Consider the following 114193-nt stretch of genomic DNA (forward strand, 5'->3'; position numbering starts at 1 on the left):
TGCGCCGCGGCGCCCACCACGAGTCCGGCGACGCAGACCGCCCCGGCGACGACGATCCAGAGCAGCGTCGGGGCCTCGGTCATCCCGAGCCACCGCGGGATCGACGCTCGCAGCGACTGGTTGGCTCCGGACGAGATGTCGCCGATCCGGGACGAGTCGGAGATGGCGCCGAACCAATACGTGACCGCGTCCGAGAAGAGCACGACGAAGCCCAGCAGCACCGTCGCGGCAGCGGTGACGACGCCGACGATCAGTGCCCGCCACTGCCGCGTCAGGGCGAGGTGGACCAGGAACAGTCCGGGGGTCATCTTGATGCCGGTGGCGATGCCGACGCCGATGCCCCGGAGTCGGCTGCCCTCGGGACGTGAGAGGTCCCACAACACCAGCGCCAGCAGCACGAGGTTGATCTGGCCGAGCCAGATGGTCATGCGCACCGGTTCGAGCCAGGTGAAGACGATGGTCAGCGCGGCACTGACGACGCGGAGGCTGCGATCGTCGTGGAAGCCGAGATACATCCAGCAGGATCGGATGATCAGGTAGAGCAACGCGATGTTGCCGAGCCAGAAGACGATGTTGGTCGTCGCGGCGGACATCAGCCCGAGCGGCGCGAACACCAGCGCGGCGAACGGGGGATACGTGAAGGGCAGTTCACCGACCAGATCGTGGGCGTACAACGGGGACGAGTCGAGCACCGTCGCCCCGCCCGCGCGGTAGACGAGTGCGTCGATGCCGAAGCGGAACAAGCCGAACTTGGGGGCATCGAACGGGATGAGCCGATCGTGCGCGACGAGCGCCACGGCGGCACCGATCACGGTGAGCGCGACGAAGATCTTGTGTGATCCGAAGGTGCGGTCTTCGGATTTCTTCAGTAACACGCACAGGATGTTAGACCGATTCGGGGACTCTCACCCCTCGGGCCACGCCGAGAAGGAACCGTTCGTTCTGTTGAGTGCGGATCCCGCGGTCAGTACCGAGTGGCCACGAACGGCGCGTCCGAGTCGACGATGTCCTTGCCCAACGGCATGAGCGAGACCGGAATCAGCTTGAGGTTCGCCAGCGCCAGCGGTATTCCGATGATGGTGATCGCCATGGCGACGGCGGTGACGATGTGTCCGATGGTGAGCCAGATGCCTGCGACGACGATCCAGATCACGTTGCCGATCACCGACGCGACGCCCGCGGTCGGTTTGTCCACCACGGTCCGGCCGAAGGGCCACAGGGCGTACACCCCGATGCGGAAGGCCGCGATGCCGAACGGGATGGTGACGACGAGGATGCAGCACAGGATGCCGGCCACGAAATAGCCGAGGGCCAGCCACAGACCGCCGAAGATCAACCAGATGACGTTGAGCAGCAGGCGCATGCGATCAGTATGCCCGGTTCCGCCGTGTCAGCGCCGTGCTCGGCGCCCCGAACGCAGAGCGTGGACGAGGCCGAGCAGGAACCCGAGCGGGCACAGCATCGCGGAGAGGTAGATCCACAGCCCGGGCGGATCGTCCCAGACGAGCAACGTCACGAACATGACGACGATCGCCAGCAGTCCCAGCCCGAAGCAGACGAGGGCGGCGACCAGGAGCGCCGGGGTTCCGGTACGGGATGAGTCGGTCACGAGAGAGCACCCTAGCCCGGTGTCGGGGCGGGCATCTGTCCGGCGCGGTCGATATCGAGGTGCTCGTGACTCCCGCAGCGGAGTACCATCGACTCATCGCGTCCCGAGCGACCAGGCCCGTCATGGGCGGTGGCCACGGGCGCGATTATTCATGTGACGCGATCAACGAACGAATGGGTGAGATCGGTGCCGACCGGCAAGGTGAAGTGGTACGACGTCGACAAGGGTTTCGGCTTCCTCTCGCAGGACGAGGGTGAGGACGTGTACGTCCGGTCGTCCGCGCTCCCGCAGGGAGTCGAGGGTCTGAAGGCCGGCCAGCGCGTCGAGTTCGGCATGGCCGCCGGACGCCGCGGACCCCAGGCCCTGTCGCTGACAGTTCTCGACCCTGCTCCCTCGCTGCGTCAGTCGGGTGCCGCCGCGCGCCGCGACCAGCCGACCACGCGCAAGCACACGCCCGACGAGCTGCACGGCATGGTCGAGGACATGATCACGCTTCTCGAGGCGACCGTGCAGCCCGAGCTGCGCAAGGGCAAGTACCCCGACCGCAAGACCGCCCAGAAGATCTCCGAGGTGGTTCGGGCCGTCGCCCGCGAACTGGACAGCTGACCCGACCCGGCTATTCGGCGTCGTCCGCGTCCGTGGTGGCGATCGACCAGATGGCGTGGCTGACGATCTCCTCCTGGTCGGTGTCGACGTCGATCACACCGGACGGCAGGCGCACCTCGACGCCGATGAGCACGAGTCCGTCCTCGTTCACCGGCGGCACGGTGAGCGTGTTCCGCGTCCCGGGGGCGAAGTACTCGTCTGCTTCCACCACGTCGCCGGAGTCCGGGTCTCCGTAGACGCTGGCGAAGCCCCACGGGTTCTCCGAGATGGCGCCCGGCAGGGACAACTGCAGCGGATGGCCCTCGCGAACCGGCATCGTCGCGGTCGTGCCCTCGTAGTCGCAGAGTGGTTCCTGCACCGGGCAGTACCGGAACGGTTCGACCTCCTCGTACCGGCCGTCGGCGTACGCGGACACCCGCGGGGTCTCCTCGGGGGCGTCCAGGATCGCCTTGCCGACCACCAGCACGAAGACGACGCCGACGACGGCGACCAGTGCGGACAGTCCGTACAGGATCGTGCGTGTCGTCATCGGGGAGCGTCCTCGCCCGCGGGTGCGCGGCCCGCGTCCTGATCCACTCGGGGGATTCGGCCGGTGGCGTGACGCAGTTCGCTGCCCGCCACCTCCTGGTCCGCTCGTACCGGTCTCTTGCCGCCGAAGCCGGGAAGCAGCGAGCCGCCCCGGTGGGTCACGAATGTCTGCACCAGGCCGATCGTAAGGATCACCGACACCACGGTGAAACCCAGCCAGTACTCGGTGGGGAGCAGCACGCCGAATGTGCCGCCGATGACCCAGCTCAGCTGCAGCACCGTCTCGCTGCGCCCGAAGCCGGACGCGATCGACTCGGGCGGCAGGTCGTTCTGCAACGACGCGTCGAGCGACACCTTCGCCAGCGCGCTCGCGCCCGACGCGACGAGAGCTGCGAGTGCGGCGGTGAGCAGGCTGTTCGTCAGGGCCGCGATGATCGCGACCGCGGTGACGGCCGCGGTGCAGCGCACCACCAGCACCGACGGGCGACCGAGTTTGACCCGGGCACCGGCAGCGTTGCCGCCGAAGTTGCCGAGTCCGGCCGCCGCACCCACCAGCGCCAACATGAGTGCCTGCTGGAGTGGCTCGTGCTCGGTGCGGGATTTCGCCACGAACGCGACGTACAGCGTGAGGAAGCCGGTGAGCACGCGAATGGTGCCGTTGCCCCACAGCCCGGTGAGGACGTCGCGACCGAGAGGCTGCCGCCGTTTGCTGGGCGCCGGGACGATGCCGATCGCGCCGGTGGTCGCCTCGGCGTGGTACCCGAGCGTCGCGGGCACCTCACCCTCGGTGACCTCGACCCAGGACGGGATGCGCATGGAGAGGTACGCGCCGAACACCGTCACGGCGAACGTGAACCACAGTGCCCCGGCGGAACCCAGCGCGAACGCGATGGCACCCGCGACCGCTCCCGCCGAGATGGTGCCGCCCAGCAACCCGAACACGGTGAGCCGGGAGTTCACCCGGACGAGGTCGATGTCCGGTGGCAGCACCCGAGGGGTGACGGCCGACTTGAGCACCGAGAACGACTTGCTCAGCACCATCATCCCGAGCGCGGCGGGATAGAGGAGCCAGGTGTCGAAGTTGAAGACCAGCACGACGGCGAGGACGGCGCGCAGGACGAACGAGGTGGCCAGCGCGATGCGGCGACCCTGCTGCAGGCGGTCGAGCATGGGCCCGATAAGGGGAGCGATGATCGCGAACGGGGCGATGGTGATGAGCAGGTAGAGGGCGACCTTGGTCTTGTCCTCACCCGTCGCGGCAGAGAAGAACAGCGTGTTGGCCAGCGCCACCGCCATCGCCGCGTCCGAGGCGAAGTTGGCCATCGTCGCGTAGGTCAGCGCCGTGAGACCGGACTTGTCGGCCCCGTCGGCGGTGGCAGCGCGGCGGAACGTCGCGATGCCCTTGCCCGTGATCTCGCGACCACGCATCGCCGCGACACGGGTGACCGTCAGCTTGCGCGGTACCCGGGGACGGCGGGGACCGGTGTCCTGATTCGGCATGCGGGTCGTCGGGTCGGGCGCGGTGGTCGAGTCGGGCGAGGTCGTCTGGTCGGACGGGATCGTCTCGCCTGATCCGGCCGTCGGAGGATGCAGCGGAGGCAGCGGCGATCGACGGGGTGGGAGTCGCTCGGACGGCGAGTAGTTGTCCCATCCCGGATGTCGCGAACCGGGGCGCGGATCGTCGGGACCTGTCACCCCGTCATTGTCCCCCACCTCGGGTCGGGGAGTGTGGGCGACTCGCTCGGCAGAGGGCGCCGTCCCTCGGTCACCGTGGTCTGAACTCGACCTCGAACAGAGTGGGCCACAGCTTGCCGGTCACGAGGAACCGAGACGTGCCGGGGACGGCCGCGATGCCGTTGAGGACGTCGATACCGGAGGAGTCGTCCAGTGCGGCGCGCAGTGGCGAGGCGTCGACGATCGCCGTCACGGCGCCGGACGACGGATCTATCCGCACGATGTCGTCGGTCTTCCAGATGTTGGCGTAGACCCCGTCCGCGGTGCATTCCAGCTCGTTGATCGACGTCACCGGCTGCTCGTCCTGCGTCACACGCACGGTGCCGGTGGGCTCGAAGCTCACCGGATCCCGGAAAGTGAGGGTGTCGGTGCCGTCGCTCATGACGAGGCGGCCGCTCGAACCCGCACTCGACTCGTCGAGGCACAGACCCCAGCCCTCGCCGTCGTACTCGACGCGTCGTCGCTCCAGCAGAGTCTCGCGATCTCGGGCCACCGCGATCCCGTCCTGCCAGGTCAGCTGCCACACCGTGTCGCCGGCGACGGTGAGGCCCTCGCCGAACAGCGGTGCGGGAAGGTCCACCTCCGTGAGCACGTCGCCGGTCTCCCGATCGGACGCCGTGACGCGGGAGCGGCCCTCGCGGCCCGTCCCCTCGAGCAACCGGTCACCGTCGATCTCGAGTCCCTGGGTGAAGGCGTCGGTGTCGTGCGGCGACGTGCCGACGATCTCGACATCGAAGCGGGGCACGTCTGCGGCGGGCGGTGCGGGGTCCGGCGCGCATCCACCGAGCACCACCGCGGCGGCGACGGTTCCGGACGCGATCGCGCGGCCGACTCCCGAACCTGAACGCAAGAGACCCGAACGCATGTGGCCATCCTGTCAGGCCCGGTGGGCGCACGACGCGAGCCGATGCTGCAAAATAGGGGTGTGAGTGCCCCTGTCGTGACCGAGATCCCCCCGCTTCTTGCCGACGCCGTGTCCGTGGCGCAGGCCGCCGTCGTGGAGTCGGGCGAGGGCCCGGTCGGAGCCCACCTCGGAGTCGAGGCGGTCGACGAGTCCTCCGCGATCCATCGCTTCGCGGCCGACCTGCCGGGGTACGGCGGCTGGCAGTGGGCGGTCGTCGTCGCAGCGCCCCCCGGTTCCGAGACCGTCACCGTCAGCGAACTCGCCCTGCTTCCCGGTCCGGACGCCCTGGTGGCGCCGACGTGGGTTCCCTGGGACGAGCGCATCCGTCCCGGCGATCTGGCACCGGGTGACCTGCTGCCGCCGCGCCACGAGGACGTCCGACTGGTGCCGGGGTACCTGGCCACCGGCGATCCCGCCGTCGACGACGTCGCCCTCGAACTCGGTCTCGGTCGCACGCAGGTCATGAGCCGCGAGGGTCGGCTCGAGGCCGCCGAGCGGTGGGCCGAGAGCGACTTCGGTCCCGATTCCCCGATGGCCAAGGCGGCGCCGGGCACGTGCGTCACGTGTGGTTTCTATCTCGCTCTGCAGGGTTCGCTGAGCGCTGCATTCGGCGTGTGCGGAAACGAGTTGGCCGCGGACGGGCACGTGGTGCACGCGGCGTACGGCTGCGGTGCGCACTCGGACACCGAGGGACCGACGGGCGCCGGATCGCCCGCGTACCCGGCCTACGACGACGGTGCCCTGGAGACCACGCCGACCGAGAACATCGAGCCCCGGGACACCGAGGCGGTCACCGACATCACGGAGTCGTCGTCGACCCTCTGACCGACCCCTTCGGGACGGAGGCGCTGCGCGAGTCCGTTCTCGCGGCCTGGTCGTCGTCGCCCACCCGACTGCGGGAGGATGCGGCCACGGAGGCCGATCTGGTGGTGGGGGGCTACCGCGATCGGGTGATCACCGAGCTGGCGCAGAACGCGGCCGACGCCGCGTCACGTGCCGACGTTCCCGGCCGTATGGCGGTGTGGTCCGTCGGCGATGCGCTGCACGTCGCGAATGTCGGTGTGCCGCTCTCGATCACCGGGGTTCAGGCGCTGGCCGCGCTGCGAGCGTCCGACAAGACTGACGAGCACGCCACGTCCGTCGGGCGATACGGCGTCGGGTTCACGGCCGTCCGTGCGGTGTCCGATCGCATCGAGATCCGATCCACGTCGGGCTCGATCGTGTTCGACGGATCGAGGACGCGCCGCGAGATCGCCGCGCGTGGGCTCGGCGAGCCGGAGCAGGGCGTTCCCGTCCTCCGGTTGCCGTGGGCGTCGGACGATGTGCCGACCCCGGGTTGGGACACCGAGGTCGTGCTGCACGGCGTCGTGGACGTCGCCGAAGTGCTGACCGCCGCCGCCCGTGAGTCGATCGACCTGATGCTCGAACTCGATGCGCTGCAGTCGATCTCGGTCGTCGGGACCCAACTCGTACGCGAGGTGTCGTCGGGGCCGGGAGCGTGGACGGACGTGCGCGTGGGTGGCCGACGATGGTGGCGCGGCGACGCGCCGGCCGCACGCTGGTTTCTCCCGCTCGCGGACGACGGCCTCACGCCGGACTCACCCGCGCCACTGACGCGGGACGTGCTGCGTGCGCCCACCAGATCCGATGAGGTGCTGACGATTCCGCTGCTCCTGATCGCGGACGTCCCCCTCCAGCCCGACCGTCGACGGGTCCTTCCGGGCGCCGACCTCTCGGTCGTGGCGACCGGATACGCGGCACTGGTCGCCGACCTGCCGGCGTCTCATCGGGCCGCCGCGGTACCGCGTCCGGGACTGCCGGCGTCCGAGGTCGACGAGGCGGTCCGCGCGGCGCTGGTTCGCGAGTTGGAGTCGACCGACTGGGTGCCGACGGCGGCGGGCCGGGCGGTACGTCCCTCGAATGCCACAGTGGTGGACTCGATCTCGGCGGAACTGGCCGAGCTCCTCGTGGACGTCGTGCCGGGACTCGTGGCACCGGCGGCATCGGATCGCGCGTCGGCGTCGGCCCTGGCGGTTGTCGGTGTGCGCCGGCTCGGGCTCGCGGGCATCGTCGAGAACCTGTCGGGGGTGTCGCGGCCGCCGATCTGGTGGCACCGCCTGTACGACGCACTGACCGACATCGTGCACGACTCGGCGGACGTCGACGAGTGTGCGGCGCTGCCGGTTCCGCTGACGGACGGCCGCACGGTCACGGGTCCCCGCACGGTGGTGCTGGTGGACGGCGACCGTCTCGGCTCGGTCGGGTGGGCTCGTGTGGTGCACCCGGACGCCGCCCATCCGTTGCTCCGCCGCGCGGGAGCGCAGACCGCTCGCCCGGCCGACCTGCTCGCCGACCCCACGTTGGCAGCGATGCTCGAGGATCCGGACGACGTGCCGGAGGAACTGGTGCACGATGTGCTGACCCTCGCGGCAGCCGTCGGCGGCGAGACGAGGATCGGCTCCGTCGGGTCGTTGCCGTTGCTCTCGTCGGACGGCGAGATACGGGCGGCGGACGAACTGCTGTTGCCGGACTCGCCGTTACGGCGAGTGTTGCAGCGAGACAGTCCGTTCGGTGTGGTGGACCACTCTGTCGTCGATCGGTACGGTGCGGACACCCTGGAGGTCGTGGGCGTGGGTCACGGCTTCGGCGTCGTGGTGGACGAGACCCCCGCGGGTCCCGATCACGATCTCGACGACGAGGAGGCGTGGTGGGACAGTCTCTCCGGTGAGCCCGGCCCCCTGGTCGCCGTGCGTGATCTCGATCTGGTGGACGAGGCGCGCTGGGCGGACGCGCTCACCCAGATCGTCGACGATCCGGTGACGGCCGCGGCGGTGCGGGACCGGACCGGCTACACCGCCTGGTGGCTGCGTCGTCACGCGCGGGTGAACGGAACACCGCTGGGGTTGCTCCGGCTGCCGAGCGACGAGTCTCTGCGCGGACTGCTGGATGCCGTCGACCATCCCCGCGCCGCCGAGTTCGCCGCGGCGCTGGCGGGTCCCACGATCGACGACGCCGACACGGCGGCCGGTCTGCTCGCCGCGGCGGACGATCCCGATCGCGTGGTGTCGCCCGCGGTGGCGATCCGGGCCCACACGCTCCTCGCCGAGGCGGTGGACTCCGGGCGGGTGGATCTGCGCGACATCGATCCCCCCGAGGCGGTCCGCACTCTCGCCGGCAGCGTGGCCGATCCCGCCGCGGTGGTCGTCCTCGATCACCCGCGGTGGATCGCCCTACTACCCGCCGACCGAGTCGTGCTCGGGTCTACGGCGTCCGCCGACACCCTCGCGGATCTCCTCGACGTGGAGACGACGGCCACGGCGCTGAGCGTCGAGATCGTGTCGGTGGGGGAGCGGGCGACGGTGGACACCCACCCCGCCCTCGCGGCCGTGCGAGCGATCTCGTCGTGGGAGGTCCCGGACGTCGTTCTCCTGCACGACGACCTGGTGGTGCGGTGTCGCGGCACCGTGCGAGTGGAGCGAGCGGTGCCTTTCTGGGTCACCGACGACGGCGAGACGCACGTGTCGCGGACGGTGCTGCCGTGAGCCTCGACCGTGATGTCCTCGACTGGATGGTGGATCACCGGAGCGCGGCGGCGACGGACGTCATGACCGTGATCACTACGGTGGGCAACACTGCGGGCGTCGCACTCGTGACGGTGGTGGTCGCGCTGATCCTGGTGCGCCGGGGGCACCGCCATCTCGGGCCGGGCCTCGTGGCCACGGTGTTCACCGGATGGCTCGTGATGAACGCTCTGAAGCTCGCTGTCCGGCGAACCCGTCCGCCGGTGCCCGAGCGGCTGGTCGAGATCTCGACCCACTCGTTCCCGTCCGGTCACGCGATGGTCTCGGCGACCTTCGCGGCGGCGGTGATCACGGTCCTCGTCGTCCTCGGCGCGTTCCGAGGGGCCCGGAAACGAACGAGAGCAGCGGCCGCCGTGGTCACGGCGGCAACGCTGCTCATCGGGTTCTCGCGCGTCTACCTCGGGGCGCACTGGCTCAGCGACGTTCTCGTCGGCTGGCTCCTGGGGGCCCTGATCGGTGTCGCGGGTATCGCGGTGGTGGCGCGACTCAGCGGTCGCGCTGGGCGATGACGAGGAGCTCGTCACGCATCGCGGGGCTGCCCACGTTGTTCGCGCGTGCGTAGAGATCACGCAGTGCCCGAACGTGGCGGCGGCGGTTGAGGAAACTTTCGACGTACTTCACTTCTATCTCTCCGGACGTTGCTCGAGTAGCTGAACTGACATAACCGATTCTCCACGTTACGTCCGTGTTACTCAACCTCGACGAGGGTGAGTTCCAGCACGTCAGAGGGGGTTTTGATGCCCGAAACCTGTCGCCCGGGTCACACCTCGGGCGGGTGCACGAGCCCCTTCTGAGCCGTGCGTCGGCCGCGGCGAGCGGCGCGGCGTTGCAGTGCGAACAGTCCGAACCCCAACGCGCCCAGCGCGGTTCCCGTCCAGCAGACCGCGGTCGCGCCCGAGAAGGAGTCGACGACCGAGCACAGGACGGCGGCGGCGAGGAACAGCAGCGTCCCGGCAGCGAGCACCGGAGCGGGATCGGTCACGCGCGGAGGCAGTCCGGGCGGGGTGGCGGGGGTGGGGCGCACGGCGCCGACGCTACTCGCGCCCCTCGCCGGGTCATGGCCTAGTCTCCACTTCATGTCTCGCGCGACGTCTCTCCTCGACTCGTTCTTCAAGATCACCGATCGCGGATCGACCATGTCCGCGGAGGTGCGGGGAGGCGTCGTCACGTTCGTCGCCATGGCCTACATCGTGGTGCTGAATCCGCTGATCCTCGGCAGCTTCTCGCCGGACGACGCGGCCGCCAAGACCGACGTGCTGGGAGACATCCTCCCGGTGCCCCAGGTCGCCGCCGTCACGGCGCTCGTGGCTGGCGTCATGAGCATCCTCTTCGGTGTCATCGCCAATTACCCGTTCGCCATCGCGGCGGGACTCGGCATCAACACGCTGCTCGCCGTGACCATTGCACCGCAGGTCACCTGGGCCGAGGCCATGGGGCTGGTCGTCATCGACGGCATCATCATCGTGGTGTTGGCGCTCACCGGGTTCCGCACCGCCGTGTTCGAGGCCATCCCCCGCGAACTCAAGGCCGCCATCGCGGCGGGCATCGGCGCCTTCATCGCGCTCATCGGTCTCGTCGACGCCGGCTTCGTGCGCCGCGTGCCGGACATCGCGGGCACCACCGTCCCGGTCGGCCTGGGCATCGACGGGTCGATCGCGTCGTGGCCGACGGTGACCTTCGTCTTCGGTCTGCTTCTCATGGGCATCCTCGTGGCGCGAAAGGTGCGGGGCGGGTTGCTGATCGGCATCGTCGTCACCACCGTGGTGGCCGCGATCATCGAGGCGATCACCGACACCGGTGCCTCCGCGGGAGTGAACCCGAAGGGCTGGAACCTCAGCGTGCCGGCGCTGCCCGACGTCGTCGTCGATCTCCCCGACCTGTCTCTCGTGGGCAACGTCGATCTGTTCGGCGCCTTCACCCGTATCGGCGTCCTGGCGGCCAGCCTGCTGGTGTTCACGCTGGTGCTGGCCAACTTCTTCGACGCCATGGGCACCATGACCGGGCTCGGCAAGGAGGCCGGGCTCGCGAGCAAGGACGGCACGCTGCCGGGCGTCGGCAAGGCGCTCGTCGTCGAGGGTGTCGGCGCGGTCGCGGGCGGCGCGGGTTCGGCGTCGTCGAACACGGTCTTCGTCGAGTCGGCGTCGGGAATCGCCGAGGGTGCGCGCACCGGCCTCGCCAACGTGGTGACGGGCGTGCTGTTCCTCGCCGCGATGTTCCTGACACCGCTGTACTCGGTGGTACCGATCGAGGCGGCCGCACCGGCCCTCGTCGTGGTGGGCGCGTTGATGATCGGGCAGGTCGCCGACATCGACTTCACCCAGTTCCACGTGGCACTGCCCGCGTTCCTCACCATCGTCGTCATGCCGTTCACGTACTCCATCGCGAACGGCATCGGCGTCGGGTTCGTCACCTGGGTCGTCCTCGCCGTCGGTCGCGGCAAGATCCGCAGCGTCCACCCACTTCTCGGCATCGTGGCCCTGCTCTTCGTCGCGTACTTCGCCCTCGGTCCCATCACGGACGCGCTCACCTAGTCGGCGGGAATCGGCTGCTCGCGCGGGTCGTTCAGCACCCGCACGTGCCGTATCCTGTGGCGATGCCTCAGGAATTGCGTGCGTTGGCCGGCGACCTCTCCCTCGCTGTCGTTCGTATGACGCGGCACCTGCGAGGCCGCCGCACCAGTCAGGTGACACTCACGCAGCTCTCCGCTCTCGCGACACTCGCCCGTGAAGGCGCGATGACGCCGGGCACGCTCGCAGCGCGCGAGCGCGTACAGCCGCCCTCCATGACGCGCGTCGTGGCGTCCCTGGGCGATCTCGGGTACGTGGACCGGATGCCCCATCCCACCGACGGTCGTCAGATCATCGTGTCGCTGTCCGACGCGGGCCGTCAGGTCATCGAGGACGAGGTCAACGCCCGCGAGGCGTGGTTGACCGAGCAGCTGCGCGGGCTCGACGCGGACCAGCTCGTGGCGATGCGCACCGCGGTCGACATCATGTCGGCCATCGTCAACGAGTCGGAGTGACGCTGCCCGTCTGACCCGGGGCCGAGGGCTCCGGCATCGGAGTAGATTGATACTTCGTGCAACTACGTCATCGCCGGACGGACGGGTCCGCTTCCCGGCCCTCGCTGTTCGATGCGTTGCACTCGCGCAACTACCGGCTGTGGGCGTCGGGGCAGATCGTCTCGCTCATCGGCACGTGGATGCAGCGCATCGCCCAGGACTGGCTGGTTCTCGAACTGTCCGGGGGCAACGGGCTCGCCGTCGGCATCGTCATGGCACTGCAGTTCGGTCCCACGCTGGTGCTGTCCGTGTGGGGCGGGGTGCTCGCGGATCGGTACGACAAGAGACGCCTCCTCATGGGCACCCAGGCCGCTGCCGCCGTGTTCGGGCTCGTGCTCGGGCTGCTCGACGTCGGCGGTGTCGTGGCGCTGTGGCACGTGTACGTCCTGGCGCTGCTCCTCGGCTGTTCGTCGGCGATCGACGCGCCCGTCCGGCAGTCGTTCACCATCGAAATGGTCGGTCCCGCAAGGCTTCCCAATGCCATCGGCCTCAACTCGATGACATTCAATCTCGCGCGCATCGTCGGCCCCGCCATCGCCGGCGTGGGCATCACCCTGGTCGGAACCGGCTGGGTGTTCCTCGTCAACGCGGCCTCGTTCGCCGCGGTGTTCGGTGCGCTGGCCGCCATGCGGCCCGCCGAGCTGTTCACGGTCGAGCGTGCGCCGCGTCGGAAAGGGCAGGTGCGGGAGGGATTCGGCTACGTCGCGGGGCGGCCGGATCTCTGCGTGCTGCTGGCCACCGTGTTCGTCGTGTCGACGTTCGGCATCAACTTCCCGCTGAGCCTGTCGGTGATCGCGCGCAACACCTTCGACAAGGGTGCGGACGCATACGGATTCCTGTCCACGGTGCTCGCGGTGGGCACCCTGATCGGCGCGACGATCGCAGCCCGGCGACGCGGCACCCCCGGGATCCGTCTGTTCGTGCTGTCCGCGGTGGTGTTCGGCATCTTCGAGACTCTGGCAGGACTGATGCCGGCGTTCTGGGCCGTCGCCGTCATGCTGATCCCGGCCGGCGCAGTCCAGCTCACGTTCAGCACCATCGCGATGAACATCCTGCAGGCGTCGGTCCCGTCGGACATGCGCGGCCGGGTCATGGGCATCTACATGCTGTGCTTCCTCGGCGGAACCCCGCTGGGTAGCCCGTTGCTGGGCTGGGTCGCCGACGTCGTCGATCCTCGGGCACCGCTCGTGCTCGGCGGGATCGTCTCCCTGATCGCGGGCCTGGGTGCGGCGCTGGTGGTGCGCCGCACCCACGTCGACGATGTCGCTGCGCCCGACGTCGGGGTCGAGGAGACCCGACCCGTCTAGAAGAACCAGCCGATCTGGGGCTGGCTCGGGGTGCCGAAAGCCAGATCGAACTCGTGCAACGCCTTCTCCGACGTCGACGCCACTCGGCCGGCGGCCGCGAACTGACGAGCGCGGTGCGCGCCGAGGTAGAGGCTGCCGAGGACGGACGAGGACACCGTCACGTCGGGGTCGTCGTCACTGCGGGTGACCTCGGCATGCCCGTCGCGGATGACGAAGCGATAGGCGCCGCCGGCGTGCAGGAACGGATCCTCCACGCCGATCACCAGGTCGGTGTCGACGGCGTACGTCCGCGCCGACAGGGCCGCCGGAACGTCCATCAACCGCACCCACAGGCCGTCCTTGACGCCGGTGACCTGCGGGACACGGCGATCGGTCAGCAGTGTCAGCAGCGGATCCCCGACGGGAAGTGTCACCTCGATCGTCTCCACGAGATCGATGCCGCACATCACCTGCCAGAGGTCGGAGCGTGCCTCGTCCGTGGCGGCGATGATGTCGACGATGCGCGCCTCCTGTGCCCCCGCTGTCCCGACGCGATAGCCGCGGCGGAACGCGATGTACCCGTCGGGGTGGACGATGAAGAACAACTTGGAGAAGCCACCGCGGGAGTTCTTGCGATCGGCGAAGAAGCGATGCCACCGGGTCTGGGGCATCGGCTGGGCACCGGCGGTCTGTCGCTGCCACCGGCCGTAGATCTCCGGCAGCAGTTCACGAGCTTCCGCCGACGTCACCAGACGGGCACCTCGGGGCGGCGGCAGGTCCTTGCGGAACGCGGTGAATCGGCGGTCGATGGTGTAGTTGACACCCTGCGTGGCGGCGCCGTACCCGAACCGCTCGTAGATGGTCGCCTCGCTCGCCGTGAGCACCGACAGGGGCTTTCCCGCGTCCTCGAAGCGCTCGTGCTGCGCGGTGAACATCCGGCGCAGGATGCCGCGTCGGCGATGCGTGGGAGCGACCGACACCCACGACACCCCCGTCGCGGGCAGCGTGCGGCCACCGGGGACGGTGACGTCCATCGGGAAGTGCATCGTGACACCGACCGGCAGATCACCGTCGCACGCCAGGAAGATCTCGGACGAGGCCGTGAGGATCTTGGTCTCCTCCATGTCCTCGCTGTTCTGGTGCTCACCGAAGGCGTGGGCGTCGAGGAGCGCGATGGCGTCCCAGTCGTCCTCGGTGGCGGTACGGATGGTGATCGTGTCGTCGGTAGTCATCGCAGACGACCTTATCGGCCGCGCCGATGCACCGCCGGAACACGTCCTGAGAAGATGGGTCCGTGGTACACGTCGTCGACATCACCGACCCAGCCGATCCTCGCCTCGACGACTTCCGGGACCTCAACTCCTCGGACCGTCGCCCCGACCTGCCCCAGGGCAAGGGGCTGGTGATCGCGGAGGGTGTTCTGGTGGTCCAGCGCCTCGTCGCGTCACGCTTCGAGCCCCTCTCGCTGCTGGGCGTCGAGCGGCGGCTCGGTGAGCTCGCGGACGATCTGGTGGATGTCGACGTGCCGTTCTACCGCACCACGGCGGACGTCATGGCGGAGGCCGTCGGGTTCCACCTCAACCGCGGGGTGCTCGCGGCCGCCCGGCGTCCCGCACCGCTGGACCTCGCGGACGTCGTCGCCGACGCGCGGACGGTGGCGATTCTCGAAGGCGTCAACGACCACGAGAACCTCGGCTCCATGTTCCGCAATGCCGCCGGCCTCGGTGCCGACGCCGTCCTGTTCGGCGGCGCCTGCGCCGATCCGCTGTACCGACGGTCGGTGCGCGTCTCGATGGGTCACGTGCTGCGCGTGCCGTTCGCCACGGTTCCCGACTGGCCACGCGGGCTGTCCGTGCTGCGCGACAACGGGTTCCAGCTCGTCTCGCTGACCCCGAACCCCACCGCCGTGCCGCTGGCCGAGGCGATGACGGGGGAGAAGGTCGCGCTCCTCCTCGGCGCCGAGGGGCCCGGACTCACCGAACACGCGATGCGCGCCACCGATGTCCGGGCGCGGATCCCGATGGCCCCGGGCACCGATTCGCTCAACGTCGCGACCGCAGCCGCCATGGCGTTCTACGAGCGGGTGCGCACGGGATGAGGGATCCGGCCGAACCGACACCGTGGGGCCCGGGAATCGCGTGTGCCGTCGCGGCGGCACTCGTCACCGCCGCCGCGGTGATCTCGCTCGGCCTCACCCTGCTGCGGGTCAGCAGCCTCTTCGCGGTCCTGGTGATGGCCGTGATGGTGGGCGGCGCTGCGCCGTCGGTGGCCCGTCGACGCGCAGATCCGGTGTGGCGCTTCGTCGTTCCGGGCGTCGCCGCCGGGGCGACCGTGGGTGTGCTGGCGTTCGCCGTCGACGCGCTGGGTTAGCGGCGCCGGAAGAGACCGCGCTTGCGCTGCGGCTCCGGAGTCTCCTGAGCCTGCGGTCGCGGCGGTTCCGGCGGAGGGGTCGCTGCCGGATCGCGCATCGCGAAGTCGCACAGCAACACCGACCCGGGGTCGGTGTCCCCGTCGCGGGCACCGCCGATCATGCGGACGCCGAGCCAGTGGGCGCTCGCCGCGTCGGCGAACTCCTGGGGATGGAACGGCAGCGCCTGGGGATCGGGAAACTTCTCGCCGTCGAACTGCAGCGGATGGTCGCCCGACCAGAAAGGCCGTTCCCACGGGAAGGGCAGGCCCTCGTCCTCATGGATGTAGGTGGGTCCGGCGCTGAACGAGCGCTTCAGGGTGCCGGAGTCCCATTGCGCGAAGGCGCCCCACGCGTGCTCACGTTCGGAGGCGACGAGAAAGGTGTGTGCGGACGGCAGCAACGACGTCCACGACTCCTCGAGACTCGACGGGCGCACCGCGGCGGGCTCCGACGCGCAGACGACGGTGATGCCCGGGTAGCAGCCGACCAGCACGCGATTCCGCTCCGACGCCACGGCGAACGCCGTCAGCGGAGCCATGCCGACGAGGGTGGGCTCGAGGCCGGGATGGAGCTTCCGTGCCACGGCCGCGGCCGCATCGGTGTCGGACTGCACTCCGGATCGCAGTACCGCGATCGGATCAGGTGCGTCGACGAACCACAACGCTGCTGTTCCCAGCCCCACCGGGCGCCCCCTTGTCGTCGTCCGGTCTCAGACGGTCACTTACTCGGTCGTGAAACCCTGCTCTGCCGAGAACACCGCTCGGCTCACCGACCGTTGCTGCGCACTCCCAGCAAGACATCCTCCCACGACGGCATGGCGGGCTTTCCCCGTTTGTCCTTCGCGTTCGCATGGCCCGGCGCAGGCTTGGGTTGCGTCGGTTCGGGCTCGGGCTCGGCTGCGGGTGTCTCCGCGGGTTCGGGCTGCTCTGCCGTGGTCTCCGTGTCCGAGTCCGCGTCGACCCCGTAGTAGTCGTCGAGGGTCTGCTGCGACGGCGAGTCCTCCTCGCCCGCGGCCGCGACGGGGGCCAGCCCTCGGAGCTGGCGGCCGAAGTCGGGGTCGATCAGCTCGGAGGCCGCGTCGTCCAGCGGAGTGACGCTGCCGCCGTGTGCATCCGGCTGGAATCGCCAGTGCGCGGTGTTGGTCGTCCGGCCTGCGGGCCAGGTCAGCTGGGCGATCCAGTGATTGTCCTCGTCGCGCCAGGCATCCCACTCGGCCTGGTCCATCGAGTGGCCGCGGCCGCGGAACGCGAGACCGACGATCTCCACCAGCGTGAGCACGGCGGGCCCGTCGGCGCGCAAGGGGTGACCCAGCTGGGCCAGTTCGGCGGCGCGGGAACGTTCGAGCAGAACGGGGTGCGCGTAGCGCTCCACCTTGCTCGCCGGCATGCCCGATTCCTTGGCCACCTGCTCGATGGAGGCGCCGGATCGGATGCGCGCCTGGATCTCGCGCGGTCGCATCAGAGAATCCATCTCGATCTCGATCTGTCCGAGTCGCGCGGCGTCACCACGGGCGGCGGCACGCAACTTCTCGTCGGCCGGCAGACGGAACTTCTCACCGGAGGAATCGGCACAGACGATGTGCTTGCCGTCCGACGCCAGGCCGATCACGTGGATCTCTCGCACGATCACTCCTTCGCGTCGCGACGGCCCCTGCCCCTCGGCTGCTCGTTGTCCGAGCACGGGGCCGGGTTCGGTGCCTCCCCCGACTGTAATGCACCACAGTGCAGCAGTCTGGGGGACACGCATGCTCTCACGCCAGGTGTTCGACCACGTGATCGATGCAGGCGGTCAACGCGGTGACGTCGTCGGGCTCGACGGCCGGGAACATTCCGACACGCAGCTGGTTGCGGCCGAGCTTGCGATACGGCTCCGTGTCGACGATGCCGTTGGCGCGCAACGTCTTCGCCACTGCTGCAGCATCGACCTTCTCGTCGAAGTCGATGGTGCCGACCACCTGCGACCGATGCTTCGGGTCGACGACGAACGGCGTCGCGTACTCGGAGCGCTCGGCCCAGTCGTACAGCCGCGACGAGGAGTCCGCGGTCCGTGACGTCGCCCAGTCCAGGCCGCCCTTGCCGTTCAGCCACTCGATCTGGTCGGCGAACAGGAGCAGAGTCGCCACCGCGGGGGTGTTGTACGTCTGGTTCTTGGTGCTGTTGTCGATGGCGATGGGCAGCGACAGGAAATCGGGCACCCAGCGCTTGCTCGCCGCGATCTCGTCGACGCGGGCCAGTGCGGCGGGGCTCATCAGCGCGACCCAGAGGCCGCCGTCCGCAGCGAAGTTCTTCTGCGGAGCGAAGTAGTAGATATCCGAATCGGCCACGTTCACGGGCAGCCCGCCGGCGCCCGAGGTCGCGTCGATCGCGATGAGCGCCTTCTCCGAACCCGCGGGCCGGGACACCGGAATGGCCACACCGGTCGAGGTCTCGTTGTGCGCCCACCCGATCAGGTCGACCGACGGGTCCGACGTGGGCTCCGGAGCACTGCCCGGCTCCGCGGAGACGACGATCGGGTCACCGATGAACGGGTTGGCCTTGGCCACCGAGGCGAACTTCGAGCTGAACTCACCGTTGGTGAGGTGCAGCGACTTCTCCTTGATCAGGCCGAACGCCGCAGCGTCCCAGAATGCCGTGGTGCCGCCGTTGCCCAGCACGACCTCGTAGCCGTCGGGAATGGTGAACAGCTCGCGCAACCCGTCGCGCACCCGTCCCACCACGTCCTTCACCGGCTTCTGGCGATGGCTGGTGCCGAACACCGACGCGCCCACGTCCACCAGGGACTGGAGCTGCTCGGGCCGAACCTTCGACGGACCGCACCCGAAGCGTCCGTCGCCGGGCTTGAGGTCGGAAGGAATGGTCAGGTTCTCGGCCATACGGGGTTCGCGTCCTTAGTTTCGGTGTGGGCGGTACCGGCGAGATCAGGGTAGTGCAGCCGTGACAGGGGTCGTGCACCCGCTGGGCCGGCGTTGGTTTGCCGGCGGGCGCACCGCGCGGTGCCCTGCGCAGGTTGCGGCGTGCGCTCGTCGCCGGGCGCTGCGCGTGGAGGGCGCGGTCACCCCACCCGAATGGTGCGCGGCCGTGCGCCTCCGCACCCTGCGGCCAGCACCCGACGCAGTTCGCGGCCGAGTTGCGGCGACGTCAGATCGGCCCACGTCCAGCGCACCACCGTCCATCCGTGCGCGCGGAGCAGGTCCTCGCGACGCTTCTCCCGCACCAGGACGTCGGCGGGTGACTCGCCGGGGCGTGCGAGGGCCGAGTATTTCGAGACGCCGTCGAACTCGCCGATAACACCCTCGTCCTCCCACAGGAAATCGGGGCGGAAGGTGGTGCGGCCGTCCGCGAGCATCAGCGTGACCTGGAGTTCCGGGCACGGAACGCCGAGATGGTGCAGATACACGCGGCTCCGCGATTCCCCGACGCTCTCGCTTCGTCCGTCCAGGAAGTCGAGTACACACTCGGCGGCGGTGCGTCTGCGATGGGACGGCGTACGGCTCAGCGACTCGCGCACCGACTCCGGCGTCACGAGATGTCGGTTCAGCGCGGAGTCGCCGGCGCAGACCGCATCCTCGAACGGGAGGGTCCGCGCGAGGTCGGCGACGGTGCGCGCGGCGGACGTGCAGCGCAGGCCGTCGATGACGTCGACGTCCCGCTCGGTCAGACCGTCGGCATGCACGTGGCGATGACGACCGACGTGGCCACCCGACGATCGCGGGATGCCGAGATGCACCTGTTCCGGGACTCGCCACAACGACATCCCGTGCACCAAGGCTGCGGAACCGTGTGCGGCGGCCGCCGTGGGTGCGCTCCCCAGCAGCGTCGCGCGCACCTCGAGCAGGTGCCGGCCGGTGGCGTCGAGCGAGTCGAGGACCGCCGCCGGAACGTAGATGCCGCGCCGGACGACGGCGATCTCGCGACGCGCCAGTGCAGTCTTGATCTCGGCATCGGTGGCGCCGCGTGCGAGTGCGTCACGACGGCTGAGCAGCAGTTCCCCGTAGAAGTTCACGGCCGCAGTGTGCGCACGACTCGGTGACCCGCGCTGCGGCCGTCCACAGTCGGCCGTCATCCCCGGGTTCGAGCGCCCGCCCCTTGCCTCGCGCGCACCGCTCGGCTACGCGCGCAGGACGAGAGGTGCGCGGAACACCGCGCGGTGCGCGGAACACCGTGCGGTGCGCGGAACACCGTGCGGTGCGCGCGGCGGAGAACTGACACCCCACCGACCTACGCGATGGTGCCCCACCCCTCGACGCTCTCGGGGGAGCGCGGTGCGGGGCCGGTGTAGATGGCGGCGGGGCGAACGAGCTTGCCGAGGCGCTTCTGTTCGAGGATGTGGGCGCACCAGCCGGCGGTGCGGCCGCAGGTGAACATGGCGGGCATCATGTGCGCGGGGACCTCGGCGAAGTCGAGGATGACGGCGGCCCAGAACTCGACGTTGGTCTCGATGGCGCGGTCGGGCCGGCGTTCGCGCAGTTCGGCCAGTGCAGCCTGCTCGAGGGCTGCGGCGACCTCGAAGCGGGGTGCATTCAGGCGCTGTGCGGTGGCGCGCAGGACGCGGGCGCGGGGATCCTCGGCGCGGTAGACGCGGTGCCCGAAGCCCATGAGCTTCTCTTTCCGGTCGAGGATGCCCTTGACCAGTGCCCGTGCGTCGCCGGACTTCTCGACTTCCTCGATCATGGGGAGGACGCGGGCGGGGGCGCCGCCGTGCAGGGGTCCGGACATGGCGCCGATGGCTCCGGAGAGCGCGGCGGCGACGTCGGCTCCGGTGGAGGCGATGACGCGAGCGGTGAAGGTGGAGGCGTTCATGCCGTGTTCGGCGGCGGAGACCCAGTAGGCGTCGATGGCCTCGGTGTGGGCGGGGTCGGGGTCGCCCTTCCACCGGGTCATGAATCGTTCTGTGACGGTGGAACACTCGTCGATACGTGACTGCGGCACGGCCGGCTGGTAGATCCCTCGCGCGGACTGGGCGACGTAGGACAGTGCCATGACGGAGGCGCGGGCGAGGTGTTCGCGGGCGGTGTCGTCGTCGATGTCGAGCAGCGGTTCGTAGCCCCAGATCGGGGCGAGCATCGCGAGACCGGCCTGCACGTCGACGCGGACGTCGCCGGTGTGGATGGGAAGGGGGAACGGCTCGGCCGGCGGCAGTCCGGGGCCGAAGCGTCCGTCGACGAGCAGTGCCCACACGTTGCCGAAGGTGACGCCCTTGCCGACGAGGTCCTCGATGTCGACGCCGCGGTAGCGCAGTGCGCCGCCGTCCTTGTCGGGTTCGGCGATGTCGGTGGTGAAGGCGACGACGCCCTCGAGTCCGGCGACGAAGCCCTCCGGTACCACTGTTTCCTGGGCCATGAAGATCCCTCGTTCTCCTGTGTCCGCGGACCCCGCTTTCGTGCGTGGACCTGCACCTCACCGCACCCTAGTGGGTAGCGCGGGCGGGACCGTACTCCGGGAGTAGCGTCTGCGCGGTGACCGAGAACATCGACCTCGCCGAGATGCGGGTGGCCTACGGCGGCGACGCGGATCTGGAGGACAGCGACCTCGACGGTGGGTGGCTCGCGCTCGCCCGCGTGTGGTTGCAGCAGGCGATCGACGCGCGTCTGCCGGAACCGAATGCTCTCACGCTCGGCACCGTCGACGCGGACGGCCGACCGGCCACTCGCACGGTGCTGTGCAAGGAGATCTCCACCGACGGCGTCGTGTTCTTCACCAACTACGGATCCGCGAAGGCCCGCCATCTCGAGTCGACGCCCTTCGCATCCGCGACGTTCCCGTGGATCGGCATCCAGCGCCAGCTCACGGTGCGCGGACCGGTCACGCGGGTGAGCGCCGACGAGACGGCTGCCTACTGGGCCACCCGACCGCGGGGGTCGCAGCTCGGTGCGTGGGCGTCGCAGCAATCGAGCCCCATCGGATCGCGTCAGGATCTGGAACGGCAACTCGCCGACGTGACCGACAGGTTCGAGAACCAGGACGTGCCGGTGCCGCCGAACTGGGGCGGCCTCCGCATCGCGCCCGAGTCCGTGGAGTTCTGGCAGGGCCGGAACAACCGTCTGCACAACAGGCTGGTGGTCACGGCGTCCGGCGTCGAGCGCCTGCAACCGTGAAGCTTCTCGCCGACACCACCCCGCTCCAGAACCCCGATTATCGACGCCTGTGGGCGTCGGGCGTCGTCACGGTCATCGGTGCCCAGCTCTCGGTCGTCGCTGTGCCGCAACAAATCTTCCAGATCACGTCGAGTTCGGCGTACGTGGGCCTCGCGGGTGCGTTCGCCCTGGTGCCGCTCGTCGTGTTCGGCCTGTGGGGCGGGGCGTTGGCCGACGTGATGGATCGGCGCACCTTGCTGATGATCACCACGGTGGGCATCGGCGCGACGTCGTTCATGCTGTGGCTGCAGGCGCACCTGGGCCTGGACAACGTGTGGATCGTGCTGGTGTTGCTCGGCGTACAGCAGGGCTTCTTCGCGGTCAATCAACCCACACGCAGCGCCATCATCCCGCGCCTGATTCCGCTGCGGCAGTTGCCCGCTGCCAATTCGCTCAACATGACGGTGTTCAATTTCGGTGCCATCGCGGGCCCGATGCTCGCCGGTGCGTTGATCCCGGCGTTCGGGCTTCCGACGCTCTACCTGCTCGACACCATCGCGCTGTCGGTGACCCTGTGGGCAGTGGTGCGACTGCCGAAGATACCTCCGACAGGGGAGTCGCGACGGGCCGGGCTGCGCGAGGTGTTTCAGGGGTTCGCCTACCTGGCGACGCAGAAGGTGCTGCTCGCCTCGTTCGTCGTCGACATCATCGCGATGGTGTTCGGGATGCCGCGCGCCCTGTTCCCGGAGGTGGCCACCGAGACGTTCGGTGACCCGGCCGAGGGTGGACTCGTCCTCGGGCTGCTGTTCGCGTCGTTGTCGGCGGGCGCGGTGCTGGGCGGGATCTTCTCGGGCTGGTTGCCGCGTGTGCAGCGTCAGGGTGTCGCGGTGATCGCGTGCATCGTGGTGTGGGGCGGCGCGATGGTGGGCTTCGGCGTCTCGGTGGCGCTCGCGACGGTCGGGGAGCGCGGGTGGGCGCTGTACCTGGCGCTGGGCTTCCTGGCGATCGGCGGCGGCGCCGACATGATCTCCGCCGCGTTCCGGAGTTCGATGCTGCAGTCCGTCGCCACCGACGACATGCGGGGCCGACTGCAGGGCGTCTTCATCGTCGTGGTCGCGGGCGGCCCTCGGGTCGGCGACGTCCTGCACGGCGCGGCCGCCTTCATGGTGGGTACCGCGGCCGCGGCGGCGGGCGGCGGGGTGCTGGTCATCGTGGGCGTGATGATCGCGGCCCTCGCCATCCCGGCCTTCGTCAAGTACCGCGTCACGGCTCACACCTGAGCGGTGCGGCGGCACACCTCCGCCCAGGGTGTGGGCTCGATACCCAGCATCTGCTGTGACCGCGTCGAGTCGAGGACGTAGGCCGCGGTGCGCTGGTAGGACAGCTGGTTCAGCTCCCGCAGCATCGGTACGGCGAGACCCGCCGCCCGCGTGATCAGCCGGGGTACGACGCGCACCGGTACCGGGGGTCTGCCCACGGCCGCGAGTGTGTCGGTGATCGCTTGTCGCAGCGTCACAGCAGGATTGGTCGGTGCATGCCACACCTGACCCCATGATTCGGGGGTGTCGACGGCGGCGATCAGCGCGCGCGCCTCGTCGAGGACGTCGGTGAACGAGTGCGGCACGTCGGCTGCATCGATCGCCCAGACTGTCTTGCCGTCGAGCGCCGCGGGAAGGAGGCGCGTGACGTGGCCGTTCGCGCCCACTCCCGTTCCCACGTAGTCGGATCCGCGTACCTCGACGGCGCGCAGAGAACCGGCGCGGTGCGCGTCGGCGAGCTCCGCCCACATCTGGGCCCGCAGCACGCCCTTGTGGTCGGTGGCGGCGTCGGGCATTCCCTCGCGCATGACACCGTCGGCGACGGGCCCGTACGGGTACAGCGTGCCCGTGACGGCGAGGACGGCGCCGGTTCGTTCGGCGGCGGTGCGCAGCGACCGGGCCAGCGGCGGCCACACCTGATGCCACTGCGTGTAGTCGCTCGGGTTGGCGCAGTTGTACAGCGCGACGGCACCGTCCGTGAGGGCGCCGAGTGCGTCGGCGTCGGAGGCGTCCAGGGTGGCGGAGGTGACGCCGGGCGCGGTGGTGCCGCGACGGGAGACGAGAACGACCTCGGAGCCGCGGTCGGCGAGCAGGCGGGCGACATGGGTACCGACGGGGCCGGCCCCGACGACGACGTGACGATCGGACATGGGAAACACCTTCCGTAGTGGAGAGCACCGCTCTCGCCACAACTATGAGAGCACCGCTCTCTAAAGTCAAGAGCGGTGCTCTCGGTTACTGTGAAGGCATGCCCACGCCCCGCGAAACCGCACGCACGGAGACGATGGCCGCGATCCTCAGCGCCGCACGGACACAGCTCGCCGAGGTCGGTCCCGCGTCGCTGTCGCTGCGGGCGGTGGCGCGGGAGATCGGCATGGTGTCCTCGGCCGTCTACCGCTACGTGGCGAGCCGGGACGACCTGCTCACCGCGTTGATCGTGCAGTGCTACGACGAGGTCGGCGCGGCTCTCGAAGACGCGGATCCGCGGGGCGGGAAGCCTCTCGACCGCTGGGTGGCGGTATGTGACGCGCTGCGGTCCTGGGCCGCGGCGCACCCCCACGAATACGCGCTGCTGTACGGCTCACCCGTGCCCGGCTACCGCGCTCCGCGGACCACGGTGGTTCCCGCCACCCGGCCCACCCTCGTGCTGGTGAGCATCGTCGTCGATGCCTACCGATCGGAGCCGCCGACGACCATCGAGCCCGGCCTCTACTCGCCGGCGCGCGACTTCGTCGTGCAGCACTTCCGCGAGACCCGCGGGGAGGACGTGAGTGGCGTGATGACGGACGACCTGGTGGCCCGCACGTTGTCGGCGTGGATCACGGTCTTCGGCGCGGTGTCGTTCGAGCGTTTCGGTCATCTGGTCGGCGTCACCGAGGACACCGGCGCGTTCTACAGAGACATCGTGCGGGATCTCGCGACGATGCTCGACCTCAGTGGAAGGTGACGTGCCACACCGCGAGCGCGGCCAGCGCGCCGGCGCCGTTGAGTGCCCAGTGCAGACCGATGGGAGCGAGGATGCTCCCGCCGCGATGGCGCAGCCAGGTGAAGACGAAGCCGGCGACGGTGGTCCCGGCGACGGCGCCGCACACCCCGATGATCTGGCCGAACAGTCCGGTACCCAGCACGGCGGAGAACCCGTCGTTACCGACCGTCAGGCCGAGTGACGACGCCACGTGCCACAGTCCGAACAGCAGCGAGCCGATGACGGCGACCGCGCGAATGCCGAAGCGCCGCGACAACTTCGCGTGCAGGACGCCGCGGAACGCGAGCTCCTCGGGAACGACTGTCTGGAGCGGAATGATGACCAGGGCCGCGAACAGTGTGGCGCCGACGTTGACGCCGTACCGCTCGTTGAGGAAGGCGCTCTGCGTCAGCGGTATCGACGCGGCGATGGCGACGACGAGAAGCGTGATGCCCGCCGCGGCGGCGCCGTGACGGGCTCCGCGTCCGACGTTGCTCAGTCCCAGGTCGCTCCACTGGAGGCCGCGCGCACGGGCGAAGGCGAGCAGCAACAGGGCGCCGACCGGCACCGCGGCGACAGCGATGGGGGTGGGCGCGAAGTGCGCGGTCAGATTGAAGACCACCAGGGCCGCGACGACCACGACGATGTCGACAAGGGTCCTGTCGACCCAGCGGCGGGGTGCCACCGGTTCGATGGCGACGGCGACTGTGGACACCCGATCCACCGTACAGAGAACGAGGCAACATACCGGGGCGGTAGCGTGCTGACATGGTCGACGACGCGCCATCCGCCCTCTCCCACTCGCTGCGCCACGGTGCGTACAGAGCCGACGTCGCCGCCACCGGTGCGGGTCTGCGTGCCCTCGAGCACGCCGGCCGGCGACTCACCGAGACGTGGGACGCGGGCAGGCCGGAGGCCGGTCGGGATCGGGTCGCCGTCAAACCCCCGTTGTCGGCGGGGCTGGTGTTGGCGCCGTGGCCCAACCGCACGCGCGACGGCCGGTTCACGTTCGACGGTGAGACCCATCAGCTCGAGATCACCGAACCGGCCCGGAACAACGCGAGTCACGGACTCGTCCGCCGGCGGGAATGGGACGTCGCCGAGCGGTCCGACTCGTCGATCACCCACACCATCGACATCGGCGGTGAACAGGGGTGGCCCTTCGCTCTCCGTCTGACCGCTCGGCACAGCCTCGGTGACGACGGTCTGACCGTCACCCATACGGCCACGAACATCGGCGACCGCACCGCGCCGTTCGGCATGGGCGTCCACTCGTTCGTCCGCGCAGGCGATGCGCCCCTGGACGAGTGCACTCTGCGACTCTCGGCGGGTGTGCGTCTCCCGCTCGACGGCGAGCGCAACCTGCCCAGCGGCGGCCCGGTGCCCGTGCAGGACACGGACCTCGACTTCTCCGCGGCGCGGAGCCTCGCCGGAGTCTGGCTCGACACCCCGTTCAGCGCCCTCGTCCCGGACGCGGACGGCATCGCGCGGCAGTACCTGACGCCGCCGGACAGCGCGGCCACCGTGCTGTGGACCGACGCGAACTTCCCGTGGGTGCAGGTCTTCACGGCCGATCCCGACCACGACCAGGCCTACCCGGACCGCGGCCGTGCCCTGGCGATCGAACCCATGACGTGCCCGCCCGACGCGCTCAATTCCGGTGTGGGACTGATCGTGCTGAAGCCGGGCGACACGTGGACCGGACAGTGGGGGATCAGCGCATGAGCATCCTCGTGTGCGGCGAAGCTCTCGTGGACCTCGTGCCCCTGGATGGTGGGCCGACTCTGACACCCAAGCTGGGCGGCGGCCCGTTCAACGTCGCGGTAGCGCTCGGTCGACTGGGCGCGGACGTGCAGTTCCTCTCGCGTATTTCCCGCGACCCGTTCGGCCGCGACCTGGTGGCGTGGCTGGAGGCGTCGAGGGTGGGACTCGACCTGCTCCAGCGTGGGCCGGAGCTGACCACGCTCGCGCTGACCGTGCTCGACGCGCACGGCGCCGCCGAGTACTCGTTCTATGCCGACGGCACCGCGGACCGACTCGTCGAGGCGCCCGCCACCATCCCCGAGTCGGTGACCGCGGCATCGTTCGGCACCCTGTCGCTGCTCTACGAGCCGGGCGCGAGCGTATACGCGGCGTTGCTCGCGAGGGTGCACGACGCCGGGGTCCTGACGATGCTCGATCCCAACATCCGCCCGGCCGCGATGACGGACGGTGACGGCTACCGCACCCGCTTCCGTACCTGGCTTCCGTCGATCGACATCCTCAAGGTGTCGGTCGAGGACGCGGGATGGCTGGGGGAGGGGCCGCAGGGCACCACCGTCCGAGACTGGTTGGACGCGGGCGTGACGGCCGTCGTCGTCACGCGCGGCGGGGACGGACTGTCGGTGGTCACCACGGCCGGCGAGACAGTCGTTCCCGGTGTGTCGGTGCAGGTCGCGGACACCATCGGTGCGGGCGACACCGTCCACGGAGCGATGCTCCACCACCTGACGGAGCACGGCGTGCGCTCGTCGGCGGACCTTCGGCGACTCGATTCACAGGCGTGGACTGCGGCTCTCACGTTCGCCGCGAGGGCAGCCGCCATCACCGTGTCACGACCGGGGGCGGACCCTCCCTGGGCGGACGAGGTCGGCGACGACTAGTTTTATCGAGACACCACAAGTTCCGTTACACCGAGCTCGAGAGGGACCCTTCGTGCCCGCTGAGAATGCCGACAACGCCGCCACCGCCAAGCTGATCTATCCCGGCGGCGAACACGAGATGACCATTGCGAGAGCGACCGAAGGCAACGACGGTATCGAGCTGGGCAAACTGCTCGCGAACACCGGGTACACGACGCTGGACGGTGGGTTCGTCAACACGGCCTCCACCAAGTCCGCCATCACGTACATCGACGGTGCCGAGGGCATCCTGCGCTACCGCGGATACCCCATCGACCAGCTCGCCGAGAAGTCGTCGTTCCTCGAGGTCAGCTACCTGCTGATCTACGGGGAGCTGCCCACCACGGTCGAGCTGGAGAACTTCACCGACCGCATCCGTCGGCACACCCTGCTGCACGAGGACCTCAAGCGCTTCTTCGACGGCTTCCCGCGCAACGCGCACCCGATGCCCGTCGTCTCCTCCGCTGTCAACGCGCTGTCCGCGTACTACCAGGACTCGCTCGACCCGAACGATCCCGAGCAGGTCGAGCTCTCGACGATCCGTCTGCTGGCCAAGCTGCCGACCATCGCCGCGTACGCGTACAAGAAGTCGGTGGGCCAGCCTTTCCTGTACCCGGACAACTCGAAGAGCTACGTCGAGAACTTCCTGCGCATGACCTTCGGTTTCCCGGCCGAGCCCTACGAGGCCGATCCCGAGATGGTCAAGGCGCTCGACATGCTGCTCATCCTGCACGCCGATCACGAGCAGAACTGCTCGACGTCGACGGTGCGCCTTGTCGGCTCGTCCGACGCCAACCTGTTCACGTCCATCTCCGGCGGCATCAACGCACTGTGGGGTCCGCTGCACGGCGGCGCCAACCAGGCCGTCCTCGAGATGCTCTACCGCATCCAGAGCGAGGGCGGCGACAGCGCCGACTTCCTCAAGCGGGTCAAGAACAAGGAGGACGGTGTCAAGCTCATGGGCTTCGGACACCGTGTCTACAAGAACTACGACCCGCGCGCGGCCATCGTGCGCAAGACGGCGCACTCGATCCTCGAGAAGCTCGGCACCAACGACGAGTTGCTCGACATCGCGATGAAGCTCGAAGAGGTCGCCCTGTCCGACGACTACTTCGTCGAGCGCAAGCTGTACCCGAACGTCGACTTCTACACGGGCCTGATCTACCGCGCCATGGGCTTCCCGGAACGCATGTTCACGGTGCTGTTCGCGCTCGGCCGCCTGCCCGGGTGGATCGCGCACTGGCAGGAGATGCACCAGGACCCGAACGCCAAGATCGGCCGCCCCCGTCAGATCTACACGGGCTACACCGAGCGCGGCTACGAGGGCATCGACGGCCGCTGATCGGCCCGCCCCTCGCGACACCCCCGACGCGGTGCGTCAGAACTTCCGGTTGGCCAACACCGGCAGGTTCTGGCGCACCGCGTCGATCTCGTTCGGGTCGATGTCGAGCGTGAGCAGGCCGGGCGCCGCGCCGAGCTGGTCGAGCACGTGGCCGGTGGGGGACACCACCATCGAGTTGCCGACGCCCACGGGGGCGGAGCCGGAGATCTCGATACCCGACTCGGCGGGGTCCGCCTGCCCGCAGGCCGCGAGGAACGTCGTGGAGTCCAGTGCGCGGGCGCGGGCGAGCAGTGTCCACTGATCCACTTTGCCGGGCCCGCGGCCCCACGACGCGGCGACGACTGTGAGCAGGGCGCCGCGGTCCGCGAGGGTCTGGAAGAGGCCCGGGAAGCGGATGTCGTAGCACGTCGCGAAGCCGACACCCACACCGTCTATGTCGACGACCACGGGCTCGGTTCCCGGTGCGACGGTGTCGGACTCGGCGAAACCGAACGCGTCGAACAGGTGGATCTTGTCGTACGACGCCTCGACGCCCCCGCCGGTGATCAGCAACGTGTTGCGCACTCTCTCGTCCCCACCGACGGCCGGAGTGAACATGCCGGCCGCGACGGTGATGCCCGCGTCGTCGGCGATCGCGCGCACGGCGGTGGCCCAGGGGCCGTCGAGCGGTTCGGCGATGTCGACGATCGATCCGCCGAAGCGGCGCATCGTGGCCTCGGGGAGAACGCACAGCCGGGCGCCCGCGTCGACGGCGTCACGGACCGACGAGCGCACCAGGTCGAGGTTCTCGTGCGGATCGCGGGACGCGGTGATCTGGGCGAGGCTGATTCTCATGCGGTGCTCCTGATGTCGGCGTGCGGGTGACGAGAGTGGTGACTGGTATACACACAGTATGCAAGAACAGTCCGGTCGTGAGCGTGCCTACGTCTATCTCCGCGACCGCGTGCTGTCCGAACCGGCGTTCACGGGAACGTTCCTGAACGAGGGTGAGCTGGCGTCGCAGATCGGGGTGTCGCGCACCCCGGTCCGAGAAGCGTTGCTGCTGTTGGTGTCCGAAGGTCTCATCGAGATGGTGCGGGGTCGCGGCGCATACGTGCCGCCGATGTCCGGGCGCCAGATCGGTGAACTGATGGACCTGCGCGGCGTACTCGAACGGCACGCCGCGGAGAAGGCGATCGACGCCGGGAACGTGCCCATCGCGGCGATGACGGCCACCCTGAGGTCGCAGGAGGCCCTGGCCGCGGGGGCCGCCGAGGATCACGCTCGAACCTTCATCGATCTCGACGGGACGTTCCACCAGGAACTGATCGACTCCGCGGGCAGTGAGCTGCTGTCCCGGACGTACGCCGGACTGCGGGCGCGGCAGTTGCGTGCGGGGTTGTCCGCGCTGTTCGGTGCTCCCGACCGCAAGCGCCAGGTGTGCACCGAGCATCGCGCGATCGTCGACGCGTTGGCCTCGGGAGATCTGGCCGCGGCGTCCGCGCAGATCGATGCACACCTGGACGTCACCATGCGTATCCTGCTGCGCGGCTAAATCTCCCGCGCGGAGAGCTGCTCGGCGCCGATGTTCTGCGCGACGTAGCTCTCCTCCTCCGCGGGATCGGGACCACGGCCGAGTGCCAGGCCGAGGACGGTGAGCACACCCATCGCCGTGATGTAGACGAAGACGGGCACCCAGCTGTCGGTGCGGTCGAGCAGGAACGTGAACATCAGGGGAGCGATCGCGCCGCCGAAGACGCCGGCGATCGTGTACGCCAGCGACGCGCCGGTGGAGCGCAGGCGCAGGGAGAACTGCTCCGTCACGAACGCGGCCTGCGGCCCGTACATGAACGAGTGGAACGTCAGTCCGACCACGACACCCAGGACGAGCATGCCGAACGAGCTGCCGCCGATGAGGAGGAAGAAGACGGCCACCCACGCGACGCCGCCCACGGCCGCGACGGCGTAGAGCAGTCGCCGGTTCACGATGTCGGACAGGGCGCCCGCCAGCGGGATGGTGGCCAGCTGGAACGCCGAGCCGATGAGGATGGCTGTGAGCACCTCGCTGCGCACGAAGCCGAGCTTCTGCACGCCGTAGGTGATGGAGAAGACGGTGAAGAGGGCGTAGATGACGTCGGGCGCGATGCGCGAGAGGATCGCGGCGACCAGGGGGCGGCGCTGCTCGCGGAACACCTCGGTGATCGGTGCCGCGGGTCGGTCGCCGCTCTCCTGCAGCGCCTTGAACACCGGGGTGTCCTCGAGCTTCAGGCGGATCCACAGTCCGAAGCCGACCAGAACGGCCGACAGCAGGAATGCCACGCGCCAGCCCCACGACTCGAACTGCTCCTCGGTGAGGGCGAAGGTCAGGGCCGCGAGAGCGCCGTTGGCCATCAGGTTGCCGGCGGGCGGGCCGATCTGCGCCGCGGACGACCAGAATCCACGCTTGCGCGGATTGCCGTACTCACTCGAGAGCAGGACGGCACCGCCCCACTCGCCGCCGACGGCGACGCCCTGCGCGAACCGCAACGCCACCAGGATGATCGGCGCCGCGACGCCGATGGTCGCGTAGCCCGGCAGCAGTCCGATGAGGAACGTCGTGACGCCGATGAGCAACAACGTGATGACGAGCAGCTGTTTGCGTCCGATGACGTCGCCGAGGCGGCCGAAGACGAATCCGCCGATGGGTCGCGCGACGTACCCCACGGCGTAGGTCGAGAACGCGAGCAGCGTTCCCGTCAACGGGTCGCTCTCCGGGAAGAAGATGATGGGGAAGATCAGTGCGGCCGACGCGGAGTAGACGGCGAAGTCGTACCACTCCAGTGCCGTACCGGTCAGGCTGGCAGCGAAAGCCTTGGTCAGGGCCGTCCGGTCAGGACGCACCGCCCCTCGGCCGTCGTGTGTCGTGCCGTCCATGGGATGTCCTTTCGGGTGTCGTGGTTCATATACTTGCTGTATACAAGACGTATGCGCAACCCCCCGAGCGCTCCGGAAACAGAGAAGTAACAGGAGAAATGATGACGACACTGACCTTCGAACTTCCCGACGGTTCCACCGAGTCGGTCACCGTGACCACCCTCCTGAATGCCGGGTACGCGGGCCGTGACCAGGCCGAGGTCGCGTCCCACATCGCCGAACTGGCCGAGCTCGGCGTTCCCGCACCGACCACCATCCCGGCGATGTACCCCATTTCGCCCTACCTGGCACAGCAGACCTCCGAGGTGCACGTCCAGCACGGACACACCTCGGGCGAGGCGGAGTGGGCACTGGTGATCACCGGTCCCACCCGCGACGACGTGCTGCTGACCGTCGCGTGCGACCACACCGATCGCGATCTCGAGGTGCACAGCGTCGCGTGGAGCAAGAACGCCTCACCCGACGTGCTCGGCACCGGTGCCTGGCGGCTCGCCGAGGTCGCCGACCGCCTCGACGACATCACGCTGCGCGCGTGGGTCGGCGACGACGAGACCCTGATCCAGGACGGCACTCTGGGCGATCTGCTCTCGCCCGATCACTGGCTCGACGTCCTCACCGAGCGGGGGCTCTTCCGGGCGGGCACGGTGCTGATGTCCGGCACGGTGTCGATGGTTCCGGGGGTGGACCAGTTCGCGAGCGCGTGGAAGGTCGAGCTGCGAGACCCGACGACCGATCGGTCCCTGACCTGCGCCTACCGCACCGTCGCCATGCCGTCCCCGATAGGCTGAGCGCAGTCACGTTAGAGTCGATCGGTACAGGACCAGCCCGTTCGTGACACCCTCGTTCGGTATCAGTCGACTACAGGAGTTCATCGTGACCAAGCCCGAGATCGAGTTCCAGGCCGGCCCCCCTCCTACCGACCTCGTGGTCCAGGACATCACGGTCGGTGACGGCGCGGAAGCCGTTCCCGGCGGTACCGTCGAGGTCCACTACGTCGGCGTCGAGTTCGAGAGCGGCGAGGAATTCGACTCGTCCTGGAACCGCGGCGAGTCCATCACCTTCCCGCTGCGCGGCCTCATCCAGGGCTGGCAGGACGGCATTCCCGGCATGAAGGTCGGCGGACGCCGTCAGCTCACCATCCCGCCGGAGCTCGCCTACGGCCCCGCAGGCGCCGGACATCGGCTGTCGGGCAAGACCCTCGTCTTCGTCATCGACCTGCTGAACGCCTGATCTCTGCTCCGCAGATTCGACGGGCTCACGCCACGTCGAGCACCAACCTCGCACCGCCCAGCGGGCTCGCCTCCAGATGCACCGTTCCACCGTGCAGGTGAGCCTGCTGGGCGACCAGTGCGAGCCCGAGTCCGGATCCGCCCGCTGCGGCCCGTGATCCGCGCTCGAAGCGTCCGAAGACGCGGGCCCGCTCGTCCTCCGGGATGCCGGACCCGTCGTCGTCCACGCAGATCCGCACTCCCTGCGCCCGCTTCTCCACGGTGATCACCACGGTGGTCGCGCCGCCGTGACGCACGGCGTTGAGCACCGCGTTGTCGAGCGCCAGCCGCAGACCCGTGGGATGCCCCAGCGCGGAGACGGGCCCGTCGGCCTCCACCCGCACCTGCGTCTCCGGCAGCGTCCGCGCGGCGTCCCGCGCGACGAGGTCCGCGACCTCGACGACGTCGAGGTTCACCCGGTCCGCCTCGGTGGTCAACTCTCCGGTGGCCAGCCGTTCCAGCGCCGCCAGCGTGGACTCCACCCGGCCCTGGGTGCGTTGCAGGTCCTCGAGGATCTCGTCCTTCTGTTCGGTCGAGAGATCGAGCGTGCGCAGCACCTCGATGTCGGTACGCATGGCGGTCAGAGGTGTCCGCAGCTCGTGCGCCGACACGGCGGCGAAGTCGCGGGCCGTCTCGAGGGCGCTCTCGGTGCGCGCCTGCGCGTCGGACACCCGCTGCAACATGTCGCCGACGGCGGCCGCGAGGGCGTCCGCCTCGCGCACGCCTGTGGACTTGCGGGGTGGTGTCGGGGGATCCTTCGCGACGTCGTGCGTGAGTCTCATCAAGGGACGCACGGCCCGCCCGCCGAGGATCCAGCCGAGTGCCGTCGACGCGCCGACCGCCAGAGCGCCGGCCTGCAGCACCTGCCGCTGCTGGTCGTCCGTGATGTCCTGCGCCTCCGACAACGGCACCGCGATGGACACGGTGACGTCCGACCGGTCCGGCACCGCGGCGGTGAAGACCCGGAACGGGGTGCCGTCGACGTCCGCGGTCGCCGAACCGAGCGGCATCGCGGGAAGCTGCGGTTGGGTGCTGGCCCGCACCTGATCGGTCTGCCGGATCGTGATGGCGAACGCCTCGGACCGGCTCAAGCTGCCGAGGAACATCTCGAACGTCTGCGCACGCGGCACCACCACCTCGGACGCTGTCTCGAGTCGGCGGTCGAGTTGCAGGATGTTGTTGCGGGAGATCGCCGCTGCGACGTACCACCCGACGAGCGAGACGATGATGAGGGCGCCCAGGGCGGTGGCGGCGGCGACGCGGGCGCGCAGCGAGAAGACCCGGGAAGGCCGGAGGCCGGTCGTCATGCGCCGGGAAGGCCGGAGAAGCTTCATGACGCCGTGCGCAGGACGAAGCCGACGCCGCGGACGGTGTGCAGGATCCGCGGCACCCCACCGCTCTCCATCTTCCGGCGCAGGTACCCGACGAAGACGTCGACGACGTTGGTGTCGGCCACGAAGTCGTATCCCCACACCAGTTCCAGGAGTCGCTCCCGGCTGAGCACCACTCCGGAGTTGTGTGCGAGGACGGCGAGGAGTTCGAACTCGCGCTTGGTGAGGTCGAGGGGTCGCCCGTCGATGGTGGCGCGGTGCCCCGGTTCGTCGAGACTCAGTGGCCCGACCACCACCGCGGCCGTGGCGGCGACGCCGGTGCCGAGGGTGCCGCGGCGGCGCAGCATCGCGTTGATGCGTGCGACCAGTTCGGCGAGGACGAACGGCTTGGTCAGATAGTCGTCGGCACCGGACTCGAGGCCCGCGATGCGGTCGTCGACCGAACTGCGGGCGCTCAGGACGCACACCGGGACGTCGTTGCCACGGGCGCGCAACGCGGTGACGACGCCGTTGCCGTCGAGGACGGGCATGTTCATGTCCAGCACCACGACGTCCGGATCCCGCGCGCCGACGAGGTCGAGGGCGGCCGCGCCGTCCCGTGCGGTGAGCACGGTGAACCCGGACAGTCGAAGTCCGCGTTCGAGGGAAGCCAGCACGTCGACGTCGTCGTCCACCACGAGGACGGTGGGCTGGTCCGGAGCGGTCATCCGTCGATTGTGCCGGAACCCGATGGTCTACCGCTGTGCCCCGCGTCGACGAGGGACGCGAGTGCAGAGTGATCGATCGCGGTGGTCACCTCTGCGCAATCTTTTCGGAACAGAGCGTCTCTATCGTCTCTCGAAGCCGTCGGTGCATCCAGCACGGGCGGGGTCGAGCAAGCAAGGGGTAACACGATGAGTGCGAACACGGTCCGTCTCCAGGCTCTGCGAGCGGTCGAGGCGTACCAGCCTCCCGCCGTGAGCTACACCGACTCGGAGACTCCGGGCCAGGTCTTCGGCGAGAACGTGTTCAACCGCGTGGTGATGCAGAAGCGTCTGCCGAAGTCGGTCTACAAGTCGGTGATGAAGACCATCGAGCACGGAGCGCCGCTCGATCCGATGGTGGCCGACGCGGTGGCGTCCGCGATGAAGGACTGGGCCATCGAGAAGGGCGCGACGCACTACGCGCACGTGTTCTACCCGCTGACGGGTCTGACGGCGGAGAAGCACGACAGCTTCCTCGAGCCGGTGTCGGACGGTAGCGCCTTGGCGGAGTTCGCCGGCAAGACGCTGATCCAGGGTGAACCCGACGCGTCGAGCTTTCCGAACGGCGGTCTGCGCAACACTTTCGAGGCGCGCGGCTACACCGGGTGGGACGTCACCAGCCCCGCGTACGTCCTCGAGAATCCCAACGGCAACACGCTGTGCATCCCGACGGTGTTCGTGTCGATGACCGGTGAGGCACTGGACCACAAGACGGGTCTGCTGCGCTCGCAGCAGGCCATGGGCCGGCACGCCGAACGCATCCTGACGCTCTTCGGACACGAGGACCCCGAGCACGTCGTGTCCTTCTGCGGACCGGAGCAGGAGTACTTCCTCGTCGACCGGCACTTCTTCCTGGCGCGTCCGGATCTCCTCAACGCGGGGCGCACCCTGTTCGGTGCGAAGCCGCCCAAGGGTCAGGAGTTCGACGACCACTACTTCGGCGCGATTCCAGAGCGCGTCCTGGGCTTCATGATGGACACCGAGCGCGAACTGTTCAAGCTCGGCATCCCGGCCAAGACCCGGCACAACGAGGTGGCGCCCGGACAGTTCGAGATCGCGCCGATGTTCGAGCGCGGCAACATCGCCGCGGATCACCAGCAACTGCTCATGACGACGTTCAAGACCATCGCCAAGAAGCACGGCATGGAGATCCTGTTCCACGAGAAGCCGTTCGAGGGCGTCAACGGATCGGGTAAGCATGTCAACTTCTCGTTGGGCAACTCCGAGCTCGGCAGCCTCCTGGTTCCCGGAGACACCCCGCACGACAACGCACAGTTCCTCGTCTTCTGTGCCGCGGTGATCCGCGCGGTGCACAAGTACGCCGGGCTGCTGCGCGCATCGGTGGCGTCGGCCACCAACGATCACCGGCTCGGCGCGAACGAGGCTCCGCCGGCCATCATCTCGATCTTCCTGGGTGACCAGCTCGCCGACGTCTTCGACCAGATCGCCAAGGGCGCGGCGACGTCCTCGAAGGGCAAGGGCACCATGATGATCGGGGCGGACACGCTGCCCGTGCTGCCCACCGATCCGGGCGACCGCAACCGTACGAGCCCGTTCGCGTTCACCGGCAACCGATTCGAGTTCCGCGCTCCGGGGTCGATGCAGACGGTGAACGAGCCGATGGTCGTCATCAACACGATCATGGCCGAGTCCCTCGACCACATGGCCACCGAGCTCGAGACGGCCGTCGCGGACGGCGTCGACTTCGACACTGCGGTCCAGAATCTGTTGACGCAGATCATCACCGACCACGGCGCCGTCGTCTTCAACGGTGACGGGTACTCGGAGAACTGGCCCATCGAGGCGGAGGCGCGGGGTCTCGCGAACCTGCGCACGACGCTCGACGCGTTGCCGGAACTCATCACCGATGAAGCGTTGGCCCTCTTCTCGAAGTACGACGTGTTCAACTCGCGAGAGATGCACAGCCGCTACGAGATCGGGCTCGAGCAGTACGCACTCACCATCGGTGTGGAGGCTCGGTTGACGCTCGAGATGGGGACGACCATCGTGTTGCCGGCGGCAGTGCGGTATCAGACGGAGGTCGCCCAGAACCTGGCCGCGCTGCAGGCGGTGGGCGTGGAGATCGACAGAGCGCCGCTGGACACCGTGTCCGTGCCGCTCGCGGCTCTGCGGGCCGGGCTGGCGACGCTGAAGGGCGCGCTGGACGCCGACACCGGGCACGACGCGCTCGGCGAGGCCACCCACGCCAGGGACGCGCTCCTTCCGGCCATGGCGGAGGTGCGGGCGGCGGCCGATCAGCTCGAGGACATCGTGGCCGACGACCTGTGGCCGCTGCCGACCTACCAGGAGATGTTGTTCGTCCTGTGATGCATGCGACGCGCTGGTGACATTCACTCGAGGCGCGTCGAATGTCCGATTTCCGTGCGGCACCACCTCCGGCGGGCGGTAGCTTCCCCGTCGGGGGTGATGCGGCATGGGGTCGTCAGGATCAGGGTCGTCAGGATCAGGGTCGTCAGGGTGGAATGCAGGGTCGTTGTTCGCGCTACCGGTGCGGGTCGGGTTGGTCCTGACCGCGGTGGCGGCGACGGTGGTGGTCAGCGCCGTCACGGCGGTCGCAGCGCCCACCGACCCGGCTGTCGGCTCCACCTACGCGTGCAGCGGCGACGTCGCGGGTGCGGCGGAGGACCCCGTGGTGTTGGTGCACGGCACCTGGACGAACAGCGTCGAGGACTTCGGCGCGGTGCTCGAACCGTGGCTCACGCAGACCGGTCGACCGTTCTGCACGGTCGAACTGCCTAGGCGTGCCACGGTCGACGTCCAGGTCAGCACCCGCTTCGTCGCGGACGCCGTGCTGCGCACCGCGAGCGCGCGCGGCGGCCCGGTCGATCTGGTCGGCCACAGCCAGGGTGGCACTCTCGCCGCGTGGGCGGTGAAATCCGATCCCGACGTCGCCGCGGTGGTGGACGACGTCGTCGGGCTCGCTCCGGTGGGTGCTCCGCAGGACACCGATGCGGTGTGCGCGGCGCTCGGCGGCTGCGCCGCGCCCATCTGGCAGTTCTCCGAGGGGTCCGACTTCATGGCCGCCCTGACGTCGACGCCGTTTCCGGCGGGCACGTCGGCCACCACGATCGCGACCGCGTTCGACGAGCTGGTGCGGCCGGCCCCGGTCGCCAACGCGATGATGGGGGCATCGAACCTGGTGATCCAGGACGTCTGCCCACTGAAGTACGTCTCGCACGTGCTGCTCCCCTCGGACGCCACGGCGATCGCGATGCTGGCCGACGCACTGGACCACGACGGTCCGGCGGTCGAGTCGAGGGTGGGAACGCAGAGTTGTCTGCAGCTCACCCCGCCCGGCACCGATCCGATCGGCCCGTTGCGGACCGCGCCCACGGCCCTCGCCGGCCTGGTGGACGCGCAGGTGCAGACACAGCTGCTCCCGGCCGAGCCGGCCTTCACCGGGCCCTGACGTTCGGCCGAGGCGGGAAACGGGTACGAACGTCTGTCATGAGCTCTTCTGCACCCTCCGTCCTGTGGTTCCGCCGCGACCTGCGCCTCGGTGACCACCCGGCACTGGCCCACGCCGCCGAGGACGGCCGGGACGTGCTGGCGCTCTTCGTGCTCGACGATCACCTTCTCGGCCCGTCGGGTGCCGCGCGCCGCGACGTGCTGTTCCGGTCGCTGACAGCGCTGGACGATCAGCTCGGCGGTCGTCTCATGGTGGTGAAGGGCGATCCGGTGGCCGCGGTTCCGGCCGTGGCGAAGGCCGTGGGGGCGGACGCCGTGCACGTCAGCGAGGACTACGGTCCGTACGGTCGACGCCGCGACGACGCTGTCGCCGAGAAGGTCGACCTGGTTCGCACGGGGTCGCCGTACGCGGTGTCGCCCGGACGCATCGTCAAGGACGACGGTGAGGGCTTCAAGGTCTTCACGCCGTTCTACCGCCGCTGGCAGGACCACGGCTGGCGCGGCCCCGCCGACACCTCCGCGTCGTCGGCGTCGTGGATCGATCCGGACGAGGTGTCGGGTGGCCGGAAGCGAGTGACGATTCCGACGGAGAAGACCCGTGCGGACGTCGAGGCCGGCGAGAAGGCGGCGCTGTCCTCCTGGGCAGACTTCCGCGACGATCGCGCGAGCGGGTACGACGACGAGCGCAACCGTCCGGACAAGGACAGCACCAGCCGGATGTCGGTGCATCTGAAGTACGGGACCATCCATCCGCGCACCATGCTGGCCGATCTGGCCTCGTTGAAGAACGACGGCTCGGAGGCGTATCGACGCGAACTGTGTTTCCGAGACTTCTACGGCGACATATTGTTTCGTCGACCGGACAGCGCTCGGGAGAACTACGACAAGAGGTTCGACAAGATCGAGCTCGACTCGGGGCCGCACGCGGACGAGCTCTTCCAGGCGTGGTGCGACGGCAGGACGGGCTTCCCCATCGTCGACGCGGGCATGCGCCAACTGGTATCGGAGAACTGGATGCACAACCGGGTGCGGATGATCGTCGCGTCCTTCCTGGTGAAGGACCTGCACCTGCCGTGGTGGCGGGGCGCACGCTTCTTCCTGCAGCACCTGATGGACGGCGACATCGCCAGCAACCAGCACGGGTGGCAGTGGACCGCGGGCACGGGAACCGATGCGTCGCCGTACTTCCGGGTGTTCAACCCGACGACGCAGGGCGAGAAGTTCGACCCGAACGGCGACTACGTGCGGCGCTGGGTTCCGGAGCTCCGCGGTGTCGACGGCAAGGCGGTGCACGCCCTGAAGAACGGTCGGCCCGACGAGTATCCCGAGCCGATCGTCGACCACAAGCACGAGCGGGAGGAAGCGCTCCGCCGCTTCGGCGCGCTCAAGTCCTGAAGAGGGCCGCCAGGGCGTCGAGCACGGACGCGTCCTCGATGGTCGACGGCACCACCACCTCGTCGCCGTCGACCATCTGACGCATCGTCTTGCGCAGGATCTTGCCCGAACGGGTTTTGGGCAACGCCTGTACGACGGTGACGTCACGGAACGTGGCGACGGCGCCGATGTCCTCGCGGACGGCGGCGACGAGTTCGGAGCGTAGGGTGTCGTCGTCGATGTCCACGCCGGTCTTGAGCACGACGTACGCGCTGGGGCGTTGACCCTTCGTCTCGTCGTGGATGCCGATCACGGCGCACTCGGCGACGGCCGGGTGCGCGCCGACGACGGCTTCGATGCTGCCCGTGGACAATCGGTGCCCCGCGACGTTGATGACGTCGTCGGTGCGCCCCAGGACGTAGACGTAGCCGTCCTCGTCGACGTAGCCCGAATCGCCGGTCAGGTAGTACCCGTCGAACGCGGTGAGATACGACGACAGGAACCGGTCGTCGTCCTGCCACAGTCCGGCGAGTGTGCCGGGCGGCAGGGGGAGTTCGAGCACGATGTTGCCCTCGGTGCCGGCCGGTACCTCGGCCCCCGAGCCGTCGACGATGCCGACGTGGAACCCGGGCACCGGCACCGTCGGTGAGCCCGATTTCAGCGGCATCGGTTCCAGCCCGCGAAGGTTCGCGCAGATCGCCCAGCCGGTCTCGGTCTGCCACCAGTGATCGACCACCGGCCGGTCCAGGATGCGGGACGCCCAGGCGAAGGTGTCCGGGTCGAGGCGTTCGCCGGCGACGAAGAGCGTTTCCAGGGACGACACGTCGTGATCGCGCAGCAGCGCGGCCTCCGGATCGACCTTGCGCACGGCGCGCAGTGCCGTCGGCGCGGTGAACAGCGCACGCACCCCGTAGTCCTCGATCACCCGCCAGAACGCGCCCGCGTCAGGGGTGCCGACGGGCTTGCCCTCGTACAGCACCGTCGTCGCTCCGGCCAGCAACGGGCCGTAGACGATGTAGCTGTGGCCGACCACCCAGCCCACGTCCGAGGCGGTCCACATGACCTGGCCCGGTCCGACGTCGTAGATGTTCGTCATCGACCAGCGCAGCGCGACGGCATGTCCGCCGTTGTCCCGGACGACGCCCTTCGGCTTCCCCGTGGTTCCCGACGTGTAGAGGATGTAGAGCGGATCGGTCGCCGCGACCGACACGGGATCCGCGGGAGTCGCGGCATCGAGTTCCCGGTGGAAGTCCAGCCAGTCGCTCGGCGCCTCGATGTCGATCTCGGGTCGGCGCGTGAGGAAGACCGCACGCGGGGACGACGTCGACATCGCGAGCGCCGCGGCGACGGGTGTCACGTAGTCGACGGTGCGGCCGGGTTCGAGACCGCCCGTGGCGGTCACGATCGCGACGGGATCCGCGTCGTCGATGCGCGCGGCGAGTTCCTTCGCGGCGAATCCGCCGAACACCACCGAGTGGACCGCACCGAGTCGCGCGCACGCGAGCATCGCGACGACGGCCTCGGGAATCATGGGCATGTAGAGCACGACGCGATCACCCGCACCGACGCCGTGCGCGGCGAGCGCCCCAGCGAAGCGGGACACCCGGTCGAGGAGCTCGGCGTAGGTGAACGACACGCGTGCGCCCGTCATGGCCGAATCGTGGATCAGCGCGGTCCGATCGCCGGCGCCGGCCGCGACGTGGCGGTCGAGCGCGTTGACGCACGTGTTCAGCCGACCGTCCGGGAACCAGCGGTGGAAGGGTGCGTTCGACGAGTCCAGGGCGGTGGTCGGCGCGACGTCCCAGTCGATCGCCCGTGCCGCCTCGAGCCAGAAGGCGTCGGGGTCGGCGGCAGCGGCGGCGTAGGCCTGGCGGTAGGCGCCCGATTCGGTCATGAGCCGACTGTAATCTCGGCCGCACTTCCGTAAGGTCGAGACATGACCCTGATTGCCGAGGATCTGCTGCTTCTCCTGCTGGACGACGGATCGGGCAAGCCCGTCGTCGACAGCACCAAGCTGCCGCGGGTACTCGCCGGTGCGGTGATCCTCGAGCTCGCGATGGACGGCACCGTGTCCGTGGCCGGCGACAACGAGACGACGAAGAAGGGCCGGCTCGCGGTGTCCGGCACCCGAGGGGTGTCGGATCCGATACTCGGGCGGGCCGTGGAGTCCATCGAGACGGCCAAGCGCCCGATGACCCCGAAGTCGGCGGTCGAGAAGATGCACAAGGACATTCGCGAGCAGGTGGTCGCCCGCGTCGTCGAGCAAGGGTTCGTCGGCGAGGAGAAGGGCAAGGTCCTGGGGCTGTTCCCGACCACCACGTGGCCGGCGCTCGATTCGTCGCACGAGGACCGGGTCCGCGAGACGCTGCACTCCGTCCTGATCGACGGTCTCGATCCCGATGCACGGACGTCCGCGGTGGTCGCGTTGCTGTCGGCCATCGATGCCACGCACAAGGTCTTTCCCGACGCGGACAAGCGCGCGGTCAAGAACCGTGCCAAGGACATCGCGCAGGGGGAGTGGGCGAGCGATGCGGTGCGCAAGGCGGTGCAGGACGTCTACACCGCGGTGACCGTCGCCGTGATGGTTCCCGTCATGGCCGGTACGTCGGGGAGCTGATCCCCACCGCCTCCTGGCCCGGGGTCTCCCGCGTGACGCGGTGCCGTCCGCAGTGGCACCGGTGATAGACGACGGTGCCCTCGCTGGTGCGGTGGCGGGACTCGATCGTCCATCGATGCAGGCATTCCACGGTGCTCATGACGACGAGTCTGCTGTAATGGTCTTGTGCACCTCAACCCTTACGGAGAATACGCGGTCCGGCTTGCCGTCGACATCGTGAACTCGCCCCCGACCGATGCCGTGGAGTTCGAGCGTCGGTGCCTCGAGGCGGGGATGTCCGACGACACGGTGGCCATGCACACCGACCTCTCTCGGGCGGAGGTGTTCTTCGGGGAGTGGCTCGGCGTGGTCGACGCACCGACGCACGAGCAGCGCGCGCTCGCACTCAACGCGCTGCTCGCCCAGACCTCCGCCTACCCGAGGCTGACGAACCACGCCGACGACGGCTGGCACCTGCACTACCGGGATCCGGATCTGCCACTCGCGGACGTCGTGCGCGCACTGGTGAGCGTCGGTACGGCGCTGCATCTGGTCGGCCGCGGAATGCACCGTCTCGGTCGGTGCTCGGCGGGCGATTGCGACCGTGTCTACGCCGACTTCTCGCGCACCGGTCGCCAACGGTACTGCGGCACGGCCTGTTCCAACCGTGACGCGGTCCGGCGGCACCGAGCGAAGGCTACCGCCCCGGCGTCCTGAACCGTCCCCGTCGCTCGGGCCGGCGGACGCTCGGGTCGGCGTGCGATCAGGCGCGCCCGAGCGCCTCCTTCCAGGACACGGTGCGGCCGATGCGCAGGATGGAGCGCTGGTAGATCTTGGCCGCGACGACGGCGAGAACGAGGGTCGCGACGATCATCAGCACGATGGTGCCGACGATCTGGATCGGGTCCGCGACGCCCGCCGCGATGCGCAGCGGCATGAGGATGGCGGAGAACGGGGGAATCCACGACAGAACGGTCGGCAGTGTCGCTCCCGGATCGTCGATGGACGAGAACGCCGCGAAGAACATCGCGAGGATCACGATCAGCAGCGGCATGGTCGTCGAGTTGACGTCCTCCTGGCGCGACACCATGGAGCCGCCGGCGGCGTAGAGCACCGCGAAGAACGCGAAGCCCAGCACGAACCAGCCGATCGTGGAGACGAAGACGCTGACGGCGGTACCGGTGACCGTGAGTGTGCCGGTGGCCGTGCCCGCGATCAGGCCGGCGGCGCCGTACGCGGTGAGCTGGACCAGTCCGACCACGCCGATGCCGATCACCTTGCCCCACAGCAACTGCAACGGGCGCACGGTGGAGAGGAGCAGTTCGACGACCCGGGACGACTTCTCCTCCACGACACCCATCGCGACGTACATGCCGAAGGTGATGATCTGGGCGTACAGCAGGATGACGGCGATGAAACTCAGCGCGAGTCGCTGACCCTGTGCGGGATCGGGCGGATCGACGGCCTCGACCGTGACCGTGGCGGCGCTCGTCGCCGAGGTGACCGCGGCGGGATCGACTCCCAGCCCGGTGAGCGCGTCGTTCTGCGCCTGCGCTGCGACCGCGCTGTCGATGACGGCCTTCAGGGTGCCGTCGACGGTGTCCTCGGTGACGGCCGTGTACGCGCCGCCGGTCCCGGGGACGAGCGCCACGTCCACGTCGCCGTCGGTGACCTGCGTGCGAGCCTCGTCCACCGAGCCGATCTCGCGGACCTCGACGGGAGCGCCGAGTTGATCGCCCACCGCGGTGAGGGTCTGGGACAGGCTCTGGTCACCGACGAGGCCGAGGGGCGTCCGGTCCTCGGAATCGCTGCCGCCGGAGAAGATCGAGAACGCGACGATGCCGCCGACGATGACCAGCAGCACGATGGCATTGGAGATCAGGAAGCTCTTCTTCCGGACCTGGACGTCGAACTCGCGCCGGGCGACGAGCGCGATGGCTCGTCCCGCCGAGAGCGGTGATCGGGTGGTCGATTTCTCGCTCATGCCACTACCTCTCGGTACAGGTCGGTCAGGGACGGTGTGCTGCGGGCGAACTCGTGCACGGGGCCGGTGGCGAGCGCCGCGGCGAGCACCGCCTGGTCGTCCGCCTCGGGTGCGAGCGACAGGCTGGTGCGCCCGTCGGAGTGCGACACGGTGGTGACCCCGGTCAACGCATCGGCCCAGCCGGAAGGAGCGGCCGGGGCGTGCACCTCGAGGGTGGTGCCGGACTTGCCGCGCAGTTCGTCGACGTTGCCCACGGCCTTCATCCGACCGGAGCCGATGATGCCGACCCGATCACACAGGCGCTGCACCAGATCGAGCTGGTGGCTCGAGAACAGCACGGGAACACCCGTGCGGGCCTTCTCGAGCAGTACTTCGCTCATGGTGTCGACGGCCACCGGGTCGAGACCGGAGAAGGGCTCGTCGAGCACCAGGACGGCGGGATCGTGAATCAGGGCTGCCGCCAACTGGACTCGCTGTTGGTTACCCAGCGACAGTGAATCGACGGTGTCGTTCACCCGGCCGTCGATGCCGAGGCGCTCGGTCCACGTCGCCACCGCGGTGGAGGCGTCGGACGTGGAGAGTCCGTGCAGCTCGGCCAGGTACTTCAGCTGTGCTCCCACCTTCATCTTCGGGTACAGCCCACGCTCCTCCGGCATGTAGCCGATGGTGCGGCGCACGTTCAGGTCGATGGGCTGCCCGTTCAGGCGCGCCTCTCCCGAATCTGCTCCCAGCACGCCGAGAGTGATGCGCATCGTCGTCGTCTTGCCTGCACCGTTGCTGCCGACGAACCCGAACACCTCGCCGGGATTCACCGTGAACCCGACGCCGTCGAGTGCGACGGTCTCGCCGTATCTCTTGTGCAGGTCGTCGATCTCGAGAGTCGAGCCGCTCATGCTGGTCCTTCCTCGGGGGAGTGGGATGTGGGAGTAAGGAATTCGTCCGGATCGTCGACCGGCGCCGTCCATGCGAGGATGATGCCGGGAGAGCAGATCCCGACAAGTAGACCACTCAGTATGATGACGCTGCCACCGAGGGCGAGTCGGGGATTGTCGGTGAACGACGTCGCCCACATCAGTGCCAGCGCCGGAACCATCACGGTGCCCTGGGTGATCGCGAACCCGATGGAGCGAGCCGCGTTGCGCCGCTCCAGGTCCCACTCGTCGAGAGCGTCGGCGGGAGCATCGCTGCGGCGGCCGGTGACCATCTGCAACGTCGTCCACGACACGATCATGACGATCGCGCCCGGTAGCGCCGTGAGCGGTGCCCACTCGGGTCCGACGAGGATGAACACCGCCGACGCCGCGAGCGCAGCGAGGGAGGCGACGAGAATCCACACCAGGAGCCGACGCCGCGACCGGGTACGCCAACCGGGGAGGTAGTGGGCGTATCGTGCCTCGTTCTGCAGGTATCGACGGGTGCGGAACGCCTGGTAGCGCTCGAGAACGGTGTCGCTCATCGTGGTGTTCCTTCCTCGGGTCGACCTCGCCGGTAGACCTCCGTGGACAGGGGTGCGAACTCGGTACGTGAGAACACTGCCTCGATCGGCAGCCCGAACACGTCGCAGATGCGCATCGCGAGATCGAGGCTCGGGTAGTGGTCGCCGCGTTCGAGTGCGCCGACCGTCTGCGGGTTGACCTCGACGAAATCCGCGAGCTGAGCCCGGGTCATCCGACGCTCGGCGCGCAGCACACCGATGCGGTTGTGGATGGGGAGCGTGGTCCCGCGTTTGACCGGACTCATGCATCGAAGTGTTGTATAAACCTAACGATGTGTCAATACCTCAGTCGGTTCTGTCTCGCCCGACCGTGCATCGCGGATCCGCCGCCGGCCGTCAGTTCTGGTGCAGCACGCCCTCGGCGACGGTCCACCGCCGTGTGCTGCGCACCGAGTCGAGCATCCGCCGATCATGGGTGACCAGGAGCAGCGTGCCCTCGTAGGACTCGAGTGCCGATTCGAGCTGTTCGATGGCGGGGACGTCGAGGTGATTGGTGGGCTCGTCGAGAACCAGCAGGTTCACCCCACGGGCCTGGAGCAGCGCGAGTCCCGCACGGGTGCGCTCACCGGGGGACAGGGACGCCGACGGCCGCAGGGCGGCCTGTCCGCGCAGACCGAATTTCGCGAGCAGTGTGCGGACGTCGGCGTCCGGCCAGTCCGGAACGGAGGCCGCCAGCGCGTCGGCGACCGAGTCGGATCCGTCGAAAGCGGAACGCGCCTGGTCCATCTCGCCGATCTCCACGCCGGAGCCGATGCTCACGGATCCACTCGTCGGCGTGATGCGCCCCAGTAGCAGGTGTAAGAGGGTGGTCTTACCCGAGCCGTTGGCACCGGTGACGACGATGCGGTCCCCGGAATCGACCTGCGCCGTCACCGGACCGAGCCGGAACGCGCCCCGCTCCACGACGGCGGAGTTCACGGAGACGACGACACTCCCGCTGCGGGGCGCCGCCGCGATCTCCATGCGCAGTTCCCACTCCTTGCGCGGCTCCTCGACGACGTCGAGCCGTTCGATGCGGCGCTGGGTCTGGCGCGCCTTCGCGGCTTGCTTCTCCGTCGATTCGGCGCGGACCTTCCGGCTCGCCTTGTCGTTGTCCGTGCTCTTGCGTCGAGCGTTCCGCACGCCGTGCTCGAGCCAGTTCCGTTGCATCCGAGCGCGATCCTCGAGCCCGGACCTGGTGTCGGCGTACTGCTCGAACTCTTCCCGTGCGTGACGACGCGCCACGTCGCGCTCGACGAGGTAGGCCTCGTACCCGCCGTCGTAGACCGCAATCTGCTGCTGCGCCAGGTCCAGCTCGACGATGCCGGTGACGGTACGCGCCAAGAACTCACGATCGTGACTGACGATCATCACGGCGCACTGAGTACTCGTGACGAAGTTCTCGAGCTGGTCCAGTCCCGCGAGATCCAGATCGTTGGTGGGCTCGTCGAGAAGCAGGACGTCGTAGCGCGCCAACAGGATTCCCGCGAGTGACGCGCGGGCCGCCTGCCCACCGGACAGGGCGGACATCTCGGTGTCGAGCGCCGCGTCCAGGCCCAGGCCGGCGAGCACCGACTCGGCCCGCTCGGGCAGATCGGCGCCGCCGAGCGCCAACCACCGCTCCAGTGCCGGTGTGTAGAGATCGTCCGACGCGCTCGCGTCGCCGAGCGTCTCCGCCGCCGCGTTCATCGCGTCCTCGGCCGCGCGCACTCCGGTGCGGCGCTGCAGGAACATCTCGACGGTCTCACCGGGTACGCGGGAGACCTCCTGCGCCAGATGGCCGACGGTGGCGTCCGACGGGGTGAGCGTGACCGTGCCGTCGTGGTCGACCCCGGTCGCCGTGCCCGCCAGCAGGCCGAGCAGCGTCGACTTGCCGGCGCCGTTCGCGCCGACCAGCCCGACGACGTCGCCGGGTCCGACGGTGAGGTCGAGACCGTCGAACAGCGTGCGCTCGCCGCGATAGGCGGACAGGTCGTCGACACGGACCACGGCACTCACGTCTCGCCCAGCTCCTGAAGTAGTTCCCGCACGGCCGTGCGTCCCGCACGGTTGGCGCCGATGGTGCTGGCCGACGGACCGTATCCGATCAGATGGACGGTGGGCCGCGCGGCCACTCGAGTGGCCGACGCGCCGGTCATCGTGATGCCGCCGCCCGGCCCGCGTAGTCGGAGTGGCGCGAGGTGATCGAGCGCGCTGCGAAACCCGGTGGCCCACAGAATGACGTCCGCCCGGGTGGAGGTGCCGTCGTCCCACCGCACCCCGTCGGGGGTGACCTCCGCGAACATGGGCCGCCGTGCCAGGACGCCGCGATCTCGGGCCTCGTGCAGGCTCGGGGTGAGGATCAGACCGGTCACCGACACCACCGATCCCGGCGGCAGTCCGCGGCGCACCCGATCCTCTACCTGTGCGACGGCGGCGCGGCCGACCTCGGGCGTGAAGTCCCGCTCGAGGAAGACGGGCTCGCGGCGGGTCACCCAGGTCGTCGTGGTCACCCGCGAGATCTCGTCGAGCAACTGCACCGCGGAGATCCCGCCTCCGACGACGACGACGTGCTCGCCGCGGAAGTCCTCCGCCGAGGTGTAGTCGCGCGTGTGCAGTTGTCGCCCCGTGAACGTCTCCATGCCGGGGTAGCGCGGGACGAACGGGTGCTCCCAGGTGCCGGTGCAGTTGATCAGTCCGCGTGCGTGGACGTCGCCCTGCTCGGCCTCCACCCGGTACCGCATCGTCGTCTCGTCCCGGTCGCAGACGACCGACACCCGTCCCGGCCGCCGCACGGGCAGCGCGAAGTGCTTCTCGTACGCCGCGTAGTACTCGGGCACCGCCGACGACGCGGGCACGTGCGCGGGGTCGACGTCGGGGGCCAGCATGTCCGCGAACGCCATGCCCGGAAGGTCGTGCACCCCGTTGACGGTCTCGAGGGTCAGGGAGGGCCAGCGGAACTGCCACGCCCCACCAGGTGCCGGCGCACCGTCGAGCACGACGTAGTCCTCCCATGCCCGCAGCCCCGCTCGCTGCAGGAAATAGGCCGCGGACAGACCGGACTGCCCGGCTCCGATCACGGCGACGTCGACAGGATGCACGCGTCAAGTACACCAGCCAGGCGCCCACACCCGCTAAATTGGCTTCGGGGGGTCTCACAGAACATGTCGTTCCACGCAGAGAGAAGACACAACGTGACCATTGGTATCACCAGGAACGGCGCGGTTCTCACCGTGGAACTGCAGCGACCGGAGCGTCGCAACGCTCTGAACACGGCTCTGTGCACCGAAGTGCGCGAGGCGGTGGAGTCTGCCGAGGCGGACGGCACCCGCGTCGTCGTGATCACCGGCGAGGGCACGAGCTTCTGCGCGGGCGCCGATCTCTCGGGCGAGGCGATCGCCGACGAGTTCCCCGAGGCGCTGCTGTCGATGAACCGCGCGCTCCAGACCGTGTCGGTCCCGGTCATCGCCGCCGTGAACGGGCCTGCTGTGGGCGCGGGCACGCAGTTGGCCATCGCCGCAGATCTGCGGGTGGTCGATTCGGGCGCCTTCTTCGCCATTCCCTCCACGAAACTGGCCATCGCGGTGGACAACTGGACCGTCAAACGGCTGGTGTCGCTGGCCGGCGGCGGTCCTGCCCGGACCGTGCTGCTGGGCGCCGAGCAGTTGTCCGCGGAGCAGGCGCTGGCGTGCGGACTGGCCAACAAACTCGGCGGGCTCGACGTCGCGCACGCGTGGGCCGAGGAGATCGCCCAGCTGGCGCCGTTGTCTCTGCGTCACCTCAAACTCGTCTTCAACGACGACGGCACCCGTGACGAGGCGAACGCCACGCAGCTCGACGCGTTCGCGGCCGCCTGGGCGAGCAACGACGCCGTGGAGGCGCGGATCGCTCGCAAGGAGAAGCGGCCCCCGGTGTTTCAGGGGCAGTGACACGTCGGGGTCGCTGACCTGCTGATTCGGACAAAAGCGGCGCCTCGGCATCACGTAACGCACTCGACACAGAGTGCGTACAGTCCGGCAACACGGCGTTCCTACGGTCATCTCGCATCGCGCCGCCACGGCGTGCGACACGACCGGAGGCACCCGACCATGACCGCTCTCGGAGACGTTCCACCCGACTCCACGCTCACGTCCGACACTCGGAAGCAATCGGCGGCACTCAAGGAGACGCTCGAGGACTACACTCTGCGCTTCGCTCCGCGCAGCTACCGCAAGTGGGGGACCGGCGTCGTGGCGACGTCGGCTCTCGGCGGCATCGCCTACCTCGCGGACTTCGCCATCGGCGCCAACATCGGCATCTCGTACGGCACCGGCAACGCGCTCTGGGGCATCCTGGTGTTCGCGGTGGTCATCTTTCTCACGGGTCTGCCGCTCGCCTACTACGCGGCGCGCTACAACATCGACCTCGATCTGATCACACGCGGAAGCGGATTCGGCTACTACGGGTCGGTGGTCACCAACGTCATCTTCGCGACGTTCACGTTCATCTTCTTCGCGCTCGAGGGTTCGATCATGGCCCAGGGCCTGGAATTGGGGCTGAACTTCCCGCTGCCCATCGGGTACGCGGTGTCCACCCTGATGGTCATCCCGTTGGTCATCTACGGCATGAAGGCGCTCGCCACACTGCAGGTGTGGACGACCCCGCTGTGGCTGATCCTGATGGTGCTGCCGTTCGTCTATCTCGTGGTGAGCAATCCCGACTCCATCGGTCAGTTCATGGCCTACGGGGGCGCCGACGGTGCGGCCGGTACCGGCGTGAACCTCGGATCCGTCATGCTCGCAGCGGGTGTCTGTCTCTCGTTGATCGCCCAGATCGCGGAGCAGATCGACTACCTGCGCTTCATGCCGCCCAAGACGCCGGAGAACTCGCGCCGCTGGTGGACGGCGGTTCTCCTTGCCGGACCGGGCTGGGTCATCTTCGGTGCGCTCAAGCAGATCGTCGGCCTGTTCCTCGCCGTGTACCTCATCGCGAACGTCGTGGACGGATCGTCGATCGCCAACGAGCCGGTGCACCAGTTCCTCGAGATCTACGAGAACTTCATGCCGGGCTGGCTCGCCATGACCCTCGCCGTGGTGCTCGTGGTCATCTCGCAGATCAAGATCAACGTGACCAACGCGTATTCCGGCTCCCTGGCCTGGACCAACTCGTACACCCGCGTCACCAAGTCCTACCCCGGACGCATGGTCTTCGTGCTGTTCAACCTCGCGATCGCGCTGATCCTGATGGAAGCCAACATGTTCGACTTCCTCAACAACATCCTGGGGTTCTACGCGAACTGCGGTATCGCCTGGATCGCGGTGGTCGCGTCCGACATCGTGTTCAACAAGTACCTGCTGAAGCTGTCGCCGAAGGTGCCGGAGTTCCGACGGGGAATGCTCTACGCGGTGAACCCGGTCGGTTTCGGTTCCATGGCCGTGTCAGCGATCCTGTCCATCCTCGTGTTCTTCGGCGTGTTCGGGCCGGCGATCAAGCCGTACTCGCCCATCGTGGCGCTGGTGCTGGCCATCGTTCTGCCGCCCGTGCTCGCGATCGCGACCAAGGGCAAGTACTACCTGCGGCGCACCGACGACGGCATCGACCTGCCGATGTTCGACGAGTACGGCAACCCGTCCGACGCGACGCTGCTGTGTTCGGTGTCGGGTATGGAGTTCGAGCGGCCGGACATGATCGCGTCGGCCACGAAGGGACCGAACGGGGAGACGCTCTACATCTCGTCGCTGTCGCTGAGCACGGACAAGACGGGGGAGCACATCCTGCCCGAACAGACGTGAGCCGATATTTGTGAAGCCGGTACACATCAACCGTGGACTAGTGTCGGAAGCGTGAAACCAGCCACCGCAGCAGTGTCCATCGGGCTCGCCGCCGCAGGGTTGTCCTGGCTCGCGCGTGCGGCGTGGGGTGTGCCGTCCGCCGTCGGCGCCGGACGCGGCGCCATCCGTCCGTACGCCGCCGCGTCCTCGCACTACCGGGACCGGAAGTTCCACAACACTCGCAGCAGCTCGCCTGTCGCGGCGGGAGAGCAGGCGAGCATCGGAGCCGCGATGCTCACGCGCGGCCGCTCGGGACGACCCGAGCGCGCCGTGCCGCTGGCCACCCCGCTCGCGCCGACGGAGGCCGGGGACCTGGCCGTCACGTGGTTCGGGCACTCCTCGGTGGTCATCGAGATCGACGGCCACCGTGTGCTGACCGATCCGGTCTGGAGTCGGCGGGTATCACCGTCGCGGGTTCTCGGACCGGCCAGGTTGCACCCGGTACCCGTTGCGGCCGAAGCACTTCCGCAGGTGGACGCCATCGTCGTCTCGCACGATCACTACGACCACCTCGACCGTGACACGGTGACCACGCTGCTCACGTCGCAGTCGGCGCCGTTCCTGGTGCCGCTGGGGGTGGGCGCTCATCTGCGCCGCTGGAAGGTCCCCGAGGACCGGATCGTGGAACTCGACTGGAACGAGGACGTCCGCATCGGATCGCTCACCGTCACGTGCCTCGAGGCGCGGCACTTCTCGGGTCGGTCCCTGGTGCGCGACACCACGCAGTGGGCGTCGTGGTCGGTGGTGGGTCCGGAGCATCGGGCCTTTTTCGGCGGCGACACCGGTTACACCGAGGCGTTCGCGGACATCGGCGCGCGGCTCGGCCCGTTCGACGTGACCCTCTTGCCCGTCGGCGCCTACGACGATCGGTGGCCGGACATTCACATGAACCCCGAGGAGGCGGCGCGGTCGCACGGTGACCTGCAGCAGGGCGCCCCGTCCGCCGGCATCGTCGTGCCCGTCCACTGGGCGACCTTCAACCTCGCGTTCCATCCGTGGTCCGAACCTGTGGAGCGACTCCTGACGGCTGCCGAGGCGGAGCGGATCTCGGTGGTGGTGCCGATGCCGGGTCAGCGAGTCGACCTCGCGCGTCCTCTCCCGCACCGGCGTTGGTGGTCCGGCGCGGTATCGTGACGTCCATGGCACTCGTGGACAACCTCAAGAAGCTGATCGGCCAGGGCAAGAAGGCCGCCGCTCAGAACAGCGACAAGATCGAGAAGGCCGTCGACAAGGCTGCCGACTTCGCGGACAAGAAGACGCAGGGCAAGTACGCCGACAAGATCGACAAGGTCCAGGACGCCGCCAAGAAGGCGATCCCGGAGAAGTAGCAGACCCGCGCGGTAGTCGAGTCGATGGACGGGTGGCTCCTGCTTCTGGTGATCGTCGGGGCCGTCGTCATCGCCGGCTTCGCCAAGCGCCTGGACCTCCAGGTGCCCCTCGTTCTCGTCGCGGTCGGGTCCGTCGCCTCGTTCGTTCCCGGCCTGCCGCGTCCCGCTCTCGAACCCGAACTCCTTCTGGGCGTGATCCTTCCGCCCCTCCTGTACTCGACGGCGTTGAACTTCTCGTTCCGCTCGTTCAGGCATAACATCCGCTCGATCGTCCGGCTCGGCGTCGGTCTCGTCGTCGTCACGACCGTGTCGGTGGGGTACTTCTCCTACTGGCTCGTCCCGGAACTGACGCTGGGGGCCGCGCTGGTCCTCGGCGCGGTGGTCGCGCCGCCGGACGCCGTCGCCGCGGTCGCCGTGGGGCGCAAGCTGGGTCTGCCGGCCCGCATGATGGCCATCCTCACCGGCGAATCGCTCGTCAACGACGCGGCGGCCCTCACTCTGTTCACCATCACCGTCGCTTCTGTCACGGGCAGCCGGGTCGGCATCGACTCGCCGCTGCTGTTCTTCCTCTACGAGGTGGTGGGCGGCGTCGCGGTGGGATACGTCCTCAGCCGACTCGTGCGATTCGTGCGCAGCCGCATGGCGGACAGCGCGCTCGAGACCGTGCTGGGCATCCTGGTTCCGTTCACCGCCTACCTCGCCGCCGAGCAGATCCACGCCTCGGGCGTGCTCGCCGTCGTCACCGCCGGCTTCGTGCTCGGTTCGGCGCGCAGCGGTGACGCGATTCCGACGCGCATCCAGGAGCGGCACGTCTGGCCGACACTCGATCTCCTCCTCGAGACCTTCGTCTTCGCCTACATGGGCCTGCAGCTGAAGTTCGTCATCGACGACATCAGCAGCGAGGGGCTGCCCGTCCACCACATCTTCCTGTACGGACTGCTGGTGCTCGCGCTCGTGATGGCGGTACGCCCGGTGATGCTGTTCGCCGGCTCGGCCCTGCGGCGCGTCTACCACCGGGCTCGCTCCACCGACGACACGGAACTGACCTGGCGCCAGAACATCGTCCTGTCCTGGGCTGGGATGCGCGGAGTGGTGACCCTCGCCGCAGCGGCCGGCGTGCCTTTCACCACGCTGGTGGGCGACGACTTCCCGGGGCGGGGTGTCATCCAGGCCATCGCGTTCACCGTGGCTGTCGGAACCCTGCTGATCCAGGGAGTGACGCTGCCGTTGGTGATCCGACGGCTGGACATCTCCGACCCCGACGAGGCCCGGCATCTCGACGAACAGCGCGCACTCGCTCGGCAGATCGCCCGCCGTGCGGTCGAGGAGTCCCTCGACGAGGCGATGGAGAAGGTCGAGGGAACCGAGGCCGCCGACGTGGTCGATCGGGTTCGTCGTGTCATGCTGGGCCGACTTCGGACGGAACAGGACGAGGACGATCAGGAGAAGGCCGCGCGGGCGCGGTCCTCCGGCGCGGTGTTCGACCGATGGCGGCGCACGGCACTACGGCGTCAACGGGAGGCGCTGCTGGCCGCACGCGACGCGGGCGACCTCGACGACGAGGTTCTCGCCGCGGTTCTGGACGGGCTCGACATCGAGCAGGCCGCCACCGAGACACGGTTGCAGCGATTCATGGCGGAGAGAGGTCGAGAGTGAACGTGCGCAGGATCGGTTCGAGACCAGGACTGCGCGGCAGGGTCCCGGTCGTGCTGGGATCAGCACTGACGGCGTCGATGCTGATGCTGTCGGGGTGTGCGTCGTCGGATCCCGCGCCGACCCCGGGGACCGATGCGACACCCCTCTCTCCCGCACCGAGCTCTCCTGCACCCACAGGCGACGAGCGCGGCTCGCTGGTCGACGACGTGCTCCTCGGTCAGGTCGACCAGGCGGTCACGAATCTCGGCGCCACGGCGCACCGCATCACGTACCGCTCGACGTCCGGGGTGGACGGCGGCGGCGTCGACGTCACGGGAACGGTGTTCGTCCCGGCCGGCGCACCTCCCGAGGGAGGATGGCCGGTCGTGTCGGTCGGTCACGGTACGACGGGTGTCACCGACGAGTGCGCGCCGTCTCTCTATCCCAACCTGCTCGGCTCCATCGGCCTGGTGACGCCGATGCTCGAGCGAGGCGCCGTCGTGGCGGTGACGGACTACGAGGGCCTGGGCACCGACGATCCGCACCCGTACCTGAACGCGCCGTCGGCCGGCCACGACATCATCGACGCGGTCCGCGCGGCGCGGAACATCGCGCCCGGCACTGGAACTCGCTGGGCAGCGCTGGGTGTGTCGCAGGGTGGACAGGCAACCTGGGCCGCCGCGGAGATCGCGTCGGAGTACGGCGACGGTCTCGAGTTCCTCGGATCGGCCAACCTGTCCCCGGCCGCGGACGTCAGCCCGATCGCTCCGGAGTCCGGACTGGGGCAGCTCACGCTGCCGCAGAAGGCGATCATGCCGTTCGTCGTCGAGGGCTTTCTGGTCGACCACCCCGAGTACACCGACGCGGACTTCCTCAGCGGCGGACTGCTGGAGAACAAGGACGTTCTGCTGGCCTGCACGGGACCCCTCGCCGCCGGGAAATTGACGGCCGCCGCCTCCATCGGCCCGGACGACGTGCGCCCCAGCTCACCGGAGGCGTACACCGCCATTCGGGAGTGGCTGTCGGACAATGCCTTACCGCAGACACGGGCCGCGGGGCCGATGATGGTGCTGGTCGGGTCGCGAGACGATCTGATCCTCCCGCAGTGGACCGAGGCGGCGTCCCGCCGAGCGTGCGCGCAGGGCGACGTCATCGACTACCGGATCCGCGCGGACCAGGGCCACGCCGACTCGGCCGCCAACATCGAGGGCATCGACTGGGTCACCCAGCGGTTCGCCGACGACCAGCCACCGACGAACACGTGTGAACAGGTGCCGTGACAGCCACCACGGCGGTCGTCCTGCTGGTGATGGCCGCGGTCGTCGTCGGTGCGGTCGTCGTCATCACGCGCCGCGGTACGCGCCCGCTGACCACGCCCACCGAACGCGCGGTGCACGCCGCGCTGCACACCGCGTCGCTCGCGGCACGACCTCTGCGGCGGGGTCTCGACGCCGTGTCCGCCTCGGAGGCGGCGCCGCATCTGCGCACGCTGACCGGCGCTGCCGCCGTCGTGCTGGCGGGACCGGACGGGACGGTGCTCGGGCACGACGGCCCCGTCGACGGGACCCTGGACCAGTTCCCGCAGGTCGCCCGTCGCGCCGTCGACACCGAGCGTCGGGTGCTGCTGCGCACCGCCGCCACGGCGGAATCGCCGGCGTGCTCGGTGGTGGTGCAGCCGGTCCTCACCGAGGGCGCCGGCGTGGTCTGCGTGCTGGGCGTCGTCACGCTCGAGGAACCCGGTCCCGGTCTGCTCGGGGCCTGCACCGAGGTCGCGCGGTACGTCGGCGAGCAGGTCGAGCTGGCCGAACTCGACGCGAGCAGAGCTCGTCTCGACCGGGCCGAGGTCCGGGCCCTGCGCGCCCAGATCAGCCCCCACTTCATCTACAACGCGCTGACGACCATCGCGTCGTTCGTGCGGACCGATCCCGATCGTGCGCGCGAGCTGGTCCTCGAGTTCGCCGACTTCACGCGCTACTCCTTCCGCACGGCGGGGGAGTTCACGGTGCTCTCCGACGAGCTCCGCAACATCGACCGGTACCTCACGCTCGAGCGCGCGCGTTTCGGTGACTCCCTCGACGTGACGGTGCAGATCGCTCCTGAGGTGCTGGGAGTGGTGCTGCCGTTCCTGGCGCTGCAGCCCCTCGTCGAGAACGCGGTGCGCCACGGCGTCGCCGGCCGGGGACGCGGCCGCATCACCGTGATCGCGGCCGACGCGGGCACCGACGCGGCCATCAGCATCGAGGACGACGGTGTCGGCATGGATCCGGAACTGCTGCGCTCGGGCGACCTGGGTTCCGAGGAGGGGGTGCACGTCGGACTCGCCAACGTCGACGACCGGTTACGAGCCGCCTTCGGTAACGACTACGGCCTGGTGGTGGAGACCGCACCGGACGCCGGCACCAGGGTGAGTATGCGGATCCCGAAATTTCGGGCAGGCATCCGGCCCTGACGTGCACGCGCGACATGGCACGATGAAGACGCCATGAGCCCCACCCGTGCCACCGAGGCGACCACGCCCGCCGCCACCGACCGGCCCCTGCGGCTGCTCGCCGTGGACGACGAGCGGCCGGCGCTGGACGAGCTGGTCTACCTGCTGCGCCGCCACCCGTCGGTCGGATCGGTCGAGGGGGCGAGCGATGCCACCACGGCGCTGCGCATCCTGCGTGACGCGCCGGTGGACGGGGTCTTCCTCGACATCGACATGCCCGGACTCGACGGCATGGAACTCGCCGGAGTGCTGAGCAACTTCGCTGCGCCGCCCGCCGTGGTCTTCGTGACCGCCCACGACGATCGCGCCGTCGCCGCCTTCGAGATCGGGGCCGTCGACTACCTCCTCAAGCCGATCCGCGACCAGCGACTGTCCGACGCGGTCCGCCGCGTCGTCGACAAGCGTTCCGGCGCGGTGCCGGGTCCCGCGGGACGTGCCGATCAGGACGACGTGATCCCGGTGGAACTCGGCGGCGTGACGACGATGGTGCCGCGGTCCACCGTCGTCTGGGTGGAGGCCGAGGGCGACTACGCCCGCCTGCACACCACGACCGGGAACCACCTGGTGCGGATCGCCCTCTCGACGCTGGAGTCGCGGTGGGCAGACCACGGATTCCTGCGCGTCCACCGGTCGTATCTCGTGTCCGTCGGTCAGGTCGGGGGAACCCGCACCGTCGGGTCCGGACTGGTGGTCTGCCTGCGCGGTACGGGTGCCTGCCCACCCGTCGAGCTCCCGGTGAGCCGTCGCCACACCCGCGAACTGCGCGATCGGCTCGTTCGCGGCCCACGAGCGGCACTCGCCGGACAGCAGCGTTCCTGAGATGGCAGCGATCTGACATGGCGGTTCAACGAGAGAAGGTGGTGCTGGCCCAGCGCCGGGGCGCGCGCATCGTGCGCACCCGCGTGGAGGTCCAGGAGCAGACCGAGGTGGGCGAGGCCATGATCAACGGCCTGGTCCGCGCCCAGTTGGCGCTCGCGCTGCGCACCGCCGCCGTCGTGGTCCTGATCCTCGGTATCGTCCCGCTGGTGTGGGTGTTCGCGCCGGCCGCGGGTACCGCACGCATCGCCGGCATCGGAGTTCCGTGGTGGGCGCTCGCTGTCGCCGCGTACCCGATCCTGTTGGTCGCCGGGTACCTGTTCGTCCGCTCGGCCGAGCGCAACGAGCAGGAGTTCACCGAACTGGTGGAGGACTGATGTCCACGGTTCTCACGTCCGGCACGCGCTGATGGTGTCCGTTCCCACGGTGCTCGCCGTCATCTTCTCGGCGATAGCCACGGTCGCGGTGGGCGCCTACGGAGTCCGGTTGGCGCGCACCACGTCCGACTTCCTCGTGGCTTCTCGCAGCGTGGGACCGCGGTGGAATGCCGCGGCCGTGTCCGGTGAGTACCTGTCGGCCGCATCGTTTCTCGGGGTCGCGGGCCTGATCGCCAAGTACGGCGCGGACGCGCTCTGGTACCCGGTGGGGTTCACGGCCGGCTATCTCGGGCTGCTGCTGTTCGTGTCGGCGCCGTTGCGACGATCCGGCGCGTACACGGTGCCGGACTTCGCCGAGTTCCGGCTCGGCTCGGCGCGGCTCCGCACGTTGGCCATGCTGGTGGTAGCCGGGGTGTGTGCGCTCTATCTCGTCCCGCAGCTGCAGGGCGCCGGGCTCACCCTCAACATCCTTCTCGGCGTGCCCAGTTGGGTCGGCGCGGCCGTCATCGGCGTGATCGTGATCCTCAACGTCGTCGGCGGCGGCATGCGCTCCATCACGTTCGTCCAGGCGTTCCAGTACTGGCTCAAGCTGACGGCCGTCGCGGTACCGGCGCTGGTGCTCGCGGTGCACTTCGCGGCCGATCCGCGCGAGATGGGCACCCCCGCACCGCCGTCCGTGGACACCGCCACGACGGTCGACATCAGTACCGACGTCGTCGTGCAGGTGCAGGAGAACCTCGACGTCGTGGTCCGCGGCACCGTCGACGGCGCGGCGGTGGACGGACCGACGACACTCGACGCGGGCGACCACACGCTGCAGTCGGGCACGGTGCTCGAACTCGAGGCCGGATCGCCGGTCCCCGTGGTGGCGGGCGCACCGGTCGAGGGCTCCGACTGGCTCTCGCCCGGCAACGGTTTCGGTGGCCCCTTCCCCCTGTACCAGGTGTACTCGCTGATCCTCGCCACGTTCCTCGGCACGATGGGGCTGCCCCACGTCCTCGTGCGCTTCTACACCAACCCGGACGGGCCTGCGGCCCGATGGACGGCTCTGACCGTGGTGGGTCTCCTGTCGGTGTTCTACCTGTTTCCGACGGTGCTGGGTGTGTTCGCGCGCCTGTACGTTCCCCAGTTGCTGATCACCGGAGCATCCGACGCGGCCGTGCTCCTGCTCCCGTCGGCGGCCATCGACGGGGTGCCGGGGCTGCTGCTCGCCGCACTGGTCGCCGCGGGCGCGATGGCGGCGTTCCTGTCCACGTCCTCGGGACTGCTGGTGACCATCGCCGGAGTGCTCAGCACCGACGTCCTGCGCGGCCGGGTGCGGGATTTCCGGATCGCCGCGATCGTCGCCGGCACCGGTCCGCTGCTGCTGTCGGTCGGGCTGGTGACGCTCGACCTCTCCCGCACCGTCGGGCTCGTGTTCGCCGTCGCGGCGTCGACGCTGTGTCCGCTGCTGGTGCTCGGCATCTGGTGGCGCGGTCTCACCGCCGCAGGGGCCGCCGCGGGGCTGATCGTCGGCGGTGGGGTCTCGACGGCAGCGGCCTCCCTCGCCGTGCTCGGTGGGGTGTCCGACCAGCTCCTGGGTGGGTGGGCCGCGGCGATCGTCGGCTACCCGGCGGCGGTCAGCGTCCCCCTCGCGTTCGCCGTCATGGTGACGGTGTCGCTGGTGACTCGGTCCTCGATCCCGCTGGACATCGGCCGCATCATGTCGGCCATGCACGCACCCGAGCGCCTCGGGCTGGGCGTGGAGCGACTGCGCAAGCAGTGAGCGGCACGACCGTTCGTCCCGCCCGGCAGACCGTTCGGCGCACCGGCGCGCTGCTCGGCGTGTGATCGGCGCCACGCCGTATCGGTGTGATGGTGGTCTCACTACCGTCATCCGAGTATCTCCCGACACGTAGGAGCACCCGTGACCACCGCACAACCCCATTCGGGCGAACGACCCGAACCCCGGACCCCGTCCCCCCAGGACTTCGTCGACATGCAGGCCACGCCCGAGTTCCAGGAACTCAAGAAGCGTCTGCGCGGCTTCGTCTTCCCGATGGCCGCCTTCTTCCTCGTCTGGTACACGACGTACGTGCTCCTCGGGGCGTACGCACACGACTTCATGGCCACCCGCGTCTTCGGCAACATCAACGTCGGACTGCTGCTCGGACTCGGACAGTTCGTGACGACGTTCGCCATCACCGGCATCTACGTGAAGTTCGCGAACCGTGAGCTCGACCCCCGTGCCGCGAAGATCCGCGACGAACTCGAAGGACCCCTCCAGTGACCACCTACTCTGCCGCGCAGCAGTTCCTGGCCCAGCAGACGATCGAGGCCGAGACCGTCGGCAGCCCGCTCGTCAACATCTCGATCTTCGCGGTCTTCGTCATCGTGACCATGGCCGTGGTGATCAAGGCCAGCAAGAAGAACGCCACCTCCGCGGAGTTCTTCACCGCGGGCGGCGGCTTCTCCGGACCGCAGAACGGTGTCGCCATCGCCGGTGACTACCTCTCCGCGGCGAGTTTCCTCGGCATCGCGGGCGCCATCGCCGTCTACGGTTACGACGGCTTCCTGTACTCCATCGGCTTCCTCGTCGCGTGGCTCGTCGCCCTGCTCCTCGTTGCCGAGATGTTGCGCAACACCGGCAAGTTCACGATGGCCGACGTGTTGAGCTTCCGCCTCAAGCAGGGCCCGGTGCGTACCGCGGCCGCGCTGTCGACACTCACGGTGTCGTTCTTCTACCTGCTCGCGCAGATGGCCGGAGCCGGCGGCCTCGTCGCACTGCTCCTCGACATCTCGGATCGCACGGGACAGTCCATCGTCATCGCGGTCGTCGGCGTCCTCATGATCGTCTACGTCCTCGTCGGCGGTATGAAGGGCACCACCTGGGTGCAGATCATCAAGGCCGCGCTGCTCATCGCCGGTGCCGGTCTCATGACGGTGATGGTGCTGGCCAAGTTCGGCTTCAACCTGTCCGAGATCCTCGGCAGCGCGCAGACCATGGTCGGCGACTCGGTCTCCGACACCGTCGCCGCGCGTGACGTTCTCGCCCCCGGCGCCCAGTACGGCGGCTCGGCCACGTCGCAGCTGAACTTCGTCTCGCTCGGTATCGCCCTGGTGCTCGGCACCGCCGGCCTGCCGCACGTGCTCATGCGCTTCTACACGGTGCCCACCGCCAAGGAAGCCCGTCGCAGCGTCGTCTGGGCCATCGCGCTGATCGGTGCGTTCTACCTCTTCACGCTGGTGCTCGGCTACGGCGCCGCCGCCATCGTCGGACCGGACCGCATTCTCGCCGCGGCCGGCGGACAGAACGCTGCCGCACCACTTCTCGCGTTCGAGCTCGGCGGCGTGATCCTGCTGGGCGTCATCTCGGCGGTCGCCTTCGCGACGATTCTCGCGGTCGTCGCCGGCCTCACGATCACGGCGTCCGCGTCCTTCGCTCACGACATCTACGCCGGTGTCATCAAGAAGGGCAAGGTCGACGACAAGAAGCAGGTCCAGGTCTCTCGCATCACCGCCGTCGTCATCGGCATCCTCGCCATCGGTGGCGGCATCCTGGCCAACGGACAGAACATCGCCTTCCTCGTGGCGCTGGCCTTCGCGGTCGCCGCGGCGGCCAACCTGCCGACCATCCTGTACTCGCTCTTCTGGCGACGCTTCACCACGCGCGGCGCGCTGTGGAGCATGTACGGCGGTCTGATCTCCACCATCGTGCTCATCATCTTCTCCCCGGCCGTGTCCGGCTCGGCGACGGCGATGATCAAGGGTTCGGACTTCGCCTGGTTCCCCCTGTCGAACCCGGGCATCGTCTCGATCCCGCTCGCCTTCATCCTCGGCATCGTGGGAACGCTGACGAGCAAGGACAACGAGAGCACCGACAAGGCAGCGGAGATGGAGGTGCGATCCCTCACCGGCGTCGGCGCCGAGAAGCCGGTCGCTCACTAGGATTCGCCCTGGAAGTTCGGACACGATGCGGGCCACCGCGGGTGTCGTCACGCGCTAGTGTTCACGGCGTGGCGAAACTCGAGGTGGTCCGCATCGTTCCTCTGTCCGCGGAGGATGCCTGGAACGGCGCATCCGATCTGACGCGGTACGAGGAATGGCTCAGCATTCACGACGGGTGGCGCGGCGACCTGCCCGCCGAACTGTCCGAGGGCACGCAGATGGCGTCCGTGGTGTCGGTCAAGGGCATGCGGAACCGGGTGCAGTGGACCGTGAAGAAGTACTCCCCGCCGCGCGAGCTCGAGCTGAAGGGCGCGGGCAAGGGCGGGGTCAAGGTCTCGCTGACGCTCACCGTCGCGGAGAAGAAGGACGGCTCCGAGCTGAAGATGACGATCGATCTCGGCGGCGCGCCCCTGTTCGGTCCCGTGGGATCCGGTGTGGCGCGTGCGCTCAAGGGCGACATCGAGAAGTCGGTCGACACGTTCGTCACCGTCTTCTCCTGAGCGTCAGGACAGTACGACCCCCGCCGCGCACGCGGAGATCACCAGCACCAGGGCGACCGCGTCGGATCCGTGCGGGCGCCGTCGGCCCGATGTGATGCTGCCGCTGCCGCCGCGCACGGCGATGGCCTCGCCCATGTCGGCCGACCGCCGGATGGCCACCGACATGATGGCGGCCATGATGTCGATGAGGAACGTGTCCTGCGTCTTGCCGCTGCGCGTGCTCTTGCGGGGTCGCAGCTTGCGTGCGGCCACCAGCGTGTAGACATCGTCGACCAGCATCGGCAGCGACCGCAGCAGCAGAGCCATCGAGACGGCCCACTCGTCCACGGGCGCACCGATTCTGCGCAGCGGGGACAGCAGAGTGGCGATGGCCGGTGCGATGTCCGCCATCGACGTCGTCCAGGCCACGGTGAGCGTCGCCCACAGCAGCACGACGCCGAACAGGATGCCGCGGAAGTAGATCCACACGGCGTCGACGCCGACCACCGAGTTCACCGCGGCACCGAACGCGACCAGTCCCCAGAGCCACCACGGCGGAACGGGGATCGCGAACACCGGGACTCGTGCGGCGATCGCCGCGAGCAGCAGGACGACGGACACCGCGGCGAGCATCGGCCAGGTCGGGTAGACCACCAGCGACCCGCCCAGCAGCGTGACCGCCACGAGTTTCGTTCCCGCCCAGAGTCGGTGGACCGACGTCTCCCGCGGAAGTTCGCGGAGCAGCGTGCCTCTCATCGGGTCACTCCTCGTTCCATGGTGTCGTCGGTGGACCCCAGCTGCAGGGTGCCGTGGTCGAGCACGACGGTGCGCGAGCGGACGGACGCCAGGGTGTCGACGTCGTGCGAGATGATGACGAGGGTGAGCCCCGTGCGGCGCAGATGCGTGAGCAGCGCGGTGATCTCCCGTCGACCCGGCGGATCGAGTCCGGCGAGCGGTTCGTCGAGCACCAGGACGTCCGGCTTGCCCACCAGCAGTCCGGCCAGCGCTACGCGCCGCATCTGTCCACCACTCAGTTCGTCGATGCGGGCACCCGCGATGCGGCGATCGAGCCCCACCTGATCGAGAACGCGGCTGACGTCGATGGTGCCCACGTCGGTTCCCCCCGCGGCCTCGATGTCCTCGGACACCGTCCGGCGTTGTAATTGCAACCGGGCGTGCTGGAACGAGAGCGCGACCGTGCCGACGGACGACGACGTGGCCTTGCCCGAGAGCTCGCACGTGCCCTCGGAGGGCGTCGTCAGGCCGGCCATGATCCAGGCGAGCGTGGACTTGCCGGAGCCGTTGCCGCCGATGACGAGCAACCCCTCGCCGCGGTGCACCGTGAGGTCGATTCCCTCGAGCGCGCGGGTGGCCCACGGACCGCGCCGGTCGTACACGTGTCCGACGCCCCGCAGCACCAGTAGCGGCGGCCCCGGCGGCGGAAGCGGATCCGTCCGCAGCGGCGTCGACGACATCCACTGCGGGTCGTGCATCACCCGGCGGCCGCGATGCAGCCGTACGACGTCGTCGGCCAGTGCGGCCTCGGTCGCGCGATGGGTGATGAGGACGACGGCCATGCCGTGGCGGCGGGGGAGTCGGGCCAGCAGTTCGACGAGGTCGCGCTGACCTTCCGGGTCGATCATCGCGGTGGCCTCGTCGGCGACCAGCAGCCGTGGTTCGCGAGCCAGCGCCGCGGCGACGGCGAGGCGCTGCAGTTCACCGCCCGACAGGCTGCCGGTATCGCGCAGTCCGTACCCGGCCAACCCCACCTCGGCGAGCAGGGACTCGACTCGGTCCGGTGTCGGCCGCGCCGCTGCCGGCAGGCCCCACACGACGTCGTCGGCTACGCGCGTGCCCAGGATCTGGGACTCGGGGTGCTGCAGGATCATCGCGGTGCCGCCGATCAGGCCGAGCCCGGTGGAACCCGTCCGGTCGATCCTGCCGCCCGTCGGCTCGGTGCCCACCAGGATGCGAGCGAGGGTCGACTTGCCGGATCCGTTGGCGCCGACGACGGCCACGAAACGACCGGGCACGATCTCGAGATCGAGTGGGCCCAGCGCATCGTCATGGCTGCCCCGGTAGCGGTAGGTCACGCCCGTCAACCGCACGGGCACGGGGTGCGGTGCGGCCGCGTCGTCGGGGGTGACCACGACGTCGGGCAACTCGCCCCGCGACTCCAGCTCGCCGAGGCGGGACAGGGTGGCGCGCAGCACCCACCACGCGACGACGCCGCTGACGGCCGTCGACATCAGCGCCGAGACGAAGACGAGCACCCACCAGTACCCCAGCGCGAAGGACACGTAGTCGGCGACGGCCGTGGCGACGTCCTCCGCCGGTGCGAATCGGCCGACGATGTCGGCGCTCCCGCGAATCGAGTTCTCGAGCACGGTGAGGAACAGCTCGCGCAATCCGCTGAGGATCAGCAGCATCAGCACGGAGAGGGCGCCCACCACGGCGCCGGTGAGCAACGAGAGTGTGAGCACGGAGGTGAACCCACGCCCGCGTCGGACGCTCACTCCCACGATCCCGGCCAGAACTCCGGAGATCGTCATGGTCAGCGCGGTGCCGAAGCCGCCCGCGACGAACGACACGAGCATGCCGGCGGTACCGGCGACGGCGAGCGCCCGCAGGCGATGGCGCTGGGCGATGACGGCCAACGGGACGATGGCCACGATCTGCAACGCACCCGCCACGGGAATGAGGGCGCCGATCACCGAGAACGCGACGGCGAGGGCGGTCATCACCGATCCGGTCGCGAGTTCGTCCGGGTGTAGCGTCTTCGTACCGCGACCTGTGGCCGTCCTGGATCTCACCCCTCGAGTGTGCCACCGGCGTGTCCGGTTCCCGTTCCGACGGAGACCCGCGGAACGAGAAAGTGAGCCATGACGTCCGACTCCGACGCCGCCGTGCAGATCACGCGACCGAGACGCGTGCACCGGGCCTGGATCGTCGCCGCAGTGGCGTTCCTCGCACTCCTCGGAGCGGCGGGGTTCCGCGCCGCTCCGTCGGTGCTCATGGTGCCGATCACCGACGAGTTCGGGTGGTCGCGCGGCGTGCTGTCCGCGGCGGTGGGCATCAACCTGCTGCTGTTCGGGCTGACCGCACCGTTCGCGGCGGCGCTGATGGACCGCTTCGGCATCCGGACGGTGACATCCGTCGCCCTCACCGTCGTGGCCCTGGGCAGCGCCCTCACCGTGTTCGTCACCGCGCCGTGGCAGATCCTGCTGACGTGGGGGTTGCTCATCGGCCTGGGTACCGGATCGATGGCCCTCGTCTTCGCCGCCATGGTCACCGACCGCTGGTTCGTGCGGCGCCGCGGGCTCGTGTCCGGCATCCTCACGGCCGGGTCCGCGACCGGCCAGCTCATCTTCCTGCCGGTGGTCGCTGCGCTCGCCGACAGCTCGGGATGGCGGACGGCGTCACTCGTCGTGGCGGGCGGCGCACTGGCCGTCGTGCCGTTCGTGCTGCTGTTCCTGCGGAACTCTCCCGAGGAGGTGGGGGAGCTGCCGTACGGGGCGACCGAGCGACCCGCTCCTGTGCTCGTCACGGGGAATCCCGCGATGCGGGCGATCCGAGCACTGCGGGACGCGTCGTCCGTGCGGACGTTCTGGGCGCTGATGGTGGGCTTCGCGATCTGCGGCGCCACCACGAACGGGCTGGTGGGGGTGCACTTCATCCCGTCCGCGCATGATCACGGAATGCCGCAGACCACAGCCGCGGGACTGCTGGCCGTGGTGGGGATCTTCGACATCGTGGGCACCATCGCATCGGGCTGGCTCACCGACCGGGTGGATCCGAGACTGCTGCTGGGCGCGTACTACGCCTTCCGAGGCGTCGCCCTGCTGTTCCTGCCGGCGCTGCTGTCCGACGCCCTGCACCCGTCGATCGTGGTGTTCATCGTCGTGTACGGACTCGACTGGGTCGCCACGGTGCCGCCCACCATCGCTCTGTGTCGCGAGGTGTTCGGCGCGCAGGGACCATTGGTGTTCGGTTGGGTGTTCGCCTCGCACCAGGTGGGCGCCGGCATCGCGTCCGTGGTGGCGGGGGTCGTGCGCGATGCCACCGGTGAGTACACCGCCGCCTGGTTCGGCGCAGCTGGTCTCTGCGTCGTGGCGGCGGTGCTCAGCGTCGGGATCGCTCGGCGATCAGCCCCGGTAACCGGCTGATTCGCTGCGCGCGGTGGTGGGGCGACGACGTCGACCCGAGCCCGCGTTGGAGTTACCGGCGTGACCGCCGCGGGTGGAGCGTCCGCGTCCGGGCTGCTGCTGCTTCGGAGCCGGTGCGGCCTCCTTGGGAGCGGGCTTGACGTAGGCCGCGACGTCGCCGACCAGCTCCTGGACGGCCGGTGAGTCGACGGTCACGCGCTGCGGCGCCGCGTCGATCTTCGCCTTGCGCATCAGGACCGACAGGTCGCGGCGCTGCTCCGGCAGGACGACGGTGACGACGTCGCCGGCGCTGCCCGCACGGGCCGTACGGCCACTGCGGTGCAGGTAGGCCTTGTGCTCGGCGGGCGGATCGACGTGGACGACCAGCTCGACGTTGTCGACGTGCACACCGCGCGCCGCGACGTCGGTGGCGACGAGCACCCGCGCATCACCGTTGGAGAACGCGGCGAGGTTGCGGTCACGCGCAGCCTGCGACAGGTTGCCGTGCAGGTCGACGGACGGGATGCCGGCCTCGGTGAGCTGACGCGCCAGCTTGCGGGCCTGGTGCTTGGTGCGCATGAACAGGATGCGCCGACCCTCGCCGGAGGCGAGACGCTGAACCAGCGCCTTCTTGCCGTCGACGCCGCCCACCTCGAAGATGTGGTGGGTCATCGCGGCGACGGGGGAGTTCTCCTCGTCGACCGAGTGCTGCACCGGGTCGGTGAGGAACTGCTTGACCAGCTTGTCGACACCGTTGTCCAGTGTCGCCGAGAACAGCATGCGCTGTCCGTGCGAGGGCGTGGCCTTCATGATGCGCGTGACGCCGGGCAGGAAGCCCAGGTCCGCCATGTGGTCGGCCTCGTCGAGCACGGTGATCTCGATGTCGTCCAGCGTCACCAGACGCTGCTTCATCAGATCCTCGAGGCGGCCGGGGCAGGCGACGACGATGTCGACGCCGCGGTTGAGCGCGGTGACCTGGCGTGCCTGCGAGACGCCACCGAAGATCGTCGTGACGCGCAGGTTCGACGCCATGGTGAGCGGCTCGAGGGCGGCAGCGATCTGGGTGGCCAGCTCACGGGTGGGGGCAAGGATCAGACCACGCGGGCGATTGGGCTTGCGGACGCCCGAGAACGTCTCGCCGAGGCGGGACACCATGGGGATGGAGAACGCGAGAGTTTTTCCGCTGCCGGTCTTTCCGCGTCCGAGGACGTCGCGACCCTTCAGCGTGTCGGGCAGGGTGTCCGCCTGGATGGGGAACGGTGACGCGATGCCGGCAGCTGTGAGAGCGCGGACGAGACGGTCACTGACGCCGAGGTCGGCGAAGGAGGGAGAAGTCATGAAGAGTTCGAGTGCCTTTCGGGCATCTGAGCACTCCTGTGGCGGAGCGCAGAATGGCGAGACTGCCGGTGGGCAGTTCCGATCGCCGTAAGAAAAATTCGTGCTGATTCCACGACGTACGCCGCGCACAGTGGCGCAGCAGCGTGACCCAGTGTAGCCGGTCGGTCGCTGTGACCGCGGTCTCGCAACCCGTGGGGCGTTGCGGGGCGCGCTGAATCGGCTGGAGTGGTTGTGGCGGAACGGGATCGGCTGTGCTGTGTCGCGTGTGCACACCCCTTGTCGCGAGCTCACACCCCTTCCAGCAGGCTGCAGCGGGTGTGCGCTTCACAGAACCGGTGTGCGCTCCGGCGTGCTGGGTTGCACGCGCGGCTGCGTCGCGTGTGCACACCCCTTGTCGCGAGCTCACACACCTACCCGCAGGCTGCAGCGGGTGTGCGCTTCACAGAACCGGTGTGCGCTCCGGCGGATGGGTTGCACGCGCGGCTGCGTCGCGTGTGCACACCCCTTGTCGCGAGCTCACACCCCTTCCAGCAGGCTGCAATGGGTGTGCGCTTCACAGAACCGGTGTGCGGTCAGGCAGTGAACGCCGCGCTCTGCGACCGCACCAGATCGACCAGCGTCTGCTGCGGAATCGTCAGGTCCAGCAGGTGCAGGCCCCAGGTGGCGTTCGGCAGCGTGGGCAGGGCCGAGGCTCCCGGGCCGTCGATCATCAGCACGTTGTCGTCGTCGCACTGCGCCGTGAGGTTCGGCAGCGGCCCCGGTACCGGTGTCCTGGCATTCGTCCCGAGCGACGCCGGGTTGGTGCAGAGGATGCCGTCGCCGCCGTAGCGGGAGTCGGGCGGGGGAAAGCGCGAGAACGTGGAATACGCTACGACGCAACCGGTCTCGCTCGCATCCGTGCACGGGGCGACGGTGGTGAAGTCCGACGTCCGTACCGATATGCCGGGAATGATGGCGGACACCAACAGTGCTCGCGTCGCGGGATCCGGTTCGATGCGTTGCTGCAGGAGCGTGCGCAGCATGCGTGACCCCTGCGAATGGCCGACGAGCACGACACCGCGGTTCGAGTTCCGCTGCGCGAGGTAGTCGGTCCAGGCTCGATCGATGTCCACGTAGGCCGCGGCGAGTGCCGCATCGCGTGCGGGACCGTCCGCGGTGGCGAGGCTCAGCAGAGTGGCCTGGCGGTAGACCGGAGCCCATACGTTGCACACGGATCCGAACGGGCGAGCCTGCGCTGCCGCAGCGAAGGCGAGTTCGGGAGAGGCGTCGAGGTTCGCGGACTGCGCCGGCTGCAGGGAGGCGGTCGGGTAGACGTAGAAGCAGTCGACAGGGGCGTCGGTGCCACCCCCACACGGATCCGCGGCCCCGGGTCGACAGAGCCAGGTGGTGGACGGTGCGGCCGACGCGGCCGGAACGGACAGGAAGAGGGAACCGAGCAGGCCTGCCACGAGGAGGAGCGCGCGCGTCATGGCTGGACTGTAGCGGAGCCTTCGGTGCCCTCGGCAGGATTCGAACCTGCGACCTACCCTTTAGGAGAGGGTTGCTCTATCCCCTGAGCTACGAGGGCCGACCCGGTGAGAGCCGGGCTGACGTTCAGCACTCTACCGGGTCGACGTGGCCGTCAGGCGCTGGGCGAGATGGCTTCCAACTTGCGTGCCACCAGTGCGGCCTGCAGGTGCCGCATCCCGGACGGGCGCGTGGGATCGAACCCCGTGAGGTGCGCGATCCGCTTGAGGCGGTAGTCGACCGTGTTGGTGTGCAGGTGCAGCTGCCGGGCCGACCGCTGCCGGTTGAGGTCGTGATTGATGTGGATCTCGAGGGTCTCGAGCAGCTCGGGCGAGTTGTCCAGCGGGACCAGGACGCGCGAGAGGTACGCCCGGCCGGGGCCGGGGCGCGTGAGCTGGTACTCGAGAACCAGGTCGGTCATGCGGTAGACGCCGGCGGGTCGACGAAGCTGCTGGGCGAGATCGAGAAGCTCGTGCACCTGATCCGAGGCGGCCGGCACGTCGTTGACGGAACTGGTGGCGACGGTGGCGGTGACCGCTGTCTCGGCGGCGACGGACATGCGCTCGACGAGGGTGGCGACCCACTCGTCGTCGCGCTCGCCCGGCACCAGGATGGTGCCGCCCTCGGCGGACAGCATCGACAGAGGAGAGCGGTCGCACACGAGAGCCAGCTCGGCCTGCACGCGGCGCAGCTTGCGACGGGCGGTGACCGCGCGCGGCAGGGCGGGGTTGGACTCGTCGGGGTGAGCGGCGATGGAGACGGCGAGCACGGTGAACGAGTCGGCGAGCTCGATGCCCGACTGGCGAGCCACGGAACGCGCGTTGTGGCCGCTGAGCAGTGCTGTGACGACGGTGTGCGCCGCGGTGTGATGCTCGCTCGCGACGGCCTGCAGTTCGTCGACGTAGCTGGCCGACGCGGCCGTCGAGATGCGCTCCGACAGGGCGACGAACGCCTTGGCGACGGACTTGAGGTTGCCCGTCGCGCGTTCGGACACCAGGTCCCAGCCCATCTGGATGCCCTCGTGGTAGACGCCGAGGACGGCGCGGAGCGGAACTCCCTCGCGGGCCCACTGCGCCGCGCGGCCGCCGAGCTCGGCGATGTCCTCGTCCGAGGTGGTCGGTGCGTCTCCGACACCGACGGCCATCGACAGGCAGGACACCGTCAGTTCCGTGACGTCCGCCCGGAGGCTCGCGCCCAGTGTCGACGTGCGGGTGGCCGCAGCCGGCTGTCCCACCGTGCGACGAGCGACGTTCTCGAGGTCGCGTGGCGGCACGCCGGTGCGGCCTGCCACCATGAGTCCGGTGGTGCTCTTCTCCACCGCAGCCGCCTGGGACGACTGCGTGTTCTCGACACTCACGTAACTAGTTCCTTCCGGTCGGCGAGCCGTACGTCCACTCCGTGGCACGTGGCGGTTTCCTGCCACGTCCACGATCGACTGACTCGTCACTCGCACAAAAACGGGGCGCAAGTTCAAATTGTAGGGCAATAAAAGTTTATATGTGTAGTTTCGTCCCGCGTTTCCTCACGGTGCTGTGACTCGAGCCAGGCGGAATCGGGCCCTCCTGCGACTCGTCCCAACATCGACGCAAGGCAGCGGCAGCCCGATCGGACGCGTCCTAGCGTCACCTCTCGTCGGCCTGCCAGGTCGACGGAACACGACGCGTCACGGGGGAATCTCATGCCACAGGTGCTGTCACAGATCGAGCTGCTGCGCGAACTGCAGCCGGTAGCGGAAACCAATCTCGAACGCCATCTGACGCTGGCCAAGCCGTGGAACCCGCACGATTACATCCCGTGGAGCGACGGCAAGAACTTCGCGATGCTGGGTGGCCAGGACTGGTCGCCGGAGCAGTCGTCCCTGTCCAAGGTTGCCAAGGCTGCCATGGTCACCAACCTCCTGACCGAGGACAACCTGCCCTCCTACCACCGCGGTCTCGCCGAGAACTTCTCGATGGACGGAGCCTGGGGAACCTGGGTCGGTCGGTGGACCGCGGAGGAGAACCGCCACGGCATCGCGATGCGCGACTACCTCGTCGTCACCCGGAGTGTCGATCCCGTCGCGCTCGAGCAGGCGCGGATGGAGCACATGACGGTGGGCATCGACTCGCCGATGGAGGGCGCCAATCTGCTGCACGGCGTCGCCTACGTGACGTTCCAGGAGCTGGCCACGCGGGTGTCGCACCGCAACACCGGCAGGGCCTGCAACGATCCGATCGCCGACGCACTACTGGCCCGCATCGCGGCCGACGAGAACCTGCACATGATCTTCTATCGGAACATGTGCGCGGCAGCCATCGAGCTCGCGCCGGACCAGACGATGAAGGCGATCGCCGACGTCGTCATGAACTTCCAGATGCCGGGGCTCAACCAGCCGGACTTCCGTCGCAACGCCGTCCTCATCGCGAAGTACGGCATCTACGACCTGCGCCAGCACCTCGACGAGGTCATCATGCCGGTGCTGCGCAAGTGGGACATCTTCGAGCGCACCGACTTCGGACCCGAGGGCGAGAAGCTGCGTGAACTGGTGGCCGACTACCTGGCGGACCTCGAGAAGCAGGCGGTGCGCTTCGAGGAGTCCCGCGACCGGGCGCTGGCCCGCGATCGCGAGCGCGGCGAAGCCATCGCCGTCTGACCGATCGAACGACTGACCGCCTCGAACCGGCCTGCCCGTCCTACATCGCGACGGTCAGCAGGAACGCGACGTCCTCGACGGCCTCCACACTGTGGCGGGCGTCGGGGACGACGAGGAGATCGCCCGCGGAACCTTTCCAGGATCGCTCACCGCTCACCAGTTGCAACTGGCCGCTGAGCACCAGGACCGTGGACTCTCCGTTCAGATCGTGCTCGGCCAGCGAGTTGCCCGCGGCCAGGCCCACCACTGTCTGCCGCAGACTGCGCTGGTGCCCGCCGTAGACGGTGCTCGAACTCCGTCCGCTGGACGCGGTCCTCGCCAGCTTCAGCTGTTGCCGAGCGAGCGCGGTCAGCGATTTCTTGTCCATGCGTCGTATTGTCCCGCTCGGCGGGCCCCGGCGCGGCGAATCAGCGCGTGTAGCGCACGAATCGATAGCGGACATCGGACGCGCTGCTCGTACGCCAGGTGCCCTCGGTCCGGGTGAACGATGCCGGCACTTCGGGGGCCACCGTGTCGCCGCCGGGGACGTCCAGATCGATCTCGGTCATCTCGACGACGTCCGCGTGCGGAAGGGCGAGTCGGTAGATGTCCGCACCGCCGATGATCCACGTGTCGTGGCCGCCGAGCAGCGCTTCGTCCATCGTGGCGGCACGCGCGGCGCCCTCCGCGGACCAGGACGCGTCACGGCTGAGCACGATGTTCGTCCGGCCGGGCAGAGGGCGGAACCGTGCGGGCAACGAGTCCCAGGTGCGCCGTCCCATGACGACGCGGCTCGAACCCGTGATCTCCCGGAAGTGCGCCATGTCCTCGGGCACCCGCCACGGGATCGTGCCGTCCTTGCCGATGACGCCGCCGTGCGCCTGCGCCCACACCAACCCGATCGTCATACCGCGACGGGTGCCTTGATCGCGGGATGGTGCTGGTAGTCGACGATCTCGATGTCCTCGAAGGTGTAGTCGAAGATCGAGTCACGTGGAGCGAGTCGGAGCGTGGGGGCGGGGAACGCCTCTCGCGTCACCTGCTCGCGCACCTGGTCGACGTGATTGTCGTAGATGTGGCAGTCGCCGCCGGTCCACACGAAGTCGCCCACCGCGAGACCGGTCTGCGCGGCGACCATGTGCGTGAGCAGGGCGTAGCTCGCGATGTTGAACGGCACGCCGAGGAACATGTCGGCGCTGCGCTGGTACAGCTGGCAGGAGAGCTTTCCGTCGGCGACGTAGAACTGGAAGAAGGCGTGGCACGGAGCCAGGGCCATGTCGGGGATCTCCGCGACGTTCCAGGCCGAGACGATCATGCGTCGGGAATCGGGGTCGCGGCGGATGGTGTCGATCACCTGCGAGATCTGGTCGATGTGGTCGCCCGACGGCGTGGGCCACGAGCGCCACTGCACTCCGTAGACCGGCCCCAGGTCGCCCTTCTCGTCGGCCCACTCGTCCCAGATGGTGACGCCGTTCTCGCGCAGGTAGGCGACGTTGGACTCGCCCCGCAGGAACCACAGCAACTCGTGCACGATCGACTTGAGGTGCACCCGCTTGGTGGTCACGAGGGGAAAGCCCTCGGACAGATCGAACCGCATCTGGTGGCCGAACAGGCTGGTGGTGCCCGTCCCGGTGCGGTCGGACTTGGGCGTGCCCTCCGCGAGCACGCGGCGGAGCAGATCCTCGTAGGGCGTCGCGACCATGGCTACACCTTAGGCTCAGGCAGATGAGGACCATGCACGTGATCGGTATCGGCGCGGGGGATCCCGACCAGGTGACCGTCGCGGCGATCAAGGCGATGAACACCGTCGACGTCTTCTTCGTCATCGACAAGGGCGCGCAGAAGCAGGAGTTGGTCGACGTCCGCACCCGCATCCTGCGTGAGCACGTGCCGACCGACCATCGCGTGGTCGAGTTCACCGATCCGCCTCGTGACCGCGCGCCGTCGGACTACGACGACGCCGTCGACACCTGGCACGACCTCCGCGCCCGGATGCTCGCCGACCTCGTGGACGCGGAGCCGTCCGAGTCGGTCGGCGCGATGCTGGTGTGGGGCGACCCGTCGCTCTACGACAGCACGTTGCGCGTGGTGGAGCGGGTGCGCGCCGTGCTGGACAGCCCGTTCGAGGTCTCGGTGATCCCGGGTGTCACCAGTCCCTCGGCGCTCGCGGCGGCGCACCGCATCGTGATGAACCGCGTGGGGGAGCCTGTCCTCACCACCACCGGTCGCCGGCTTCGCGACGAGGGCCTGCCCGACGGCGTCACGGCGGCCGTGGTGATGCTGGACTCGGACTGCAGCTTCCGGTCTCTGCCCGGGTGGCACGTGTGGTGGGGCGCGAACCTGGGCACGCCCGGTGAGGTGATCCTGGAGGGCACGGTCGACGACATCGGGGACGAGATCGTCGAGCGTCGGGCGGCTCTACGGGCCGAGGCGGGTTGGGTGATGGACACCTATCTGGTCCATCTGCCGTGAACTCCCGTTAGGGTCGAGACGTGCCGGAACTACCCGAGGTGGAGGCCCTCGCCGGCTTTCTGCGCGATCACGCGCTGGGAGCGGTGATCGGGCGCATCGACGTGGCCGCGCTGAGTGTTCTCAAGACCTTCGACCCGCCGGTCACCGATCTGCAGGGCAAGGACATCACGGCCGCCGCTCGGTGGGGCAAGCATCTCGGTATCGAGGCCGGCGGGCTCTGGCTCGTCACGCATCTGTCCCGCGGTGGCTGGCTGCGGTGGACGGACAACCCGTCGTCGGCGCCGCCCAAGCCCGGTAAGGGGCCGCTCGCTCTCCGCGTGCATCTCTTCACGCCCGAGGGACTCACGCCCGCGTTCGACCTCACCGAGGCGGGGACGCGCAAGCGGCTCGCCGTGTGGGTCGTGCGGGATCCACAGGACGTTCCCGGCATCGCCCGTCTGGGCCCGGACGCACTCGCGGTGACGGAGCCGGAGTTCGCGGAACTGCTCGCCCGCAAGAGTTCTCGGCTCAAGACCGCGCTGGTGGATCAGCAACTGCTCGCCGGAATCGGCAATGCCTACAGCGACGAGATCCTGCACACCGCGAAGCTGTCGCCGTTCGCCACCACCGCCTCGCTCACTCCCGAGTCGGTGACCCTGCTGTGGACCACGATGCGCTCGGTCCTGCTCGACGCCGTCGCGCGGTCCGAGGGTCAGGACGCGGCACGGCTCAAGGGCGAGAAGCGGTCCGGCATGCGGGTGCACGCGCGGACGGGAATGCCCTGCCCGGTCTGCGGCGACACCGTGCGCGAGGTGTCCTACGTCGACAGGTCGTTCCAGTACTGCCCCACGTGCCAGACCGGCGGCCGGATTCTCGCCGACCGCCGTCTGTCCCGTCTCGTGAAGTAGCCGATCAGCGGAAGTCCTGCGACGACTCGTTCTCCGTACCGGCCGAGGATGCTGTCGGTGTGTCGTAGCCGCTGAAGCCCTCCCACGCGGCGCGGCGGGATCCGAGCGGATCGTTCTCCATCCGCGTCGCGCTGTCGAAGATCCGGGTGGCGCGCCCGGGCACCTCGTAGCGGGTCCAGTCCGCTTCGGGCGCACCCGTTCTCGCGAAGGCGAGCCACTGCTTCTGCACCTCGTCGGTGACGGCCACCGAGCTGCCCCAGTCACCCAGGATCGCGAAGAACTTCCCGACGCGGGCGCGGTAGACGCCGAACACGGCGAACAGTTCGGAACCGTGCGTCGAATGCAGCTTCAGGAGGTCGAACAACCGCGGCGAGTAGTCGTAGCGGTAGACGTAGGTGGGCGCGTGTTCGGTGTGGGCGTCCGCGATCTCGAGCGACGGTCGCCAGAAGGTGATGTCGCCGCCGAAGTCGATGGCGGACAGACCCTTCGGGTACCCGGGGTACTCCGCGAGAATGCGATCCTTGGCCGACGGGTCGGTGTTCGCGAACAGGCGGTCGATGCGTTCGGCGTTCGTGGGCAGGGCGTCGAGCCACTTGGGGAACAGGGTGCCCTCGTGCTCGTTGCTGCCGATGATCATCGGAACCGGGTGTGCGCGGCCCGATCGGTACGCCGCGAGCGGCGCTTCCGGCACGTAGTCCCCGTCGACGCTGGGGCCGAACGGAATGAGCCCCGGAGTCTCCTTCAGGCTCTTCGAACCCAGCCGGTGAGCCGCCTTCAGCAGATCGGCCACGTCGGCGCCCGCGAGCGCCTCCGCGGCGGTGTCCGGAGTGGCACCGAGCAACTCGACGAAGTCGCGTCCCCACTTCTCGCTGCGGTCGGACGTGGCGACCATGCCCGGGGCCGAGCTCTGCGAGATGGCCTTGTGGAAGAGGCCCTTCGTGGCGGGCACGGTCGTCAGCGTGGTGACGGCATTGCCGCCGGCCGATTCGCCGAAGATGGTGACGTTGTCCGGATCGCCGCCGAACGAGGCGATGTTGCGCCGGACCCACTGCAGCGCGGCGACCTGGTCCCGCAGCCCGAGATTGCTGTCGAAGGTCCGGTCGGGCGTCGAGAACTGTCGGAAATCGAGGTATCCGAGGGCGCCGAGCCGGTAGTTGAGCGAGACGTAGACGATGTCGCCGCGGCGGACCAGCGACGTGCCCGAGTACATGGAGGTGGCCGACGTTCCCAGCGTGTACGCGCCGCCGTGGATGAACACCATCACGGGCCGGGGACCGGTGGCCGTGGTCGCCGGCGCGCTGACGTTGAGCGTCAGGCAGTCCTCGCTGGTGCCCTGTCCCTTGATGGGTCCGATGGGGGAGCGGCCGGAATCCTGGACCGCCGCATCACCCCAGCGGGTGGCGTCCCGGACGCCCTCCCAGGCCGTCGGCGGCTGCGGCGCACGCAACCGCAGCGGTCCGACCGGCGGCTGCGCGTACGGGATGCCCCGCCACTGCGCGATGCCGCGCGCGACGAATCCGCGGACCCGCCCCTCGCTCGTGGTGATCTCTGTCGAAAAGTCTCCCTGCCCCATCCGGCCGACTATACGGAGAGCAGAGTGAGCACACTCGGGGTATGACGTTCACCTGTCCCATCGAGATCGTGCAGCTTCTCGTGTCTCCGTCACATGCCTACTTCGGTCGCAGCAAGGACGGGCCCGCCGCCGACGTACGCACGCAACAGCCGTCGTCCGTCGAGGTGGTGACCGGGAAGGGCATCCGGGGCGACCGGTTCTTCGGCGTCAAGGCCCATACCGAGGCCGCGATCACGTTCCTGGCGATCGAGGCGTGGGAGACGGCGGTCGCCGAGGCGAACGCTCTGCATCCGGACGACGAGCCGTGGGACGGCGACGTGAGCGTGGCGCGACGCAACATCGTCGTTCGGGGTCTCGAGCTCGACCCGCTCCGGGGCGAGGACTTCGTCATCGACACCGGTGACGGCCCGGTGCTCCTGCGCGGAGGCCGGCCGGCGCACCCGTGCGCGTGGATGGACAGCATGGTGGTGGACGGCACCCGGAAGGCTCTGATCGGACGCGGTGGTCTGCGCACAGCGCCGATCAGCTCGGGCACGCTCCGCGTCGGACACGGCGTCGTGATCTCCCCGGTCCCGCTCGACCCTGCGCGAGCGGCGCTCTCCGTGCGGCGCGCCCAGCCGCTGCCGCGCAGCTAACTCCCGTCGCGAGCGGACTCCAGGAGGCGCAACCAGACCTCGCTCATCGTCGGGTAGGACGGGACCGCGTGCCACAGGGTCTCCAGCGGGACGCGGCCTACCACCGCGATGGTGGCCGCGTGCAGGAGTTCCGCGACGCCTTGGCCGACCAGCGTGAATCCGACGATCACGTCGCTCGACGTGTCGATCACCATCGACGCGTGTCCGGCGAAGTCGTCTTGGCGCAGTGAGCTTCCCGCGACGGCGATGTCCATCTCGACCACCCGCACCGGCAGACCGGCGGCCCGCGCCTTCCTCTCGGTGAGGCCCACCGACGCCACCTCGGGGGTGGTGAAGACGACCTGGGGCACCTGGCCGTGGTCGGCGCTCGCCCGGAACCTGCTGCCGTCGATCGATCGACCCTCCGCGCGCGCGGCGATGACGTCGCCGCACACGCGTCCCTGGTACTTGCCCATGTGGGTGAGTAGGGCGCGACCGTTGACGTCGCCCACCGCGTAGAGCCACTCGTCCTTCGCCGTCAGATGGTCGTCGACGGCGATCGAGTCCCCGGTGGGGAGGCCCACCGCGTCGAGTCCCAGGTCCTTGGTGGCCGGCCGTCGACCTGCGGCGACCAGGATCTCGTCGACCTCGAGTGTGTCGTCACCGACCGTCACCGAGGCGGGACCGCCGTGGAGGTGGCCGTACCCGGTGTCCCGCGCGTCGGGTCGCGACACCGTGGCGACCTGCGACTCGAACAGGATGCGTGCACCCGCGGCGGTCAGTGCGTCGGCCACCGCGGCCCCGGCGAAGGGCTCCGATCCGGTCAACAGCGAGGTTCCGCGCACGATCATCGTGACCTCCGCGCCGAGGGCCAGCAACCATGTCGCCGACTCGCAGGCGACGACGCCCCCGCCGATCACGATGATCCGCTCCGGTACCTCGTGCAGGTTGGTCGAATCGCGGGACGTCCACGGAAGTGCCTCGCGCAGTCCGGGAATGGGCGGCACCGTGGCCGTGGTGCCGGTCGCGAGGACCACCGCGTGCCGGGCGCGCAGGACCCGATCGCCCACCGTCACCTCGCGCTCGCCGGACACTCGCCCGTGACCCCGGACGACATGGATGTTCGCACCCTCGGCCCACTCGACCTGCGACGAGTCGTCGAGCCCGTGGGTGTAGCTCTCGCGGCGGGCGAGCACCGCATCGACGTCGAGTCGCGCGTCGCCCACGATCTCGCGTACCCCGGGCATCGAGCGGGCCTGGTTCAGGACGGAACCGGGCAGGAGCAGCGCCTTGCTGGGCATGCAGGCCCAGTACGAGCACTCACCGCCCACCAGTTCGTGCTCGACGAGGGCGGCGGTGCGATCACTGCCCGCGATCGCATACTGCGCCGCGTTCTCGCCGACGGGTCCTCCGCCGATCACGATGACGTCGTACTCGTCGGTGCTGCTGTCGCTCACTGATCCTCCATTCACAGGGACGTCGGGGTTCTGAGTCGGTCGTGGTGGCTAGTGTGTGCCCGATGGGGAGACAGAAGATCGTGATCACCGGGGCCAGTTCGGGTCTGGGCGAGGAGATGGCGCGGCGGTTCGCGGCGATGGGCCGCGACGTGGGGCTCTGTGCCCGGCGGGTGGAGCGGCTCGAGGCTCTGCGCGCCGAGCTCACCGTCCGGCATCCGGACATCACCGTGGCGGTCGCCGCGATGGACGTGACGGATCACGAGTCGGTGGTGTCGGGGATCGACGCGCTGCGGGAGACACTCGGCGGGCTCGACCGCGTGATCGTGAACGCCGGTCTCGGGAAGGGCGCGAGGCTCGGCACCGGCCGCGCGGACGCCAACCTCGAGACCGCACGCACCAACTTCGTCGGAGTGGTGTCGCAGGTCGAGGCAGCGCTGGCGGTGTTCCGTGAGCAGAATGCCGGTCACCTCGTCCTCGTGTCGTCGGTCAGTGCCGATCGCGGACTACCCGGATCGAAGGCTGTCTATTCCGCATCGAAGGCGGGAGTCTCGGCGCTCGGCGAGGCGCTGGTCGCCGAACTCCGCCGAACACCCATCACGGTCACCACGGTGCTGCCCGGGTACGTCGCCACCGACATGTCCTCCCGCGCGGGAGACGCCGGTCGGCTGATGTCCTCACTCGACGACGGCGTCTCCGCGATGGTCTCGGCCATCGAGAAGGAGGTCACGCGCTCCGCGGTGCCGGGCCTCACGTGGAAGGCCATCGACGTCGTCCTGCGCGTGCTCCCTCGTCGCCTCACGGACAGGCTCGTCTAGCTACTGCAGGTAGCCCTCGACCTGCGAGACGGGCTGCGCCTCGGCGTCGTCAGGGGACAGGCCGGCGTCCTTCTTGGCGCGGCGCTGACGCAGCAGGTCCCAGCACTGGTCGAGCGCCTTCTCGAGCTGGTCGAGCTGCGCCCGCTCCTCACCGGGGTCGAGCTCGCCGGCCTCGGTGCGCGAACGCAACGCGTGCTCGGTGTCGACCAGGTCCTTGATCTTCGCGTAGATGTCGGTCTCGCTCATGAACGCACTCGCCCTCTCTCGTCGGTGGTGTTCACCGTACTCACCAGAAGTCGGGTGTGAGGTGGTGATGCGCCAGCGCCTGGCAGATCGCGTCGCGGAGCTGCTTCACCGAGTGCGCCTCCGCGGGATCGGTGACCACCACCGACAGCGTGTAGGCGTGATCGTGGCGGCACAGATAGGCCGACAGGATGGTCGGCGACGCGGCGGACTGCTCGTGTCGTAGTCCCGGGTGGATCGCTCGGGCGGCGACGTGCACCGCGCGGCGGCCGCCGATGGTCCGCACCGCTTCGGGAAGCGGACCGATGTTGGAGCACAGTGCATCCCGCCGCCCCGTCGACGGTGCGAGCAGCGCGGCGGCGCGTTCGGGGACGACGTGCAGCAACTCGTCGGGAAAGCCCGCGGGACCGGTCAGGGGGCTCCGGTACGCCGTCTTCGCCCGCTGTCGGACATCGGCCAGTGAGTCGGCACCCGTGATGCGGACGGCCGTCACCGAGATCGCGTTGGCGCCGCCCCCCTCGACCTTCATCGGGACACCCAGCAGAACGGAGTCGTCGGTGCCGCCGGACGTGCCGGAACACCTCAGGGTCGCGACGACGGCTGCGGCGACGGACAGGAACACCACGTTGGGAGTGCCCGCTCCCTCGGCGGCGACCCGATCCCATTGCGTCGCATCCACATCGGTGCTCACGGACAGGACTTCCCACCCGTCGGGACGGGCGGGCGCACGAGTCCCGGTCCTCGATGCCTGCAGGTAGTGCATCAGTTCGGCACGTCGGGCCCGACTGACGGCCAGGGCGGAGACGGCCATTGTGGTGCGGCCGAGGACGGTCGACAGTGTCGCCAGCGCGTCGGCGGTGTCGGTGGTGTCGTCGTCCGGGGAGAGTGCGTCCGGTACCCCGGACAGCGCCGCCGCTGCGGCGTCGATGAGTCCGCGTGCATCGGCGATGACGTGCGAGCACACCAGTGAGACAGCGGTCCCGTTCCTGCAGGGCGCCGCCGTCAGGCGCCAGCCCGGCCCGTATTCCGGATCCAGTGACTCGTCGGCGCACGACTCGGCCCAGCGGACGGGGTCGTCGGTCGGCTCCGTCCACCGGACTCCGGGCCGCCCCGACGCCCGTACCCACCGTCGGCGAGCGCCGGGCAGGCGCGAACTGACGATCCGCACACCCAGGCGTCCCTCGGCGAGACGAGCGTCGATCAGGTCGAGAGCGTCCCGGGTGATGGGCTCTTCCGTGACCCAGATACCCTGCATGGCAACGGGTATGCCGAAGCCGCGATGGGTGCGGAGAAAGATCTCGTCGACGACGGAGAGGCGAGTCACTCGAGCGGTGCTCCGTGTCGTCCGGCGCCGGACGCGAACTTCTGCGCACCGTCGAACGCATCGACGAGCGAGGTGGCACCGTGCCGGAACTCGTTCGCCATCGCCGCGCGATGGTCCATGCCCTCCTGCTCGAGCGCCGACAGGCGGTCGCCGCGCAGGCAGGCCTGCGGGAACTCGGCCAGCGACGCCGCGAGTTCCTCGGCGGCGGCGCGGCAGGTGCCCGTGGGAACGACCCGGTTGGCGAGTCCGAACGTCAGCGCCTCCTGCGCATCGACGGCACGCCCGGTGAGAATCATGTCCATCGCCCGCGACGTACCGATCGCCCGTGGCAACCGCACCGTCCCGCCGTCGATCAGCGGCACACCCCAGCGCCGACAGAACACACCGAACACGGCGTCCTCGTCGGCGACGCGGAGGTCGCACCACAGAGCGAGTTCGAGGCCGCCGGCGACCGCGTGACCGGACACCGCGGCGATGACGGGCTTGGACAGTTCCATGCGCGTGGGGCCCATCGGACCGTCACCGTGTTCGGTCGCCACATTGGAGCGCTCGGTGCCCAGCGCCTTGAGGTCGGCACCGGCGCAGAAGGTTCCGCCGTCTCCCCAGAGCACCGCCACCGATGCCGTCGGATCGGCGTCGAACTCCTCGAAGGCCTCCACCAGGGCTGCCGCCGTGGGACCGTCCACGGCGTTGCGCGCCTCGGGTCGGTGGAGGATCACCGTGACCACCGGACCTCGTCTTTCGATCCGCACGTTCATGGTCCGACCGTACCGCTGCCCACGCCTGGTTGTGGTTGTTCACGAGGGCGCCGAAGAAAGTTCGCCCGATGTGTAACGCCCGGACGGGTGGCGGCGACATGGTGTGTGAGACCGTGCCGGTCCGTCAGACCCCCGACCCGACGGACCGGCACGGTCTCGCCGTACGTCAGCGTCCGCGTTCGCCGCGGTACCAGTCGATCAGGGCACTCGTCGACGAATCGAGGTCCGCCCCGGGGCCGTCCGCATCGGTCAGCACCGGCGTGAGCTCCTGCGCCTGGGTCTTGCCCAGCTCGACTCCCCACTGGTCGAACGAGTCGATACCGAAGATGACGCCCTCGACGAAGACCTGGTGTTCGTAGAGGGCGATCAGCTGACCGACCACCGACGGAGTGAGTTTCGGCGCGAGAATCGACGTCGACGGGCGGTTGCCCGGCATCACCTTGTGCGGCACGATGTCCGCGTCCGTGCCCTCGGCCGCGATCTCCTCCGCAGTCTTGCCGAACGCCAGCACCTTGGTCTGAGCGAAGTAGTTGCTCATCAGCAGGTCGTGCATGCTGCCCGTGCCGTCCGCGGTGGGGAGATCGTCCGTCGGCTCGGCGAAGCCGATGAAGTCCGCCGGCACCAGTCGTGTTCCCTGGTGCAGCAATTGGTAGAAGGCGTGCTGGCCGTTCGTTCCCGGTTCGCCCCAGAAGATCTCGCCGGTGTCCGTGGTGACGGGCGTTCCGTCCGCCCTGACCGACTTGCCGTTCGACTCCATGGTGAGCTGCTGCAGGTAGGCGGCGAACCGGTTCAGATCGTTCGAGTACGGCAGCACCGCGCGAGACTGCGCGCCGAAGAAGCTGGAGTACCAGACTCCCAGCGTGCCCAGCAGGATCGGCGCGTTGGACTCGAGCGGCGCCTCGCGGAAGTGCTGATCGATGAGGTGGAACCCCTTGAGGAAGTCCGCGAACGCCTCGCGGCCGACGGCGAGCATCACCGACAGGCCGATGGCGGAGTCGACCGAGTAGCGGCCGCCGACCCAGTCCCAGAAGCCGAACATGTTCGCGGTGTCGATGCCGAAGTCCGACACCTTCTCCGCGTTGGTGGACACCGCGACGAAGTGCTGGGCGACGGCGTCGTCACCGAGCGCGGCTGTGAGCCAGCGCCGGGCAGCCGTGGCGTTGGTGAGCGTCTCGAGCGTGCCGAAGGTCTTGGAGGCGACGATGAACAGCGTCGACGCCGGGTCCAGGTCGGCGAGTGTGCCGACCAGATCGGCAGGGTCGACGTTCGAGACGAACCGCGCCGAGATTCCGGCGTCGGCGTAGTGCCGCAGGGCCTGGTAGACCATCACCGGACCGAGGTCGGAGCCGCCGATCCCGATGTTGACGATGGTGCGGATCCGCTCACCGGTGGCGCCGGTCCACTCACCGGATCGCACCCGATCACTGAAATCGCCCATCCGCGTGAGGACCTCGTGCACGTCGGCCACCACGTCCTGGCCGTCGACCTCGAGCGACGCGTCCGACGGCAGACGCAGCGCGGTGTGCAGCACGGCCCGGTTCTCGGAGGTGTTGATGTGCTCACCGGCGAACATGGCGTCCCGCCGCCCGGTGACGTCCGCTGCCCGTGCGAGGTCGAGCAGCAGGTCGAGGGTCTGCCGCTCGACCCGGTGCTTGCTGTAGTCGATGTACAGGTCGCCCGCGGTGACGGTCAGCTCGCTCCCACGCGACGGATCGTCGGCGAAGAACTCACGGAGGTGGCGATCGGCCACGGCCTCGTGATGCGAGACGAGCTCGGTCCAGGCTTCGGTGCTCGTGATGTCGGCGCTCATGAGCCCTGACCCTAATCGCTGGGCACCCGAGCCGCTGAGACATGCCGACCGGCCTCCGGCCTGCCCGCTGACATGCCGACCGGCCTCCGGCCTGCCCGCTGACATGCGATCGCCTTGCAGGCGTGCGTGACGAGTCCGGCCCCACGGGGTAGACAGTCGGTACCACCGGGCGACCCGGCGAGCAGCGACGAGGAGTGCGAGAGACGTGAGCGAAGGAACGAGCAGCGCAGCGACGACCCGGGAGAAGGACCTGATCGCGTCCGTCCCCACGAAGTTGTGGATCGGGGGCAAGCAGGTCGACGCGGAGAACGGCGCCACGTTCCCGGTTCGGGACCCCTCGACGGGGGAGGTGCTCACCGAGGTCTCGGACGCGAGTCCCGCCGATGCGGCCCGCGCACTGGACGAGGCCGTCGCGGTGCAGAAGTCCTGGGCCGCCACCCCGGCGCGGCAGCGCGGCGAGATTCTGCGGGCGGTCTTCGAGTCGATCACCGAGCACGCGGACGACATCGCGTTGCTCATGACGCTCGAGATGGGCAAGGCCTTCGCCGAGAGCCAGGCCGAGGTGAAGTACGGCGGCGAGTTCTTCCGCTGGTTCTCCGAGGAGGCGGTCCGCATCGCGGGGCGGTACACGCCGGCGCCCGCGGGCAACGGCCGGATCCTGGTGACCAAGCAGCCCGTCGGCCCGGTGCTGGCGATTACGCCGTGGAACTTCCCGCTGGCCATGGGCACCCGCAAGATCGGGCCTGCGCTCGCGGCCGGGTGCACGATCCTGGTCAAGCCCGCGTCGGAGACTCCACTGACGATGCTCTATCTGGCGAAGCTCATCTCCGAGGCCGGGCTGCCCGAGGGTGTGCTGTCGGTACTGCCTACGTCGAAATCCAGCGCTGTCACCGGACCGCTGATCGACGATCCTCGACTGCGCAAGCTGACCTTCACCGGCTCCACCGAGGTGGGGCGGATGCTCGTGGAGAAGTCGTCGAAGAACCTGCTGCGGACGTCGATGGAGCTGGGCGGCAATGCGCCCTTCGTCGTGTTCGACGACGCGGACATCGACGCCGCCGTCGAGGGAGCGATGCTCGCCAAGATGCGCAACGGCGGTGAGGCCTGCACGGCCGCCAATCGGTTCCACGTGCAGAACTCGGTCAAGGACGAGTTCGTCGCCAAGGCGACCGAGAAGATGCGCGCCATGACGGTCGGGCGGGGCAGTGATCCGGACACGAAGCTCGGACCGCTGATCAACGAGGAGCAGCGTGACACGGTGGCCGAACTCGTCGACGACGCGGCGTCCAAGGGCGCGACCGTCGCGCTCGGCGGCTCTGCGGAGGACGGGCCGGGCTGGTTCTACCCCGCCACCGTGCTGACCGACGTTCCCGCTGACGCGCGAATCCTGAGCGAGGAGGTCTTCGGACCGGTGCTCGCGGTGCGCGGCTTCGAGACCGAGGAGGACGGCATCGCCGCGGCGAACGACACCGAGTTCGGTCTGGCTGCGTACATCTTCACGCGGGATCTCGACCGGGCACTGCGCGTGGCGGAGGCCGTGGAGACCGGCATGGTGGGTGTCAATCGCGGAGTGATATCCGACGCGGCCGCACCGTTCGGTGGGATCAAGGCGTCGGGATTCGGTCGCGAGGGCGGAAGCGAGGGGATCGAGGAGTATCTCGAGACCAAGTACATCGCCCTGCAGTGAGACGGTGAGGCAGTGATGCGGTGAGGCACGGGAACCGCCCCTCGTGTGGGCGGTTCCCGGTCGAGCTGGACGAGCGGTGGACTCAGTGTCCGAGGCGTCCGCGGCCCAGGCGGAGCAGGAGCATGGCCAGCGTGTGACCCTCCTGGCCGAGGTCGCTGAAACGCTGGAGGACCTTCATCTCGCGGCTGTGGACGAGGCGGGGTCCGCCCTGCGCCATGCGCGTCTGACCGATGGTGCGGGAGACCTCCGAGCGGCGCTTCACGGCGGCGAGGATCTCGGCATCGAGGCGGTCGATCTCCTTGCGGAGCTCGTCGATCTCGGCCTCGGACTTCGGCAGATTCGCGTCGTCGGCGTGATCGTTCGACTCGGACGACGTCGAACCCGTGGTGGTGTGAATCGCTGTGCTCATATCAACTCCTCGTGTCAGAACGTGTGTCGCTCTGCTCTCACGTTCTGTTACGTAGATTCCAAGAATTCTCGAGGACGCCACGAAATGCCTGGTCAGTGGGGTGGATGCGGTTTGCAAGGCGCCTACCGCGAGTCCGGGCCGGAGCAAGAGTATGCCCGTCCCGCACTCTGCGTAAAGAAGAAGCCGAGCGGTCTCGTCCGGTTCCGTCGTCCGAGTGCGTGTGTCACCGAGGGATTCGGCGCACACGGCTCGAGTGATGGTGTCGGTGTCGGTAGTCGCCGGTAATCTGGACGGACGATGAACACACAGTCACCCGCACGTGCCACCAGGTCCTCGGACCAGCTCCTCGAGGGCCTCAATCCCCAGCAGCGCGAGGCAGTGATGCACTCGGGGGGACCGTTGCTCATCGTGGCGGGCGCCGGTTCGGGCAAGACCGCCGTGCTGACCCGTCGGATCGCGTATCTCCTGGCGGAGAGAGATGTCACACCCGGCCAGGTCCTCGCGATCACGTTCACCAACAAGGCCGCGGCGGAGATGCGGGAGCGCGTCGTCCAGTTGGTCGGGCCGCGGGCCAACTTCATGTGGGTGAGCACGTTCCACTCGAGCTGTGTGCGGATCCTCCGCAGCCAGGCCGCGTTGCTCCCCGGCCTCAACTCCAACTTCTCGATCTACGACGCGGACGATTCGCGTCGGCTGCTCACGATGATCGGCAAGGATCTGCAGCTCGATCCGAAGAAGTTCTCGTCGCGTCTGCTGGCGACGCAGATCTCCAATCTGAAGAACGAGCTGATCGATCCGGATCAGGCCGTCGCCGACGCGGAGAAGGAGCCGGCGGAGCTGCCGGCGGTCATCGCCAAGGTCTACGGCCACTACCAGCAGCGTCTGCGGGCGGCCAACGCGTTCGACTTCGACGATCTCATCGGTGAGACGGTGGCGCTGCTGCAGAGCCATCCGGACGTCGCCGAGTACTACCGTCGCCGCTTCCGTCATGTTCTCGTCGACGAGTACCAGGACACCAACCATGCGCAGTACATGCTGGTGCGCGAGCTGGTGGGCACCGGATCGACGTCGGCGGGCGACGTCGCGGCGGTTCCCCCGAGCGAGCTGTGCGTGGTGGGCGATGCGGACCAGTCGATCTACGCGTTCCGCGGCGCGACCATCCGCAACATCGAGGAGTTCGAGCGCGACTATCCGGACGCGCGGACCATCCTGCTCGAGCAGAACTACCGGTCCACCCAGACCATCCTGGCGGCCGCCAACGCCGTCATCGCGCGCAACACCAATCGCCGTGACAAGCGGCTGTGGACGGACACCGGCGACGGCGATCCCATCATCGGCTACGTGGCGGACAACGAGCACGACGAGGCCAAGTTCGTGGCGTCGGAGATCGATCGGCTGGTCGACGGCACCGACTACAAGTACTCCGACGTCGCGGTGTTCTACCGGACCAACAACTCCTCGCGCGCGCTCGAGGAGATCTTCATCCGCCTCGGTCTGCCCTACAAGGTGGTGGGCGGCGTGCGCTTCTACGAGCGCAAGGAGGTGCGCGACGTGGTCGCCTACCTGCGCGTGCTGGCCAATCCGGACGACACGGTGAGCATGCGGCGCATTCTCAACACCCCGCGCCGTGGGATCGGCGATCGTGCCGAGGCCTGTGTCGCCGTGCACGCCGAGCGGAAGAACATCAGCTTCAACGCCGCGCTCCTCGATGCCGCGGCCGGTTCCGTGGCGCTGCTCAACACACGAGCGCAGAACGCCATCGCGTCGTTCATGGAGATGATCGGCGAGCTGAGGGCCACCATGAACGCCACCGATGCCGACGGCAACGACGTCGCGGACATCGGCGACATCGTCGAGGCGGTGCTCGACCGGACGCGGTACCGGGCCGAACTCGAGGCCAGCTCGGATCCCCAGGACGGCGCTCGCCTCGACAACCTCAACGAACTGGTCAGCGTGGCCCGCGAGTTCAGCGCCGACGCGCGCAACCTGCAGGGCATCGAGGATCTCGAGGTGGGGGTCGATATCAACGCCGACCTCGACGTCGCGTCCGCAGAACCCGAGGACACCGACGGTGTCGCCGAGCCGGGTTCGCTCGCGGCCTTCCTCGAGCGGGTCTCGCTGGTGGCCGACACCGACCAGATCCCGGACAACGGCGACGGCGTCGTCACACTCATGACGCTGCACACGGCCAAGGGACTCGAGTTTCCGGTCGTGTTCGTCACCGGGTGGGAGGACGGCCAGTTCCCGCACATGCGAGCGCTCGGCGATCCTGCCGAGCTGTCCGAGGAGCGTCGACTCGCCTACGTGGGCATCACGCGTGCGCGGCACCGGCTCTACCTCACTCGCGCGATCATGCGGTCGGCGTGGGGGCAACCCATCAACAACCCCGAATCGCGCTTCCTGCAAGAGGTTCCGCAGCATCTCATCGACTGGAAACGGGAGGACCCGGGAGTCGGCGGCGGGTTCGGTTCCAGTGGAGGCGCCGGGCGCCAGCGCGATTGGACGTCGAACCCCCGTGGTGGATGGTCCGGTGGGTCGTCGTCGCCGTCGGCCACGCCGACACCCAGCTTCGGCAAGGCCCGGTCCAACAACACCCTGACGCTCGCCGTGGGTGATCGCGTGAGCCACGACAAGTACGGTCTCGGGACCGTTGTCGAGTCCGAGGGATCAGGTCAGCGTGCGATGGTGCTGATCGACTTCGGCACGTCCGGTCGCGTCAAGATGATGCTCATCGGCGGAGTGCCGATGACCAAGCTGTAAGAGGGCACGGAAGAAAGGTCCGGCGCCACCGTGCATGACGGTGGCGCCGGACCTTCGACGTGTGTGGAGGTCTGGGACCTCAGTCGCGCTCGGGGCCGAGAGCGATACCGCGGGACGCCAACCAGGGGAGCGGGTCGATCTTGCTGTCGCCCGTGAGGTGGACCTCGAAGTGGAGGTGCGGGCCGGTCGACTGGCCGCGGTTGCCCATCTTGGCGATCTCGTCGCCGGCCATGACCGTCTGGCCGACCTGGACCTCGGACGAATCGATGTGGCCGTAGACGGTGATGGTGCCGTCGGCGTGCTGCAGCCGGACCCACAGTCCGAAGCCGGCCGCGGGGCCCGAGTCGATGACGGTGCCGTCGGCCACCGCGTACACCGGTGTGCCGATGGCGTTGGCGATGTCCACGCCGGCGTGCAGCGTGCCCCACCGCGAGCCGAAGCCGGAGGTGTAGGTGCCGAGCGCGGGCAGTGCGAACAAGGGACGCCGTGCGGCGGCCTCGCGAGCCTCGCGCTCCTCGCTGAAGCGCTGACCCTTGGCCAGGAGCTCCGAGAACTGGCCCAGATCGACCGGTGCCGCGATGTTGAGGATCTGTGGTGCCGCGGACGTGGAAGGGGCCGTGACGGGCGCTCCGGTCGACGTCGCGGTGGGTACCGAGTCGACGTGCGCGGCCGGCTGGCCGACCACGATGCCGGCGGCGGTGGAGCTGTCCACGATTCCTGCGGACGCGGCGGCTGCTGGTGCCTGACCCGCGGCGAGGGCGTACTCGGAGGTCTCGGTGCGCTCGGCGGGCTGCGCGTTGTCGATCGCGGCCTGTCCTGCAGCGACGACGGCACCTGCGGCGACGGCGACGACGGCGACTCGACCCTTGAGGGCGGACGGCGGAGCGGGGATGCGATGAGCGCCGCTGCGCTTGACGGCGATCTCGTCCGCGATGGCAGCGGAGGTCACCGACGGCGCAGCTCCGGCCGGAGCGGAGACGAGGAAGGACGTCGCCGGCACCGAGCGGCGGCGGCGCGTGGACGCGTCGCCGACGGCGGTCGGGGTGTAGGCGGGTGCGGACGCCACGTAGTCACTGGACTCGTGCGCGCGGTCCCAGGGGGACGACGCTGCGTCGGTCGTGAGGGCTTCGAAGGGGCCGGTGTCGGTCAGGTGACCGTCTGCCGGCGTCAGCACGGTGGTGTCGTGCTCGAACTGCTGTGAATCGAACCGACTGTCATCGATGTCGTCCGAGACGAAGCGTGAGCGTGTGAACGGAGTTCGGTGGTGCTGCAAGACCTGCCGTCCTCCTGATTCGTGACCTACCCGTGATGTGGAACCTCGTGGACGGTAACGAAATGGTCGCGGCGGGCGCAAGCCAAACGGCGTCTCGGGTCATATATGTGAGGTGGCTCACAAGGTGTCCTGGGTTTACTCGAGGACGAGTCCCGACTCCGATCCCGCACACCGGTGATCTTCCTGTGATCGGAGCGGGCGGCATCACGATCGGCGGACACGAGGACCGGATACCGTTCGTCATCGTGACACAGCCGACATCCGCTGGCCTTCGTCCCTCTGGTTCTACGTCCGACCCCGTTCAGCTCGGTGCCCGGGTGCTCGGAGTCGTCGGAGCGCTGGCGGTGGCCGCCGCTCCGTACGTGCCCGTCGTCGGCGGCGCCGACGTGGGCACCCCGGTGCGGGGCGCGGCCGTCGTCTCGACGTCGCTGTGGGCGGCGATCGCGCTGGTGCTCCTGACGCGCGCGACCCGGCCGTCCACCCTGTCGGTCCTCGCGACACTGGGCGCCGTCGCGCTGGGGTCGATCGTGGCCGATGTCCAGTTGTTCGTCGGAGCGATCGACGCCGACCGGCTGGAGCTGTTCCGCCCCGTCTCGGCCGCCGCGCTGAAGGCGGGCCCCGGTGCGGTGGTGGTGACGCTCGGACACGCGCTCGTCGTCGTCGCCGGGGTGCTCGCGACACTCGCGCTCGCGCGGTCGGTGGAGTGGGACGATCTCGACGAGGATCCCGTCGCGCGCCGGTCGGCGTCGGCCGTGGTCGCCGCGGGTGTCCTCGGCGCTCTCGCCCTCGCCGCCTCGTTCCTCCTGCCCGCGTACGTGAGCACCGATGCCGTCGTTCTCGCTCCGGCACCGGTCGCAGGACCTGTCGCGTCGGCTCTCGGCGGTGGACTGTCCGCGGTCGCCGTGTTGGTGGGCGTGGCCTACGCGTTCTCGTCGACCAGCAGGTCCGCGGCGGTGGGAGCACTGACCGGTGTGGTCGCGGCGTCGGCGACCGTCGTCGGCGTCCGCCTGGCTGCCGCGCTCGGGGCGGGCGACCGCATCGATCTCGGCATGGGCACGGTCGTCGGTGTCGGCGGGATCGCCGTCCTCGGCGTGGTCACGCTGGCGACTGCGCGCTCCGACCGTGCGCCCTCCACGACATCTGTGCCCCGGCTCGCGCGGTCCGCCGCTTTCTCGGACTCGACGCGGCGGCACGTCGTCGCGGGCGCGGTGACCGTCCTGACGGGCGTCGCCCTCGGTGTCGGCGCCGTCCTGCCGCTCCTCGACGTCTCGACCGGTGCCGTCCCGACGGTGGTGGGCGATCGGGCGGTGGCCGCCTACGCCGTCGTGACCGTCGTCGGCGGCGTGCTGTTGCTGTTCTCGGAGTTCGCCGCCGCGGTGCGGCCGGCGGTGCCGCTGATCGTCACGGGCCATCTGGCGCTCGCGGCCGCGGTGTTGCAGGCGCTCGTGCTGGGGGTCGGTATCGAGGGCGTCTCCGTCGGCGCGGGCGGCTGGCTGCTGGTTGCCGGAACGGTGCTCGGTCTGCTGACGCTGGTGCTCGTCGCCTCCGCGGGTGCCTCGGAGCGGGACGGCGTCGACACCAGTGATCTGGCCGGGGCCTCGCGTCCTCTCGGGGCCGCGCTGGCCGTCGCGGCCGGTATCGCCGCCGTGGGTCTGCTTCTGCCGCAGTACGACGTGGGCGGCGAGACCGGCGGCTGGATCGGCGCGCTGCCGTGGGGGTGGGACGTGTGGGGGCGGCTGGCCTTGGTGGCCGCCGTGCTGGTCGGCGCCGCCGTCGCGGCACGTGCTCGGGCGTCGCGCGCCGCGGCGCTCCAGGTCGGTTCCGCGGTGGCTCTGGCGGGTGTCGCGCTGAGCCCGATCCTCGGCTGCGCGGGCCCCGGCGTGACGGCGTCGTCGGGGGCCTTCGTGACGGCTGTCGGCGCTGCGGCATCGGCGCTGGTGACGGCGGGATTTTTTCGTACTGGCGAGTAGGTGTCGGCGCAGGTCGGTGATCTGAACCACAAGTTCGACGGGCTGTCGATCAGGCCTCTCGGTGGAAAGTTACAGTCGCAAGTCGGACCCGCTCCTACCCCTCGAGCGGGCGTCAACGCAGACGAGATGGTGAGCTGATGGATCTCTTCGAATACCAGGCGAAGGAACTCTTCGCCAAGCACGAGGTTCCGACGTCGGCAGGACGTGTCACCGACACGGTTGCCGGTGCACGACAGATTGCCGAAGAAATCGGTAAGCCCGTCATGGTCAAGGCCCAGGTGAAGGTCGGCGGCCGCGGCAAGGCCGGCGGCGTGAAGTACTCCAAGGACGTCGCCGAGGCCGAGGCGAACGCGGAAGCGATCCTCGGACTCGACATCAAGGGCCACGTCGTCAAGAAGCTCCTCGTCGCCGAGGCCAGCGACATCGCGGAGGAGTACTACATCTCCTTCCTGCTCGACCGCACGAACCGCACGTACCTGGCGATGTGTTCCGTCGAGGGTGGTGTCGAGATCGAGGTCACCGCCGAGGAGAACCCCGACGCGCTCGCCCGCATCCCCGTCGACGCCGTCAAGGGTGTCGACCTCGCCTTCGCGCGTGAGATCGCCGAGGCCGGCAAGCTTCCCGCCGAGGTGCTCGACGCCGCGGCCAACACGATCCAGAAGCTGTGGGACGTCTTCATCAAGGAAGACGCGCTGCTCGTCGAGGTCAACCCCCTCGTGCGCACGCCGGACGACCAGATCCTCGCCCTCGACGGCAAGGTCACCCTGGACGCCAACGCGGACTTCCGTCAGAAGGGCCACGCCGAGTTCGAGGACGCCGACGCGGCGGACCCACTCGAGGCGAAGGCGAAGGAGAACGACCTCAACTACGTCAAGCTCGACGGACAGGTCGGCATCATCGGAAACGGTGCCGGACTGGTCATGTCGACCCTCGACGTCGTCGCGTACGCCGGCGAGGCGCACGGTGGCGTCAAGCCCGCCAACTTCCTCGACATCGGCGGCGGCGCCTCGGCCGAGGTCATGGCCGCAGGCCTCGACGTCATCCTCGGCGACTCGCAGGTCAAGAGCGTGTTCGTCAACGTCTTCGGCGGCATCACCGCGTGCGACGCGGTCGCCAACGGCATCGTCGGCGCCCTGAAGACGCTGGGCGACACCGCCTCCAAGCCGCTGGTCGTCCGCCTGGACGGCAACAAGGTCGAAGAAGGCCGGAAGATTCTCGCCGATGCTGCGCACCCGTTGGTGACACTGGCCGAGACCATGGACGAAGGCGCCGACAAGGCCGCCGAGCTGGCTGCGAAGTAGAGGGCACCGAAACTATGTCTATTTTCCTGAACAAGAACAACAAGGTCATCGTCCAGGGCATCACCGGCGGCGAGGGCACCAAGCACACCGCCCTGATGCTCAAGGCCGGCACGCAGGTCGTCGGCGGCGTCAACGCTCGCAAGGCCGGAACCACGGTGAAGCACACCGCAGCCGACGGTTCCGATGTCGAGCTCCCCGTCTTCGGCTCCGTCGCCGAGGCCATGGAGAAGACCGGCGCGGACGTCTCCATCGCGTTCGTCCCGCCGGCGTTCTCCAAGGACGCCATCGTCGAGGCCATCGACGCCGAGATCCCGCTGCTCGTCGTCATCACCGAGGGAATCCCGGTGCAGGACAGCGCGTACGCGTGGGCCTACAACGTCGAGAAGGGCAAGAAGACCCGCATCATCGGGCCGAACTGCCCCGGCATCATCACCCCCGGCGAGGCTCTGGTCGGCATCACGCCCGCCAACATCGCCGGCAAGGGACCCATCGGCCTCGTCTCGAAGTCGGGCACCCTGACCTACCAGATGATGTTCGAGCTCCGTGACTTCGGTTTCTCCACCGCCATCGGCATCGGCGGCGACCCGGTCATCGGCACCACGCACATCGACGCCATCGAGGCGTTCGAGAACGACCCCGACACCGAGATCATCGTCATGATCGGCGAGATCGGTGGCGACGCCGAAGAGCGTGCGGCCGACTACATCAAGGCGCACGTCACCAAGCCCGTCGTCGGTTACGTCGCCGGCTTCACCGCTCCCGAGGGCAAGACCATGGGCCACGCCGGCGCCATCGTCTCCGGCTCGCTGGGAACGGCGCAGGCCAAGAAGGACGCCCTCGAGGCGGCCGGTGTGAAGGTCGGCAAGACGCCGTCCGAGACTGCGGCCCTCGCGCGCGAGATCCTCGAGAAGAAGTAGTCACTCTCTTCTCTCACACGAGGGAGGCCGGTTTCCCGCTCGGGAAGCCTGCCTCCCTCGTGTCGTTCCGGGGGGGGGGGGCTACCGTCGAGGTATGAGCATTCCCGCGACTCACTCCGCCATCGTCTCCACGGAACCCGGCTCCGTCGACGCCGACCCGTCGTTCGTGCAGATCGAGCGAGAGACCCCCTCTCCCAACGGCTTCGACATCCTCGTGCGTGTCGACGCGGTCTCCGTCAATCCGGTGGACACGAAGGTTCGTAGCTCCTTCGACTCGTCGGACGGCCCCAAGATCCTCGGCTTCGACGCCGTCGGCGAGGTCGTCGCGGTGGGGTCCGATGCCCGGGAGTACTCGCCTGGTGACCGAGTGTTCTATGCAGGATCGATCGCCCGGGACGGCAGCAATGCCGAGTACCAGCTCGTCGACGAGCGGATCGTCGGCCACGCACCGTCGTCGCTGTCCGCCGCGGACGCCGCGGCCGTGCCGCTGACCGCCATCACCGCGTGGGAATCGCTGTTCGTCCGACTCGGGCTCGGAAAGAACAGCACCGGAACACTTCTCGTGATGGGAGCCGCCGGCGGTACCGGGTCGATGATCATCCAGCTCGCCCGGGCACTGACCTCGCTCACCGTCGTGGCCGCGGCATCCCGCGGCGAATCCCGTGACTGGGCAACGGAGATGGGCGCACACCACGTCGTGGATCGGCACTCTCTCGTGGACGAGGTCGGTGCCCTGGCGCCGGACGGCGTCGAGTACGTGTTCTCCCCGTTCTCCGAGGGCAACGTCGACGCCTACGCCGCGGTGATGGCGGTGCACGGGCAGGTCGTCGCGATCGACGATCCGGTCGGCCTCGATCTGATGCCGCTGAAGGCGAAGAGCCAGACCTGGCACTGGGAGCTGATGTTCACGGTGCCGTTGTCGTTGCCCGAGAGCACATCTCAGCGCGCCATCCTCGACGAGGTTTCCCGCCTGATCGACGACGGGACGTTGCGGAGCACCCGCACCACCACGCTGTCGCCTCTCGACGTGGACACCCTGCGGGACGCGCATCGACGGGTGGAAAGCGGTGGCACCATCGGCAAGGTCGTGGTCGTTCGGTAGATCAGTCGATCGGCGAGACCCTGATGAGGTTGCCGTCGGGGTCGCTGACCACGAATGTGCGGCCGAAGACCGCGTCGTACGGCTTCTCGACGACACGGACTCCCTTCGAGACCCAGTTCGCGAAGACCTCGTCGACGGCAGACGCCGGCCCCGGAACCATCAGTCCGACCTCGGTCGTGCGTGGAGTGTCCGGGGCCACGTGCTCGCTGTAGCCGGTCCACAGCGCGAACAACACGCCGGGGGCTACCTGGAAAGCGACATAGTGGGGACTGGTGAAGGTCGGTTCGATCTCGAACACGTCGCTGTAGAAGCTGGTAGCGGTCTCGGCGTCGCGGACGCCGATCAGGAACAGGTTCGGTGCGGGCACAGGAGCTCCTCGACTCGGTGAATTTTCGGTACCGGCACAGTGGACCGGCCTATCACGACAGAACCTGTCACCTTTTCTGTGAAGATCGGACGCATGAAGGCCTCCCGATTGCTGCACCTCTTGCTGTTGCTGCAGACCCGCCAACGCATCACCACCACGGAGCTGGCCGCGCGTCTGGAAGTATCGCGGCGGACCGTGCTGCGGGACGTCGAGGCGCTCTCGGCAGCAGGAGTGCCTGTGTATGCCGAACGTGGCCGCAGCGGTGGAATCGTCCTACTCCCCGGTGCGCGGCTCAACGCGTCCCACCTGGAACCACCGGAGTTGGAAGCCCTTTCTCTGGCGGGTCTGGACAACACGCAACGTGAGCGCATGGGCTTGTCGGCGATGTGGGAGTCGGCAGCACGCAAGATCGCCGCCCGCCAGGCCGCGACATCCACGGGCACGAGCCCACTGCGACTGGCGGACCTCGTGCTGGTGGACAGCACCCCGTGGTTCGCCGAATCGGAAGCAGCGGTCGACGTCGCCGATCTGGCATCGGCCCTGCAGGACCGACGCCGATTGCGAATCCGATACCGGCGGAGCGCCGAGAGTGAAGCCTCAACGTGTGTGGTCGATCCGTACGGGATCGTGGCGAAGTCCGGCCGCTGGTATCTCGTCGCCGACCACCGAGCAGATGGCCGACTGTTCTCTCTGGACCGACTCGCGGCTTTCGAACAACTCGACGTGCCAGTCTCTCTTCGACCCGGAGAAACCCTCCGCACCACATGGGCCGCGTTGAAGGAACGCACCGAGGGTCGAGGTCATGTGAGCGTGACCTTTCGCCTGCCGGAACGCGGCCTCGACTTGGCGCGGCGCATCCTCGGGACACGCATCCACGATGTATCCGATCCGGAGAACGGAACGTGCATCGTCGTCGTCGGCTACCCCGACATCGAGTCGGTGCGTCAACTGCTGCAATTCGGCGACCACATCGAGGTCCTCGCCCCAGAGGCGGCCCGCACACGCATCAGCCAACTCGCGAAGGTCCTGGCCGAAACACACTCACCCCCATCCAGTTGACCGCCGGCCGGCCGTGTTGCTCGGGCACGGAATGTGGTGGCCGAAGGGCGATCTGCGCTCACTGTCCGCGCATGTATCGACGGCTGTAACCGATCGAGGAGCTGGAGCGCGCATCCGACGGCGTGACCCGAAAGCGTGTCGGTGGGGTGGGTTACTGTCTGGTCAGGTCGTCGGGGGGCGGTCTGATCGGGGCATCACCGGGGGGTGAATTCGTGTACGACACAGTGGGTTCGACGGATCTATTGGTGTCGTCGAAGGTGGACGCTCAGGCGTCGTTCGCCCGGACCGTGTCGGCGTCGTGTGCGTACGTACAGGAGTCGTCGCGTCGGCCGGCGGTGCTGGGGCCGGGTGGGGTGTTCGATGCCGAGGCTGCTGAGACCTGTGCGGTGGCGGAGGTCGCGGCGGCGCTGTCGGTGTCGACGCGCACGGTCACCGAGTGGCTGTTCCTGACCCGCACCGCGCATCCTGCGGTGACGGAAGCGTTCGACGCGGGCCGGTTGGCGTATGCGGCGTTCCGGACGGTGTGCCGATCGGTGGCCGGGATCCCGAACGCCACCGAAGCACTGCTGCAGCGGGTGATCGCTGCCGCGGCGAGGTGCACTCCGGGTGCAGTCGCCGCGGCGGTCGACCGGATCCTCGCGGAGTTCGACGCGCAGTGGTACCGGAAAGCCCGTGAACGAGCGGCGTCGGAGCGCGCAGCGACGGTGCGCACGCGCCCTCGGGGTCAGGCGGAGCTGACGATTCGTGGTTCGGCGGAGCAGGTCGCCGCGATGTGGCGGATGATCGTGTCGGCGGCGCGTGGGGTGTGCGCGACGGATCCGCGGCCGCTGCCGGCGCGCTTGTTCGATGCGGCTCACGCGGTGCTCGCCGGCGGAGCTGTCGCGTGTGAATGTGCTGATCAGGACTGCGAACGGCGGGAGACGGTGTCCTGTACCGAGGCCACTGCGGTGATCGTGCTCGATGCGGCCACGGCGGCGGGGTTGGCGGGGGAGCCGGGTCATCTCGTCGGCTGGGGTCCGGTCCCGGCCGACACTGCCCGGAGGATCGCCGAGGATGCGACGTGGCAGGCGATGATCACCGAGGCGCGTGAGAGCCCGCCGGGCGGGTGTGGGTGCCGGTGTCCTGAGCACGATCCCGATCTCGAGGATGCTGAGCGCGAGGTTCGACGCACCCGACGCATGCCCGCAGGCTGGACATCGACGAGGGGGAAACTGGGCAGCACGACAGCCCGGAAAGTCAGGGAGCAGGTCGAGTACCTTCGCGCGCTCCCACCATCAGCACTCGACCGTGCCGTCGCCAACCCCGACGGGCACGGCGGCTTCGCCGTACCCCCGACGGGTGCGTTGACGTACCGGCCGTCCGAGGCGATCGCCGCCCTGGTGACAGCCCTGTATCCGACGTGCATCCATCCGGGGTGTGCTGTGCCCAGCGAGGACTGCGACCTCGACCACGTCGTCCCGTTCGACCACACCGACCCCACGAGAGGTGGATGGACCGTGACCGGCAACCTCACGCCGCTGTGCCGCCGGCACCACGGCCTGAAGACCCGTCGGCAATGGCACCACCGCATGCTCCGCGATGGCATCGTCCACATCCGCGACTCGCGGGGGAACGACTACCTCACCGCTCCCGGCGACTGAGCGAAGGGGAGTATCAAGCGACCGAATGAGTGAGCGTTCCGACGTATTTGCCGGACAGCAGCGTGGACGGCAGGGGTAGGGACACGGTGTAGTTCCAGTTTGTGAGACACGCCAGCGTCGGGAGCAGACCCGTCGGAGATTTCTTCACTTCTCGGGGCGTCGAGTCGAGCGTGACAGTGGTGGCCGGCATGGGGCTCAACCCGATCAAGCAGCTCGACTGGGCCGCGCTGTACGAGCCGCCGCTGACGGTGACAGCGGAACTTGCTGGTTGCGTGACCGTCAACGGGCTGAGAGACACCGAGGCGACCCAGGAACCGATGCCACTCGTGATCGATGCGTTCCCGGCGCCGACCCATGTGGTGCCGGGCGAAGGGGTCCCCGGACCGACCAAAGTCACGGTACCGAGAATGATTCCTACACCGGCCGCTGCAACTGCTGCCCGTTGCCGCGGAGCAGTTGTCGTGGGGATGGCGAAGGTCGTCGGGATCAGATCGACGGTCGTGACCGTGTCCGTGGTGGTCGGCGAGACCTGTGTCGTCGGTACGGCAGTGCTCGTGATCGGTACGGCAGTGGTCGTGATCGGTACGGCAGTGGTCGTGATCGGTACGGCAGTGGTCGTGATCGGTACGGCAGTGGTCGTGATCGGTACGGCAGTGGTCGTGATCGGTACGGCAGTGGTCGTGATCGGTACAGCAGCAGTTGTGATCGGAACGGCAGCAGTTGTCGTGACGGACGGGTCGGTGGTGACCGGGAGGCACGTCGGCGCGGGTGTGGTCGTGACGACATCGGTCGGGGGCGCCTCGGTTGTCGTCGTGATGACCGAGCAGGGATCGATGTCCTGTGCCCCGGCCGTCGGTGCAGCGATCGACATTGCCACAGCGAGGATCACGACGGCTACAAGTGTCGGTGCGTACCTCATGTCAGGTACTCGTCCGCGCCCTGCTTCGCAGGACGAGAGCCAGCGCGACAGCGAGAGCAATGACCACGGCCGCCACCACGATCCAGATCCACGCCGGTGTGCCACTGCTCGATGCCGATAGCTGTTGTGCGTCAGCGGTGCCGGAATCGGGGAACGTAACCTGGCCGCTTCCGTCGCGGCTCACACGGCCGCTCGTCACGGTGACGTCGGCGGTCCACGGACCCGCGGGTAGCGCGGCATCGAGCGCAACGGTGACCGTCCCGCTCGTGCCGGGCGCTATGGACCCTCCGGATCCGGTCGCCGGGGCAGCACTGATACCGCCGGGGCCGCCGGACAGTGTCACCGATGCGGAGGGGTCGAGCGCCCGCCCACCGGTGTTGTCGACGCCGATGGTGACTTCCGGCGCACCTGTCGTGGATCGGCCGGCAGTCACGGTGGTCACCGCGAAGTCTTCCGGCGGGCCGTTCCCGGCTCCTACGGACAAGTACGTTCGGATGCCGACCCGTGACACCGTCGATATCCCGCCGGAACCGGGTGCGCCGCTCACCTCTGCCCACACGACTGCGTACCGCTCGGCTTCGGTCGCGTCCGGCGGGACCGAGACGGACACGAGTCCCTCGGTGGAGCCACCTGACGGTACGACCACCTCGGACGGCGTCACCGTCATCCAGGACGTCAGCTCGTTCGGTGCGGCACCGTCCGCGAAGGTGAAGCCGCTGTCCGGCGTGATGTCGGCCGCGCCGACGTACATGCGGACGGACGCCTCCGCGCCGGTGTCGTTGGTGACTTCGAACCGTCGGTCGATCAGAGTTCCCGGCGGCAAATTGTCGACGATGTACGACAAGGCACGGGGATCGTCCTCCAGCGCGACGGGCGCTTCGAGCAACCGGATCCCGATGCCCGTGGACCCGTCCGGCGTCGGCTGAGCGACAGCGGGGGGCCCGGCGAGGACGGAGGCGAACGACAGAAGCGTCAGCACCGCCAGGAGCGGCCGAGTCGACGTCCTGATCAGGCCGTCATGCAAGGGAATGCGTGATTTTGCCCGAGTACGTGCCCGACGTGCGATCGGGGGGCAGTGCCACGGACAGCGTCGGTGACCAGGTGACGGAGTTGGATCCCAGCACCGCCGTGGCGACCTGGGCGTTGCGTGCCGCGGCCAGCGTTCCCGGAAGGCCCGGCGTCACGACAGCGACACCTGTGGGTATAGCGAGAGGGGCCGTGTAGGTCACCTTGTCGGCGCCGATGGACGTCGTTCCTTCACCCGTTCCATTGGTGAACGCCGTACTCGACGCGGTGGCGGTCCAACCACTGAACCCGCGTCTGTCGTCCGTCACCTTGACTCCGGTGATGGACCCGGTGGCAGTGTCGAGCAACGGGTTCTCGGTCAGTGAGGCAGCTCCCGGCGCGGTGATCGAGATGTTTCCGGCCGCGATCGTGAACGTCACGGTCGTTTCCGCGGCGGACGCCGTTCCCGGAAGGACGACGGCGGCGAGGGTGACACCGGCGGCTGCTGCACCGGCGAGGACGGACTTCTTCATGAGGTGTCCTAAGAAAGGGCGGGCCTGCCGCCACCATTGGGACCGTAAATGTACCGCCGTGTTGTGATGAATAACAGAAAAATGGCAGAAAAGGCTTGAGGCGCAAAAACCGGCCGCAACCTGCGGTGTCTCGTTTAACAGGAACCGTTCGAATCACCCAGAGTGCAACGGTGGTTCCGCGTCGACCGGGGCGGTGTACTTCCGGGCATGACGATCACCGACACCCGCCCCGCCGGCGCCGCCACCGAACCGCGCTGGACCACCACTCCCACGACGTCCGCGGAATGGATCGACCGTGCCCACGAGGTGGCCGCGATTCTCGCTGTCGACGCCGTCGCTCGTGATCGCGGCACCGAGGCGCCGCACGAGGAGGTGACGCTTCTGAAGGAGTCTGGTCTGGTCACCATCCTCGGCCCGACCGAGTTCGGTGGTGGCGGGCAGACCTGGGAGACCGCGTACCAGGTGATCCGCGCCGTGGCCGCGGCAGACGGGTCGATCGGACAGCTGCTCGGCTATCACCTGCTGTGGTTCTGGGCGGCGCGTCTGGTCGGGACGAAGGAGCAGATCGCCGCCGTCGAGCAGGCCGCCACCGAGAACACCTGGTTCTTCGGCGGCGCCGTCAACCCGCGCGACAACGACGTCGAGATCACCGACGAGGGCGACACGATCGTCTACAACGGCGCCAAGACGTTCTCCACGGGCAGCCGTGTCTCCGACGTGACCGTGCTCGAGGGTGTGCTCGCCGGCACGGACACCCACGTCTTCGCCATCGTTCCGTCGAATTCCGAGGGCCTCACCTTCCACGACGACTGGGACAACATCGGTCAGCGTCGGACCGAGAGTGGCAGTGTCACCATCGATCACGTCCGCACCGACTGGAGTTCGGCTGCCGGATTCGCGAACAAGGCGTTCGAACCGCGGGTCTACAACACTCTGAACGTCCCGATCATCCAGCTGGTGTTCGTCAACTTCTACCTCGGCATCGCACGCGGCGCCCTCGAGGCGGCTGCCGACTACACACGCACCACGACGCGAGCGTGGCTGCACAGCACCGTGGACAACGCGCTCGACGAGCCCTACATCATCGACCTGTACGGGGACCTGACCGCGAAGCTGTGGGCGGCAGAGGCTCTCGCGGATGCCGTGGCCTCCGAGCAGCAGCGGATCCATGACAATGCCTGGACCGTCACCGAGCACGAGCGCGGCGAACACGAGGTGCGCGTCGCTGCGGCGAAGGCACGTGCCACGGAGGTCGCCCTGGAGATCACGTCCGGCATCTTCGAGGGTCTGGGCGCCCGCGCCACGGCGTCGAGTCATGGCTTCGACCGCTTCTGGCGCAACGTCCGTACGCACACGTTGCACGACCCGGTGGCCTACAAGCGCCGCGAGGTCGGCCGCCACGTGCTCACCGGTGAGTTGCCGCAACCCACCTGGTACTCCTGAAATCATATGTCGCGCACTATTATCGAACCGAGGACTGCATGAGTACAGAGAAGATCGCCGACGAAGTGAAGTTCGCCTACTGGGTGCCCAACGTCAGTGGTGGCCTCGTCACCAGCGACATCGAGCAACGCACCAGCTGGGAGTTCGAGTACAACAAGAAGCTCGCGCAGACGGCGGAGAACAACGGCTTCGAGTACGCGTTGAGCCAGGTGCGGTACGAAGCCAGCTACGGCGCCGAGTTCCAACACGAATCCACGAGCTTCAGCCTGGGACTGCTCCTCGCGACCGAGCGCCTCAAGGTCATCGCCGCGGTGCATCCGGGACTCTGGCAGCCGGCCGTGCTCGCCAAACTCGGTGCGACAGCCGATCATCTGTCCAACGGGCGCTTCGCCGTCAATGTGGTGAGCGGGTGGTTCAAGGACGAGTTCACCCATCTCGGTGAGCCGTGGCTCGAACACGACGAGAGGTACCGGCGCAGCGCCGAGTTCCTCCAGGTGCTGCGCAAGATCTGGACCGAGGACGACGTCGATTTCCGCGGCGACTTCTACCGCATTCACGACTTCACGCTCAAGCCGAAGCCGCTGAACACGCCCGCGCGTCCCAATCCCGAGCTGTTCCAGGGTGGTAACTCGTCGGCGGCACGGGAGAACGCAGGGCGGTACTCCGACTGGTACTTCTCCAACGGCAAGGACTTCGACGGCATCACCGAGCAGATCGACGACGTACGCCGCGTCGCGCAGGCCCACCAGCGTGAGGTGAAGTTCGGGCTCAACGGCTTCATCATTGCTCGCGACACCGAGAAGGAGGCGAGGGACACCCTCCGCGAGATCATCGAGAAGGCGAACAAGCCCGCGGTCGAGGGATTCCGCGGTGCCGTGCAGCAGGCCGGCAGGTCGACGTCGGACAAGAAGGGCATGTGGGCCGACTCGAGCTTCGAGGACCTCGTGCAGTACAACGACGGCTTCAAGACTCAGCTGATCGGTACGCCCGAGCAGGTGGCGACGCGCATCGTCGACTATCGCGACCGCGGCGTCGACCTCATCCTCGGCGGTTTCCTGCACTTCCAGGAGGAGATCGAGTACTTCGGGGCGAAGATCCTGCCGCTGGTGCGAGAGATCGAGGCCGCGCGGGCGAGCGATCGCGAACCCGTCGGCGTCGCCTGACCGAGACGTCACTCACCGCGGGTCCGTAGTGTTGGTGAGCGGCGCGGCCGCCGCAGTCGGTGGCCGCCCGACGACCAGCACCGAGGAAGAGGAATCGAGATGACCTTCTCACCAGGGGGACCCGACCACGACCACGGCCGGACGGACCCGCGGGCGACCACCTTCGGAGACCCGTCCACGGAGACCGGCCAGGTCGACAGCGGCTCTGCGACCGTCGCCCCGACTGACGGCGCGACCACCTCGTCGGCCGACGCGGATGCGGCCGAGGCCGACAGCCACACGACCGAGCAGATCGCGGCGCGGACGTCGCAGGTCGCCCGAATCGCGTCCTACGTCGTCATCGGTACTGGTGTCCTGGCGTTCCTGCTCGGTCTGTCCGCGCAGTTCGCGCTCGGCGGGGAGTCCTCCAACTTCTTCGAACGAGAGCTCGGCGACCCGACGTCGGTGGCGCTGCTCCTCCTCGCCGCACTCGTCACGGCAGCGGGCCTCCTGCCGCGGCAGACGACGTCGCCGGGACTGGTCGCCGCGTTGTCCTTCACCGCGCTCCTCACGCTGATCTTCCAGCTGGTGAACCGCGGGGCGGCATTCACCGCCTTCGGTGACACCGTCCGCGTCGGTGTCGGCATCGGGTCGATCCTGGTGCTGATCCTGTCCATCGTGCAGGTGGCCGCAGCCGTCGGTGTGCTTCTCGTCGACTCGGGAGTCGTCACCGTTCCGGCGCCGCGTCCGAAGCAGCAGCAGTTCGCTCAGCAGGGTCCCGGCCAGCAGGCATACGGCCAGCAGGCATACGGACAGCAGGGCGCCTACGGCCAGCAGGGTTACGGCCAGCAGGGTTACGGCCAGCCGCAGAGCTATGGCCAGCCCCAGGGTTACGGCCAGCCCCAGGGTTACGGCCAGCCCCAGGGATACGGGCAGCCCCAGGGATACGGGCAGCCGCAGGGTTACGGGCAGCCGGGCGCCTACGGTCAGCAGGGATACGGGCAGCCGCAGGGGTACGGCCAGCAGGGCCAGGCGCAGCCCGGCGCCTACGGTCAGCAGGGATACGGCCAGCCCCAGGGCTACGGATCGCCCTACAGCGCCCCCACCGAGCGCTACGGGCAGCCGGTCGGCCAGACCGCCGCGGACACCGCCCCCGCGCACGCCGCATCGGCGGAGTCCGTGACACCCACCACCGGCGAGCAGTCGTCCGCGCAGCAGCCGAGCACGGAGGAGCACACGCCCGAGCAGCAGGCACCCGAGCAGCAGGCACCGGAACAGCAGGCACCGGAACAGCAGGCACCCGAAGCCACCCGTGCACTCGACTTCGGCGATCGGTCCGACGACCGCCGCTGATGCGCGCCGTCGGCGCGCCTAGGTTCGCCACCGCGCCGACGGTGAGAACCTGATCGGTGATGACCTCACTACTCGATCGCGAATCGCACACGCGGGGCCGCTTCGGTCCGACTCCCGACGAGGCTCGGATGCTGCTCACCGTGGCGTTCCGGCCCGTCGGGCTGCTCCTGGCCGTCGTCACGGCCGTGGTGCTGGTGACGCTCGTCTCCGCGAACAGCGACCTGACGGGCACCTTCGGTGCGTTGGCCGCCACGTGGCTGGCCGTGCACCAGGTGCCGTTGGGCATCGCCGGTGCGACGTTGTCCATCCTCCCGTTGCTGCCCACGCTCGTCCTGGTGCGCATGGTGTCGTCGGCGGTGGCGCGGCCGCTGTCCGACGCCTCCACCCGTCGCGACATCGGGTGGGTCGTCGGTGCGGCGGTCGCGGGTCCACTCGCGATGGCGGCGGTGATGCTCGCGATGATTCACGACGCGTCCACGGTCATCGCCCTCAGTACGCCGAACGCACTCGCCACCTTCGGGTGGGTGATCCTGGTGCACGGCGTCGGTGCGGCGATCGGCTGCATCCGCGGTACCTGGCCGTCGCTCATGAGAACGGTGGTCCTGCCGCCGTGGCTCGCGGCGTCCTTCGCTCCCGCGGCGCGTGCCGGCGCGGTGCTGCTCGCCGGTGGCGCCGTCGTCGTCGCCGTCTCGCTCGTGTTGTCCTTCTCCACGCTCGGCACGCTGCTCGAGTCCGGCGGCGGGATCGGTGGAGCACTGGGCCTGACCGCGATATCGGTGCTCTATCTCCCCAACATCGTGGTCGCAGCATCCTCCGTCGTCGCGGGGTCGTCCGCCCACGTGGGCGCTGCGATGGTGTCCGTCACCGAGACGACCGGCGGTCAGCTTCCCGCCGTGCCGGTCTTGGCCGTCATGCCCGAGTCGTCGGCCCAGGTGTGGTGGCCGGTCATGCTCGTCGTCCCCGCACTCGCGGCCGTGGTGCTCGGGCGTGCCTGTGCTCGCGCGACGACCTCTCTGGCGGACGCGGTGCGCGGTGCCGCCGCTGCCGCGGTCTGCGTCAGCGTCGTGGCCGTCCTGGTCGGCGTCGTCGCCGGTGGTGCGGTGGGGACGTTCGGTGATCTCGGTGTCGATGCGCCACTGTTCGGTGTCACCACCTTCGCGTGGTGCCTCGTGGTGGGCGCGCTCACCGCGGCCGTCACCGCATGGTCGATGCGGCGCCACGACGTCCACGGATGGCACGAGGACAGCGACCGCGACGAGAGCATGGCCGACGAGACCGCCGAAGCTCCGGTGCTCGGCGCGCCGGCGGCCCTCACCGCGGCCCCGGATGTGGAACAGACGGACACGGACATCGTGGAAGCCGACGCCGAGACCGCCGACGAGAGCACGCCCGGCGACACGGACACCGGCGACACGGACATCGGCGACACGGACGTCGTCGATGCGGAGATAGTCGATCTGCCCGACGAGCCGACCCCGGGTGACGAGCCGACCGAGACCGACGAGCCCGCCGGCCCCGAGACCACCCCCTGACCGGAACCTTCCTCGGGCGAGGCCGATCGTGGGGGCGAACGGCGGACGTCTAGGCTTCCCCACGGCGTCACCCCACGCCGAGAGAGCACCTGATTCGCCCGAGCCGCTGAGGAGAAGCACACTGTCTGCCCCGCGTTCGACACCCGGGCGGGACCTCCCGGCCCGCGTGGTCGTCCTCGCTTCGGGAGTCGGTTCACTGCTCGGATCGCTGGTCGACGCGGCATCCGCTCCCGAGTTCCCTGCCGAGGTCGTCGCCGTCGTGGTGGATCGCCCGTGCGGCGCCGAGAGCGTGGGGCTGCCGTCCCGGCGAGTGACCGTGTCGGACCACGCTTCGCGTGCGGAGTGGGATGCCGCCCTCACCGAGGTCGTGAACTCCTGGTCACCGGATCTCGTCGTGAGCGCAGGGTTCATGCGCATCCTCGGGCCGGTGTTCCTCGCTCGTTTCGGCGGCCGCATCGTCAACACCCATCCGGCGCTGCTGCCGTCGTTCCCGGGCGCGCACGCGGTGGCCGACGCGCTCGCGCACGGTGTGAAGGTCAGTGGATCCACCGTGCACCTGGTGGACGACGGTGTGGACACCGGTCCCATCGTGGCGCAGGAAGCTGTTCCGGTGCTCGACGGCGACACCGAGGAGTCGCTGCACGAGCGCATCAAGATCGTCGAACGACGGCTGCTCATCGACGTTGTCGCAGCCGTCGCCACACGCGGAGTCATCACCGATGGACGAAAGGCCCAGATCCCCAGTGAATAATCCAGTGAACACGCGAGCAGTTTCTCGCGCACTCGTCAGCGTCTACGACAAGACAGGTCTGGACGAGCTGGCCGTGGGCCTCGACGCGGCGGGGGTGGAGATCGTGTCCACCGGATCGACCGCCGCGCGCATCGCCGCCGCGGGTGTACCGGTCACGCGGGTCGAGGACCTCACCGGTTTCCCCGAGACCCTCGACGGCCGCGTGAAGACTCTGCATCCGCGCGTGCACGCCGGTGTCCTGGCGGACACCCGCAAGCCGGAGCACCTCGCGCAGCTCGACGAATTGGGCGTCGCTCCGTTCGAGCTCGTCATCGTCAACCTGTACCCGTTCACCGAGACGGTGGCGTCCGGTGCGAGTCCGGACGAGTGCGTGGAGCAGATCGACATCGGCGGCCCGTCCATGGTGCGTGCCGCGGCCAAGAACCACCCGTCGGTGGCGGTCGTGGTGGACCCCGCCCGCTATGCCGACGTCCTGACGGCGGTGCAGGCCGGCGGCTTCACGCTGGAGCAGCGGATCGGGTTGGCAGCCAAGGCATTTCAGCACACTGCGGCCTACGACGTCGCCGTCGCCTCGTGGATGACCGGCACCCTGGTCCCCGCCACCGGCTCCGCGGCCGAGCAGGACGAGCACTTCCCGGCATGGATGGGTGCGACCTACGAGCGCGCCTCCGTCCTGCGCTACGGCGAGAACCCGCATCAGGCGGGCGCACTGTACGTCGACCCGTCGGCTCCGGCCGGCATCGCGCAGGCGGAGCAGGTGCACGGCAAGGAGATGTCGTACAACAACTACACCGACGGGGACGCGGCCTGGCGTGCCGCGTTCGACCACGATCTCCCGTGCGTGGCGATCATCAAGCACGCCAACCCGTGTGGCATCGCGGTGTCGGCGTCCGGCTCCATCGCCGAGGCGCATCGCAAGGCGCACGCCTGCGATCCGGTGAGCGCGTACGGCGGCGTCATCGCGTCCAATCGCGAGATCACCGTCGAGATGGCCGAGCAGGTCGCCGAGATCTTCACCGAGGTCATCATCGCCCCGTCGTACGCCGACGGCGCGCTGGGAGTGCTGCAGCGCAAGAAGAACATCCGCGTGCTCGTCTGCGAGCCGCCGACGTCGGTTCCGGAGATCAAGCAGATATCGGGCGGGCTGCTGCTGCAGGACCGCGACCGTCTCGACGCCGCGGGCGACGATCCGTCGGGCTGGACCCTGGCCGTGGGCGAGCCCGCCGACGAGGCCCTGCTGGCCGATCTGGAGTTCGCCTGGAAGGCGTGCCGCGCCGTCAAGTCCAACGCCATCCTCATCGCCGCGGACGGCGCATCGGTGGGAGTGGGCATGGGACAGGTCAATCGGGTCGATTCCGCCGAACTGGCCGTGCGCCGTGCCGGCGACCGCACAACCGGTGCCGTGGCCGCGTCGGACGCGTTCTTCCCGTTCCCCGACGGCTTCCAGATCCTCGCCGCAGCGGGAGTGGCGGCCGTGGTGCAGCCCGGCGGATCGATCCGTGACACCGAGGTCGTGGAGGCGGCGCGCGACGCCGGCGTGACCATGTACCTCACCGGATCGCGCCATTTCGCGCACTGACCACCGCGTCAGTGCCCGGCTTCGGCTGCCCGATGCCGTCGTCGTCGGGTTCGGTGCGGCGGCGCTCGGGATGGTCGGGTCGACTCGACCCTCGTACTGGTTGGACGAGGCCGCCACGATCTCGGCGACGAACAGGTCGTTGCCGGACATGGGGAGGCTGCTCACGCACATCGACGCGGTGCACGGGTTGTACTACCTGGTCATGCACGCGTGGTTCGGCATCGTGCCCCGCACGGAGTTCTGGGCGCGGGTGCCGAGCGCACTCGCTGTCGGTGTCGCGGCCGCCGGGGTCGTGGTCCTCGCCGGCATGCTGTCGACGCGCGCGCTGGCGGTGTCCTCGGGCGTGGTCTTCGCCGTGTTGCCCAGGGTGACCTGGGCGGCGATCGAAGCGCGCCCCTCAGCCATGACGTGCGCTGCCTCGGTGTGGCTCACCGTCGCGTTCGTCGCAGCGATTCGGGGGGCCGGTACACCACGGCGCCAGGCGATCGGGTGGGCCGTGTACGGCGTGGGTCTGATCGGTGTCGGCGTTCTCAACGTCTACGTGGTGCTGATGGTGGTGGTGCACGCGGCGATGCTCCCGCTCCTGAACGCGCGTCGGCCGATCGTGCTGCGGTGGCTCGTGGTGGTCGTCGCCGCCGGTGGCGCACTGGTGCCGCACGTCGTGTACGTGATGAAGCAGGCGGGTCAGGTCGACTGGATCGATCCCCTGGACCGGAGAACGGTGGTGTTCGTCGCCGTCACACAGTATTTCGACCGGTCGACGGCCTTCGCGGTGCTCGCCGCGGCACTCGGTGTCGCTGCAGGCGTGACGGCTGCCCGCCACCACCACCACCACCACCACCACCACCGCAGCGCCGCGGTCGAAGCGATGGTGGGCCGCAGAACCGTGGGATGGGTGGCGCTGGCCTGGACGGCGCTTCCCACTGCCGTCCTGCTGCTGTACTCGGCCACCGCGGCGAAGTCCGTGTACGTCGACCGGTACCTGTCATTCACGGCGCCGGGGATGGCCCTCGCCCTCGGTGTGGCGGCCACCGTCGTCGCGCGTGACCGCCTCCGGTCGACCGCGGTGATGGTCGTCCTGGCTGTCGCCGCGCTGCCGAACTTCGTGGCGCAGCGCGGTGCCTACGCAAAGGTCGGCATGGACTACAGCCAGGTCGCCGACCTGATCGGTGCCCGGGCGGAACCGGGGGACTGTCTGCTGCTCGACGACACGGTGAGCTGGGTGCCGGGGCCCATCCGACCGCTCGTCGCCGCCCGACCGGAGGCGTACGGCGACCTCGTCGACGTGGGGCTGGGAAGTACAGCGGTGGCGACCGAGTCCCTCTGGGACCAGAATCTGGCACCGTTCATGGTGCGGGACCGTATCGACCGGTGCGGCGTCCTGTGGACGATCTCGGAGCGAGACCCGACGCTGCCGGACCACGACTCCGGCGTCGCGCTCCCGCCCGGTCCCCGCTTCGGCACGGTGAACGCGTTCTTCGTCCCGGCGGAGCTCGGCTTCCGGCTGGTGGAGAGGTGGCAGTTCAGTCTCGCCCAGGTGACACGAGCGGTCCGCCCCTGACGTTCATGGGAACGGGTCAGCTCGTGGGAACGGGTCAGCTCTGCCCGAGCACCTTCTCGATGGGCTTCGCGAGCTTCTCCGGCTTGGTGGTCGGCCCGAAACGGTCGACGACCCGGCCGTCGGAGTCGACGAGGAACTTGGTGAAGTTCCACTTGATGCGGCTGCCGAGCACACCCGATTTCTGGTCGCGCAACCACTTGTAGAGCGGGTGTGCGCCGTCTCCGTTCACCTCGATCTTCTCGTGCATCGGGAACGTGACGTCGTAGCGCAGCGAGCAGAAGTTCTTGATCTCGTCGGCGTCGCCGGGCTCCTGGTGTCCGAACTGGTCGCACGGGAAGCCGAGAACCACCAGACCCTTCGGCCCGTACGTCTTGTTCAACACTTCGAGGCCCTCGTACTGCGGTGTGAATCCGCACTGCGAGGCGGTGTTGACGATGAGGAGCGGCTTGCCCTTGTAGGCGGCGAGGTCGACGGGCTCGCCGTCGATGGTCGTGGCGGTGAAGTCGTATGCACTGGTCTCGGTCACCGCTCGACGCTACCGGTAGGAGCGCACAGCGTGTTTGGTCTGTTCTCGGTGAGGGTAGACGCGGGCCATGACTCAGGACCACCGTGACGGCGACCCGGACGGCGGAATGAAGGAGGGCAGCTCCGAACGCGAACCCCGCGACGACGAACGTACTTTCCGCGCACACGCCGGCGAGGCCATCGCCGACGCCAGGAACTGGCCCGGCTACTTCCTCATCGCACTGGGTCTCGGGGCCATGGGCCTCGGGCTCACCGCTGCGGGAGGCGGTTTCGAGGGCTGGGTCATGATTCTGTTCCCGGCGACCGTGGTTCTCTGGGCGGCCGGTCTGACGGTGATCCTGCTCGAGCGCAAGCGCGTCAAGAACGCCGAGGGCAAGGATCTGACGGACCCCGCCGGCCATTGATCGAGCGGCGCACGTGCCGAAACGCTCCGACGCTCGTACGTTGGAGGGGTGACCCAGTCTCCCAGCAGTCGAGATCCACACCCGCGCCCGACCACCCTCGGTGAGCTCCGCGCGTCGGGACACGTCCAGAAGACCGTCAAGAACGAACTCCGCGACAACCTCCTCGACGCGCTGCGCGAGGGCCGTGACGCGTGGCCCGGCATTCTCGGATTCGAGAACACCGTTCTTCCGCAGATCGAACGCGCGCTCCTCGCCCAGCACGACGTCGTTCTCCTCGGCGAGCGCGGGCAGGGCAAGACCCGCCTGCTCCGTACTCTCGCCACCCTGCTCGACGAGTGGACGCCCGTCATCGACGGCTCCGAACTGGGCGAGCATCCGTACGATCCCATCGCTCCCGCATCCATCCGTCGGGCCGCCGAACTCGGCGACGATCTGCCGGTGACGTGGCGCCATCGCTCCGAGCGGTACTCGGAGAAGCTGGCCACTCCGGACACTTCGGTCGCGGACCTCGTCGGCGACGTCGACCCGGTCAAGGTCGCCGAGGGCCGCAGCCTGGGCGATCCCGAGACCATCCACTTCGGTCTCGTGCCGCGTACGCACCGCGGGATCGTCGCGATCAACGAGCTCCCCGACCTCGCCGAGCGCATCCAGGTGTCGTTGCTCAACGTGATGGAGGAGCGCGACATCCAGATCCGTGGCTACACGGTGCGGTTGCCGCTCGACGTCCTCCTCGTCGCGAGCGCGAACCCGGAGGACTACACCAATCGTGGCCGCATCATCACGCCGCTGAAGGACCGGTTCGGCGCCGAGATCCGCACCCACTACCCGATCCTGCTGACCGACGAGATCGCGGTCATCGAGCAGGAGGCCGACCTCACCGCCGTCGTGCCGCCGCACGTGCTCGAAGTGCTGGCCCGGTTCACGCGGCTGCTGCGTGAATCGCCGTCGGTGGACCAACGATCCGGCGTCTCGGCCCGTTTCGCCGTCGCCGCCGCGGAGACCGTCGGGGCGGCCGCAGTGCATCGCGCAGCCGTGCTGGGCGAGGCCGATCCCGTGGCCCGTCCCGTCGACACTCAGACCATCGTCGACGTTCTCCGGGGCAAGGTGGAATTCGAGTCCGGCGAGGAGGGGCGTGAGATCGAAATCCTCAACCACCTCTTGCGTCGGGCGACCGCCGACACCGCACGGGACTCGCTCGGGGGCATCGACCTGAGCCCGCTCGTCACGGCCGTCGAGCAGGGCGAGCCCGTGATCACCGGAGATCGGGTCACGGCGAAGGTGCTGCTGAACGAGTTGCCGGATCTGCCCGTCATCGACGAGATCGCCGAGCGCCTGGGCGCGACCTCGGACGGTGAGCGCGCTGCCGCCGTCGAACTCGCGCTCGAGGGGCTCTACCTCGCACGTCGCATCGGCAAGGACACCGGCGACGACGGGCAGACGGTGTACAGCTGATGGGAGGCAACTCACGCTACGGCCCCTATGTCGACGGTCCGGACCCGCTCGCGCCACCGGTCGATCTCCGCGAGGCCCTCGACGCGATCGGACAGGACGTTCTCGAAGGTGCGTCGCCGCGCCGCGCGATGCAGGAGATGCTGCGTCGCGGGACGAAGAACATGCGCGGCCTGGACGATCTCGCCGCGCGGGCGAACCGCCGTCGTCGGGAACTACTGAAGAACAAGAACCTCGACGGCACCTTGCAGGAGGTGCGCGAGCTGCTGGACAAGGCGGTTCTGGAGGAGCGCAAGACCCTGGCCCGTGCGTTGGACGACGACGCCCGCTTCCAGGAGATGCAGATCGCCGAGCTGCCACCGTCGACGGCGCAGGCCGTGCAGGAACTCGCCGACTACGACTGGCGTAGCAGCGAGGCGCGCGAGAACTACGAGAAGATCAAGGATCTGCTCGGTCGTGAGGTGCTCGATCAGCGCTTCAAGGGCATGAAGCAGGCACTCGAGGGTGCCACCGAGGAGGACCGCGCCCGGGTCGCCGAGATGCTGTCCGATCTCAACGACATGCTCGACGCCCACGCGCGCGGGGAGAACACCGACGAGCAGTTCGAGAAGTTCATGCGCGATCACGGCGAGTTCTTCCCCGAGAATCCCGAGACGATCGACGAGTTGATCGACGCCCTCGCGGAGCGATCCGCGGCGGCGCAGAGGCTGCGGAACTCGCTCTCCGCGGAGCAACGTGCCGAACTGGACGCGTTGGCGCAGCAGGCCTTCGGCAGCCAGGACCTGATGGACCAGCTGTCTCGGCTCGATGCGAATCTGCAGTCGGCCCGGCCGGGGGAGGACTGGGATTCCGCCCAGAAGTTCCGCGGTCAGGAGGGCATGGGACTCGGCGACGGGACGGGTGTGCTCCAGGACATCGCCGAGCTCGAGGAGCTGGGGGACCAACTGTCGCAGCAGTACAACGGTGCGGCGCTCGACGACATCGACGCCGATGCGTTGCTGCGCCAACTCGGTCCGGAGGCGGCCGCGGATGCGCGGACGTTGGCCGAGCTCGAGAAGGCGCTGCAGCGGGAGGGCTTCCTCGACAAGGGTGCCGACGGGCAGTGGCGCCTGTCCCCGAAGGCCATGCGGCAGTTAGGGCAATCGGCTCTGAAGGACGTCGCGGGCAGCATGGCGTCGCGACGCGGCGAACGGGACACCCGCCGAGCGGGCGCGATGGGCGAGCCCACCGGT

General features: G+C 68.9%; 109 protein-coding genes and 1 tRNA gene (2 of these 110 cut by a window edge). 60 read left to right on the forward strand and 50 right to left on the reverse strand.

Annotation, left to right across the window (positions count from 1 at the left end):
* The 3 genes from HQ325_RS05915 to HQ325_RS05925 form a co-directional block, all read right to left on the reverse strand.
* Positions 1-875: the 5' portion of a glycosyltransferase 87 family protein gene (locus HQ325_RS05915; protein ID WP_222627248.1), read on the reverse strand. 412 nt of this gene lie to the left of the window's left edge; 875 of the gene's 1287 nt are visible here — the first part of the coding sequence; the start codon lies at positions 873-875; its stop codon lies beyond the left edge, outside the window.
* 89 nt (positions 876-964) lie between these two features.
* Positions 965-1363 carry a YccF domain-containing protein gene (locus HQ325_RS05920; protein ID WP_222627250.1) on the reverse strand — a complete coding sequence of 133 codons (399 nt, stop codon included), beginning with the start codon at positions 1361-1363 and terminating at the stop codon, positions 965-967.
* A 27-nt stretch (positions 1364-1390) separates the two neighbouring features.
* Complete coding sequence (locus tag HQ325_RS05925) at positions 1391-1609, reverse strand: hypothetical protein (protein ID WP_222627252.1); 219 nt, start codon at positions 1607-1609, stop codon at positions 1391-1393.
* Positions 1610-1795: 186 nt separating this feature from the next.
* Between HQ325_RS05925 and HQ325_RS05930 the strand changes: the two genes are divergently transcribed.
* Positions 1796-2215 (forward strand): cold-shock protein, encoded by a 420-nt coding sequence (locus HQ325_RS05930; RefSeq protein WP_222628945.1) that lies wholly within the window; start codon positions 1796-1798, stop codon positions 2213-2215.
* A 10-nt stretch (positions 2216-2225) separates the two neighbouring features.
* Here the strand turns inward: HQ325_RS05930 and HQ325_RS05935 are convergent, their stop codons facing one another.
* From HQ325_RS05935 to HQ325_RS05945, 3 genes are all read right to left on the reverse strand, one after another.
* The gene (locus HQ325_RS05935) at positions 2226-2744 is read right to left on the reverse strand and encodes a DUF2771 domain-containing protein (protein WP_222627254.1); all 519 of its coding nucleotides are present in this window, start codon (positions 2742-2744) and stop codon (positions 2226-2228) included.
* Positions 2741-4438, reverse strand: a complete 1698-nt coding sequence (locus tag HQ325_RS05940) for an MFS transporter (RefSeq protein ID WP_308014270.1) — start codon at positions 4436-4438, stop codon at positions 2741-2743. The genes HQ325_RS05935 and HQ325_RS05940 overlap by 4 nt, the downstream gene beginning before the upstream one ends.
* 70 nt (positions 4439-4508) lie before the next feature.
* The gene (locus tag HQ325_RS05945; protein WP_222627258.1) at positions 4509-5342 is read right to left on the reverse strand and encodes a glutaminyl-peptide cyclotransferase; all 834 of its coding nucleotides are present in this window, start codon (positions 5340-5342) and stop codon (positions 4509-4511) included.
* A 42-nt stretch (positions 5343-5384) separates the two neighbouring features.
* Between HQ325_RS05945 and HQ325_RS05950 the strand changes: the two genes are divergently transcribed.
* From HQ325_RS05950 to HQ325_RS05960, 3 genes are all read left to right on the forward strand, one after another.
* A complete protein-coding gene (locus tag HQ325_RS05950; protein ID WP_222628949.1) occupies positions 5385-6206 on the forward strand; it encodes a DUF3027 domain-containing protein in 822 nt (273 codons plus the stop codon).
* Between the two features lie 125 nt (positions 6207-6331).
* Positions 6332-8923 (forward strand): sacsin N-terminal ATP-binding-like domain-containing protein, encoded by a 2592-nt coding sequence (locus HQ325_RS05955; protein ID WP_308014272.1) that lies wholly within the window; start codon positions 6332-6334, stop codon positions 8921-8923.
* Positions 8920-9471, forward strand: a complete 552-nt coding sequence (locus tag HQ325_RS05960; protein ID WP_308014273.1) for a phosphatase PAP2 family protein — start codon at positions 8920-8922, stop codon at positions 9469-9471. The genes HQ325_RS05955 and HQ325_RS05960 overlap by 4 nt, the downstream gene beginning before the upstream one ends.
* Here the strand turns inward: HQ325_RS05960 and HQ325_RS22370 are convergent.
* Both HQ325_RS22370 and HQ325_RS05965 read right to left on the reverse strand, forming a co-directional pair.
* The gene (locus tag HQ325_RS22370) at positions 9449-9583 is read right to left on the reverse strand and encodes a hypothetical protein (protein WP_261769702.1); all 135 of its coding nucleotides are present in this window, start codon (positions 9581-9583) and stop codon (positions 9449-9451) included. The genes HQ325_RS05960 and HQ325_RS22370 overlap by 23 nt on opposite strands.
* Positions 9584-9722: 139 nt before the next feature.
* Positions 9723-9986 (reverse strand): DUF2530 domain-containing protein, encoded by a 264-nt coding sequence (locus HQ325_RS05965; protein WP_308014274.1) that lies wholly within the window; start codon positions 9984-9986, stop codon positions 9723-9725.
* A gap of 52 nt (positions 9987-10038) precedes the next feature.
* On the opposite strand from HQ325_RS05965, the gene HQ325_RS05970 reads away from it, so the two are divergent.
* The 3 genes from HQ325_RS05970 to HQ325_RS05980 all read left to right on the forward strand — a co-directional run bounded on the left by HQ325_RS05970 (position 10039) and on the right by HQ325_RS05980 (position 13330).
* The gene (locus tag HQ325_RS05970) at positions 10039-11493 is read left to right on the forward strand and encodes an NCS2 family permease (RefSeq protein WP_222627262.1); all 1455 of its coding nucleotides are present in this window, start codon (positions 10039-10041) and stop codon (positions 11491-11493) included.
* 62 nt (positions 11494-11555) lie between these two features.
* On the forward strand, positions 11556-11984 hold the full coding sequence (locus tag HQ325_RS05975; protein ID WP_056447507.1) for a MarR family winged helix-turn-helix transcriptional regulator: 429 nt from the start codon (positions 11556-11558) through the stop codon (positions 11982-11984).
* Between the two features lie 104 nt (positions 11985-12088).
* Positions 12089-13330 (forward strand): MFS transporter, encoded by a 1242-nt coding sequence (locus HQ325_RS05980; RefSeq protein ID WP_222628957.1) that lies wholly within the window; start codon positions 12089-12091, stop codon positions 13328-13330.
* On the opposite strand, the gene HQ325_RS05985 is transcribed toward HQ325_RS05980, so the two are convergent.
* On the reverse strand, positions 13327-14541 hold the full coding sequence (locus HQ325_RS05985) for a GNAT family N-acetyltransferase (RefSeq protein ID WP_222627264.1): 1215 nt from the start codon (positions 14539-14541) through the stop codon (positions 13327-13329). The genes HQ325_RS05980 and HQ325_RS05985 overlap by 4 nt on opposite strands.
* A gap of 62 nt (positions 14542-14603) precedes the next feature.
* Here HQ325_RS05985 and HQ325_RS05990 point away from each other — a divergent pair, with 62 nt between their 5' ends.
* Both HQ325_RS05990 and HQ325_RS05995 read left to right on the forward strand, forming a co-directional pair.
* Positions 14604-15407: an RNA methyltransferase gene (locus HQ325_RS05990; RefSeq protein WP_222627266.1), complete on the forward strand. Its 804-nt coding sequence runs from the start codon at positions 14604-14606 to the stop codon at positions 15405-15407.
* Positions 15404-15679: a DUF2537 domain-containing protein gene (locus HQ325_RS05995; protein WP_222627269.1), complete on the forward strand. Its 276-nt coding sequence runs from the start codon at positions 15404-15406 to the stop codon at positions 15677-15679. The genes HQ325_RS05990 and HQ325_RS05995 overlap by 4 nt, the downstream gene beginning before the upstream one ends.
* Here HQ325_RS05995 and HQ325_RS06000 read toward each other — a convergent pair.
* From HQ325_RS06000 to HQ325_RS06020, 5 genes are all read right to left on the reverse strand, one after another.
* The gene (locus HQ325_RS06000) at positions 15676-16401 is read right to left on the reverse strand and encodes a hypothetical protein (protein WP_222627271.1); all 726 of its coding nucleotides are present in this window, start codon (positions 16399-16401) and stop codon (positions 15676-15678) included. The genes HQ325_RS05995 and HQ325_RS06000 overlap by 4 nt on opposite strands.
* Positions 16402-16484: 83 nt before the next feature.
* Complete coding sequence (gene sepH, locus HQ325_RS06005) at positions 16485-17342, reverse strand: septation protein SepH (protein ID WP_222627273.1); 858 nt, start codon at positions 17340-17342, stop codon at positions 16485-16487.
* A gap of 127 nt (positions 17343-17469) precedes the next feature.
* Complete coding sequence (gene serC / locus HQ325_RS06010; protein WP_222627275.1) at positions 17470-18591, reverse strand: phosphoserine transaminase; 1122 nt, start codon at positions 18589-18591, stop codon at positions 17470-17472.
* Between the two features lie 179 nt (positions 18592-18770).
* The gene (locus HQ325_RS06015) at positions 18771-19721 is read right to left on the reverse strand and encodes a hypothetical protein (RefSeq protein ID WP_222627277.1); all 951 of its coding nucleotides are present in this window, start codon (positions 19719-19721) and stop codon (positions 18771-18773) included.
* 215 nt (positions 19722-19936) lie between these two features.
* The gene (locus HQ325_RS06020) at positions 19937-21058 is read right to left on the reverse strand and encodes a citrate synthase 2 (protein ID WP_222627279.1); all 1122 of its coding nucleotides are present in this window, start codon (positions 21056-21058) and stop codon (positions 19937-19939) included.
* Between the two features lie 143 nt (positions 21059-21201).
* Between HQ325_RS06020 and pdxH the strand changes: the two genes are divergently transcribed.
* Together pdxH and HQ325_RS06030 are read left to right on the forward strand one after the other, a co-directional pair.
* A complete protein-coding gene (gene pdxH, locus HQ325_RS06025) occupies positions 21202-21813 on the forward strand; it encodes a pyridoxamine 5'-phosphate oxidase (protein ID WP_222628960.1) in 612 nt (203 codons plus the stop codon).
* Positions 21810-23072 (forward strand): MFS transporter, encoded by a 1263-nt coding sequence (locus HQ325_RS06030; protein ID WP_222627281.1) that lies wholly within the window; start codon positions 21810-21812, stop codon positions 23070-23072. The genes pdxH and HQ325_RS06030 overlap by 4 nt, the downstream gene beginning before the upstream one ends.
* On the opposite strand, the gene HQ325_RS06035 is transcribed toward HQ325_RS06030, so the two are convergent.
* Entirely contained in the window at positions 23063-23980 is a 918-nt protein-coding gene (locus HQ325_RS06035) for an NAD-dependent epimerase/dehydratase family protein (RefSeq protein WP_222627283.1), read from the reverse strand. The two genes, HQ325_RS06030 and HQ325_RS06035, sit on opposite strands and share 10 nt — an antisense overlap.
* 98 nt (positions 23981-24078) lie before the next feature.
* On the opposite strand from HQ325_RS06035, the gene HQ325_RS06040 reads away from it, so the two are divergent.
* The gene (locus HQ325_RS06040; RefSeq protein ID WP_222627285.1) at positions 24079-24777 is read left to right on the forward strand and encodes a TetR/AcrR family transcriptional regulator; all 699 of its coding nucleotides are present in this window, start codon (positions 24079-24081) and stop codon (positions 24775-24777) included.
* Here HQ325_RS06040 and HQ325_RS06045 read toward each other — a convergent pair.
* Entirely contained in the window at positions 24764-25510 is a 747-nt protein-coding gene (locus HQ325_RS06045; protein WP_308014275.1) for a CPBP family intramembrane glutamic endopeptidase, read from the reverse strand. The genes HQ325_RS06040 and HQ325_RS06045 overlap by 14 nt on opposite strands.
* A gap of 53 nt (positions 25511-25563) precedes the next feature.
* On the opposite strand from HQ325_RS06045, the gene HQ325_RS06050 reads away from it, so the two are divergent.
* The 3 genes from HQ325_RS06050 to HQ325_RS06060 are packed head-to-tail and all read left to right on the forward strand — an operon-like array spanning position 25564 to position 28797.
* Complete coding sequence (locus tag HQ325_RS06050; protein WP_222627289.1) at positions 25564-26520, forward strand: aldose 1-epimerase family protein; 957 nt, start codon at positions 25564-25566, stop codon at positions 26518-26520.
* Positions 26517-27437, forward strand: coding sequence for a carbohydrate kinase (locus tag HQ325_RS06055; RefSeq protein ID WP_222627291.1), 921 nt, complete (start codon positions 26517-26519; stop codon positions 27435-27437). Before HQ325_RS06050 ends, HQ325_RS06055 begins: the two co-directional genes overlap by 4 nt.
* A 52-nt stretch (positions 27438-27489) precedes the next feature.
* Positions 27490-28797, forward strand: a complete 1308-nt coding sequence (locus tag HQ325_RS06060) for a citrate synthase (RefSeq protein ID WP_037183979.1) — start codon at positions 27490-27492, stop codon at positions 28795-28797.
* Positions 28798-28833: 36 nt separating this feature from the next.
* Here HQ325_RS06060 and HQ325_RS06065 read toward each other — a convergent pair whose 3' ends face one another.
* Positions 28834-29631, reverse strand: a complete 798-nt coding sequence (locus HQ325_RS06065; RefSeq protein ID WP_222627293.1) for a carbon-nitrogen hydrolase family protein — start codon at positions 29629-29631, stop codon at positions 28834-28836.
* Between the two features lie 58 nt (positions 29632-29689).
* Here HQ325_RS06065 and HQ325_RS06070 point away from each other — a divergent pair, with 58 nt between their 5' ends.
* A complete protein-coding gene (locus HQ325_RS06070; protein ID WP_222627296.1) occupies positions 29690-30331 on the forward strand; it encodes a GntR family transcriptional regulator in 642 nt (213 codons plus the stop codon).
* Here the strand turns inward: HQ325_RS06070 and HQ325_RS06075 are convergent.
* On the reverse strand, positions 30328-31689 hold the full coding sequence (locus HQ325_RS06075) for an MFS transporter (protein ID WP_222627298.1): 1362 nt from the start codon (positions 31687-31689) through the stop codon (positions 30328-30330). The genes HQ325_RS06070 and HQ325_RS06075 overlap by 4 nt on opposite strands.
* A 101-nt stretch (positions 31690-31790) precedes the next feature.
* On the opposite strand from HQ325_RS06075, the gene HQ325_RS06080 reads away from it, so the two are divergent.
* Positions 31791-32477 (forward strand): DUF2848 domain-containing protein, encoded by a 687-nt coding sequence (locus tag HQ325_RS06080; protein ID WP_222627300.1) that lies wholly within the window; start codon positions 31791-31793, stop codon positions 32475-32477.
* A gap of 85 nt (positions 32478-32562) precedes the next feature.
* Positions 32563-32919: an FKBP-type peptidyl-prolyl cis-trans isomerase gene (locus tag HQ325_RS06085; RefSeq protein ID WP_027504206.1), complete on the forward strand. Its 357-nt coding sequence runs from the start codon at positions 32563-32565 to the stop codon at positions 32917-32919.
* A 25-nt stretch (positions 32920-32944) separates the two neighbouring features.
* Here the strand turns inward: HQ325_RS06085 and HQ325_RS06090 are convergent, their stop codons facing one another.
* Positions 32945-34291: a sensor histidine kinase KdpD gene (locus HQ325_RS06090; RefSeq protein WP_261777701.1), complete on the reverse strand. Its 1347-nt coding sequence runs from the start codon at positions 34289-34291 to the stop codon at positions 32945-32947.
* A complete protein-coding gene (locus HQ325_RS06095; RefSeq protein WP_222627302.1) occupies positions 34288-34995 on the reverse strand; it encodes a response regulator transcription factor in 708 nt (235 codons plus the stop codon). The genes HQ325_RS06090 and HQ325_RS06095 overlap by 4 nt, the downstream gene beginning before the upstream one ends.
* Positions 34996-35181: 186 nt before the next feature.
* Here HQ325_RS06095 and HQ325_RS06100 point away from each other — a divergent pair, with 186 nt between their 5' ends.
* The 3 genes from HQ325_RS06100 (at position 35182) to HQ325_RS06110 (ending at position 39855) form a co-directional block, all read left to right on the forward strand.
* Complete coding sequence (locus HQ325_RS06100; RefSeq protein WP_222627304.1) at positions 35182-37359, forward strand: glutamine synthetase III; 2178 nt, start codon at positions 35182-35184, stop codon at positions 37357-37359.
* Between the two features lie 166 nt (positions 37360-37525).
* Positions 37526-38461, forward strand: a complete 936-nt coding sequence (locus HQ325_RS06105) for a triacylglycerol lipase (protein WP_222627306.1) — start codon at positions 37526-37528, stop codon at positions 38459-38461.
* A gap of 38 nt (positions 38462-38499) precedes the next feature.
* A complete protein-coding gene (locus tag HQ325_RS06110) occupies positions 38500-39855 on the forward strand; it encodes a deoxyribodipyrimidine photo-lyase (RefSeq protein ID WP_222627308.1) in 1356 nt (451 codons plus the stop codon).
* On the opposite strand, the gene HQ325_RS06115 is transcribed toward HQ325_RS06110, so the two are convergent.
* Complete coding sequence (locus tag HQ325_RS06115) at positions 39845-41728, reverse strand: propionyl-CoA synthetase (protein ID WP_222627310.1); 1884 nt, start codon at positions 41726-41728, stop codon at positions 39845-39847. The genes HQ325_RS06110 and HQ325_RS06115 overlap by 11 nt on opposite strands.
* A 42-nt stretch (positions 41729-41770) precedes the next feature.
* On the opposite strand from HQ325_RS06115, the gene HQ325_RS06120 reads away from it, so the two are divergent.
* Entirely contained in the window at positions 41771-42451 is a 681-nt protein-coding gene (locus HQ325_RS06120; protein ID WP_222627313.1) for a GPP34 family phosphoprotein, read from the forward strand.
* Here HQ325_RS06120 and HQ325_RS06125 read toward each other — a convergent pair.
* Positions 42426-42590, reverse strand: coding sequence for a hypothetical protein (locus HQ325_RS06125; protein ID WP_222627315.1), 165 nt, complete (start codon positions 42588-42590; stop codon positions 42426-42428). The two genes, HQ325_RS06120 and HQ325_RS06125, sit on opposite strands and share 26 nt — an antisense overlap.
* A gap of 26 nt (positions 42591-42616) precedes the next feature.
* Between HQ325_RS06125 and HQ325_RS06130 the strand changes: the two genes are divergently transcribed.
* Entirely contained in the window at positions 42617-43147 is a 531-nt protein-coding gene (locus tag HQ325_RS06130; RefSeq protein WP_222627317.1) for a CGNR zinc finger domain-containing protein, read from the forward strand.
* Between the two features lie 46 nt (positions 43148-43193).
* Here HQ325_RS06130 and HQ325_RS06135 read toward each other — a convergent pair whose 3' ends face one another.
* The 6 genes from HQ325_RS06135 to HQ325_RS06160 form a co-directional block, all read right to left on the reverse strand.
* The gene (locus tag HQ325_RS06135; protein WP_222627319.1) at positions 43194-44414 is read right to left on the reverse strand and encodes an ABC transporter permease; all 1221 of its coding nucleotides are present in this window, start codon (positions 44412-44414) and stop codon (positions 43194-43196) included.
* Positions 44411-45307, reverse strand: a complete 897-nt coding sequence (locus HQ325_RS06140) for an ABC transporter ATP-binding protein (protein WP_222627321.1) — start codon at positions 45305-45307, stop codon at positions 44411-44413. The genes HQ325_RS06135 and HQ325_RS06140 overlap by 4 nt, the downstream gene beginning before the upstream one ends.
* The gene (locus HQ325_RS06145; RefSeq protein ID WP_222627323.1) at positions 45304-45870 is read right to left on the reverse strand and encodes a hypothetical protein; all 567 of its coding nucleotides are present in this window, start codon (positions 45868-45870) and stop codon (positions 45304-45306) included. The genes HQ325_RS06140 and HQ325_RS06145 overlap by 4 nt, the downstream gene beginning before the upstream one ends.
* Positions 45867-46154 (reverse strand): helix-turn-helix transcriptional regulator, encoded by a 288-nt coding sequence (locus HQ325_RS06150; protein WP_222627325.1) that lies wholly within the window; start codon positions 46152-46154, stop codon positions 45867-45869. The genes HQ325_RS06145 and HQ325_RS06150 overlap by 4 nt, the downstream gene beginning before the upstream one ends.
* Positions 46155-46245: 91 nt before the next feature.
* Positions 46246-47886: an ABC-F family ATP-binding cassette domain-containing protein gene (locus tag HQ325_RS06155; RefSeq protein WP_222627327.1), complete on the reverse strand. Its 1641-nt coding sequence runs from the start codon at positions 47884-47886 to the stop codon at positions 46246-46248.
* On the reverse strand, positions 47883-48968 hold the full coding sequence (locus tag HQ325_RS06160) for an NAD(P)-binding domain-containing protein (RefSeq protein ID WP_222627329.1): 1086 nt from the start codon (positions 48966-48968) through the stop codon (positions 47883-47885). The genes HQ325_RS06155 and HQ325_RS06160 overlap by 4 nt, the downstream gene beginning before the upstream one ends.
* 93 nt (positions 48969-49061) lie before the next feature.
* Here HQ325_RS06160 and HQ325_RS06165 point away from each other — a divergent pair, with 93 nt between their 5' ends.
* From HQ325_RS06165 to HQ325_RS06225, 13 genes are all read left to right on the forward strand, one after another.
* Positions 49062-49796 (forward strand): enoyl-CoA hydratase, encoded by a 735-nt coding sequence (locus HQ325_RS06165; RefSeq protein ID WP_308014276.1) that lies wholly within the window; start codon positions 49062-49064, stop codon positions 49794-49796.
* A 159-nt stretch (positions 49797-49955) separates the two neighbouring features.
* On the forward strand, positions 49956-51638 hold the full coding sequence (locus HQ325_RS06170) for a cytosine permease (RefSeq protein WP_222627334.1): 1683 nt from the start codon (positions 49956-49958) through the stop codon (positions 51636-51638).
* Between the two features lie 51 nt (positions 51639-51689).
* Complete coding sequence (locus HQ325_RS06175) at positions 51690-52811, forward strand: MBL fold metallo-hydrolase (protein WP_308014277.1); 1122 nt, start codon at positions 51690-51692, stop codon at positions 52809-52811.
* A gap of 5 nt (positions 52812-52816) precedes the next feature.
* Positions 52817-53005, forward strand: coding sequence for an antitoxin (locus HQ325_RS06180; RefSeq protein WP_042575922.1), 189 nt, complete (start codon positions 52817-52819; stop codon positions 53003-53005).
* A 24-nt stretch (positions 53006-53029) separates the two neighbouring features.
* On the forward strand, positions 53030-54661 hold the full coding sequence (locus HQ325_RS06185; protein ID WP_222627336.1) for a Na+/H+ antiporter: 1632 nt from the start codon (positions 53030-53032) through the stop codon (positions 54659-54661).
* A gap of 77 nt (positions 54662-54738) precedes the next feature.
* Complete coding sequence (locus HQ325_RS06190) at positions 54739-55920, forward strand: lipase family protein (protein ID WP_222628967.1); 1182 nt, start codon at positions 54739-54741, stop codon at positions 55918-55920.
* Positions 55917-57089: a sensor histidine kinase gene (locus HQ325_RS06195; protein WP_374107189.1), complete on the forward strand. Its 1173-nt coding sequence runs from the start codon at positions 55917-55919 to the stop codon at positions 57087-57089. Before HQ325_RS06190 ends, HQ325_RS06195 begins: the two co-directional genes overlap by 4 nt.
* A 33-nt stretch (positions 57090-57122) precedes the next feature.
* Positions 57123-57947 (forward strand): LytTR family DNA-binding domain-containing protein, encoded by an 825-nt coding sequence (locus HQ325_RS06200; protein WP_222627339.1) that lies wholly within the window; start codon positions 57123-57125, stop codon positions 57945-57947.
* Positions 57948-57964: 17 nt separating this feature from the next.
* Positions 57965-58321, forward strand: a complete 357-nt coding sequence (locus HQ325_RS06205) for a hypothetical protein (RefSeq protein ID WP_222627341.1) — start codon at positions 57965-57967, stop codon at positions 58319-58321.
* Positions 58322-58352: 31 nt separating this feature from the next.
* The gene (locus HQ325_RS06210; RefSeq protein WP_222627343.1) at positions 58353-60086 is read left to right on the forward strand and encodes a cation acetate symporter; all 1734 of its coding nucleotides are present in this window, start codon (positions 58353-58355) and stop codon (positions 60084-60086) included.
* 213 nt (positions 60087-60299) lie between these two features.
* The gene (locus HQ325_RS06215; protein WP_222628972.1) at positions 60300-60590 is read left to right on the forward strand and encodes a DUF485 domain-containing protein; all 291 of its coding nucleotides are present in this window, start codon (positions 60300-60302) and stop codon (positions 60588-60590) included.
* Entirely contained in the window at positions 60587-62248 is a 1662-nt protein-coding gene (locus tag HQ325_RS06220; protein ID WP_308014279.1) for a cation acetate symporter, read from the forward strand. The genes HQ325_RS06215 and HQ325_RS06220 overlap by 4 nt, the downstream gene beginning before the upstream one ends.
* A 68-nt stretch (positions 62249-62316) precedes the next feature.
* Positions 62317-62748, forward strand: coding sequence for an SRPBCC family protein (locus HQ325_RS06225; RefSeq protein ID WP_222627345.1), 432 nt, complete (start codon positions 62317-62319; stop codon positions 62746-62748).
* 3 nt (positions 62749-62751) lie between these two features.
* On the opposite strand, the gene HQ325_RS06230 is transcribed toward HQ325_RS06225, so the two are convergent.
* Complete coding sequence (locus tag HQ325_RS06230) at positions 62752-63483, reverse strand: energy-coupling factor transporter transmembrane protein EcfT (RefSeq protein WP_222627347.1); 732 nt, start codon at positions 63481-63483, stop codon at positions 62752-62754.
* Positions 63480-65468, reverse strand: coding sequence for an ATP-binding cassette domain-containing protein (locus HQ325_RS06235; RefSeq protein WP_222627349.1), 1989 nt, complete (start codon positions 65466-65468; stop codon positions 63480-63482). Before HQ325_RS06235 ends, HQ325_RS06230 begins: the two co-directional genes overlap by 4 nt.
* 141 nt (positions 65469-65609) lie before the next feature.
* On the opposite strand from HQ325_RS06235, the gene HQ325_RS06240 reads away from it, so the two are divergent.
* Entirely contained in the window at positions 65610-66893 is a 1284-nt protein-coding gene (locus tag HQ325_RS06240; RefSeq protein WP_222627351.1) for an MFS transporter, read from the forward strand.
* On the opposite strand, the gene HQ325_RS06245 is transcribed toward HQ325_RS06240, so the two are convergent.
* The 4 genes from HQ325_RS06245 to HQ325_RS06260 all read right to left on the reverse strand — a co-directional run bounded on the left by HQ325_RS06245 (position 66873) and on the right by HQ325_RS06260 (position 71010).
* Entirely contained in the window at positions 66873-68210 is a 1338-nt protein-coding gene (locus tag HQ325_RS06245; protein WP_222627352.1) for a DEAD/DEAH box helicase, read from the reverse strand. The genes HQ325_RS06240 and HQ325_RS06245 overlap by 21 nt on opposite strands.
* Before the next feature lie 572 nt (positions 68211-68782).
* Positions 68783-69679, reverse strand: coding sequence for a DUF3089 domain-containing protein (locus tag HQ325_RS06250; RefSeq protein WP_222627354.1), 897 nt, complete (start codon positions 69677-69679; stop codon positions 68783-68785).
* Between the two features lie 25 nt (positions 69680-69704).
* Positions 69705-69777: transfer RNA gene (locus HQ325_RS06255), tRNA-Arg, on the reverse strand.
* A gap of 54 nt (positions 69778-69831) precedes the next feature.
* On the reverse strand, positions 69832-71010 hold the full coding sequence (locus HQ325_RS06260; protein ID WP_222628976.1) for a helix-turn-helix domain-containing protein: 1179 nt from the start codon (positions 71008-71010) through the stop codon (positions 69832-69834).
* A 384-nt stretch (positions 71011-71394) separates the two neighbouring features.
* Between HQ325_RS06260 and HQ325_RS06265 the strand changes: the two genes are divergently transcribed.
* Positions 71395-72348 (forward strand): acyl-ACP desaturase, encoded by a 954-nt coding sequence (locus tag HQ325_RS06265; RefSeq protein WP_222627356.1) that lies wholly within the window; start codon positions 71395-71397, stop codon positions 72346-72348.
* A gap of 40 nt (positions 72349-72388) precedes the next feature.
* On the opposite strand, the gene HQ325_RS06270 is transcribed toward HQ325_RS06265, so the two are convergent.
* From HQ325_RS06270 to HQ325_RS06280, 3 genes are read right to left on the reverse strand one after another with little or no spacing between them, the layout of a single operon-like run.
* Complete coding sequence (locus HQ325_RS06270) at positions 72389-72715, reverse strand: cupin domain-containing protein (RefSeq protein WP_222627358.1); 327 nt, start codon at positions 72713-72715, stop codon at positions 72389-72391.
* A 40-nt stretch (positions 72716-72755) separates the two neighbouring features.
* Entirely contained in the window at positions 72756-73235 is a 480-nt protein-coding gene (locus HQ325_RS06275; RefSeq protein ID WP_222627360.1) for a dihydrofolate reductase, read from the reverse strand.
* Complete coding sequence (locus tag HQ325_RS06280) at positions 73232-74029, reverse strand: thymidylate synthase (RefSeq protein WP_222627362.1); 798 nt, start codon at positions 74027-74029, stop codon at positions 73232-73234. Before HQ325_RS06280 ends, HQ325_RS06275 begins: the two co-directional genes overlap by 4 nt.
* Positions 74030-74052: 23 nt before the next feature.
* Here HQ325_RS06280 and cobF point away from each other — a divergent pair, with 23 nt between their 5' ends.
* Complete coding sequence (cobF, locus tag HQ325_RS06285) at positions 74053-74799, forward strand: precorrin-6A synthase (deacetylating) (RefSeq protein WP_222627364.1); 747 nt, start codon at positions 74053-74055, stop codon at positions 74797-74799.
* A gap of 20 nt (positions 74800-74819) precedes the next feature.
* On the forward strand, positions 74820-75686 hold the full coding sequence (locus HQ325_RS06290; protein WP_222627366.1) for an Fpg/Nei family DNA glycosylase: 867 nt from the start codon (positions 74820-74822) through the stop codon (positions 75684-75686).
* Between the two features lie 4 nt (positions 75687-75690).
* Here the strand turns inward: HQ325_RS06290 and HQ325_RS06295 are convergent, their stop codons facing one another.
* The gene (locus HQ325_RS06295) at positions 75691-77259 is read right to left on the reverse strand and encodes a carboxylesterase/lipase family protein (protein WP_222627368.1); all 1569 of its coding nucleotides are present in this window, start codon (positions 77257-77259) and stop codon (positions 75691-75693) included.
* Positions 77260-77300: 41 nt separating this feature from the next.
* Between HQ325_RS06295 and HQ325_RS06300 the strand changes: the two genes are divergently transcribed.
* Complete coding sequence (locus tag HQ325_RS06300; protein ID WP_222627370.1) at positions 77301-77894, forward strand: molybdenum cofactor biosysynthesis protein; 594 nt, start codon at positions 77301-77303, stop codon at positions 77892-77894.
* Here HQ325_RS06300 and HQ325_RS06305 read toward each other — a convergent pair.
* Entirely contained in the window at positions 77891-79330 is a 1440-nt protein-coding gene (locus HQ325_RS06305; protein ID WP_222627372.1) for an NAD(P)/FAD-dependent oxidoreductase, read from the reverse strand. The genes HQ325_RS06300 and HQ325_RS06305 overlap by 4 nt on opposite strands.
* A gap of 62 nt (positions 79331-79392) precedes the next feature.
* Between HQ325_RS06305 and HQ325_RS06310 the strand changes: the two genes are divergently transcribed.
* Entirely contained in the window at positions 79393-80145 is a 753-nt protein-coding gene (locus HQ325_RS06310) for an SDR family oxidoreductase (protein ID WP_222627374.1), read from the forward strand.
* Here HQ325_RS06310 and HQ325_RS06315 read toward each other — a convergent pair whose 3' ends face one another.
* The 4 genes from HQ325_RS06315 to pgi form a co-directional block, all read right to left on the reverse strand.
* Positions 80146-80391 carry a DUF2630 family protein gene (locus HQ325_RS06315; RefSeq protein ID WP_222627376.1) on the reverse strand — a complete coding sequence of 82 codons (246 nt, stop codon included), beginning with the start codon at positions 80389-80391 and terminating at the stop codon, positions 80146-80148.
* A gap of 40 nt (positions 80392-80431) precedes the next feature.
* Complete coding sequence (locus HQ325_RS06320) at positions 80432-81712, reverse strand: hypothetical protein (protein WP_222627378.1); 1281 nt, start codon at positions 81710-81712, stop codon at positions 80432-80434.
* Positions 81709-82470 carry a crotonase/enoyl-CoA hydratase family protein gene (locus HQ325_RS06325; protein ID WP_222627380.1) on the reverse strand — a complete coding sequence of 254 codons (762 nt, stop codon included), beginning with the start codon at positions 82468-82470 and terminating at the stop codon, positions 81709-81711. Before HQ325_RS06325 ends, HQ325_RS06320 begins: the two co-directional genes overlap by 4 nt.
* 166 nt (positions 82471-82636) lie before the next feature.
* A complete protein-coding gene (gene pgi, locus HQ325_RS06330; protein WP_222627382.1) occupies positions 82637-84280 on the reverse strand; it encodes a glucose-6-phosphate isomerase in 1644 nt (547 codons plus the stop codon).
* A 205-nt stretch (positions 84281-84485) separates the two neighbouring features.
* Between pgi and HQ325_RS06335 the strand changes: the two genes are divergently transcribed.
* Entirely contained in the window at positions 84486-85967 is a 1482-nt protein-coding gene (locus tag HQ325_RS06335) for an NAD-dependent succinate-semialdehyde dehydrogenase (protein WP_222627384.1), read from the forward strand.
* 82 nt (positions 85968-86049) lie between these two features.
* On the opposite strand, the gene HQ325_RS06340 is transcribed toward HQ325_RS06335, so the two are convergent.
* The gene (locus HQ325_RS06340; protein WP_222627386.1) at positions 86050-86376 is read right to left on the reverse strand and encodes a chorismate mutase; all 327 of its coding nucleotides are present in this window, start codon (positions 86374-86376) and stop codon (positions 86050-86052) included.
* 297 nt (positions 86377-86673) lie between these two features.
* On the opposite strand from HQ325_RS06340, the gene pcrA reads away from it, so the two are divergent.
* Positions 86674-89136 carry a DNA helicase PcrA gene (gene pcrA / locus HQ325_RS06345; RefSeq protein WP_222627388.1) on the forward strand — a complete coding sequence of 821 codons (2463 nt, stop codon included), beginning with the start codon at positions 86674-86676 and terminating at the stop codon, positions 89134-89136.
* A 79-nt stretch (positions 89137-89215) separates the two neighbouring features.
* On the opposite strand, the gene HQ325_RS06350 is transcribed toward pcrA, so the two are convergent.
* Positions 89216-90409 (reverse strand): M23 family metallopeptidase, encoded by a 1194-nt coding sequence (locus HQ325_RS06350; RefSeq protein WP_261777702.1) that lies wholly within the window; start codon positions 90407-90409, stop codon positions 89216-89218.
* Between the two features lie 317 nt (positions 90410-90726).
* Here HQ325_RS06350 and HQ325_RS06355 point away from each other — a divergent pair, with 317 nt between their 5' ends.
* The 4 genes from HQ325_RS06355 (at position 90727) to HQ325_RS06370 (ending at position 95699) form a co-directional block, all read left to right on the forward strand.
* A complete protein-coding gene (locus tag HQ325_RS06355) occupies positions 90727-92379 on the forward strand; it encodes a hypothetical protein (protein WP_222627392.1) in 1653 nt (550 codons plus the stop codon).
* Positions 92380-92516: 137 nt separating this feature from the next.
* The gene (gene sucC, locus HQ325_RS06360; RefSeq protein WP_222627394.1) at positions 92517-93680 is read left to right on the forward strand and encodes an ADP-forming succinate--CoA ligase subunit beta; all 1164 of its coding nucleotides are present in this window, start codon (positions 92517-92519) and stop codon (positions 93678-93680) included.
* A 14-nt stretch (positions 93681-93694) separates the two neighbouring features.
* Positions 93695-94597 (forward strand): succinate--CoA ligase subunit alpha, encoded by a 903-nt coding sequence (gene sucD / locus HQ325_RS06365; RefSeq protein WP_204866389.1) that lies wholly within the window; start codon positions 93695-93697, stop codon positions 94595-94597.
* Positions 94598-94691: 94 nt separating this feature from the next.
* Positions 94692-95699 (forward strand): zinc-binding alcohol dehydrogenase family protein, encoded by a 1008-nt coding sequence (locus HQ325_RS06370; protein ID WP_222627396.1) that lies wholly within the window; start codon positions 94692-94694, stop codon positions 95697-95699.
* A 1-nt stretch (position 95700) separates the two neighbouring features.
* On the opposite strand, the gene HQ325_RS06375 is transcribed toward HQ325_RS06370, so the two are convergent.
* Positions 95701-96066 carry a VOC family protein gene (locus tag HQ325_RS06375; protein WP_222627398.1) on the reverse strand — a complete coding sequence of 122 codons (366 nt, stop codon included), beginning with the start codon at positions 96064-96066 and terminating at the stop codon, positions 95701-95703.
* A 93-nt stretch (positions 96067-96159) separates the two neighbouring features.
* On the opposite strand from HQ325_RS06375, the gene HQ325_RS06380 reads away from it, so the two are divergent.
* Both HQ325_RS06380 and HQ325_RS06385 read left to right on the forward strand, forming a co-directional pair.
* Positions 96160-97125, forward strand: a complete 966-nt coding sequence (locus HQ325_RS06380; protein WP_222627400.1) for a YafY family protein — start codon at positions 96160-96162, stop codon at positions 97123-97125.
* 212 nt (positions 97126-97337) lie between these two features.
* Complete coding sequence (locus tag HQ325_RS06385; RefSeq protein WP_222627402.1) at positions 97338-98765, forward strand: HNH endonuclease signature motif containing protein; 1428 nt, start codon at positions 97338-97340, stop codon at positions 98763-98765.
* A 13-nt stretch (positions 98766-98778) separates the two neighbouring features.
* On the opposite strand, the gene HQ325_RS06390 is transcribed toward HQ325_RS06385, so the two are convergent.
* The 3 genes from HQ325_RS06390 to HQ325_RS06400 form a co-directional block, all read right to left on the reverse strand.
* On the reverse strand, positions 98779-98955 hold the full coding sequence (locus HQ325_RS06390; RefSeq protein ID WP_222627404.1) for a hypothetical protein: 177 nt from the start codon (positions 98953-98955) through the stop codon (positions 98779-98781).
* Between the two features lie 730 nt (positions 98956-99685).
* Positions 99686-100663 (reverse strand): hypothetical protein, encoded by a 978-nt coding sequence (locus HQ325_RS06395; protein ID WP_222627406.1) that lies wholly within the window; start codon positions 100661-100663, stop codon positions 99686-99688.
* A 37-nt stretch (positions 100664-100700) separates the two neighbouring features.
* Positions 100701-101222 (reverse strand): hypothetical protein, encoded by a 522-nt coding sequence (locus HQ325_RS06400; protein WP_222627408.1) that lies wholly within the window; start codon positions 101220-101222, stop codon positions 100701-100703.
* Positions 101223-101429: 207 nt separating this feature from the next.
* Here HQ325_RS06400 and HQ325_RS06405 point away from each other — a divergent pair, with 207 nt between their 5' ends.
* From HQ325_RS06405 to HQ325_RS06435, 7 genes are all read left to right on the forward strand, one after another.
* Positions 101430-102665, forward strand: a complete 1236-nt coding sequence (locus HQ325_RS06405) for an acyl-CoA dehydrogenase family protein (RefSeq protein WP_222627410.1) — start codon at positions 101430-101432, stop codon at positions 102663-102665.
* 38 nt (positions 102666-102703) lie between these two features.
* The gene (gene sfnG / locus HQ325_RS06410; protein WP_222627412.1) at positions 102704-103828 is read left to right on the forward strand and encodes a dimethylsulfone monooxygenase SfnG; all 1125 of its coding nucleotides are present in this window, start codon (positions 102704-102706) and stop codon (positions 103826-103828) included.
* 99 nt (positions 103829-103927) lie between these two features.
* On the forward strand, positions 103928-105160 hold the full coding sequence (locus tag HQ325_RS06415; RefSeq protein ID WP_222627414.1) for a DUF5336 domain-containing protein: 1233 nt from the start codon (positions 103928-103930) through the stop codon (positions 105158-105160).
* Positions 105161-105219: 59 nt separating this feature from the next.
* Positions 105220-106692 carry a DUF6350 family protein gene (locus HQ325_RS06420; protein WP_222627416.1) on the forward strand — a complete coding sequence of 491 codons (1473 nt, stop codon included), beginning with the start codon at positions 105220-105222 and terminating at the stop codon, positions 106690-106692.
* A gap of 106 nt (positions 106693-106798) precedes the next feature.
* The gene (gene purN / locus HQ325_RS06425; protein ID WP_222628978.1) at positions 106799-107443 is read left to right on the forward strand and encodes a phosphoribosylglycinamide formyltransferase; all 645 of its coding nucleotides are present in this window, start codon (positions 106799-106801) and stop codon (positions 107441-107443) included.
* A 4-nt stretch (positions 107444-107447) separates the two neighbouring features.
* Entirely contained in the window at positions 107448-109022 is a 1575-nt protein-coding gene (purH, locus tag HQ325_RS06430) for a bifunctional phosphoribosylaminoimidazolecarboxamide formyltransferase/IMP cyclohydrolase (protein ID WP_374107190.1), read from the forward strand.
* Between the two features lie 100 nt (positions 109023-109122).
* On the forward strand, positions 109123-110583 hold the full coding sequence (locus HQ325_RS06435) for a hypothetical protein (RefSeq protein WP_261777703.1): 1461 nt from the start codon (positions 109123-109125) through the stop codon (positions 110581-110583).
* Between the two features lie 34 nt (positions 110584-110617).
* Here HQ325_RS06435 and HQ325_RS06440 read toward each other — a convergent pair whose 3' ends face one another.
* On the reverse strand, positions 110618-111109 hold the full coding sequence (locus HQ325_RS06440; RefSeq protein ID WP_222627420.1) for a glutathione peroxidase: 492 nt from the start codon (positions 111107-111109) through the stop codon (positions 110618-110620).
* A 67-nt stretch (positions 111110-111176) separates the two neighbouring features.
* Between HQ325_RS06440 and HQ325_RS06445 the strand changes: the two genes are divergently transcribed.
* The 3 genes in view from HQ325_RS06445 to HQ325_RS06455 are tightly spaced (at most 48 nt apart) and all read left to right on the forward strand, a layout consistent with a single transcriptional unit that may run on beyond the window.
* Positions 111177-111512: a hypothetical protein gene (locus HQ325_RS06445; protein WP_261778975.1), complete on the forward strand. Its 336-nt coding sequence runs from the start codon at positions 111177-111179 to the stop codon at positions 111510-111512.
* 48 nt (positions 111513-111560) lie between these two features.
* On the forward strand, positions 111561-112964 hold the full coding sequence (locus HQ325_RS06450; protein WP_222627422.1) for a sigma 54-interacting transcriptional regulator: 1404 nt from the start codon (positions 111561-111563) through the stop codon (positions 112962-112964).
* Positions 112964-114193 carry the 5' portion of a VWA domain-containing protein gene (locus tag HQ325_RS06455; protein WP_222627424.1) on the forward strand. 732 nt of this gene lie beyond the right edge of the window, so only the first 1230 of its 1962 coding nucleotides appear in the window; it begins with the start codon at positions 112964-112966; its stop codon lies off the right edge, out of view. Before HQ325_RS06450 ends, HQ325_RS06455 begins: the two co-directional genes overlap by 1 nt.

The organism is Rhodococcus sp. BP-349, assembly GCF_019835845.1.
Classification (GTDB): domain Bacteria; phylum Actinomycetota; class Actinomycetes; order Mycobacteriales; family Mycobacteriaceae; genus Rhodococcoides.

Coding starts and splice junctions, on each gene's coding strand:
- HQ325_RS06115 (WP_222627310.1), bottom strand. CDS start 41,728: ATGACCGAATCGGGCGCCTACCGCCAGGCCTACGCCGCCGCTGCCGCC.
- HQ325_RS05945 (WP_222627258.1), bottom strand. CDS start 5,342: ATGCGTTCGGGTCTCTTGCGTTCAGGTTCGGGAGTCGGCCGCGCGATC.
- HQ325_RS05935 (WP_222627254.1), bottom strand. CDS start 2,744: ATGACGACACGCACGATCCTGTACGGACTGTCCGCACTGGTCGCCGTC.
- HQ325_RS06250 (WP_222627354.1), bottom strand. CDS start 69,679: ATGACGCGCGCGCTCCTCCTCGTGGCAGGCCTGCTCGGTTCCCTCTTC.
- HQ325_RS06040 (WP_222627285.1), top strand. CDS start 24,079: ATGCCCACGCCCCGCGAAACCGCACGCACGGAGACGATGGCCGCGATC.
- HQ325_RS06120 (WP_222627313.1), top strand. CDS start 41,771: ATGACCCTGATTGCCGAGGATCTGCTGCTTCTCCTGCTGGACGACGGA.
- pcrA (WP_222627388.1), top strand. CDS start 86,674: ATGAACACACAGTCACCCGCACGTGCCACCAGGTCCTCGGACCAGCTC.
- HQ325_RS06215 (WP_222628972.1), top strand. CDS start 60,300: ATGCAGGCCACGCCCGAGTTCCAGGAACTCAAGAAGCGTCTGCGCGGC.
- serC (WP_222627275.1), bottom strand. CDS start 18,591: ATGGCCGAGAACCTGACCATTCCTTCCGACCTCAAGCCCGGCGACGGA.
- HQ325_RS06100 (WP_222627304.1), top strand. CDS start 35,182: ATGAGTGCGAACACGGTCCGTCTCCAGGCTCTGCGAGCGGTCGAGGCG.
- pdxH (WP_222628960.1), top strand. CDS start 21,202: ATGCGGGTGGCCTACGGCGGCGACGCGGATCTGGAGGACAGCGACCTC.
- HQ325_RS06390 (WP_222627404.1), bottom strand. CDS start 98,955: ATGCCGGCCACCACTGTCACGCTCGACTCGACGCCCCGAGAAGTGAAG.
- HQ325_RS06325 (WP_222627380.1), bottom strand. CDS start 82,470: ATGAACGTGCGGATCGAAAGACGAGGTCCGGTGGTCACGGTGATCCTC.
- HQ325_RS06140 (WP_222627321.1), bottom strand. CDS start 45,307: ATGAGCGGCTCGACTCTCGAGATCGACGACCTGCACAAGAGATACGGC.
- HQ325_RS06070 (WP_222627296.1), top strand. CDS start 29,690: ATGCAAGAACAGTCCGGTCGTGAGCGTGCCTACGTCTATCTCCGCGAC.
- HQ325_RS06230 (WP_222627347.1), bottom strand. CDS start 63,483: ATGAGAGGCACGCTGCTCCGCGAACTTCCGCGGGAGACGTCGGTCCAC.
- HQ325_RS06265 (WP_222627356.1), top strand. CDS start 71,395: ATGCCACAGGTGCTGTCACAGATCGAGCTGCTGCGCGAACTGCAGCCG.
- HQ325_RS06135 (WP_222627319.1), bottom strand. CDS start 44,414: ATGAGCGAGAAATCGACCACCCGATCACCGCTCTCGGCGGGACGAGCC.
- pgi (WP_222627382.1), bottom strand. CDS start 84,280: ATGAGCGCCGACATCACGAGCACCGAAGCCTGGACCGAGCTCGTCTCG.
- HQ325_RS06145 (WP_222627323.1), bottom strand. CDS start 45,870: ATGAGCGACACCGTTCTCGAGCGCTACCAGGCGTTCCGCACCCGTCGA.
- HQ325_RS06125 (WP_222627315.1), bottom strand. CDS start 42,590: ATGAGCACCGTGGAATGCCTGCATCGATGGACGATCGAGTCCCGCCAC.
- HQ325_RS06420 (WP_222627416.1), top strand. CDS start 105,220: ATGACCTCACTACTCGATCGCGAATCGCACACGCGGGGCCGCTTCGGT.
- HQ325_RS06445 (WP_261778975.1), top strand. CDS start 111,177: ATGACTCAGGACCACCGTGACGGCGACCCGGACGGCGGAATGAAGGAG.
- HQ325_RS06310 (WP_222627374.1), top strand. CDS start 79,393: ATGGGGAGACAGAAGATCGTGATCACCGGGGCCAGTTCGGGTCTGGGC.
- HQ325_RS06050 (WP_222627289.1), top strand. CDS start 25,564: ATGGTCGACGACGCGCCATCCGCCCTCTCCCACTCGCTGCGCCACGGT.
- HQ325_RS06065 (WP_222627293.1), bottom strand. CDS start 29,631: ATGAGAATCAGCCTCGCCCAGATCACCGCGTCCCGCGATCCGCACGAG.
- HQ325_RS06075 (WP_222627298.1), bottom strand. CDS start 31,689: ATGGACGGCACGACACACGACGGCCGAGGGGCGGTGCGTCCTGACCGG.
- HQ325_RS06180 (WP_042575922.1), top strand. CDS start 52,817: ATGGCACTCGTGGACAACCTCAAGAAGCTGATCGGCCAGGGCAAGAAG.
- sfnG (WP_222627412.1), top strand. CDS start 102,704: ATGAGTACAGAGAAGATCGCCGACGAAGTGAAGTTCGCCTACTGGGTG.
- HQ325_RS06110 (WP_222627308.1), top strand. CDS start 38,500: ATGAGCTCTTCTGCACCCTCCGTCCTGTGGTTCCGCCGCGACCTGCGC.
- HQ325_RS06370 (WP_222627396.1), top strand. CDS start 94,692: ATGAGCATTCCCGCGACTCACTCCGCCATCGTCTCCACGGAACCCGGC.
- HQ325_RS06080 (WP_222627300.1), top strand. CDS start 31,791: ATGACGACACTGACCTTCGAACTTCCCGACGGTTCCACCGAGTCGGTC.
- HQ325_RS06405 (WP_222627410.1), top strand. CDS start 101,430: ATGACGATCACCGACACCCGCCCCGCCGGCGCCGCCACCGAACCGCGC.
- HQ325_RS06190 (WP_222628967.1), top strand. CDS start 54,739: ATGCTGATGCTGTCGGGGTGTGCGTCGTCGGATCCCGCGCCGACCCCG.
- HQ325_RS06035 (WP_222627283.1), bottom strand. CDS start 23,980: ATGTCCGATCGTCACGTCGTCGTCGGGGCCGGCCCCGTCGGTACCCAT.
- cobF (WP_222627364.1), top strand. CDS start 74,053: ATGAGGACCATGCACGTGATCGGTATCGGCGCGGGGGATCCCGACCAG.
- HQ325_RS05920 (WP_222627250.1), bottom strand. CDS start 1,363: ATGCGCCTGCTGCTCAACGTCATCTGGTTGATCTTCGGCGGTCTGTGG.
- HQ325_RS06295 (WP_222627368.1), bottom strand. CDS start 77,259: ATGGGGCAGGGAGACTTTTCGACAGAGATCACCACGAGCGAGGGGCGG.
- HQ325_RS06200 (WP_222627339.1), top strand. CDS start 57,123: ATGAGCCCCACCCGTGCCACCGAGGCGACCACGCCCGCCGCCACCGAC.
- HQ325_RS06270 (WP_222627358.1), bottom strand. CDS start 72,715: ATGGACAAGAAATCGCTGACCGCGCTCGCTCGGCAACAGCTGAAGCTG.
- HQ325_RS06210 (WP_222627343.1), top strand. CDS start 58,353: ATGGTGTCCGTTCCCACGGTGCTCGCCGTCATCTTCTCGGCGATAGCC.
- HQ325_RS06300 (WP_222627370.1), top strand. CDS start 77,301: ATGACGTTCACCTGTCCCATCGAGATCGTGCAGCTTCTCGTGTCTCCG.
- HQ325_RS06400 (WP_222627408.1), bottom strand. CDS start 101,222: ATGAAGAAGTCCGTCCTCGCCGGTGCAGCAGCCGCCGGTGTCACCCTC.
- HQ325_RS06235 (WP_222627349.1), bottom strand. CDS start 65,468: ATGACCGCCCTCGCCGTCGCGTTCTCGGTGATCGGCGCCCTCATTCCC.
- HQ325_RS05950 (WP_222628949.1), top strand. CDS start 5,385: ATGCTGCAAAATAGGGGTGTGAGTGCCCCTGTCGTGACCGAGATCCCC.
- HQ325_RS05970 (WP_222627262.1), top strand. CDS start 10,039: ATGTCTCGCGCGACGTCTCTCCTCGACTCGTTCTTCAAGATCACCGAT.
- HQ325_RS06095 (WP_222627302.1), bottom strand. CDS start 34,995: ATGACCGCTCCGGACCAGCCCACCGTCCTCGTGGTGGACGACGACGTC.
- HQ325_RS06260 (WP_222628976.1), bottom strand. CDS start 71,010: ATGGTGGCAGGCCGCACCGGCGTGCCGCCACGCGACCTCGAGAACGTC.
- HQ325_RS06245 (WP_222627352.1), bottom strand. CDS start 68,210: ATGACTTCTCCCTCCTTCGCCGACCTCGGCGTCAGTGACCGTCTCGTC.
- HQ325_RS06205 (WP_222627341.1), top strand. CDS start 57,965: ATGGCGGTTCAACGAGAGAAGGTGGTGCTGGCCCAGCGCCGGGGCGCG.
- HQ325_RS06275 (WP_222627360.1), bottom strand. CDS start 73,235: ATGACGATCGGGTTGGTGTGGGCGCAGGCGCACGGCGGCGTCATCGGC.
- HQ325_RS05995 (WP_222627269.1), top strand. CDS start 15,404: ATGAGGGATCCGGCCGAACCGACACCGTGGGGCCCGGGAATCGCGTGT.
- HQ325_RS06280 (WP_222627362.1), bottom strand. CDS start 74,029: ATGGTCGCGACGCCCTACGAGGATCTGCTCCGCCGCGTGCTCGCGGAG.
- HQ325_RS06240 (WP_222627351.1), top strand. CDS start 65,610: ATGACGTCCGACTCCGACGCCGCCGTGCAGATCACGCGACCGAGACGC.
- HQ325_RS06170 (WP_222627334.1), top strand. CDS start 49,956: ATGACCGCTCTCGGAGACGTTCCACCCGACTCCACGCTCACGTCCGAC.
- HQ325_RS06340 (WP_222627386.1), bottom strand. CDS start 86,376: ATGAGCACAGCGATTCACACCACCACGGGTTCGACGTCGTCCGAGTCG.
- HQ325_RS05985 (WP_222627264.1), bottom strand. CDS start 14,541: ATGACTACCGACGACACGATCACCATCCGTACCGCCACCGAGGACGAC.
- HQ325_RS06415 (WP_222627414.1), top strand. CDS start 103,928: ATGACCTTCTCACCAGGGGGACCCGACCACGACCACGGCCGGACGGAC.
- HQ325_RS06150 (WP_222627325.1), bottom strand. CDS start 46,154: ATGAGTCCGGTCAAACGCGGGACCACGCTCCCCATCCACAACCGCATC.
- HQ325_RS06020 (WP_222627279.1), bottom strand. CDS start 21,058: ATGGCCCAGGAAACAGTGGTACCGGAGGGCTTCGTCGCCGGACTCGAG.
- sucC (WP_222627394.1), top strand. CDS start 92,517: ATGGATCTCTTCGAATACCAGGCGAAGGAACTCTTCGCCAAGCACGAG.
- HQ325_RS06090 (WP_261777701.1), bottom strand. CDS start 34,291: ATGAAGCTTCTCCGGCCTTCCCGGCGCATGACGACCGGCCTCCGGCCT.
- HQ325_RS06185 (WP_222627336.1), top strand. CDS start 53,030: ATGGACGGGTGGCTCCTGCTTCTGGTGATCGTCGGGGCCGTCGTCATC.
- HQ325_RS06055 (WP_222627291.1), top strand. CDS start 26,517: ATGAGCATCCTCGTGTGCGGCGAAGCTCTCGTGGACCTCGTGCCCCTG.
- sucD (WP_204866389.1), top strand. CDS start 93,695: ATGTCTATTTTCCTGAACAAGAACAACAAGGTCATCGTCCAGGGCATC.
- HQ325_RS05975 (WP_056447507.1), top strand. CDS start 11,556: ATGCCTCAGGAATTGCGTGCGTTGGCCGGCGACCTCTCCCTCGCTGTC.
- HQ325_RS06380 (WP_222627400.1), top strand. CDS start 96,160: ATGAAGGCCTCCCGATTGCTGCACCTCTTGCTGTTGCTGCAGACCCGC.
- HQ325_RS06315 (WP_222627376.1), bottom strand. CDS start 80,391: ATGAGCGAGACCGACATCTACGCGAAGATCAAGGACCTGGTCGACACC.